Consider the following 110,707-nt stretch of genomic DNA (forward strand, 5'->3'; position numbering starts at 1 on the left):
GATTGACGCTGCTTCTTGGGGCAATGGATGACGTATATCCGGGTATACGCGAGGGTTACGACAGCGGTCACCACCCCAGCCCATACGGCGAGAACCATCGCAAGGACCGGCTCGGCAAGCGCCGGCGGGAGCAATCCGAGTGGCGCGTGTCCGAGAAAGAGCAGGGAAAGGAGTCCGACTGCAGAAAATCTGTCCTCAGCGAACGCCGTTCGTCCCTGTCTGACCGATCGATCGAGAACGACGGCGGGGACGACGACCGGGAACAACGCCAGCAGATAGCCACCGAGGATCACCCCAACGACGAGACCGACGATCGGAAAGAACGAGCTCGGGAGGAACACACCGAAGTACAGCGGAACAGCGAATATAGTGATCGTGACGAAGAGGGCCGGGAGCGAACCCAGGAAGGCGCCGAACTGTGCGACGACGGTCCGGTGGCGATCCTCGAGCGCATCCTCGGCCACGACTGCAGCAAGGGCCGCCACCAATGCAATGTCCAGAAACAACACACCCCATCGAAGCAGGTCACCACCTACGACGAACAGCTCCAGCGAGCTCTGTAGCACGAACAGCTCCACGCTGCTGGCGACGAGCGCGACCACAACCAAGAATGGCGACTCACGGAGGATACGCACTGCCCACCGGAGCGTCGGTAGGAGGTGACGGCCGGGGAGCCGTTGCTGTTCCGGTTCCGTCTCGGATTCGTCGGCTGCCCACTCCACGTCGGTCTCGTGGGTTCCCCGCTCCGTTTCGGGCCTGTCGTCGGACCACCCACCGTCCGATTCGTCGGCGGACCAATCACTCATATAAGCAATCTTGGAGTCAGAATGAGCATAAGTGCTGTGATACGCGTTCACATCACGCTGACGACCCTTTCGTTGCGTTTATATACCGACGACAGGTACGGAAGAGTACGCATCGTGTAGGGGCATTGGCCCCGAGTCCGAGAGGGCGCGAGTACGTGACCGCGAGTCGTGGTAGCCAAGCGGCCCAAGGCGCATGGTTGCTAACCATGTGGCGTAAAGCCTCCGGGGTTCGAATCCCCGCCACGACGTTTCACGAGATCACCACATATGAGCGCAGAAGACCCAGACGCGGCCGAAGTGGAGGACGACGAGGACCTCCGCTATTTCGTCCGCATCGGACAGACGGACCTTGACGGCACGAAGTCCGTTGAACGTGCCCTGACAGACATGAACGGTATCGGCCAACGCGCGGCCCGCATCATCGCCAACGACGTCGGCATCGACCGACGCGAGACCTTCGGCCGACTCGAAGACGATCAGATCGAAGCGATCGTCGACCGTGTCGAAGGCTTTGCCGACGACGTGCCCGAGTGGCTCGCGAACCACCGCAACGACTTCTTCGACGGCGAGACGACCCACGAGATCGGGACGGACCTGAATCTCACCCGCCGGCAGGACATCAACCGCATGAAGATGATCAACGCCTACAAGGGCGTCCGTCACAAGCGCGGCCAGAAGGTCCGCGGCCAGCGGACCAAATCCACCGGCCGGACCGAGGGGACCATCGGGGTCAACGTCGAGGCGATCAAAGAGGAGCAGGCCGAGGAAGCGGCCGCCGAGGAGGATGAGGAATAATGGCACTCGGTTCAAACACCAAGTTCTACGAGACGCCCAACCACCCCTTCCAGGGCGAACGGATCGCCGACGAGCAGAGCCTCATCGGCCAGTACGGCCTCAAGAACAAGGAGGAGCTCTGGCGCGCACAATCCGAGCTTCGTTCCTACCGGCGTGAGGCCCGGAAGCTGCTGGGTGGCGGTGGCACAGCAGAGGAAAGCGAGGAGTTCATCGCACGACTCAAGCGCTATGGCATCCTCGACGAGGGGGACGCACTTGACGACATCCTTTCGCTGGATGTGACCGACGTTCTGGAGCGCCGTCTCCAGACGGTTGCCTACCGGAAAGGACTGGCAAACACGGCCGAGCAGGCTCGCCAGTTCATCACCCACGGCCACATCACCGTCGACGGTGAGCGTGTCTCGATCCCCTCGAAGACGATCGCCGTCGAGGAAGAGGGGGCCATCGAGTTCGACGAGAACAGCCCGCTCGCCGACGAACTTCATCCCGAGCGCGCGGAGGAACGATAATCCATGTCCGGAGAGCAATCCAAGTGGGGCATCGCCCACGTGCACGCATCGTTCAACAACACGGTCATCACGATCACCGACCAGACCGGTGCCGAGACTCTCGCAAAGAGTTCCGGCGGAACGGTCGTCAAGCAGAACCGGGACGAGGCCTCGCCGTACGCCGCGATGCAGATGGCCGAGACCGTCGCCGAGGACGTCATCCAGCAGGGCGTCGAAGGCGTTCACGTCCGCGTGCGTGGCCCCGGTGGGAATCAGCAGCAGAATCCCGGACCGGGCGCGCAGGCGACCATCCGGGCGCTGGCGCGAGCCGGCCTCGAAATCGGTCGTATCGAGGACGTCACTCCGATCCCACACGACGGCACCCGCAGCCCAAAATCCAGCGGATTCTAACATGGCCGAATACGACGTCACGTTCATCGAGCGCGGGGACACTGAGGCCCGGTTTCTCGTCCGGGGAGTGACACCTGCGTTCGCGAACGGCGTCCGCCGGGCGATGATCGCTGACGTGCCGACCTTCAGCATCGACACCGTCCGCGTCATCGAGAACTCCAGCGTGATGTTCGACGAGCAGATCGGGCTCCGACTCGGGCTGGTGCCGCTGACGACGCCGGTGGGCGAGTTCGAGATCGGTGACGAAGTCACGCTGGCGCTGGACGTCGAAGGCCCGGATACGGCCTATTCGGGCGACCTGGTGGCCAACGACGAGATGGTTGGACCAGCCGAACCCGACGTCCCGATCATCGAACTCAAGGACGATCAGCGACTGGAACTCGAAGCCGATGCGGTCCTCGATACGGGACGGGAACACGCCAAACACCAGGGCGGCGTGGCCGTCTCCTACCGGCACCTCCAGCGCGTCGAACCACAGGGAGAGCGCGAGGAGTTCGCCGACGACGACGCGGAGATCGTCCGCGGCGTCATCGAGGACGACGGCGACCTGATCCCGACGGAGGAGTTCGATCACGATCTGACGAACCGATACCCCGACACGCAGGTCGAGATCGAAGACGTGACCGATGCCTTCGTCTTCCACGTCGAGACCGACGGTTCATTCGACGTGGACACGCTGGTAAAGGAGGGCGTCGGCACGTTGCGGCGGCGAGCCGAGGAACTGACCGAAACCATCCAGCTATAACGATGACCAGGCCCCGAATCCCCACACCGACGTCGCCTGCCCTTCGTGGTGCGAGCGCGGCGTCCATCGGTTCGACCGAAAGGGGTTTTACGGGCCAGACAGAATCGAATCATGTTCGCAGGGATAGCCAAGTTTGGCCAACGGCGCAGCGTTCAGGGCGCTGTCCCGTAGGGGTCCGCAGGTTCAAATCCTGCTCCCTGCACTTTTCAGGAGGGACGTCATGAGTAAAACAAATCCGAGACTGCGTAGTCTCATTGCCGACTTGAAGTCGGTCGCCCGCGACGGCGGCGGTGACGTCTGGAGCGACGTCGCCGAGCGCTTAGAGAAACCCCGACGGACCCACGCGGAGGTCAACCTGGGTCGCATCGAGCGATACGCCCAGGAGGACGAAACCGTGGTCGTTCCCGGGAAGGTTCTCGGCAGCGGCGTCCTGCAGAAGGACGTTACCGTCGCCGCCGTCGACTTTTCGTCGACGGCCGAGCGGAAGATCGACCAGGTCGGCGAGACACTGAGAGTCGAACAGGCACTCGAAGACAATCCGGACGGTTCGAACGTACGGGTGATCCGATGAGTATCGCAACCATCGACGCGGACGTCGTCGTCGATGCCCGCGATTGTATCATGGGTCGCGTCGCGAGCCAGGTGGCCGAGCGCGCACTCGACGGTGAGACGGTCGCCGTCGTCAACGCCGAGCGAGCGGTCATCACCGGCAGCGACGAGGATGTCTACGAGACGTACAAGACCCGGACCGATCTTACCTCCGACCGTGGGCCAGCCTATCCCACGCGCCCGGACGGCATCTTCAAGCGGTCTATTCGCGGGATGCTTCCCTACAAGAAGCCCCGCGGTCGCGAGGCCTTCGAGAACGTCCGTGTGTACCTGGGCAACCCCTACGAGGGGAGCCAGGACAGAAACGGCGACCCAGTCGAGACGGAGGTCCTCGAGGGCACGTCACTGGATCGGCTGTCGAACATCAAGTTCGTCCAGCTGGGCGAACTGGCAGAAGACCTCGGAGCGAACGTAACATGGTAACGAACACGTCAGGCAAGAAGAAGACGGCAGTCGCCCGCGCGACAGTGTCGGACGGCGACGGGCGGATTCGGATCGATTCCCGCCCGGTCGAACTCGTCGACCCGGAACTGGCGAAGCTCAAGATGCTCGAACCGTTCCGCATCGCGGAGGACGAACTCCGCGAGAACGTCGATATCGAAATTTCCGTCGAGGGTGGCGGCGTCATGGGGCAGGCAGACGCCGCCCGGACGGCCATCGCCCGTGGACTCGTCCAGCATACCAACGACGCGGAACTCCGGGACGCCTACATGGCGTTCGATCGCTCGCTTTTGGTCAACGACGTGCGCCAGAGCGAGCCCAAGAAGTGGGGCGGTCCGGGTGCCCGCGCCCGATACCAAAAATCTTACCGCTGAGGTGATCACACGTTATGATGATACCGGTCCGATGTTTCACCTGTGGCACTGTGATCGGCAGCGAGTGGGAGGAATTCAAAGAACGGGCCCGCGAGGGCGAGGAGAATCCCGAGGCAGTGCTCGACGAACTCGGCGTCGACCGACACTGCTGTCGCCGGATGCTCGTCTCCCACGAGGACCTGGTCGATGTCGTTTCCCCCTACCAATAATGCCGAACGAACAATACAACCGCTACGAAAAGGCCCGGATTCTCGGTGCCAGAGCGCTGCAGGTGGCATACGGAGCACCGGTACTGATCGACACCGATCAGACCCAGCCGATCCTCATCGCGGCCGAGGAGTACGACGCTGGTGTCCTGCCGTTTACGGTCAATCGAGGTAACTAACGATGACGCTAATCACGAACGTAACACTCCGACGCGTACTGGACTCACGAGGAAACCCGACTGTCGAAGCCGACGTCACCACCGAGAGTGGTGGGTTCGGCCGTGCCGCCGCACCGAGTGGCGCGAGCACGGGCGAACACGAAGCGATCGAACTCCCGCCGAGCGAGGCGATCGCGAACGCCCGCGACCTGGCCGTCCCGCGACTCGAGGGCGAGGTCTACGCCGGCGACCAGCGCTCCGTCGACGCGGCACTGCACGCCGCCGACGGGACCGACAACTTCTCGGAAATCGGTGCCAACTCCGCGGTCGCCATTTCGATGGCCGCCGCGAAAGCTGGCGCTGACGTCCTGGGTGCCCCGCTGTATCAGCACCTCGGCGGCACCTTCCGCGGCGATCAGTTCCCGACCCCGCTGGGCAACGTCGTCGGCGGCGGCGAGCACGCCGAAGAGGCGACCAACATCCAGGAGTTCCTCTCGGCACCCGTCGGCGCGCCGAGCGTGACGGAGGCCATCTTCGCCAACGCCGAGGTCCACGCCGAGATCAGTTCGATCCTCGAGGAGCGCGGCGTGCCCGTCAACAAGGGCGACGAGGGCGCGTGGGCCCCGCCGATCGGTGACGACGAGGCCTTCGAGGTCGTCGCCGAGGCGACCGACCGCATCAGCGACGAGCGCGGCTTCGAGATCAGCTTCGGGCTGGACATGGCCGCCGCCGAGATGTACGACGGCGAGGAGTACGTCTACGAGGGCGAACCCAACCGCTCGACCCAAGAGCAGATCGACTACGTCGTCGAGATGGTCGAGGAGTACGACCTCGCGTACGTCGAGGATCCCCTCGACGAGAACGACTTCGAGGCCTTCGCCGAACTGACCGAACGCGTCGGCGATCAGACGCTCATCTGTGGCGACGACCTCTACGTGACCAACGTCGAGCGCCTCCAGGAAGGGATCGACCTGGGCTCGTCGAACTCCATCCTCATCAAGCCCAACCAGATCGGCACGCTGACCGACGCGGTCGACGCGATCGAACTCGGCTCGAAGAACGGCATCGAGTCGGTCGTCTCCCACCGCTCGGGTGAGACCGAGGATACGACGATTGCCCATCTGGCCGTCGGCGCGGCCGCCCCCTACATCAAGACGGGGACGGTGGCCGGCGAGCGGACGGCCAAGCTGAACGAACTCATCAGGATCGAAGAGAACGCATGAGCGACGACGACGCTGACATCGAAGCAGACGAGACCGAGGCCGCCTCGGAACCCGCCGGTGAGGCCGGCGCGGTGGCCGAGGAAAGCGCGCCCGAGGCGGACGGCGAAGAGCCGTCGGGCGACGACGAGGTTGGGGAACAGGACGACGCTGGCACGGACGATGCGGCCGAAGAGAGTCCGGCCCAGCTCGACGAGAACGTCATGCCGGATGAGCAGTCGGAGGCGGACCTGCTGATTCCGGTCGACGATTACCTCTCGGCCGGCGCCCACATCGGGACCCAGCAGAAGACCAGCGACATGGACCGGTTCATCCACCGCGTCCGGACTGACGGGCTGTACGTGCTCGACGTGAGCATGACCGACCAGCGCATCCGCACCGCCGCGGATTTCCTGGCCAACTACGAGCCCGAGCAGATCCTGGTCGCCTCCTCCCGGCAGTACGGCCGCTTCCCGGCCGAGAAGTTCGCCGACGCCGTCGGCGCTCGCGCCCGGACCGGCCGGTTCATCCCGGGGACGCTCACCAACCCGGATTACGACGGCTACATCGAGCCGGATGTCGTGGTCGTGACCGACCCGATCGGCGACGCCCAGGCCGTCAAGGAGGCCATCACGGTCGGCATCCCGGTCATCGCGATGTGTGACTCCAACAACACGACCGGGAACGTCGATCTGGTCGTCCCGACCAACAACAAGGGTCGAAAGGCACTGAGCGTCGTCTACTGGCTGCTCGCCAACGAGACGCTCGACCGCCGCGGTGCGGAACCGGCCTACTCGCTCGCCGACTTCGAGAGCGACCTGTAGGACGACAGCGCAGTCTCGGATCCGATTCGCGGGCGGAACTCGTTTTGACAGTGCTGAACTCTCCCCGTTGAGAGGCCCTATCAGCCGACGATATCGCCGGTTACCCAAGGTATTCGGTCACCTAGCATAGTGCCAACGTATGGCACGGGACACGACAGGCGAGTTCGCGTGGACTGCCGGAGCCACCGCATGGGTGGTAGCGACACTGGTGGCACGGCCGCTTGTTGGCTCGGACCCGCTGCTCGTCGCCGCCCAGGCGATCATCGAGACGGCCCCGGGCTGGCTCGCGACGTGGGCGATCGAAACCTTCGGAGTGGCTGCCCGGACAGTACTCGTCGCTGGTGTCGCAACCGGACTCGTCATCACCGCGGGCACACTCGGCGCGATCGGCGACCGAGTGACGCTTCGGCGAGCACGACGGAGCCAGGTCCTGTGGCTCACCACGACCGGCGTGGTGATCGGGACCGCTGTCGGCTTCTATTTGGCAGCGGGCGGCGTCTCGTTCCGATGGCTGCTTGCCACGGTCATCGCGCTCACGGGCCCGGGTATCGTCTGGTGGATATACGCTGGAGTGCACGAGCCGATCGGGCGACGACAGGCGCTGGGCCGGATCGGCGGCGGGGTCGGCGCGTTGGTCGCGGGCGGCGCGATCGCCCGGATACTGGGGCAGCCACCGGCTGCAGACGGTCCACAGCCGGGTGAGCCATTCGACGCCGCGGAGAAAACGGAAGTCGGGACGACCACGCCGACTCCAAGACAGGCGACCGGTGAGGAAACCATCGAACGCCAGCGATCGACCGACGGTGTCGTCGTGTCGGTTGCGAACGACGAGCGGGACTTCACGTTCGATTTCGAGGGGATGCCACCACGGAGACACACGGCCGAGGAGCACTTCGTGGTCGATAAGAACATTACCGCACCGAACGTCGCGGCCGAGGGGTGGTCGCTGTCAATCAGGGGGGCCGTCGATAGCGAGAAGGACATCGCCTACGAGACGCTGCTGGATCATCCCGACCGGCGGGAGATGACGGTCACGACACTCTGTATTTCGAATACGGTTGGCGGAGACCTGATCGGGACCACCGATTGGATTGGAATTCCGGTCCGGATGCTACTTGCGGACGCGGGCATCACTGACGACGCGGTCGACGTCGTCACACACGCCAGAGACGGCTACTCCGAGGCGATCCCGTGGTCGGTCGTGCGTGATCGTGACGACATCATCCTGGCGATCGGCATGGACGGCAAGACGCTGCCGGCCGAACACGGCTTTCCGGCGCGGTTGCTCGTCCCGGGCCGATATGGGATGAAGTCGACGAAGTGGATCACGGAGATCGAACTCGCGGACAGCGACCACACCGCATACTGGGATCAGCGTGGGTGGGACGAGGAGGCGGTCGTCAACACGCTATCGTACGTCCGCGCGATCCAGCGACGCAACGAGCGAATCGCGGTCGGCGGCATCGCCTACGCCGGCACGCGTGGGGTCGAACGGGTGGAGGTGAGTCTCGACGGCGGCCAGACCTGGAACGAGGCGGCTCTCGAAGACCCTATTTCACCACACGCCAGGCGACGGTGGCAACTGGTGGTCGAGCGGCCGGACACGGGACCACTCGACGTGATCGTGCGGGCGACAGACGGTGCTGGGAACCGCCAGACCAGCAAGAGAGCGCCGCCCCACCCCAGCGGCTCGGCCGGGTGGCATTCGATCACCGTGTCGCTGTGATGCCGGTCCGGCTGTCGACGCCGAAGCCTACGTCCAGTCTTCGAGCCCGGTCTGGACCACGGAGGATTCGATCCGTTCGAACCCGCGGGCAACTTCGTCGGCGTCGACCTCCCATTGGTCAGTGACGAACTCACGGGCGGCTGCCAGATCGGGTTCGATCGCCGTCTCGATGGAATACTCGTCAGTGACCGCCGGGTCGAGAAACAGCTCGCGGATCCGATCGGCATTCTCGACGTAGACATCCTCGTTCTCGCTGACGCCCCAGAGATCGCCGTACTCGCGGACGGCTTTCACCGCCGTTTTGGGGCCGTACCCACGGACGCCCTCGTTGAAATCCGTCCCACAGAGCAGGGCGACGTCAACGAGTTGCTCCCAGGAGAGGCCGTGTTCGTCAAGCGTCGCCTCGAAGTCCATCAGTTCGGGGTCGCCCGAACTGGTGAGTTGCCGGAGCGTGTACGGCGCGCCAAAGAGCAAGGCATCATAGTCCTCGGTACCGACGTATCCGACGTCACCCTTTCTGGCCATGTAGGCAGCCTGGCCCTCGCCCTCCGCCGGGGCGTCAACGACCGGGACGTCGAGCAGCGCGAGGAGTTCCCGGGTGGTCTCTACGATGACGTCAGTCAGGCGCTGGGTACGGGATTCGAGGCGAGCAACCTTGACGGGGTCGTCCTCCTTGCGGGCTTGCGCCAGTTCGTCCTCGTATTGCTCGCGCTGTTCGCGTCGGCGCTTTACTTCGTCGTCTTTGAGGTCGGTAACCGCACCGTCAAAGACGAACACGGGCGTGACGTCGGCCTCGAAGAACTTCGGCAGACCCTGGACGACGCCGACCAGGTTTGCCACCTCCGTGCCGTCGTCAGTGGTATATACCTCATCGTTCGTCCACTTGACCGTCGTCGTGAGGTAGCGATACAGCCAGTTGTGCGCGTCGACAGCAACGACCGAGCCGTCGAGTTCGTCGAAGCTAACGTCCTCGATGACGGCGATGTCCCGGAGATCAGCGTTTCCCATTGTCGGCGAGTACATCCCAGACGGGTTTGAATCTCCCGCCTCAGCCCGGTCCAACTGGTAACGATCCCACCGTCAGGACTCGGCCGGGCTATCGACGACCGGCGGCGGATCGCAATCCTCGCAAGCATCGAGGAATGAGCGCAGAGAATCAGTCAGATCGCGCTCGCGAAACGCCCCAAGACCGGCCTGGTAGCGCTCGCGCGTTCGAGTCGAGGCAGTGCTACAGACGAGTTCGGCAAGGCCGGTGGTTTCGCCGGTGTAAGCCAGCCCAGCCCGGTAGAAGGCCTCGTAGGCGAGCGGGTTGTTGACCCCGGCTTTCACTTCGTCGTAGCCCCGGTCGTGGGCCCGATCGACGACGAATCGAAGCAATCGCGATCCGATCCCCTCGTCACGTCGGTCGTCGCGAACAGTCACATACCGGATGCGGAGACAGTCGTCGTCGGTTCGATCGGCGTCGAACGCCGCCGCCGCGACGACGACACCGTCCTCCCGCGCGACAGCCTTGCCGGTACGCGGGATGACGAACTTCCCGGCATAGGCGAAGTGCTCATGATCGAGAGATAGCGTCGGTCCGTCGGAAGGCCAGCCGAGTAGAGAGTACTCCACACCGGACGCTTTGAGATGGAGAGAGAAGTGATTGACCCCCGATCAACGCCGGACTAAGCAGGCCGTCGCCAGCCGTCGATCATCCGTGTGATCTCGAGCGCTGGGCTGTTGGCCATCGAGAGCCGACCGGCACAGGATCGGAGTGTGACAGTGAGAACGCGACGCGTTAGCGAAAGTCCTCGGGGGACACCGTCACAGACGACTGTACCCAGGCTGTGTAATTCTCCCGGTCGTAGATGATGAACTTCTCGTCGCTGAGGATCAGCTGGGCGTAACGGTCATCCGGCTGTCGGTGTTGCCGGTCGGCCATGTCGTCCGTTGGCGGTGCGCTCATAGTGGGTCACAGTGGCTTGGATGCCACGTTTTCCTCCTGGGCAAAGTTGGTCACGCCATCGGCATAAACGCTCGTACCGGATTATCATATCGAATAACAACTGACGGGGGCCGGGTGACGGAAAGTAATGCCTCAAAGCGCCGCCGAATCGCGGGCGTAGCTCAGGCCAGTGGCGAGTGAACTCGCCAGGACGACGTTGTGATACTCGGCAAGGGCAAAAATACTGGAAGGGATCTCGGTCGTCGAGGAAACCGAAAGCGCCCTGCGGCGAGTCAAACACCGCCCCCACGGCGGACGAACAGACATTCAATAGTCGATGGGTTCGTCGCTGGCCCATAGAACCCGGCGGTCGAAACGGGAACGCCCAAGTCCCCGGCCCCGTTCTCCCCGGATATGGGTGCTGTGACCTCCATGCTCCGAAAGCGGGTCGACCTGTCGGCCACGACAGCGATCCTGGCCGCGGGTGACCTGGTCGCGATCGCCGCATTCGTGCTTATCGGCGCGGTATACGGCCACGGCGAATCAGTCTCGAACGTCGGGAGACACGTCGGAACCTTCCTCCCCTTTCTGATCGGCTGGCTGCTCGCGACACTGCTGGGAAGCCTCTATACCACCGACGCACGGCGGTCGATTCTACGGGCGGTCTCCTGGACGATTCCGGCCTGGATCACCGCAGCACTGATCGGCCAGGTACTCCGCGCATCGTCGCTGTTTCACGGCTCGTTCTCGCCGATCTTTCTGCTTATCTCCATACTGGTTGGACTGGCGCTGTTGGTCCCCTGGCGGGCGGCCGTCGCCTACTGGCTCGGCGGCGGCACGCTGACCTGAGGTCACAGACGAATCGCCATCCCGACTACAGTGTCGACTGTTTCAGGTTCTTTCATCGGCCACGATTCGAAGTAGTCTCACAGGCCCGGTACCAGTCCGTCGGCTATTTCGAGCACCGAAATAGCCGACATAAGTTATGTAAATATTTTCCTGAACCATAGGAAATAAGTTGAACGGAATCAACATGAGTTATAACGGGTTATACGAATGAATATGAGAAATGTTTTTGTAGCCACAGTTTGTATATTATAATAGACCATGATGGAATACTACGACCTGGTCCTCGGACTCATTCCGCTCGTCCTGGTCAGCGGCGCGGGAGTGCTCACCAGCATCGGCGTTGCCCCCATCGCTGCGATGTCGATCGCCTCGCTGGTGGCAGTTGGCCTCATCGTCCACGGGCTGTTCGTCCGCAATCCGATCGAGACAACGCGAGAGGCCAAGCAGGGGGCATCGCGTTTCGCCGACTGAGTGGCCGCATAGCGCACCGAACGATGTCGTCCCGTGATCTCTGTCGCCTTCCCGTTCCTCCGGTCGCTTCCAGTACTCCTTGTTGATCAACTCCGCACGGCTATCAGTCAGAAGTACGGCCCGAGCCCGAGCGTCTCGACCAGCGACATCCCGGTAGCGAGCGCACCGACAAGATACCCGGCGATCGCCCCGCCGTTCAAAAGCGGGAGGGCGGCGTGTGCGCGCCCGGCAAGGACCATCCGTAACAGCACGGCCAGCCCGAGAAATGTCCCGACCACGGCGGTAGCCGCGGGCACGGCGATCGAGAACGCGCCGATATCGACGGTCGGAACGGACGCGTCCGCGAAAAAGGCGACGGAGGCGACCAGCACCGTCGGAATGATCGCGTCGCCGAGTCCGATGAACAGTGCCTCACGATCCTCGAGTGGATCGTCGTCTTCGTCCTCGATGTCATCGGAGTCAGCTTCGACATCCTCGTCGGTCGTCTCTCCCTCGCTCCCGTCGGTTGAGCCGTCGTCGCCACTCTCAGAGCCATCCGCGACCGCCGCTGAATCCGCCCGAAAGGAATAGCCAAGCGACATCGGCGCGACCAGCACGACGGGGACTTTCAAATCCATCACGCCGGAGGCGATTGTCAGCATATGCTCGGTGCCGTACACGCTGATGACATCGTAGACAGCCAGCACGGAGAGCAAGACCAGGGCAGGAAACACGCCGAAGGTGATGCCGAACAGGCCGGCCGCCCCCGCACCCATGACGGCCCCCGTGGCGTCGATGACATACCACTCCGGATAGACGTACAGCGCGATTCCGAGCGCGAGCGCGCCGAGCAACGCGGCACCATGGAGGCCGTCCCCGATCGGCAGCGTAACGACGGGCGGAAGCAGCATCGAGAGGACGATGAAGGCGATGTACGCCCCGGTCGCGACGATCATGCCGCGGATCGCCCACTGGACCTCGTACTTGAACGCGGCGAGCAACACGCCGGTCATCACGAGGACCGCACCGATGTACAACAGGCTATTGACCGGGTTCTGTGGGTCCTCGACCGCCTGGAGTCCCGCCGTTTTGAACGGGTCGACCAGCGCGAGCGCGCCGAGTTGGACGAACAGGAAAATCGAAACGATCACCGAAATCGAAAGCGCGAGTCCACGGTACCGAGCCATACAGTATCCCTCGGGACGGCGTCGGGAAAAGTGATTTCGGTCCGGCGACAACCGGGAGTCGGCTCACCGATAATACAGCGGCTGGCCGACAAGCGCTGGCGGGTGAACACTGTCGACCGGCGAGACCGCGAGATACGGCCGCTCGACCGGCCCGAACACGTCGACGACGCGGCCGACCGTCGCCAGGGAGTCGTCGATGACGCTCGTTCCGATATCAGGATGGGTTTCGTCGGGACACTGCACGACGGCCACACTTTGAGCGATCCCCCGAACCTCCCCGGCTCGGCGCATCACTCGCGGAGCGCGGCGACGTAGGCCGCCACGGCTCCCAGGAGGTCACTCTTCGTTGCGTCGTCGGCATCCTTCACGAGGACGCGGCCACGGGTCTCGTACTCCCGCGGATAGGTTTTCTCGCGTTCGATCACTGCGTCGTAGCCAACCTGCTGGACCGCCTTGGCGATCTCCTCGACCGTCGGCTCCTCGACAGCAAGATCTTTCGAGACGCGTCGGCCCTCGCTTCGCGTGCGCTCGGCATCGAGGGCCGCCGGCCAGATGACGTTCTCGACCATGTGTCCCGGTCGTCGGCCCAGGGGTAAACCCCTTACTGGTCACGTCCACTCGTCTCCGCGACTGACGGAACCACCGCCGTGAGGTCGATGGGTTCGACCAGCTCGGCAGCGCGATCGAACGGATCGCCCTGGGGTGCCATGCGATCGGGACGCTCCACGCCGGCCTGCTCGAAGACGTTCTCGACGAACGCGTCCCGGAGTCTCCGGTTCTCGAAGCAGCCGTGGAGATACGTCCCGAGTACCTGCTGGTTCGCGACGCTCTCCGGGCCGATAGGTCGGGCCACACCGTCCGGAACTGTCGTCTCGCCCATGTGGATCTCGTACCCGGAGACGTCCCCCGTCGCGCCCGCGACCGGGCCGACACACGTCACCTCGTAGGTCGCCGCAGTTACACGCTTCTCGGTCGAAAAATGGGTCTCGACGGGAAGCAACTCAAGGCCAGCGACCGTCCCGGTCGCCGTCGTGCTCTCGACGCCGACGTTCCGGAGCCGCTCGCCGAGTAACTGATAGCCGCCACAGATCCCCACGATCGGCCCGTCGAACGAACCGATCGCGTCACCGAGTCGCGAGTCCCGTACTGCGAGCAGGTCGTCGACGGTATTCTTCGTCCCCGGCAGAGCGAGCGCGTCAGCGGTCGCGGCCCCACTGTCGAGTGGCAGGAACTCGACGCGGACGCCTGGTTCACGGGCCAGCGGTGCCACGTCGGCCACGTTCGAGAGGTGTGGAAGTCGCGGGATGCCGACCGTGACGCAGTCGTCCGGCGGGACACCGTCGTCATCGCCCCACGTGCCGCGCTCGCCCGCCGACGGGAGCGAGAGGCTATCTTCTGCGGGCAATCCGGGATCGTCGTGAGGCAGGACGGCAACGACCGGGACGCCCGTCCGTTCTTCGATCGCCGCAAGGCCGGGTTCGAGCAGTGAACGATCGCCCCGGAACTTGTTGATCACGAGCCCGACCACTCGGTCACGGAGATCCTCGGGGAGCAGTTCGAGCGTGCCATAGAGACTGGCGAAGACGCCACCGCGTTCGATGTCGCCGACCAGCAGGATCGACGCGTCGGCGAAGCGCGCGGTCTCGACGTTCGCCAGATCCCGGTCCTGGAGATTGATCTCGGCGATCGAGCCCGCGCCTTCGGCGACGATCACGTCGTGGCGGGCGGCGAGCCGATTGTAGGCCTCGCGGGCGGCCCGACGGGCGCGGTCCCAGTGGTCCTCGTAGTACGTCCCCGCGGCGAAGTGACCCACGGACTCGCCGTCGATGACCAGTTGACTCTCGCCGTCGCCTCGCGGTTTGAGCAGGACGGGATTGTGATCGGTCGTCGGTACCACGCCGGCGGCCCGGGCCTGGACATACTGTGCAATGCCGATCTCGCCGTAGGCGTCAGGATCGCCGTCCGCGAGTTCGCTGTCATCCCCCTCGCCGACGGTCCCGACCGCACCCGGTTTGAATCCCACCCGGGCGTTGTTGGACATGTTCTGGGCCTTGAACGGCGCGACGGAGACGCCCCGGTCGGCCAGCCGCCGGCAGAGCCCGGCGACGATCGTACTCTTCCCGACGTGACTGGCCGTCCCGGCGACCAGAACAGTTCGTCCCATCTGCTGGCCATTTCTGGGAGTCGGGGAGACACGTGTCTTTCGACCGGTCCTGCGGTCAGTGACAGCGTCGAGGGGAGAAGAGAGGTGAGGGGTTCCCGCCACTCGAATCAACCATATATAGTTGAACTCCACGCAAACAACTTTTTTCAGTTGAATCTTTGACGATGATGAGACTATATCGGTTGAACCAAAGCGCATAAACCAGAAGTGGTTGAATACTCACGCATGACCACCCGACGCTGTGTCGTCATCGGCGACGTGATCGGGTCCCGCGAGGTGGACGATCGCACGGCGTTGCGGGATCGTCTCGAAACCGGGCTCGAAGCGGTCAACGACGCGCTTGCTGATCGGCTCGTCGCCCCCTTCGCGACGCTGAAAGGCGTCGACGAGGTCGGCGGCGTCCTGGAATCCCCGGAGGGAGCCTACCGTGCACTTCAGTTGTTGACCGAGGCGATCCATCCGACCACGATGCGGGTGGCGATCGTTCATGGGTCGGTCGACATCGGTGCAAACACTGGTGACGTCGCCGAGATGGATGGCCCGGCGTTTCACACGGCCGACGACGCGCTCGGACGACTCGACGAACGCGAACGCCTCGTTGCCCTGTCCTTCGAGGAGGCCCATTCGTGGCAGGTCGGCTTGATCGAAGCGCAGATGGAACTGCTCTCGATGTGGAAGGAAGCGTGGACGCCACGGCAGGCAGAGGTCGTCCGGACCTACCGCGACGCGGCGACGATGGGAGCCGCAGCGAAACGGCTTGGTGTCTCAGTGCAATCAGTCTCGAAGACGCTCAAGCGTGCGCGGGCCGTGACGATCATCGAGATAGAGGAGACACTCGAGACGGCACTGTCTCACCTCGCGGAGGGGACGCCATGAATCGCTGGACTGCAGCGTCGCTGGTCCTGGCGGGAGTCTCTATCGCCCTGCTGATCGCGTCCGCGCCGGCGACCGTCACGAGCGACGTCGAACTCGAGTGGATCGGCACGGTCCTCGGCGGCTACGGCCTCCTCGTGGCAACAAGTGGCTACGTCGTCGACGGCACGCTCCGGTTTGCGGGCGCGGAAGTCAGCGGCGAAGAGGCGGACACCGGCCGGGCAGTCGGCAAGGTCGAGAACGTTCTCATCCTCACACTGACCCTGCTCTCGGCGTACACCGCCCTCGGCCTCGTCTTCACCGCGAAGTCGATCGTTCGCTGGCAGGATATCACGAGCGGCAACACGACGTACTATCTGACCGGAAGCGTCGCCAATGTCACCTACTCACTCGTCTACGGCGTCGTGATGGCTGCGTTGATACCCGGTCTGTCGGTGTCCCTCTGATGAGTGGTCCCGGCCTCCTCAGTACTCGGTCCCCTTCCGCGCCGGGTGCCCCGTCTCCAGCGGGTGGGCCTGTTTCTCGACGTGGCTGAGCAGGTCCGCCTCTCCTTCGAGGTATGCCGGATGCTCGTGGCCGCCGGTCAAAACGAGTTCGAGGCCGTCCGGCTTCACGGCGATCAGATCGAGCACGTCGTCGGGGTCGATCAACCCGCGGTTGGCCGCATACAGCACTTCGTCCAGAATCAGCATGTGGACACCGTCAGTCGGCGCACCGTCGAGCGCGAATGGCGTCGTTGGATCACGCTCGCCAGTGGCGTCGACGATCGCCCGGGCACGTTCCAGTGCTGCCCGTGCCCTGGCGGCGTGTTCGTCGTCCGCGGTGTCGTCCATGAAGCCGTGCCAGCCAACGTGGCCAGTGTTCTCGATGGTGTAGCCCGAGACGTGCTCGATCGCGTTGTACTCCCCGCGGACACCCTCGACCGAGGGTGTGCCACCTTTCATGAACTGGAGGACGTGCACGCGATAGCCGTGCCCGGCCGCACGCAAGCCCATCCCGAGGGCAGCCGTCGTCTTGCCCTTCCCGTCGCCCCACCACGCCTGGACGAGGCCGGATGCGTCGGGCGCGGCGGGGGCGATCACTTCGACATCCGGAACGGCCTCGGTCTCCGGCCCGCCGGTCGTCGCTGAAGAGTTACACTCGGTCGCCGATTCCACGCTGTCGTCGGTTGGATTTCGTGTCATCGTGTTTGCTCCAGTGGTTCCGGCAGTAGTCCTCGATGGCCGGTCACGGATGGGGTGCCGGGGGAGCGCGCTGTCCACGCGGCGGTTCGGCCCGTCACGGCTCGAACACCATTGCTCGCTGGGTCGTTTCCTCGCCGTGTTCGGCGTCGGCGACGCTATCAGGTGACTCACGCTCTGCGTACCGCGAGCGGTAACTCGCCGTGATCGCCTCCCGGACGCACGCTCTCGCCGCGCGGCCGACCGGCGTGGCACTGCCCGTGTACCGCGCGAGCTCCCCGCCAGGATCGCTGGCGACGACGATCGCATCGCTGGTCGTCCCGGTGAAGCCGGCGAGTTCGAGCAACGTGGCCGTCCGCGCCTCGGCGGCGATCGCGACGAGATTGGCCATCCCCGCCTCCGTCAGCGACCGTGTCGTGCCGACAAAGAGGTTGACCGTCCCTGGGCCGGGCGGTCCACCCGTCTCCGCACCGGTGGCCGCCCTCGTATCGGCCGGTTGCTGGGCCGGGTCGACGGGGAGCGTCGCCGGATTCGAGAGCCCGACGGTCCCAAAGACAGTGACGGGACCGAGCCGCGCGCCCCACGCGTGACGCTGGTCGACGCCGGTCAACAGCACCGGACCGTCGCCCCGATCGAACCCGGCATCGTCGAGCCGCTGAGTAACGTCCGCCCGGATATCATCCGGGTTCCAGCCCGCCGGAACCGTACAGTTGTAGGCTGCCCCCGCCCGGCAGAACCCACCATTCCAGCCAGTCGAGAGCCAGCGAGTGTCCGAGCGTTCGAGCCGGAGTACACCACCCCGTCGCGTCGTCTCGAAGCATTCAGACATCCGCGAACACCTCCACGGTCCGATCGGTCGCCGCACTGTCCCGCACAGCGACCCTGACGTGATTGTCCAGCCCCCGGAACGTTCGCGCGTCACGGACCGCAACGCTATGGTCGGCCGCCGTCTCCAGTACCCGCTCGACGCCGGGACCTCCCGCATCGATCAGCACGAACGGCGCGTCCGAAGGCCGAATCGCGAATCGATCGTCCAGTCCATGCCGGAGGCGTGCTCGCTCCTCGCGGACGCGGTCTCGAGTCGTCTCCACGAACCCTGTTTGGCGCATGCAGTGTCGCCCGGTCGCGAGCGCCGGCACGCTCACGTTCCACGGGCGGCGAGCGGCGACCATCGCCTCGCGCATCTCGCCAGTCGCCACTGCAAAGCCCGCACGGATGCCGGGCAGGCCAAAGAGCTTCGTCAGCGACCGGGCCACGGTCACGCCTGGCGTCCCGGCCAGCGACGCCTGCTCGGTGAACCCGAGAAAGGCCTCGTCGACCAGGAGGTGGGTGTCCGTCTCGCGACAGCGCCTGGCGAACGTGCGGAGGTCCTCGCGCGGGTACAGCGTCCCGGTCGGATTGTTCGGGTTGCAAACGATCGCCAGCGAGTGGGCGGCCGGGTCGGCGGCCAGGATCTCCTCATGGGAGACAAACGATGGCTCGGCCCCCTGGAGCCGGACCTCCCGCGCGTAGGAACTGAAACTCGGCGAGGGAATGAGGACGGACTCGCCGGGTTCGACGGCGAGGTCGATCGCCAGTCTGATCGCTGCCAGCCCGCCGGGCGTCGGAACCACGGCTTCCGGATCGCAGTCGACGTACCCGGCGGCCGCCTCCCGGTAGGCGTCCGGCGGTTCGGCCGGATACCGTCGGGCGTCTTCGAGCGCGTTCCGGTAGACCTCCTCGACCCCCATCGGCGTCCGTGGGTTGATGTTCGCGCTCAGGTCCAGCACGTCGGGATCGTCGCTGCCGCCGTGTTCGACGCGACCGACCTCGCGTCCACGATCACGATCCATCAGGGATCCCCCAGCAGTCGATCATACAGCGTCGTTGTCCGATCCCGAACCGCCGACAGCTCGATCCCGCAGCGTTTCCCTAACGCGAGCGCGCCGCCCATCCCGACGCCCTCCTTGCCTTCGCCCGTCCCAAACCGTTCCAGGCCGGCGTGCCCACAGCCCGCGAAGCCCGGATCAGTGATCGTGCGTGATAGATCCAGGGCGTCGGCGGTCACCTCGACGCTCGCCGTCGGATCGTCCGCGACGTAGCTGGTCGTCGCGAGTTCGAACGAAGCCTCGATCCCGGCATGTCGAACTAACGCGGCAGCCGCGAGCAGTTGGGTCCCGCCGGCAAGCGTCACTGCCCCCCCGGCGGAGAGTGCGCCCTCGACCAGCCCCGCGACGCCAGCCAGGACCGGATCGCCCTGTCGTCGGAGCGCCTGCCGCGGCTCCCCAGCCAGCTCACCCGGCTCGATTCCGCTCGCACTGAATCCCTCTCGAATCGCGGCTCGCTTTCGCTCGATCGGATTGTCGGGCAACGACGACGAGACCGACAGGTCCACACCGAGGGCTTGGGCGACCCCGAAGGCGGTCGTCGTCCCGCCGGGAATCGTCTCGCCGATGTAGACCCGCTCGTCGGACTGCCCGGCCAATTTCTCGCCGATCTCCCTGGCACGCTCCCAGAGTGAAGCGGCGTCCGGTACTGACTCCCTCGTCCGCACGTCGCCACCCGGATCCGAGGCGACGGGTCGCGTCGTGATCCCCGGCTCGACCGCGAGTCCGGCATCGATGACTTCGACGTCGAACCCGCCGAGTTCGCGGACGGCCCGGGTGACGAGCGCCGGCGTGGGACAGCCGGTCGGACTGACGGGCACCGCCGGTGCGTTCACCGGCCGACCCTTCTGGAGGATCTCCGCGTCGGCCGTCGGGGTCATCGCCATCGCCGCGGGATCGGCCCCCGCGGCGCTGATCCCCTCGATCCGCGCCGTCTCGGTCGTCCCGGCGACCAGGACGAACGTCACCGGACCACCCCCGAGCGAAGCAGCCCCTCAGCGACGAGTGCATCCCGCGGGTAGTTCACGTTCACTGCCAGTCGAGGGTCCTCGAAAACGACCTGGCGATCGCCATCACCCGCCACAATCACGTTGACGCCGGTCGGGGCAAGTTGCTGCCCGTCACCGGGCATCGTCGTATCGACGCGAACTCCGAGCCGTCGTTTCAGTGCCGCTGGAACACAGGCTGTCATTGAATTACCTTCAAAGGAATCGACTACAGCGTCGATCGTTGCACCCGTCAACAGGGGCAGATCCGCAGTGACTGTCACCACTGGCGAATCGATGCGTTCGAGTGCATACTGGAGGTCGGACACATATCCATCGCCGGGGGCGTCGATCGTCGGGAGGGAAACGTGTTTTCGCGTTTCCGGGGCGTGGGGCGATGTGACGGCGTAGCTCCGGTCGATCGAACTCGCCGCCAGCGCCTTCGCGACGCGATCGACCAGCGGTCGCCCGTCGATCTCGACAAGCGGTTTCTCCCTGTCGAGGCCGAGTCGAGTCCCGCGGCCGCCACACATCAAAAGAGCGTCCACGCGATCACCCCCGCGTGTAGCCCGACGACGCGGGCGAGTTCCGCAGTCGCGCCGAGGACGTCGCCGTCGACGCCGCCGAGCGTCCGGCGAGCCCAGACGACCATGCCCACGCCACACATACCCGCCGCGGCGACAGCCACGAGCGCCGAGGGATCAGGCCAGGTCAGGGCGACAGCGGGCACAGTGACGACCAGTGGAGCGATCGCGTGACGGTAGTGAAGCCGGTCCGTGAACTGCGCACCCAGGCCGTCGTGCGTCGCCGTGCCGAGACAGGCCGCGAGTGCGACAGCAGTCTTCGCGCCGACCTCACCCGCGACGACGAGCAAAGCGGCACGTTCCGGCAACTCCGCGAGTGTGTATCCAGCGGTCGCGAGTCCGACAAACACGATGCCGACCGCGGCGACCGCGCCGACGCCGACGGTCGTATCGGCCAGCACCTCCTGGCGGCGCTCGCGGTCGCCGTGGACGACCGCCGCGTCGCCCAGATCCGCCACGCCGTCCAAATGATTGATGCCAGTGAGGATATACAACCAGGCGAGAAAGCCAACGGCCGCCGTGGCGGGCGGGACCGGCGCGAGCAACGGAAGCGCCGCCAGCGCGCCGATCCCGTAGCCGACCAGCGGGAACGCTGCTGGCTGCGATCGGAACGCCTCCCAGGCCGCCTCGTCGTGGCCCACCGGGAGCCGCGTCAGGAATCCCACTGCACCGCGGAGCACATTCAACATGACCCCACCCCCACGGCGACGAACCCGAGTGAGCCAGGACTGAGCTGAACGGACGCGATGACGAGTGACAACGCGCCGGAGATGGCACCCGCGATCGCCACAATCCGAATCGCTCGCGTCGCCGTCGCTTCGTCGGGCAGCGTCGCGTCCGGGTTGAGGACGTAGACGCCAGGCTTCTCCAGACGGGCGTCCAGAGCGGCAGCAAGCGTCGCCATCGGCCACCCGGAGTTGGGCGACGGGGGCGCGCCACGCCATCGACGGGCGCGCCTGAGTGCCCCGAAATCCCGTGCCGCCAGCGCGATCAAAACAGCCGTCGTCCGCGCCGGCAGCCACATCACGAGATCGTCGAGTCGCGCGCTGGCCCACCCGACCGGCTTCTCACGATAGCCGAGCATCGAGTCCAGCGTGTTGACCGCCTTTACCCAGACTGCAGCGGCGATACCGATCGACAACGAGAGTTGCGATCCCAGGGCGAACGCCAGTAGCGGCGCGACGAACCCGTCTGCCAGGTTCTCCGCCAGGCTCTCGACGCTCGCACTCCGGATCAGCCCCGGCGAGAGTTCGGTCGGATCACGACCCACGAGGGCGGGAAGGCGCTCCCGGGATTTGTCCGGATCGGTTTCGCTGGCGGCGATCACGTCTCGGGCCCGCGTGAGCAGCCGGCGGAGGCTTAGCGTACTGAAAAGAACGGAGCCGGCGACGATCGAGCTGAGGACCGGGACAGTTGTGGCAAACTCGACGAGCCACCCCGCGAGGAAAGCGACGGCGAGTGGAGCAACCAGCGCGATCGACGCGCCCACGGCCCGCGAAAACGGCCACACGCGATCAAGGGGAGCGATCATTCGACCGAACAGCGCGACGGGATGGATCGTTTCGGGCGGTTCACCGACAATCGCGTCCAGCGAAAGGGCGAGTGCGCCGCAGATCGCTGGCTGGACGCAAAGCGTGAACCCGCCGAGGGCCGCCACGGGGTTGGTCACGTCACCGACGCCGGGCGATGGTTCCCGCACCGAGCAAAGCGACGATCGCCGCCACGATCCCAAAGCCAGGACCGGTCGCGGTCGTGGTCTGGGTGGTCGTATCCGTCGTCTGGTTCGTGTTGAGCGTGACCGTCTCAACCGTCGTGGTCGATTCAGTCGTCTCAGTGGCTGAGTCAGTCGTCGTCTCGGTCATGGGTTCGGTCGTCGTCTCCGGTGGTGACTCAGTTGTCGGCTCCGTGGCGTCGACTGCACAGATCGGGGCCGACACCGTTGAGGAATCGACGGTCACGTCGGCGGCTGCGTCGGGGTGGAACGTCGTCGCCAGCGTCCGCAGTGGTTCGGTCACCCGCGGCCCGGGCTGGCTGATGAAGTTGGCGTCGACGCGGACGGTCTGGTTTTCCTGTATCGCGGTCGTATTCGACAGCGCCGGATCGGACGGGATGGGTGACTCTCCCGAGACGACGATCCAGTCGGGGTTTTCGTTGACGACGACTTCGGTATTGATCGTCCCGTACCCGCTGATGTTCGCGGCGCTGGCGACGTTGTCCCCGCCGGCAGCGTCGATCACGTCGCCGATGAAGGTCTGACGACCGGCGGTATAGCCGCCGCCCATGGCGTAGAAGACTGTGGGGCGATCCTCGCCTGCGGTGGCGTTCCGGTAAGCCTCGGTCGTCGCCAGGGTTCGAGCACTCACGTTCCGGGCTGTCTCGGAGGAACCCAGGAGCCGACCGGTGAGTCGGGTCTTCTCGACGACGGCACTGACCGAACTCGCACTTTCGAAGCGATAGACCGTCACGCCTGCGTCCCGCAGTTGCTCGACCGCATCGGCGCTGATGATGTTGGGCGCGAGCACGAGGTCCGGGTTCTGGCTGAGAATGACTTCTACTCGTGGCTGACCCTCCTCGCCGACGACGTTCGTCTTCGTTTCCGACCCGTTTAGGTAGCTCGTGTACTGGTTGACGGGCATCCCGACGACCCTGTCCTGAGCACCGAGTGCCCAGACGACCTGGGAGGCACTCGGTGCGAGGGTGACGATTCGTTCCGGTCGCTCATCCACCGTCACGTTCGCCCCGTTGGCGTCGGTGACGGTGATCGGGAACGAACAGTTGACGGTCGGTTCGTGGTCGGCGACCTGACCGGCGGCGGGCGACAGCGCCACACCGGCCACACCGCTGACGACCAGCAACACGGCAAACACTCCGGCGATGGTCCGTGACATGTACTCCGGGCTGTGGGCTTATCCAATAAATACTTATCTAATGCAACTCAACTTGTCATCGATGCGGATGGGGTTGCGGATCGGCGTCTGGACAGCCGGGTTGACGATGACGTTGGCCGTCATCACAGTTACGAGTGCAGCGATCGGCCCAGTCGCCCTGGACGTGCCGACCGTCGCGAAAGCGTCGCTCAATGCCGTCGGGATCCCGGCTGGCCTCGATGTCGGGATCGGCGAGACGCCGACCCTCGGGCGTTCGATACCGATCCCCACTGTCGACGTACGCTATGCGTACCCGTTCTCGTTTTCCGTTCCCGAGACCGCTGAGACGATCGTCCGAGACGTTCGGCTCCCACGAATCGCGCTCGGGGCTGTCGTGGGCTTCGCGTTGGCGAGTGCCGGTGCGGTCATGCAGGGCTTTTTCAGAAACCCGATGGCCGACCCCTCGATCATCGGCGTCTCCTCGGGCGCGGCGGTCGGTGCTGTGGCGACGATCGCGTTTCCAGTTGCGTTCCCGCTTGGACTCCAGGCGGCCGCGTTCGTCGGCGCGCTGGTCGCGGCCTTTGTGGTCTATGCGATCGCCACCGAGAACGGTCGGACACCGGTCGCGACGCTGTTGCTCGCCGGTGTCGCCGTCCAGACCTTCCTGGGCGCGGTGATCTCCTATCTCCTCTTGCACGCCGGCGAAAGCCTCGAACGGGCCGTCTTCTGGCTGATGGGACACCTTCACAGTAGCTCCTGGGCCGAAGTCGAGGTGACGCTGCCAGTAGTGGTGGTGACGTTCTTCGGTCTGCTCGCCTACGCTCGGGACCTCAACGCCCTCATGCTCGGCGAGGAGGACGCCCAGACTGTCGGGATCGCCGTCGAGCGGACCAAACGGATCTTGCTCGCGCTTTCGAGTATCGTGACCGCCGCCGCGGTCGCCGTCGCGGGCGTCATCGGCTTCGTCGGATTGATCGTCCCCCACGTCATGCGATTGCTCGTCGGCCCCGACCACCGGATTCTCCTCCCGACGAGCGCGCTGGCCGGGGCAGCCTTCCTTGTCGCGACCGACACCGTCGCCCGCTCTAACCCCGCAACGTTGCCCGTCGGGATCGTCACGTCCGCGCTCGGGGCCCCCTTCTTCCTCTATCTGCTGCGTCGCCGGGAGGTGCACGAACTATGAACCACCACACGATCGAACTGGACGACGTCTCGGTCTCACTCGGCGAGGTCGACGCACTACGTGACGTCTCACTGTCGGTCGATGCCGGGGAGTTCCTGGGACTGGTCGGGCCGAACGGGGCCGGCAAAACGACGCTCCTGCGAACGGTAAACGGCGTCATCACACCCGACACCGGAACGGTCCGTCTCGACGGCACGGCGGTAACTGAACTCGGACCGCGGGGCGTGAGTCGACACGTCGCCACGGTGCCCCAGGACACGTCCGTCTCCTTTGAGTTTACCGTCGAGGACGTCGTCAGGATGGGCCGGACGCCTTACCGGGCGCGGACGGACCTCACGGCCGATGAGGCCGACCGGGACGCCGTCGATGAAGCGCTCGAACGGACGGAGATGACCGCGCTCCGTGACCGACCGATCACGGCCGTCAGCGGCGGCGAGCGCCAGCGGGCGTTCGTGGCCCGCGCGCTCGCTCAGGACACGCCGGCGCTCGTCCTGGACGAACCGACTGCCAGCCTCGACATCAACCACCAGGTCGGCGTCCTGGAACTGGTGGGTAACCTGGTCGCCGACGGGAGAGGGGCAGTCGCGGCGATCCACGACCTGGATCTGGCGGCCCGCTACTGCGATCGACTCGCGTTGCTCGCCGACGGGGAGCTCCAGGCCGTCGGCGATCCGGAGACGGTCCTCGCCGACGAACACCTCCGGCCGGCCTTCGACACCCGGACGGCCGTCACGCCCGATGCCGTCACCGGGACGCCGAGTGTGACGGCCATCGCCGAACCGCGGCGGGATCGAAACGCGCACGTCCACGTCCTTGGCAGCGGCGCGACCGCCGCCCGCGCCCTGACGAAGCTCTGGCAGGCCGGCTTCGAGGTGACTGCCGGCCCGTTACCCAGCGGGGACGCCGCGCTGTCGGTCGCCGACGAACTCGACGCCGAGGCGATCACTGCGCCGCCACTTTCCGGCCCCGACGAGGCAGCGCTCCGGAAGGCACGCGAGTACTGCCGGACAGCCACAGCGACGGTGCTGGCCGATCCGGAGATCGGCCCGGCTGCTACCGTCCTCGATCTGGCCGAGTCGAGCGGGCGGCCGATTCTAGTCGAAACGCGTCCGCTTGCGGAGCGAAACCACGCGAGCGACGGGGCAGAAGCACGCTACCGGAAATTCGAATCGCGGGCGCTCACGGCGTCGATCCACGGACTCGTCCCGGCGATCACCGAGGCGACAACTGCCAAGGCCGTGCCGGCCGACGACTGACCGGCAGTGCAATTGTTACTGCTGGTCGTCCCGCCGCGCGAACAATCCCTTGACGACCATCGAGAGCACTTCCTGGTCGTCCTGAGTCGTCGTTCGGACGGCGAAGTCGATCTGCCCACGATCGTCGTCGAACGCGCTCGTCTCGATCACCTCGACGTCGACGGTGAGTTCGTCACCCGGTCGAAGCGGCGTCCGCCACTCCAGGTCGTCGACGCCCAGGCCGCCACGGCCGGCCGCGTCCTCAAAGAGTCCATCGACGAGGAGCCGCATCGAGAGGGCGGCAGTGTGCCACCCGCTGCCGATCAGCCCGTCGAAAGGGCCCTCGGCGGCGGCCTCACTGTCGACGTGCATCGGCTGTGGATCGTATTCGCGAGCGAATTCCTGGATCTCGTCGGCGGTGACTTCTCGTGTTCCGAACGTCCAGGACTCACCGACGGCAAAGTCCTCGTAGTACCGAACCATCACCGGAGCGTAGCGGCCGAGCGGACAAAAACAACCGCGTGTCGAGCCCGAAAAGAGAGGGCGTCAATCCCCGCCGAGATCAAGGTCGCCGCCAACCGGCTATTCACTCGGATTGGCTATCGAGCCAGTCCTGAAAGCCGTCCTGACTCATGACCTCGACCGTCCCGAGCATGCTCGAATGACCCACGCCACAGTACTCCGCACAGTACAGTTGGTAGGAGCCAGTTCTGGTCGGCTCCGTGGTCAGGTAGTTCGACTTCCCGGGGAAGGCGTCCTGCTTCAGCCCGAGCCCGGAAACGTGAAAGGAATGAATCCAGTCCGTGGAGGTGACGTTCAGGCGCACCTTCTGGTCGACCGGCAAGACGAGCGTTTCGCCCGTGGTAACGTTCTGTTCGGGATAGTTGAACGTCCAGGCGTATCGTTCGGCAACCACGTCGACCTCCAGGGCGTCTTCGGACGGCCCCGTGTCCGTGATGGGTTCCTGGCCGAGGACACCGTGGGAGGCAACGCCGACGAACAGCAGGACGATCGCCGTGGTGACCGTCCAGGTGATTTCGAGCCGGCGGTTTTCCTGGGTTGGCTTTGCCGCCTCGCTTTTGCCGGCCCGGTATCGCCAGACGGTGTAGAGCAGGATCGCCTCGACGAGCAGCGTGATCGGGATCGCAACCCACAGCAACTCGTTCATCAGCCCCCAGATCAGGTCGTTCGTCGTCGAGGTTCCCTCGGACTGGGCGGCCACAGTGGAGACGAACGTCGCGAGTCCCCCCACCGAGAGTGCTGCCACCAGGCCGTTTCGCGTCTTCGTCATGGGCGAGACTTTGAGACAGGCAGTCATAAAGAGCGTTCATCCGGCGAATTTCGGCGATTCTTTGGGCATAGTCGAGCAAGTCAACTGGAGACACAGTCCCCAGACGACAAACGCGACAAGTGTTGCATGGTGGGGAAGCCTAAGTATCGCCCGTCCCGGAGATACAGCGAGAAACAGTGTTAGAGAATCGAATCGACGACGTTCCATTGCGGTTCTCGACGCTTCTAGCCGGGACGATCGTCGGCGTCTATCTGCTGGTGATCGCCGGGGCGACGGCCGCGATCACCGACGCGGCTGCCGCGTGTTCGACCTGGCCGACCTGTCGGCTGCCGACCGCCGGCTCACCGGATCTGGTAATCGCCTGGGGCCACCGCCTGCTGGCGGCCATCGTCGGGCTGGCGGTTCTCGTGACCGCAGCGGTCGGGATGGCGCGAGTCGCTGATCGCCGCGTCCGGGCGGCATTGGCGTTCGCCGTCGTCCTCTTCGCGGTCCAGGTCGGACTCGGGGCCGTCGTGACAGTCTCCGGCGCGGCCGGCATCGCGCCGACCGTCCATCTGGGCGTGGCGATGGCACTCTTTACGACCCTCATACTGGCGCTCGCCTGGACCCTCGAAACGGAATACGGCGACCCAACCGAGGAGCCGAATACGGGCGTCACCACGCCGGCCGAGCCGGTCGAACCGGCCGCCGATGGCGAACAGCCGCCGACCCGGCGTGACCGCGGACCGGCGGGGGAGGTACTGGCGACGCTACGGGCCTATATCCGGTTGACCAAGCCACGCCTGATGTGGTTGCTGTGTCTCGTCGCCTCGGCTGGCATGGCCCTGGCGACGACGGGCGGACGGACGCTGACGGTCGAGACGATCCTGGCGACGCTGTCCGGCGGTGTGCTGGCGATCGGTGCCAGCGGCACCTTCAATCACGTCCTCGAACGCGACGTCGACAAGCGGATGCAGCGCACGTCCGACCGACCGGTGGTGACTGACCGCATCCCGATCCGGAACGCAGTCGCGTTCGGATTCCTCCTGTCGGCGCTCTCGCTTGCCATCTTCGCGACGATCAATCTGCTCGCCGCCGCGCTAGGTCTCTCGGCGATCCTCTTTTACAGCGTCGTCTACACCCTGTTGCTCAAGCCCAACACCGTCCAGAACACCGTCATCGGCGGGTTCGCCGGCGCGCTGCCGGCACTCATCGGGTGGGTCGCCGTCACCGGGACGTTCGGCGTTCCAGGCCTCGCGCTGGCGGGAATCGTCTTCCTGTGGACGCCGGCGCACTTCTACAACCTGGCGCTGGCCTACCAGGACGACTACGCCCGCGGAGGCTTCCCGATGATGCCAGTCGTCCGCGGCGAGACGGTGACGCGCAAGCACATCCTGCTGTATCTGGGCGCGACGCTGTTGGCCGCAAGCGGACTGGCGACGCTGGCGAACCTGGGCGTCCTCTATGGAGCCACGGTCGCGACTGTCGGGGCCATCTTCCTGTGGGCTGTTCTGGTACTGCACCGTGAGCGAACGACGGCCGCGGCCTTCAGGGCCTTCCACGCCTCGAACGCCTTCCTCGGGGCACTGCTGGTCGCAGTCGTGATCGACGCGATGGCCGTATGAGCACCGCGAGACGCTTCGGACCGATCCCGACGCCGTCGAAAAGTCACCTCCTCTGGGGCGCGTTACTGGTCAACACTGAAGTACTCCTCCTCTTCGGGTATCTTTCGGTCAGCGATTCACAGCTGTTCGATCTGGCGTCGCTCAGACTGTACGTCTACCCCTTCGTCTGGATCAACGTCTCACTGTGGGCGCTCGCGACGGTCCGACCGCCGGCTGCCCCGCGTCGCCGGAAACTGTTCGGGGGCGCGGTCGCTACCGGCTACGCCCTCGTCCTCGCATATCTCGGTGGCCTGGTCTCGACGGCCATGACCGACGGAATCGCCTTCTCGATCCGACCGCTGGTGTTTCCGCCCGGGTGGGGCCCGGTCGTCTCGGCCGATATCGCCGGGCTCTCGCTGACACTGCTTCCGTACAAGGTTCTGGGATATATTACGTTGTCATACCTCGTATACGCGCTAGTCGTCGAGGCCGCTGGCGTGTTGCCGGCGATCCTGGGGCTGTTCTCGTGTGTGTCCTGTGTCTGGGCCGCCGTGGTCGTCCCGCTGGCCGGGACAGTCGGCGGCTCGACGGCACTCGCGAGCCTCGTCTTCGGCGGCGGCTACGACCTCTCGACGGCGATCTTCGTCGTCTCGGTCGTCCTGCTGGCGTGGCGACCGACCGTCGGAAACCGAATCGACTTAGGTGGAGGTCGGCGGTGATCGAAGCGTGACTGCCATCGCCATCGAGGACGTCCGGCGAACCTACGGCGACACTGTCGCGCTGGATGCCGTCTCGTTATCGGTCGACCCCGGCGAAATTTTCGGGCTGGTCGGGCCCAACGGCGCGGGCAAGACCACACTCGCCCGGGCGATCACTGGGACGACCGACTACGATGGGACGGTCGCGCTGTTCGGCGAGCAACCGCGGGCGATCGACCGCTCCCGGCTCGGCTCGCTCCCCCAGTCCTTCTCGCCTCACGACCGATTGACCGCCCGTGAGCTACTCGAGTACTACGCGGGCCTGTACGACGACGCCCTCACGCCAGGGCGCGTGCTCGACGACGTCGGCCTGATCGACAGTGCCGACACCTACTACGAGAATCTCTCGGGCGGCCAGCAACGCCGGGTCTGTGTCGGAAGTGCGCTCGTCAACGACCCCGATCTGCTCGTCCTCGACGAGCCGACCACCGGGATCGACCCCGTGGGGCGACGACAGCTCTGGGACCTCCTCGAAGGGCTGGCCGCAGACGGCACGACGATCTTTCTGACGACTCACGACATGCACGAGGCCGAACGACTGGCCGACCGCGTGGGACTGCTCGCCGACGGCGAGTTGGTCGCCGTAGACACGCCCCGTGCCCTGATCGACACCCACGGTGGCGAGAGCCGACTGACCGTCGAGACGGCGTCGCCACTCGCCGAAGGAGACGCGACCGGCCTCGACTACCGAACCGCTATCGTCGACAATGACCTGCGGGTGTTCGACGTCGCGCCGACGGCGATCGGCACCGTCGTCGACAGTCTCACAGATGCGGGCGTCCAGGTCGAATCGCTGAGTTGGGCCGAGCCGACGCTCGAAGATGTCTACCTGGAACTGACGGGGACCGCCGTCGGGCGCGGCGGGCAGCGGCTCGACGACGGGGCCGCGAGCGCGGCCGAGGAACCGAACGCGCCGACACCCCCCACGGAGGGATCGTCGTGAGCCGACTGGGCCGAATCACGAGCGAGACGCGCGCCGCGACGCGAGCGTTCCTTCGTCGCCGGACCGCGGTCTTCTTCACGTTCCTGTTTCCGCTCCTGATCGTTCTCATCTTCGGCGCGCTCGTCCAGACCCAGCCCACCGGCGGCGGTCTCTTTACGGAGCCCCCAGCCTACTATGTCCCGGGCTATCTCGCGGTCGTCGTCCTCTTTACCCCGCTCTCTCGGGTCGGCAGCGAGGTCGCGCGCCACCGCGACGATCGGCGATTCGAGAAGTTGGCAACCACGCCGCTGTCGCGGGCCGAATGGCTGCTGTCCCAGACGCTCGTCAACGTCGCCATCATCGGCGTCGCGGCCGTGCTGGTGCTCGCGGTGATGGTGGCCGTCACCGGCGCGACGATCGCCCCGTCACCGTGGCTGGTGCCGTTCCTCGCGATCGGCGTCGCACTGTTCTGTGGTATCGGCGCGCTACTCGGGAGTTTCACGGACTCCCAGGACGGCGTGATCGCCGCCTCGAACACGCTTGCCCTCCCGCTGCTGTTCCTCTCGGAGACGTTCGTCCCGCCTGAACTCCTCCCGGAATGGTTCCGCCCGCTGATCGAGCTCTCGCCGCTGACATACTTCTCGCGGGGCGTCCGAGCGGTCGTGACCGATCCCGGCGCGGGCGTCGAGGGGACAGTCGTCGCCGTCTGGCCCGCCGGCCCCGATCCAGCGATCAACCTCGCGATCCTGTCGATGCTGGCGCTCGTCACGTTCGGACTCGGAGCACTCACGTTACCCCGGACGGACTGAGGGGAGACTGTCGGCCGACCCGCTGGTCACTCGTAACACGAGCGCTCGACGCGCCGATCGTAGAGTCGGGAGAGCAGCCGCGTGATCGGGCCGCCGCCGATCGACTCGCCGTCGACGGCCCCGACCGGGCGGAGCTCCCAGGTCGTGTTCGTCAGGAAGGCCTCGTCGGCAGCCAGTAGATCCTCGCGCTCGTAACGGCCGGTCTCGACGGGGAGCCCTTCCTCGCGAGCGAGATCCAGCACGATCGAGCGGGTCACGCCCGGAAGGATCGACAGGTCGGTCGACGGCGTGTAGACGACACCGTCCGTGACGAAGAAGAGGTTGCTCGTCGCCCCTTCCGCGAGATAGTCGTCGGTGTCGAGCAGGAGTGCTTCGTCTGCCGGGTCGCCACTGGCCCCCCGCTGGAGTTCGAGTCGGGCGAGAATCCCGTTGAGGTAGTTGTGCGTCTTGGTATCCGCCGGCAGGGCGGCGTCGGGGATCTTCCGGGTCTGGGCCGTCCGAACAGCTGCCGGGCTGTCCCAGACCGGGTCACCGTCGATGCCGCCCCGGGAAAGCGAGTCGACCATCACGACGATCGTCGGGTCGACGGCGGGATCAGGGGTGAGCTTGCCGGCCTGGACGCCACGTGAGATCGAGAGCTTGACGTAGGCGTCGGTGAGGTCGTTGGCCGCGAGCGTCTCCGCGATTCGCTCGTGGAGGTCGTCCCGTGGCGGGATCGCCTTGGCGAACCCCAGGGTCTCACAGGTACGTTCGAACCGGTCGGCGTGGGCATCCCAGGCGAAAACCTCGCCGCCGTAGGCCCGGAGCGTCTCGAAGGCCGCGTCGCCGTACATGAAGCCGCGATCGCGCACGTTGACGCTGGCTTCCTCGGCCGGGACGAGTTGGCCGTCGACGTGATACTCCATCGCGTCGGCCAACGGGGGCCCGGGGCTTGTGTGTTGGCGTTCGATCACTCGGCCAGGGCGGGGTACTCGAGTCGGAGTTCGCCGTCGAGTTCGTAATCGGTTCCCAGCATCCCGCCGCCGGCGAGTGTCATCGTCACGTCGAAGGCGACCGTCGTGGCCGTCTCCGACCACGGGCGGACGATGCACTCGAGCGTGCTGATGGTCTCGTCGGCCAGGTCGTCGAGGTCGGACAGTTCGATCACCGTTCCGGGTCTCCGGTCGGGCGAATACAGCCTGACCTCGGGCGGCGGCGAGCTGTCGCCCTCGACCGGCGAGACGACCGCCACGTCCGCAGGCGTCTCGGCGTCGGGCATCCAGACGCGCAGCCGGACGGACTCGACAGTCGTCCCCTCGCGGTGCCAGATCTCGGTCGACATCGGGACCACGCCGTCGGCGACGCCGCCGTTGACGCCGAAGTGGCCGACCTCCTCGCCGTCCTCGCTGAAGTGGATGCTGGCTACCCCCTGGGCGTCGGAGTGACGGGTCGGGTCCGAAAGCGTCGTCTCGGATCTGAGCGCACCACAGCCCGCGCTCGCGCCGGCAGCGGCAACACCCGCCGCCGCGAGAAAGCGCCGTCTACGCATCTCGACACCCGACCTGTTGATCGGGGCGACTGTTGGGTGGAAGGGCGGGCGATATAGCCGAACGCGCGAGAGACGTGTCCCTGAGCATATCCATGCCGATGTACCCGGAGCCGAAAAGCCCTGCTCACGGTCAAACGTCCATTTGACCGGGAGCACGTCGCCTGCGTCAAACGACGTGCTGCTCGAGGAACGCGGCGATCATGGCCTTGCCGTGCTCGGTCAGGATCGACTCGGGATGGAACTGGACGCCGACGTGGGGCTTCGAGCGGTGGCGCACCCCCATGACGACCGACCGTTCGTCGTCGGTGTGGGCCGTCTCTTCCAGACAGTCGGGCAGGGCGTCGCGTTCGACAGCCAGGGAGTGATACCGGCCGACCGGAAACTCCTGTGGGAGGGCGGCGAAGACGCCCCGCCCGTCGTGGGTGATCGCCGAGGACTTGCCGTGGACCACCGCCGGGGCGTGGCCGACTGACGCGCCGTGTGCGGCACACAGCGCCTGGTGACCGAGGCAGACCCCCAGTGCGGGTGTCGACAGTGACTCGAAAACGGGCATCGAAACGCCGGCATCCTGCGGGGTGCCCGGGCCGGGCGAGACGACGATCGCGTCCGGGTCCAGCGTCCGAATGTCCGCGAGGTCGACCGCGTCGTTGCGCCGGACCAGGACCTCGCCGTCGACGCCGGGGAGCCACGCGTCCGTCGTGACCACCTCACCCACGTACTGCACGAGATTGTAGGCGAACGAATCGTAGTTGTCGACGACGAGGACCGTCGGCTCAGCCATCCTCGCCCTCCTCCGGCCGCCCGGACGCCCCCTCTTCGCCCGCGTCCAGTCGCCCGGCACCTCTCGCGCGGGAGGGCTCGACGACCGAGAGGTCCGTCCCGTCCGCGAGCGCGTCGTCGACGGCGGTCACCAGTGCCCGGGCCTTGTCGAGGGTCTCGTCGTACTCCCGGTCGGGCACCGAGTCCTCGACGATCCCCGCGCCGACGCGAAGGTGGTACTGCTCGCCGTGCCGGACGAGCGTCCGGATGACGATGTTCATCGTCGCCCGGTCGTCGAAGCCGAAGATCCCGATGCTGCCCGTGTAGGGCCCTCTTCGAGTGGCCTCGAGTTCGTCGATGATCGCCATCGTCCGTGGCTTGGGCGCGCCAGTGATCGTCCCGCCCGGGAACACCGCGCGGATCGCGTCGGCCAGGTCCTGATCGTCCCTGAGTTGCCCCTCGACCAGCGAGACGAGATGCATCACCTCGGAGTAGCGATCCACCCGGCGGTACTCTTCGACATCGACGCTCCCGTACTCGCTGACCTTGCCCAGGTCGTTGCGTTCGAGGTCGACCAGCATCGCGTGTTCGGCGCGTTCCTTCTCGTCGTCCCGGAGTTCCCTCTCCAGCCCGGCATCGGCGTCGGCCGTTCGGCCGCGCGGCCGCGTCCCCGCGATCGGTTCGGTGACCAGCCGGTCGGCCTCGCGATGGAGGAGGAGTTCGGGACTGGCACTCACCAGGTCGGCGGCCGGGAATTCCAGCAGCGCCGAGTACGGGGCCGGGTTGCCGATCCGGAGCGACTGGAAGGCCTCGACCGGGTGGACCGCCGCCGGCGCGGCCAACCGGTGGGAAATGTTCGCCTGAAAGGTGTCGCCCTCGTGAACGTACTCCTTGACGCGTTCGACGCGGTCGGTGAAGGCCTCCCGACCGGTGTCGCTCTCGAAGCGAACCGGCCCCGTCGCCGACGGCTCTTCGACGCCGGGGTCGCCGTCGATGGCGCGGCCAGCCAGCTCCAGCGCGCGCTCGCGCCCACGCTCGAAAGCCGCGTCGGGATCGCCGTCGACCGTCGGACACGCCGTCACGCGGAGCGTCACCGGAGCCTGGGCGGGTTCCTCCCAGGCGACCAGCGTGTCGTAAACGGCCACCTGCAGGCGTGGCAGGTCCCGGTCGCGCTCGGCCGAGCCGGGGAGCGCCTCGATCTCCCGGGCGATGTCGTAGGAGAGCCACCCGATGGCACCGCACGGATAGGGAACGTCCGTCCCGGCGCGATGAAGGTGCTCCTCGCCGAGTCGATCGACGAGCCGTCCGATCGTGTCCTCGCCCGGGTCGACAGTCAGCCACTCGATGGGCTCGACCCCGAAGTAACTCCAGCCCTCGGTGCCGCCGGTAGTTTCCAGCACACAGCCGCCGGTCGACCGGCGCGCGCGCCGGTAGGCTTCGTAGGGATCCGTGACCGTGACGCGAGCCTCGACCGGGACGCGGTCGCCAGAATCCGCCCCGGCCGCACGTGCGCGGAACGTCGCCAGGTCGGTCACGAGTTCCGGGTCCGTCATTACACTCACACAGACGGAGGACTACTAATCGTGTTACGATCGGGGCACAACTCGCAAGACCGACTGCTGGCGAGTGCTCACTCGCCGGCCTGGTCGATCCAGCCCTCGACGCGCGAGAGCGCGATGCCCGTCGTCTCGGCGACGGCGTCGGCGTCCGCGGCAGCGAGTTCCCCCACGGTCTCGATGTCCGCCTCCGCGAGTCGCTCGGCGTAGGCCGGCCCGATCCCGTTGATCGACTGGACGTCTTCGGTACTCGCTGGCCCCGATGGTTCAGATGCCGACGCCACGGTGGCTTCATCCGAGTCGTCGTCCGTCGTCTCCGTCATCTCGTGCTCATCGGACGCTCCCGACTCGACAGACGTTTCGGATGTATCTGTTCCCACGTCACCGGGTTCGTCGGCGTCCGTCTGGACGGACTCGGCAGATTCAGCAGCGTCCACCTCGGCTGCTCCGTCCGGTTCGTCCGCATCCGACTCGACCGACGCATCGGATCCCTCGGCGTCCGACTCGGCGGAACGATCCGGCTCGTCTCCGTCCGCCTCGGCGTTGGTCGTGTCCACGCGCGACTCGCTGGTTGCGACCGCTCTGGTTCCCTTGACTGCATCCTCACTTTCGGTATCCGGTTCGTGCTCGACCGTGACGGCCACGTTCTCGGTTTCCCCCGCGTTCTGGCTTGGCATCTCGGTATCAGACTCCCCCGAGTTGAGACCGAGAAGTTCCTTGATCTGTTGGAAGAGTGCCATAGTCGTCAATACACACCCCAGGACTTAAAGGCGTTCACGAAGTGCCTCGTTCATCTCCTCGACAGGAGCGTCTTGCCCACTCCAGCGCTCGAAGGCCTCGACGCCCTGGAACAGCAGCATCCAGGCACCATCGACGGTCGTCGCACCCGCCGCGGCCGCCTCGCGTAACAATCGCGTCTCGATCGGGCTGTAGACTGCATCGAGTACCGCCAGGTCGGCGTGCAGCGCCGTCGCGGGGACTGGCGATCGGTCCTCGTCCATCCCGACGCTCGTCGCGTTGACGAGGACGTCCGCGTCCGCCAGAAGCGAATCCAGCGAATCGAGGCCATGCCCGCTGGCACCCGGGACCTCCTCGGCGAGGGCGTGGGCCGTCTCGACGGTCCGGTTGGCGATCGCGACGTCCATGCCTTCGTCAGCGAGACCGAAGGCGATCGCGCGACCAGCCCCGCCCGCTCCGACGACGACCGCCTGCCCGGAGAGTGCCACACCGTGACGTGTGAGCGCCCGCACGGCACCGATCGCGTCGGTGTTGTGCCCCGTCGGTTGATCACCGCTGAAGTCGATGGTGTTGACCGCGCCGATCCGCTCGGCCAGGTCGTCGACCGCGACCGCGTTGAGAACGTCCTGTTTGAACGGGATCGTCACGTTGAGTCCAGAGACGCCGAGGGTTTCGGCCGCCTCGACGGCCTCGCGTGCCGCGTCGACCGGTGGTTCGAAGGTGACGTATCGTGCGTCGATGCCGAGTTCGTCGTAGGCCGCCTCGTGCATTGGCGGCGACAGCGAGTGTTTCACGGGGTTGCCAAGGAGTCCGTACACGTCCATAGCGAGGGCGACGGCCGGGAGCGTCAAAACCACGACGGTCGGCAGTGACGGCGTCGACCGGTGGCCCCTTGCGATGTCACTGTGTGACACGGGCACTCCACACCGCAAGACATTATTTTGGGAGGGCTAAGCACGCAGTGTGTCTCGTCTACGCCATCCGTTGACGGCAGTCGCCGCTGCACTGGTACTGACGCTGCCGTGGGTCGTCGTCGAACTGTCACGGCTCGCCGCTGGACTCGACTGGATGCCGATCGACGCCGGGATCGCGCTCTCGACGGGCCCGACCGTCCTGGTGACCGGACTGGCCGTCGTCGGCGCGTCGTTCCTGCTCGCGTGGGGGGCCGAAACAGCCGAGAAGGACGTCCCCCGGGCGTTCGCCCTCGCCGTCCTCGCGGTCCTCGCCGTCGCCCCGGAGTACGCCGTCGACGCGCTGTACGCCTGGGACGCCGGCGCGCAAGCCGGGACCACCGCGGGCGCGGAGGCCGGCAACCTCGCCATCGCGAACATGACCGGAGCCAACCGGATCCTGATCGGCCTGGGGTGGTCCGGGATCGCGTTGTTCACCGTCTATCGCGCCTACAAGGTTCGGGACGACAACGTCGAGAAGCGATCCGGCTTCCTCGCCGATGTCGTGACGCTCGATAAGGCGCTGACGACCGAGATCACGTTCCTCTGGCTGGCGACGCTGTGGGCGTTTCTGGTCCCGCTCGGTGGCGGCATCGACCTGATCGACACCGTCGTCCTCGTCGGCCTGTACGTGAGCTACATCCTGATTATCATTCGCTCCGGCATCGAAACCGAAGAAGAGCAGATCGGTGTCCCGGGCTATCTTCAATCCTACCGCAAACCAAAGCGGATCGCGACCGTCCTCTCGCTGTTCATCTACTCGGGCGTCATGATCCTGATCGCCGTCGAACCGTTCGCCCACGGCCTCGAAAACCTCGGCCTGCAGTACGGCGTGCCGAAGTTCTTCATGATCCAGTGGATCGCCCCGCTGGCAAGCGAGTCACCCGAGTTGATTGTCGTCGTCTATCTCGTCAACAAAGCCCGATCCTCGGCCGGGTTCAACGCCCTGATCTCCTCGAAACTCAACCAGTGGACGCTGTTGATCGGGACGCTCGCGATCGTCTACTCGATCGCGGCGGGCGGGGTCGGCGTCCTCGAATTCGACTATAAGCAGAGCCTGGAGATCTGGATCACGGCCGCCCAGTCGTTCTTCGCGCTGGCGATCCTGGTCAACTTCAACATCAGCCTCCGGGAGGCCGTCGCGTTGCTCGTGTTGTTCGTCAGCCAAGTGTTCGCCGAGTTCATGGTGTTGAACGTCCTTTCGCTGTCCCATCCCGAAGCACTCAGCCACCAGATCCTGCTCGGCTACACCGCCGTCTACCTCCTCATCGGGCTGGCGATGTTCGTCCGCCGCCGCAAGGCTGTCAAGGAGATGCTCGGCATGACCTACGAAGTAGTCCAGACGGCGTTCGGTCGCCGGAGCGACTTCGATATCGAGTAAAGTACCGCGCCCGAAGCAGGGCTATTCATGATCGGCATCGTCGTCTCGACAGCTGATCGCGCCTCGGAACACATCCACGAGCACCTCCTGGAAGTGGCGGACTGGACGACGACCCGTGACGAAAGTCGATCCCCTGGCGAGGGTGGTGGCGAGGTCTCCCGCACCGACGGCTTCGAAATGCGCGTCTTCGACGAATGGCACCTCGAGCTCGACGGCGTGGCCGCGGCCTTCGACGACCCCGATCTCGTCGTCTTCGCGTCCCGGCACTCCGGGGAGACCGGGCCACTGTTGACCGCCCACCACACCGGCAACTTCGGGCCGGCCGAGTACGGCGGCGCGGACCGTGACCTCGCCCGCGCCGCACCGAACGCTCATAGCCGCGTCCTCGACGCGCTGGCCGAGCACGCGCCGGCAGGCTACGAGGTCGGCATGGAGTGCACCCACCACGGTCCGACCGAGGTTGGTTCCCCATCCATGTTCGTCGAGGTCGGCAGCGGTCCCGACCAGTGGGACGACCCCGACGCCGCCCGCGCGGTCGCACAGGCCATCCTCGACCTGCGGGGAGTCATGGCCGATGCGCCCCGAGAGGACGGCGAGGCAAGCGCCCGCCGACACCTCGTCGGGTTCGACGGGAACCACTACGTTCCCCGGTTCGAGCGTATCGTCCGCGAGACTGACTGGGCCGTGGGCCACATCGCCGCTGACTGGGGACTGGACGAACTCGGCGATCCACTCGAAAGCGAGGACGTGCTCCGGGCGGCCTTCGAGAAGAGCGCGGCCGAGTACGCCCTGATCGACGGTGATCGCCCGCGTCTCGAACGGGCGATCGACGACCTGGGATTCGAGATCGTCGGCGAGTCGTGGCTTCGAGCGGTCGAAGGCGTCCCGCTGCCCGTTGCCCGCCACGTCGAGAACCGGCTGGCAGCCATCGACGACGGGCTTCGCTTCGGGGAGCCGGCTCGGGGATACGATGGGGCCTTCGAGATCGTCGACATCCCGGGCGAGCTGCTCGACGAGACACAGGGGATCGACCGCGAGGCGACCCGGGAGGCCGTCGAGGGTGTCGCGCTCGCGTTCACCACCGAGCAAAGCGCCACGCTTGTCGGCGGTCGAGCCGCTGTTGTCGACGGCGATGATAGAATTGCACTGGTCGAGGCGCTCGCGGACGTACTCCGCATGGACTACGACGAGGTGACGGTCGGGGACGATCGCGTCGTCGCGAGGAAAGAAGCCTTCGACCCCGGACTGGCCGCGGATGCTGGCGTCCCGGAGGGGCCGAAGTTCGGCAAGTTGGCGAGCGGGCAGGCCGTCGAGGTGGATGGCGAGCGTGTCGAACCCGGAGAAGTCAGTCGGGAGCGAGAAGCGACGTTCCCGGTCTGATCTGACGAGCGGACAGTCGGCCAGTCACTCCTCGACGGCGTGGGCTTGCAGGGTCTCCAGTTCGATTTCTTCCAGCACTGTTTCGTTGGTCGCCTCGAGAACGACCGGCGGGGCGACGCCGGCTTCGTGGGCCTCCAGCCAGCGGCCGACACAGAGACACCAGTGATCTTTGGGATTCACGCCCGGAAAGTCCAGTTGCGGCCGCGGCGTGACCAGATCGTTGCCCTGCGCGCGGGAGAACTCCAGAAAGTCCTGGGTCATTTTCGCACAAAGGTGGTGGGACCCGCGGTCGCCGGGGACTGCCGTACAGTGACCGTCGCGCTGGTAACCCGTCGAGAGTGTCTTGCTGCAGGGTTCGAGTGCCTCGCCCAGCACGTTGCGCTGGGCGTCGGGATCGCTCTGTGACATACCGGCGATTACCGCGAGTGGCGGGTAAAGCTTGGTTTCGAGTGGGAGTTTTGCAGTCATCCATACTGTCTCATTGGGTGAGGCGCTCCAGCAACCGTCATCAGTGCAATTGGCCATCTATGTCCAGGGATGGTCATCACCCTGTCCGGGCTAGTGTGAAGGCACACTAGGTTTATCAAGCGCCATCGCTTCCGTTCGTCTATGAGCAGTGAGCAGATCAACTCCGAGAGCAAGGTCTCGGGGAACCAGGCGAACATTCCCGCTCAAATCCGGATGGAACTCGACATCGACGACGGTGACCGACTCCGCTGGCACCTCGAAGACGATGAGACGCTCCGCGTGGAAGTCGTCCAGCAACGAAGCGGCACGTTCAGTGACTTCGACGGCTACGAGGGCGATCAGACGACGACAGTCGAACGTGAACACGACTCGTGGGGCGTCACCGTCGAATAAATGCCTCGGGTACTCCTCGACACAAGCGTCCTCTTCGCGGCTGCCTACCGCCGTGACAGTGCACACGACGACGCGCTCCCCATTGTACAGGGCATCGACAGTACAGCCCTTCCGGAAGCGGTAGTGCTCGACTACGTGCTCGCGGAGACGATGAACGGGCTGACGACACATGCCGGCCACGACGCTGCGACGGATTTTCTCGATCGGATCGAAGAAAACGCCCGGTTTCACATCGACTCACTGACGGCTGACGAGTTCGCAACGGCGAAAGCACTCTTTCGACAATACAAGGCGTTCTCGCTCGTCGACGCCTGCATTGTCGCGTTCATGCGAGCCAATGGACGACAGTACCTCTACGCGTTCGACGACGACTTCGACGCCGCCGAGGACATCAGCCGTCTCGACACCGCGAACAACCCATATCAGCCGGAGTGACTGAGACGCACTGGCTACAGCATGGCCCGAGAAGGAAGGGACAGTCCGTGACTCGGTGGGTCTGTCGGGAACTACCTGCAAAAGATCAGTGGACGGCCAGACAGTCCTTTCATACGGATTGCTCTCAGTCAGTACCATATCGACCGCCCGCAGTCGGGCGGTCGTCACGGTAAACAGTGAGAGCAATCCGTATCAGTCGTCGCCCGGCAAACCCTCGCCCCCGGCGTGGTCACACAACGCCTCGGGCACCGTGGGCAGGCCACTTGTATCGTGTTTGCCCGTCGGCGGCAGGTTGACGTCGGCTGCCGCCGAGTCTGCGAGATCAACATCGGCGTCCAGTCCCGCCATCTCCTCTCCCTCGCGGGCGTCCTGGTCGATCCGCATCGAGCAAAATTCCGCGCCACACATCGAGCAGTAGCGGGCGTCCTTGTAGTTGTCCTCCGATAGGGTCTGATCGTGGTACTCCTTAGCGCGGTCGGGGTCCAGCGCGAGGTTGAACTGCTCGTGCCAGTCGAAGTTGTACCGGGCTTCCGAGATGGCGTCGTCCCAGTCGCGTGCGCCCGGTTTCCCGGCCGCCACGTCGCCCGCATGAGCTGCGATCCGGTAGGCCGCCAGGCCGTCCCGGACGTCCTCGGCGTCGGGCAAACCGAGGTGCTCTTTGGGTGTGACGTAGCAGAGCATCGCCGCGCCGTGGCGGGCGGCCTCGGTCGCGCCGATCGCGCTCGTGATGTGGTCGTAGCCCGGTGCAACGTCGGTCACCAGCGGGCCCAGCAGGTAGAACGGCGCGCCGTCACAGACCTCCTGCTGGTGGCGGACGTGCTCGCCGATTTCGTCCAGCGGGACGTGGCCCGGCCCTTCGACCATGACCTGAACGCCCTGATCCTGGGCGCGCTGGGTCAGTTCGCCCAGCGTCTCCAGTTCCGCCAGCTGGGCGTCGTCGTTGGCGTCGGCGAGCGATCCGGGCCGCAGGCCGTCGCCGAGACTGATCGTCACGTCGTACTCGGCGAGGATCGCACAGATCTCGTCGAAATGGGTGTACAGGGGGTTCTGCTCGCCGTGATTTTCCATCCATTCGGCGAGGATCGACCCCCCACGGGAGACGATCCCGGTGATGCGACCGTCGGTCAGCGGGAGGTGTTCTTTGAGGACGCCGGCGTGGATGGTCTGGTAATCAGTCCCCTGAGCAGCCTGGGACTCGATCACGTCCAGGAGGAGGTCCGCCGTGAGATCCTCGGGCGATCCGGCCTGCTTTAGCGCCTCGTAGATCGGCACTGTCCCGAGCGGCACCGGCGAGTGTTCGATCTGGCCGGCGCGAAGTTCCGGAATGTCACCGCCCGTCGAGAGATCCATCACCGTGTCCGCGCCGTATTCGACGGCCGTGTGGAGTTTCTCCCGTTCGGTTTCGATATCGCTTTCGGGTTCGCTGTTGCCGATGTTGGCGTTGATCTTCGTCGAAAAGTCCTTCCCGATGATCATCGGGTCGATCGACTCGTGCTCGTGGTTGTTCGGAATCACAGCCTCGCCCGCGGCGACCTTTTCGCGGACGTACTCGGGATCGCGGTTCTCTCGCTCGGCGACGCGCTCCATCGCCGGCGTGACCTCACCGTCGCGTGCGCGCTGTAGTTGTGTCGCCATCATCACGTGAACCGTGGTACTACTAGATTATATAACCTAGTGATACGGCCTGCGACATGGAAGTCACCTTGATCGGGAAAACGGGGACAGAGCGAAACAGTCAGCAAGAAGGAGCTAAGAGAGGGCCCGGAGTTAGCTGCCAGTGTCGTACTTGTAGGTCGCCTCGTCGGGATCGATGCCGAAGTCCTCGGCCGACTCCTCGGGTTCGCTTGGCCCCTCGTTTTTCGCGGCAGCCTTGAACGCCTCCCGGAAACGCTGTGGCATGGCAAAGTCCTCGACAGTGAGTTCGACGGGCACGGCGTCCGGAAGGAGCGATTCGCGCTTGGTTTCGAGCCGGTCCTGCAACGACGGTGGGAGATCACTCGAATCGATGGGTTCGAAGCCGAACTTCCGGAGATATTCGGGTTCGTCGGTCAGCGAGTAGACGGTTTCGAAGTCCTGGTCGCTGGCCTCCTGGACCAACCGCTCGACGACGTGTGCGCCGATGCCCTGGCCACGCCAGGCCTCCAGGACGCCGATGCTCGTGAGTTCACAGACATCGTCGTCTTCACCCTTGTGGATACGGATCCGACCGAAGCCTGTCCGGTCGTCGGTCTGTTCGTCGACTGCGATGACGTAATCGCGGGATCGAAAGGCCGTCTCGTCCAGGCCCATCTCCTCGATCCGGTCAAGCAGCCAGACTTCGTCTCGGTTTTTCGCGTCCCGGACGTACATAGAAAATGGTTACGCCGCCGCGGGCAAAAGTATTTGCAGCGAGATCGACCTCAGAAACTCCGCCCGTCGCCACCTTCCAGTCGGTCGACGACCTCTCGAATATCGGCTTTCTCTTCGATGGTCTCCTTGACGTTCTCGCGATGGCGGACCTCGGCGGCGCTGGCGTCGTACGACCGGACATACTCGGCGCGAGTGTGCTCCTCGAAGGCGTGGCGAATGGCGAAATAGCCGTCCGGCAGGACCGTCCCACAGACCTCACACTCGACGCGATCGTGACCCGTCGACTGATGGACGATCAGATCTTCGACCCGGTCGAACGTCTCCCCACATCCCTCGATTGTGCACTCCCAGCGTGACATACCCTGACGTATACCCGGAGAGTGGTATAAAAGCATCTCTTGACGCCAGTCCACAGAGACGCGTCGCCGAACCAGAACGGATATCTTCGATGGCTGGTTATCGGACGCCGTGACTGCCGTCGATCCCCACGTCAAGGTCCTCGACGAGGCGATCGTCCGGCGCGCCAAAGCCCGCGGCCTGGACGCGCTCGTCTATGCCCCCCACTTTCAGCGATTCGACGACATCAGAGCGAGGGCTGAACGCTTCTCCGACGACGAACTGCTTGTCGTCCCCGGCAGAGAGGTGTTCACGGGGTCGTGGCGCAATCGCCGGCACGTCCTCGCGATCGGCCTCCAAGCGCCCGTCCCGGACTTCATCACGCTCGAAGCGGCAATGAGAGAGTTCGATCGCCAGGGGGCGGCCGTCCTGATCCCCCACCCGTCCTTCCTCTCAGTCAGCCTCGGCTCGGAGCAGATCGAACAGTATCGTGACGTGATCGACGCCGTCGAGACGTACAATCCGAAATACTGGCCCCACCACGAGCGCCGCGCCGGGTCGATCGCCCGCGAGTTCGATCTGCCGGCCTTTGCCTCTTCGTACGCACATCTGCCAGGGACCGTTGGCGAGATCTGGACATCCTTCGACCGGGAGATCGACGACGCGAGCGACCTGGTCGATGCGCTCCGAGCCGGTGATCCCAGAGAACCGGCGCATCGAACCGGACTCACCCACTACGGCCGGCGAGCGATCGAGTTCTCACACCTCGGCTGGGAGAATTCCTGGGGGAAGATAGACCGAATCCTGCGCGCGGGAACGGAGCCGACACATCCCGAACAGCCGGCCTACGACGGTCGGTTCGACGACGCCAGCGTCTACTGAACGACTCACGCCAGGCCGGCGGCCCGCAGCCCCTCCTCGAAGGCATACTGGGGGACTTCATAGACGATCGCCGCCGCGACCGCGAGTTCGAAGCCAGTCACGGCGAGCATCATGGCGTCGGCGTACTTGCTGTCGACCGGGACGCCGACCGGGAGGTTGAACTCCTCGTCGGTCAGCGGATACAGCAACGCGAGGCCGCGACGCGACCCCATGATGTCGAGCGCGAAGTGACTCAGGACGCCGATCCAGACGTACTCGAGGTTCCCGTGGTAGTACGGGTAGGCACCGACGACCAGCGGGACGAACAGATTGTGCAGCGTCTTGCGGTGGCGACCGAAGGCCGTGTCGATGTCCGGGATCATCGCACCGAGGACCACCGGGACGATGACGGCCGCGATCATCTCGAAGGTAGCCACGTCGCCGGCCGGTTCGAGGATGTATCCGAGGCCAATACTGAGAAGCAAGGCGTTGAGCACGTGTCCGCGCTTGTTCATCGACCGGAGCGACGTGGGCCGCCCCCGAAAGCGTTCCGTCTGCGGGTGGCGGCCGGCGGCCGTTCGCCGCCATATTTTTACACTAGTCTGTGATATTTTGGGGGGGATGAACCGGCGAACGTACCTTTCGGCCGTCGGTGTCGGTGGGATCGCGAGCCTCGCAGGGTGTACGGGGATACTGGCCCCGGGCGAGGACGACGAGCGCGGCGAGGCGACGATGGTCGTCGAATCGGGCACGAACATGGTACTGTACCCCCATAGCCCGAAGGGGCAACCGCCACACCAAGTTCCAACCGACTACAATCACATCGCCGTGGCGAACCAGGACCCGGCGGGGAAGCCGCATGATTTCGAAGTGACAGTCACCGGGCCGCACGGAGAACTGTTCGACGGGACGGTTCGTCTGGAAGGCCCAACAGACTTGTCGACAGGAATATTGTTCTTTGTCTCGAACGTCGGTGACTATCGGTGTGCAGTCACTGTCGGTGACGAGTCCATCGCCGAGACCTGGGCGGTCACTGACGAACGACTGTCCAGAGGTGGTGGGATCGGCATCATCTACGACGGTGACCTCTCCGTCAGCGGCGGTGTAAATCTCGCCGGGAGCGAAGAGTGAATACCGGGAACGCCCCGGCCGATCCCTCCCGATCCGTGTGAGCGTGACTACGCTCGTCTCTCGTCCGTCTAGACGCCGCCGGCTTCACAGGCCGAAAGCAGATCCGCGAGGGCCTGTTCGGCGATTTTTCGCTTGATCTCGGTCCGCGATCCGTCGAACTCGTACCGGCGGACCCGCGTTCCCGAGTCGCCGGTGTCCCACGGCGCGGCGTAGGCCACGCCGACGAAGACGGTGCCGACGGGTTTTTCATCAGTGCCGCCGGTCGGCCCGGCGATACCCGTCGTCGAGACGCCCCAGGTCACGTCCGCTCGGTCGCGAACACCCCCCGCCATCTGTCGGGCGACGGGTTCACTGACGGCCCCCTCCTCGTCGAGTGCTTCCCGGGAGACGGCCAGTTCCGTTCGCTTTGCGTCATAAGAGTAGGTTACCAGCGATCGGTCGAAGTAGTCACTCGACCCGGGTACGTCCGTCAGCAGGGATCCGATGAGCCCCCCGGTGCAGGATTCGGCGACTGCGACGGTTTCGTCGTGCTCCCGGAGCGCGGTCCCGAGGCGTTCCTGAATCGATCCGTCGGTGTCAGCTGTCATACCTGAACCGTGGCCTTCCGGGGTGAAAAACGCACGTGCCGAGGCGCCGACCGGTCGATCGAACTTACCGACCCTGGCGGTCGGTCTCAAGCGTCCGGGCGAGGTTCGTGAACTGCTCGCGGTAATACGCCTCGGCCCGGGTGCGGGCCAGCGGCGAGGCGTCACCGTAGATCGAGTCGAAGCCCGCCATCCGCCAGACGAGTGTCGAAAACTGATAGAGGGGTTTGCAGGCATCATAGCCCTCATCGACAGCGAACTCCGTCTCGGTGCGATATCCCTCGTGGAGTTGCTCCCGTAACTGTTCACGCTCGTCCGGGTCGCGGAAGACCGAATCGATGAACAGGAGTTCGATCTGGGCGAGATTGTAGAGCGGATCGCCGGCCAGGGTCTTCTCCCAGTCGAGGACAGCCGAGATCTCGGGCCCATCGGGTTCGATCAGGAGGTTCCCCGGCCGGAAATCGTCGTGAACGAGTCGCGGAACGCCCTGCTGGGGGACGGCAGGGAGTCGATCGGCCAGGCGTTCGCGGGCGGTCGGCTGCAGATCCTCGAAGGTCGTCCCGCCAAGCTGGTCGATATGACCGTGGGTGAGCCCCTCGAAGTACTCCCGCCAATCCCACGAGAGGTCCCGAACGATGAGTCGACCGTCGTCCAGATCCAACCGTCCGTATCCTTCGAAGGCAATAGTCGAGTGCATGTCCCCCAGGATCTCACCGATTCGATACATGAGTTGACCCCGATCGTCGGCCGAAAGGCTCTCGAAGTGCTCATCGAGGTTGTCGCCGTGGATGCGTTCGGTGATGAAATACGGCGGGACGTCCTGTTCGGGTTCCTCCTTGAAGACGAGAATTCCGGGGAGGGGTACGTCGGTCCGGTCGGCGACGTACTCGTGGAGAAACGGCTCGACCGCAAACGTCGAATCGATCTCGGGGGCGAGTTTGACCACGACCTCGTAGGACTCGCCCTGGTACTCGACGGTGACGAAGTGACTATCGGTCCGGGTGTCGCCCGGTGTCTCCTCGAAGGAGAACGACTCGTAGTCCGGCCCGGACTCCCCCAATATCGCTTCGATGATCTCGGCGGCCCCCGACACAGGTGCCTATTGATTGGCACACCCTATAAAAATCCCTATCGATGTCAATGAATGAGATTCAGTCCCGGGACGCCGACAACTGAACTATAAGCAGATCGATCCCCGTATCGTCCGGCGAGGCGCTGCCCAAATCCGTGGGTTCAAACCCGACCGGGATCCAGTACCCGTATCGATGGGCACGCGGGACGAAACCGACGCGGCCTGGCAAGAGGTGTTCGGGTTTGGCCAGCCCTACGACGATCAGGCCGACGCGATCGAGGCGGCGATCACAGCGGGTCGCCGAAGGGGTTTTCTCGCGATGGAAGGCCCCTGCGGGACTGGCAAGACAATGGCTGCCCTCACCGCCGGCGCGACGCTCGTCCGCGAGGACGACTACGAGCGACTGCTCGTCGTGACGCCGGTCAAACAGCAACGCCGCCAGTTCGTCGCCGACCTCCGACAACTCAACGCTGGCCTGTCGGAACCACTCGCCGGCGTGGCGCTTGTCGGCAAACGCGACCTCTGTCCCTATGGCCGCGAGGACGTCTTCCCGCCCGACGCCAGCGTCCACGATCGCTGTGAGGATCTCCGGGAGAACACGGCCGATCTCGTCGAGAGCAACGGATCGAGCGACGACCGCCCCGTCGCCGACGCCGTGATCCGCCCGCGGAACGACGACGTGTGGTGGGACCCACAGACGGGCAGCGACCTGGCGAAAGCCGCCCGACCCGGCGGGAGCGGCCAGCAGGCGATCGCCGGCACACTGTCGACCGCCGACGCGCAATCCCCCTATCGCCGCACCCAGCCGACCGCCCCCGACGAGATCGGCGGCGAGGACCCGCCGCTTTACTGCCCCTTCGAGGCTGACTGGTACGCCCGCAACCGCGGCTCGCCGTTCGGCTTTTCCGCCGGCGAGAAGCACGTCGTCACTGCAGCGGAGTACCTGCCCGGAGCCGTCGAGCGCGGGACCTGTCCCCACCGGGCGATGCAGACACTCGTCGGGGCCGCCGACGTGGTGATCGGCAACTACAACCACCTCTTCGACCCTGCTTCCAGGGGACTGATCGAAGGTATTCTCGACGAGCGGACGTTCGTGATCGTCGACGAGGCCCACCGCTTGGAGGAGCGCGTCCGGGACCTGCTGTCGGACCGACTCGGCCGCCAGACGATCGTCCAGGCGCGCAACGACTGTCATCAGTTGCTCTCGCTGGCCCGCCAGAGCGAGGATCACAAACGCGAGGTCCGGGCCCACCTCGGCAGCCAGGACGTGCCACTCGAGGCCGTCGAGCGTGCCCAGGATTTCTACGACGACCTGCTGGGCTGGCTCGACGATCGGATCGCGGAACATCTCGATAGCGAGGTAGGTCGAAATTGGCGGGCCGACGAGGGCGCGCTGCCGGAGCATAGTCTGGAAATCCCGCTACGCAATCCCGACGAGCCCGAACCCGACGAACTCACACGGTGGGCCGAACAGGCGGGTTACGACGGCGGCCTCTTTCGGCAACTCGATACGATCGGGCTGGCCGTCGAGGACGCGAGCGAGGAACTTGGTATCGGGCGGACGCCAGTCGTCGCCGCGGCGGGCGTGATCGCCAGCCGGTGGTGGGAGCGCGATCACGCGACGGCGTTCCGGGAGATCGAACTCGATCACTCCCCCCGCGACGACCAGCGCATCGAAGGCTGGCGATCGACCTACACCGCCGGGCTGACGCTGTTCGATTGCTTGCCGGCGGAATCGCTCGCGTCGACGTTCGACGACGTGGGCGGGGGCATGCTGATGAGCGCGACGCTGGCCCCACTCGACGTGTTCACGCGCGTGGCCGGGCTGGACGCGCTGGCAGACGGAAACGAGGACACCAGCGAGCAACCCCCAGACCCAGCCCAGGACGACGGCCGTCCCGTCCTGACGCGCTCCTATGGCCTCTCCTTTCCGCCGGCGAACCGCGCCAGTTGGATCGTCGACGCGACGCCGTTCACCGCGCGAAATCGTGGTGACCCCGCAACGATGGAACCGCTTGGCAACGAGTGGAACTCGACCCGCGACGAGTACGCCCACGTCCTCCGGGCCATCGCGCGCAACCCGGGCAACGTCCTGATCGCGATGCCGAACTACCGCGAGGCGACCTGGGCCGGCGCGTATCTCGATGACACGGTCGAGAAGCCCGTCCTCGTCGACGAGAGTTCCAGCAACGAGGCGACCGAGGATCTCAAAGGCGAGTTCTTCGCCGGCGAGGGGAAAGTACTGGTCACGAGCACGCGGGGCACGCTCACGGAGGGCGTCGACTACGACGGCGCGAAGTTGCGAGCGGCGGCGGTCGTCGGTGTCCCCTTAGTCAACATCGGCTCGCCCCGTGTCCGGGCGGTCCAACGCGCCTACGGCGACGTCTTCGGCGAGGACCACGCCTTCGAGTACGCGCTGACGATCCCCGCGGTCAGACGCGCCCGGCAGGCGATCGGTCGAGTCATTCGCGGAGCTGAGGAGGTGGGCGTCCGGGCGCTGGTCGGGGCACGGTACACGCCCGACGCCCGGCATTCGGTCTACGGCTACCTCTCGCCGGCCGAACGCGAGGAGTTCGTGACGATGAGTCCGGAGTTCCTGCCGGACCAGATCGATCGGTTCTGGGCGGATCGGTGACTTGGCGATCGCTGCTCTTGCCGAATGGTTTCAAACCAAAGCGTCTCAGACAACGCTCCGTATGGCTGTCTACCTGGGCCTGGTCGAGAGTGTCGTGTGAGATACACGGCGTATATCTTGCACCGGTTGTTGCGCAAATCTCAGTGATCGAATCGTTACAGACAGGGGGGCTAGGTTTCAGTGAGTGCCGAGAGATCCACTCGGCAAGTCGTGTAGTACGATGAGGGAGTGCCGTCCGCTTGAATCACTACATGAGCGCTTCCGAAACATTGGTTCGTCTGAATGGTCACCTGCTTAGTTTCATTACGTGCAGTATAGCGGATTTCAAAGGTCTCGAGGCCAGTAGGGGACGCTCTGTCAGTGTTGTAGACCTCTTGCTCTTCGCCGGGGTCAACCTCATAACGCTGATTGTGAACGGTTTCGCCCGTTGCGTTTCGGACAACCGTAATGTCAATTGTTGCGCTCTCGCTGCCAAGGTTCTCGAGATACACTGGATGATCTGAGTGCGTATGTTCCCCGTCGGGAGTCCCCACACAGCCAGTCACGAGTAGTACCACTGCGAAAGCGCAAAACGCCCCCAGCAAGTGATCACGCATTACTCACCCATATAGTACTCAGTATGAATACCTTCTGTTGAATAATCACGTTCGCGCTAACAGCTTCGTCAGCTACGTCTACCTGCATGTATCTCTCGCCGGCCGAGCGCGAGGAGTTCGTGACGATGAGTCCGGAGTTCCTGCCCGACCAGATCGATCGGTTCTGGGCGGAGCGGTGAGTCGGCGATCGCTGCGTTCAGTCGTCCAACACACCTAAGATGGTAGATCTATCGTCTTTCGGTATGCCCCAGCTGACGAGATGGATCGAGGAGTTCTTTTATGCGTATCTGTACGGGGACTGGGAATCCGTCTCTCACGGTCTCTGGGTGTACGGCCACCTGTCAATCCTCCTCGCCACTGCGCTTGTCGGGTATACGTTCGCCCGACAACGATACCTGTTGACGCTGCTTGTGCTCCCGTTTCCCCTTGTGTACTTCTACAAGCGTCATCAAAAAGCCCGAACGTACAAGGTTCAGTCGGACACGCCGATCGAACCCGGTGAGGATTACGATCCGAACGAACACCGCTGAAGCGCTCTCGGAATGCCGTGCCGTCCGTGTACATCTCGATCCCGATCGGATTCACCAAAACTGCACCGCAGCAACTCATGCACCGTTCGATACCATCTCACGGCACGTAGTCAGTGCGATCGATCAAATCTCGACGAGGCCCAGGCTGTATTCGAGTGCGGTATCCACCTCGCTCATGCGCTCGTCCGGGATCGAGCCGAGGTTCTCACGGATCCGATGTTCGATCGAGATCGTCCGAATCATACTCCAAGCGCGACCGAGTATATACTCGAATTCAGGCGTCGAACTCACGGTGGTGAGTACTGGACAGCAGACGAAGTCGACCCGTACGCGCGTCCCACGACCGGGAAGTTCGTAAGGCCGGGCGGGAAACACCGTCCATGAACGATATCGACGTGGAGCCTGTCGAGGAGATCGACGAGTCGGTCGTCCCGAGCGGGATCGAGGGGCCGGAGTACGTCCTCTACGGTGGAAAAGGCGGCGTCGGCAAGACGACGATGGCGGCGGCAACGGCACTCGCGAGCGCCCGTGACGGCACCTCGACGCTGGTCGTCTCGACGGACCCCGCCCACTCGCTGTCGGATACACTGGAGACCGACATCCCAGCCGAGCCGGCCCAGATCCGCGAGGACATGCCGCTGTACGCCGCCGAGATCGACCCCGAGGCTGCGCTGGGTGACGACCCGCTGGGCCTGGAGGGCGGCGGCCTCGGCGGTCTCGGGGATCTGCTTGGCGAGGACGTCACGGACCCCTTCACCAACGCGATGCCCGGCACGGACGAAGCGGCTGCAATTCGACTGCTCATCCGGTATCTCGACGACGAGCGCTTCGATCGGGTCGTGGTCGACACGGCCCCCACCGGTCACACCCTCCGGCTGCTCGAACTCCCCGAAGTCATGGACACGATGGTCGGGAAGCTCCTCTCGTTCCGCGAGCGCCTGAGCGGAATGATGGGCACGATCACCGGGATGTTCGGCGACGCCGACGAGGAGGACATCGAGGAGGGTCTCGACGATCTGCGCGTCCTCCGGGAGCGGATCGAACGACTCCGATCGATCCTCCAGGACCCTGCGAAAACGGACTTCCGCGTGGTCATGGTCCCCGAGGAGTTGAGCGTCATGGAGTCCGAGCGTCTCCTTGAGCGACTCGCTGCCTTCGACATTCCCGTCGGCACTATCGTGGTCAACCGAGTCATGGAGGATCTGGCTGACGTCGCTGACGTCGACGCCGACTGGTACGTCTCGCCGAACCTGGAGACGTGTGAGTTCTGCCAGCGTCGCTGGGACGTCCAGCAGCAGGCACTACAGCGCTCCCAGGACGTCTTCCGTGGCCACGACGTCCGGCGGGTGCCGCTGTTCGCCGACGAGGTCCGCGGCGAGCAATTGCTGCGGGTCGTCTCTGCCTGTCTCGAAGAGTAGCTGGCCGCGTCGTCGTTTGATCCGCTTCTCTGTGACCTCTAGTGACAACATCCAAACCGGCCCCCGACCAACTGCCAACGATGGAGCCAAATCTGCTGGAAACACTTGATGGACAGGTTGCCCTCGTGACGGGAGCGAATCGGGGCATCGGTCGCGAGATCGCCAGCGGTCTCGTCGAACTCGACGCGACGGTCTACGGCGGCGTCCGTGATCCGACGGCGGCCCTTCCGGACGGTGTCGAGGCTGTCGAGATCGACGTAACAGCGGAATCCATGGTCGAAAGCGCGGTCGAGGAGGTAGTCACCGCCGGCGGCCAGTTGGACGTCCTCGTCAACAACGCGGGCGTCGGCGGGGCCGGAGCGGGTATCGAAGACATCGACAGCGAGGACTTCGATCGAATCCTGGACGTGAACCTCCGCGGGCCGTCGCTGTTGAGCAAGTACGCGCTCCCGCACTTGCTGGAGACGGACGCCCCACGGATCGTGAACGTCTCCTCCGGCGTAGGCATCCTCGCCGACCCGATCGAGTCCGAAATGCCGGCCTATCGGATCTCGAAGGCCGGCATCAACGCGTTGACGGTCTCGCTAGATCAGACGTACGGCGAAGACGGACTCATCGCCAATTCCGTCGATCCCGGCTGGGTGGCGACCGACCTCGGCGGTGAGGAAGCCCCGCGCGAGCCCGAGAAAGGGGCCGAGACGCCGATCTGGCTGTCGCGCTTCGGTCCGGGATCGCCGAGCGGCCTCTTCTGGAAAGACAGGCAGGTCATCGACTTCTGAGCGAGCGGGAAACGGTCCGTCGTCTGCCCTTCGATTCGTGGTTGAAAGCGACGAAGAAGACGACAGAGTCTGTGTCATGGCTCTTCAAGCAGCGAGCGAGCGCGCTGGACGTAGCTATTGGCGTCCCAGCTCCGGGCGTCACTGATCTCGTCGAGGAGCCCCTCTGCAGCCGTCGACGATAGCTGCCCGGACCGAACGAGAACCGAAAGCAGCGTCGGGGTCGTCACGAGCCGGGTATCGGCGAGCGACGCGTGGATCAGCCCGAGCTGGTTGAACTCGTCACAGAGGAACAGCGCCGCGTCGAGGTCGTTCGCGAGCGTGACGGCGGCGTTCTCGCCGTCATCGAGCGGGAACTCGGCGTCAAGATCGACCGACTGCGTCTCGAACGCGCCAGTCCGATCGAGGACGGCCGTAGCCGCCCGACCGTGCTCGTCATCGTAGGCGGCGATCTCTCGGAGTTCGTCGACGACGGCTGTCGGGACGACGACCGCGTATCGATCCAGTGACAGCGCGAGTGGATCGGGATCCGCTTTCGCCACGATTCCGAGGCTGACGAGTGCGGAGGCATCGGCGACGAGGACCGACATCTATGCGTCCGCGACCTCGTCGACGAAGTCCTGATCGAGTTGCTGTTTCAACACCCGGAGGTTCGCAGCCTCTTCGGCACCGACGAGTGCTTTGAGCTGGTCGAAAGAGATCTCGTCGTCGTAGTAGGCGGCCGCGATCTCCTGGGTGAGCGCGTCGTCGTGCGTCGCGTCCTGCAGGTACTCCCGGAGCGCCGTCACGAGAATGTCCGTCCGGTCCTCGCCGAGAACGTCCGCGAGCGCATCCGTCCGATCGACGAGTCGATGTGGCGCTCTGAACTGGACGCGCTTCTTGTCGCTGCTCATTATGTGTACAATGTGAGCCAAGCCACTTAGCGTTTGAGGTGAGTCACGCCTCGATCACGAACACCCGCAGATCGTTGACGTTAGTCCCCGTCGGCCAAGTCTCGATCACCGCGTCGGATTCCTCGAGCGCCGGTAGCGCGTCGTTCTCCAGCAGTGCCGCCCGCCCACGCTGTGGGTTTGAGAGCGTCTCGCCGTCGAAGAAATGATCACCAGGCGGACTGTTCTGGACGGACAAGCAGGTCATCGACTTCTGAGCGATCGGCAAACCAGACGTCGACTGCCAACAATGTCTTGTGATGATTCAGTCATTCACCTGCTATCCCGGAACCCTTAATACGCTATACATAGAACATGGATAGTGATGTCAACCGAGCACCGCCTCGCCGACGCTACCGATCCGGAAGCGACGGTCGGTAATCTTCTCACTTACGCGGAGTTGCTCAACACGCCGAAACTGGCGCGACTCTACGTCTACGTGCTCCGGAACGGCCCCGTCGCGATAGAGACCGTCAAAGACGATCTCGAGTTGCCACACTCGACGACCTACAAGTATGTGGGCGAACTCGAGGAGATGGGCGTCCTCACTCGCCACGAGGAGGCGACGCCGACGACGATCGAGGTCGAACCGATCCGACTGACGATGGAGACTGATCACGGCGATGTCGTGGTAACGCCCGTCCTCGTCGACGCGATCGCTCGACAGCATGACACCGAGGACATCCGCGTGTTCGTCGAGCGCCAGGGGATCCCGAAACTCGCCGCCGCGTTGCACTACACGCTGCGCGTGATGGACGGCGACCTCACCCAGCGCACCGCCGCCAACAAACTCGATGTCCATCCGGTCGAGGGGATGACCGTGATCACTGCGCTTCAGGACGTCGTCGAGGCGGCCGAAGCCTACGATCCGTATCTGGACACTGGCGAGTGATGTCCGGGGAGCAGATTCCTCGCGGGAGTACCGCGGTCATCGACAGCAGCGTGCTCTTCGCGATGGGCGGGCCGTCGAACGCGAAATACCAGGCCTTCGAGCGGTTCGTGACACGCCAAAACATCGAGGTTCGGATCCCCGACCACGTCGCCGAAGAACTCGGCGAGAGTCCGGACGCATATGTCTATCAGCGCGATCGCTTGCAGGCAGCTAAGAATGCCGGATGGCTCGAGCGTGGTATCGTAGATTTCTCGAATCCGGACGTCTCCAACGTCGTCGATCGCACGCGAACGCGGATGGATCGCCTGTCGGACGACGACGTCACGGAGGACGAGATCGAGAAGGCGGATACCGTACTCGCAGGACTCGCATATCAGTACGCGACAGAGGAGTCAGACCACGTGGCCGTGCTAGTGAGCGATACACTGGCTGAACAGGCGATCGGTGACGTCCTGGACGCTTCGGGAGTGGGTGATAGGGTGACGGTGGTGGAGGGGCGAGAACTAGTAAACGAACTTGAGAACCAATCCGTCGACGAAAGATGAGTCGGCCGCTATCGACGGCTGTGCCTCGCCGATCTACGCTTCGATCACGAACACCCGCAGATCGTTGACATTCGTCCCCGTCGGCCCGGTCTCGATCACGGCACCTGACTCTTCGAGCGCCGGTAGCGCGTCGTTTTCCAGCAGTGCGGCCCGCCCGCGCTGGGGGTTCGAGAGCATCTCGCCGTCGACGATCGCACCCGCGACCTCGGTCCCGCCGTCCGCGCCGTCGGTGTCGACGCTGGCGCAGACCACCGTTTCGGGCTGTTCGACGGCGACCCGGAGCGCGAACTCCAGGTTGGGACCGCCGTCGCCGTTGCCCATGACGGTGACCGTGGTCTCGCCGCCCGACAGCAGGACGGCTGGCGGTTCGACGGGAGTCCCGGTGGCCGCACACTCCTCGGCGATGGCGAGCCCCGAGAGCGCGGCCTCGGTCGCCTCGCCACGGATCCGCGAGGAGAGGACCAGCGGTTCGTAGCCGGCTTTCGCCGCGGCGTCCCGCGCCGCCGCGAGTGCGGTCCAGGCGTCGGCGAGGACGTGGTTGTCGACGTGGCCGAGAACGTCTGAATCGCCGGCAGGAGTCTCTGCGCGCTCGCCGGCCGCGCCGGCTTCGAGGTGCTCGCGGACCACCGCGGGGACAGCCACGTCGTAGCGATCCAGGATTTCGAGGGCGTCGTCGTAAGTCGTCGCGTCGGGTGCGGTCGGCCCGCTGGCGATCACGCCGGGGTCGTCGCCGACGACGTCCGAGAACAGGAGGCCGACAACTGTCGCCGGGGCTGCTGCCCTGGCCAGCCCGCCGCCCTTGATCGCCGAGCAGTGCTTGCGCACGGCGTTGATCTCGCGGATCGACGCGCCGCTCTCGACGAGTTCCTCGGTGGTGGCCTGGAGGTCGACGAGCGTGATCTCGCCGGCGGGCAACGCCAGCAGCGCGCTCCCGCCGCCGGTGATCGGCGCGAGAACGAGCGTTCCCTCGCCGAGTCCCTTGGCCCGCTGGAAGACCCGCCGGGCACCCTCCAGACTATCCGTGTCGGGGATCGGATGGCTTCCCGCGACTGTCTCGACGGTGTCAGTCGCAACTGGTTTCGTCGAGACGACGAGTCCACGGTCGAGGTAGTCTTCGAGGTGACGTTCGAGTTCGCGGGTGACTACGTCGGCGGCCTTCCCGCCGCCGAGGACGACCACCGAGTCGTAGGCCCCGAGGTCGTACTCGCTGCCAGCGACGGTCAGGACGCCTCCCTCGACCGAGAGTGCCTCCCGGAGGACCGCCTTCGGGGTCGCAGCCTCGATCCCGGCCTCGATGCAAGACAGGGCGACGTCGTGGGCCGGCGTCGCCGCCAGCCGATCGCGGTCGTCGATCATCGCCCGAGGCCCGCGACGCGCTGGAACAGGCCGAAGGCGGCGTCGCGCCAGTGATCGGGCAGGTACCGGAGCGCGAGGATCAGTTTCGCGCCGTTCCCCACCGCGTAGCGCGGATCGGGATCGGTCATCGCCGCAGCGTCGTAGATCACCGTTGCGACGTCCGCCGGTGGGATTCCGAAGACGCCGTCGTACTCGATCGCCCGGCGATCGTCCTGGGCCTCGTAGATCCCGTCGTACGCGCCCGACTGTTCGAGACGCTCGCGGCTCGCGTCGGTCCGGTCGGCAAACGACGTCTCGACGACGCCCGGTTCGACGACGACCACGTCGACGCCGTGGGAATCGACCTCGGCCCGGAGCGAATCGCTCATCGCCTCCAGGGCGAACTTCGAGGCCGCATAGGCTCCCATGCCAGGGACGGCGAGCCGACCCTGGAGGCTTGAGACGTTGACGATCGTCCCCTCCGCTTGTTCGCGCATGTGCGGCAGAACCGCTCGGATCAGGCGGTGCGGACCGTAGAGATTGACGTCGAACTGGTCCTCGAGGGCATCGGTCGGGACGTCCTCGATCGGGCCGAACTGACCGGTGCCCGCGTTGTTGACCAGGCAGTCGATCCGGCCTTCTTCGTCGATGATCCGGTCGACGACCCGCTCGACAGCGCGGGCGTTCGTGACGTCCAGGGCGGCCGTCTTCGCGCCGGCGTCGGCGAGGTCGGCAATATCGTCGGTGTCACGGGCGGTCGCGTAGACCGTCCAGTCCTCTTCGAGGAATCGCTCGGCGCTCGCCCGGCCGATTCCCGAGGAACAGCCGGTGATGAGGGCGATGTGGTCTTCCATACCGACCGCGAGGAGTGCCGAGAAGTAAGCCCTGGCGGTCGATCAGCGGTGGTGTTTAGGTGAACGAGTCGTGGTTGGGAACAGCCGGAAAGCCCCGAGCGGCTCCGGTCGAAGCCCTCGCTGCGCTCCTCACTCCGTTGCGGTGCTAGCGTCGGCCGTCTTCCCGGAGCCGCTCGCCCCTTTCAGTCCACCCATGCCGGCTGACCAACCGGTCTCGGGTGGGACTGAAAGGGGCCGCGCTCTCAGCAAGCCCCGACGACGCAAGCACCCACTGGAGCGCAGCGAGTCGCGGCAGCTGAGAGCGCGGGGGCTTTCTGGCTGTTGCAAGCGATCCCTGCTAAAGTCAACACGCCCCAATCAGCGGTTCGGAGTTGTCGACCGTGTGGTCACGCCTCGCCGCCTTGGCGTTTCAGCCGATCTGCCTCGCGGTCGGCCAACCGCGTCGGCTCGGGCAGTTTGTACCCGGCCGCACACTGACTCACGAGGTCGGCGGTCGTCGCCGCGCTCACGCGGTGGCCGGGGCTGACGTACAGCGGATTGATCGACGTCGAGCCCGACTGGTACTGGCGCGTCTGGACGGCATGCCCGATGACGGTTCCGAGCTCAGCAGTCTCGACCGTCTCGTCGGCCTCGATCGGGATGCGTGCGCCTTCCGGCAGTCGGTCGGGGATCGACTCGGCAGGGGTGCCACACAGGAGGTTCTTGGCGACGCCGATGGCAGGAACGTCCACCATGACGCCGATGTGCGTCGCCAGCCCCGCCTCCCGAAAGTGAATGCGGCCGCTGCCGTCGACGACGAGCAAGTCAGGTTCGACGGCGAGAGTCGACAGTGCCGCGAGGATCGCCCCGCCCTCGCGGAAACTCAGCAATCCAGGAATGTAGGGGATCTCGGTGTCGACGACCGCGTACGCCCGATCGACGACACGCCCGTCCTGTAGGGCGACGACAGCGCTGAGGGCTCGATCGCCATCGTCGAGAAACGCCTGATCGACGCCCGCGACGATCGGGCTGTCGCCGGTGAGTCGGTGCTGATCATCGTCCCCGAGATCGACTGGTGAATCGAATTCGATCGCCGAGGGATCGAAAGCGAAGTCGTCCTCGAAGAGGGCAACGTCGGCGATTTCGCGCTGTAAGGCTTCCATCTCGTCGCGGGAGAGCGAGGGATCGGGGACGAACTCGGGCCAAACGGAGTCCATTGCTCAGAACGGCCCGCGGCCACCCGGGCCGCCGGGGCCGCCCGGACCGCCGGGGCCGCCGGGGCCGCGACCGCCGCCGAGTTGGAGTTGGTTCGGGACCCGGATCCGATCGCGGACGTGCTGGCCGTAGGCGAGCCCGATCGCGAGGCCGATCAGGTGAGCGGCGTTGGCAACGCCCTGGCCGCCCGCACCGAACATCCCGAGGACGTTCATCGCGACCAAGCCGATCGTCACCAGCCAGATCGGGACGGGGAAAATGAAGTACACGTACACTCGGAGACTGGGGTTGAGGATGGTCAAGACGCCCATGATCGCGATGGCTGCACCCGACGCGCCGACGACTCCACCAGGGAAGTACCCGACCGCCGCTGCGGACGGTATCCCCTGATAGAGTTGAATGAGGACCTGTCCAAGCCCGGCAAGCGCGCCGCTAGAGAGGAACAGGAGCGTGAAGTCCCGCGAGCCGATGTAGTCCTCGACTAGCCGTCCAAAGAAGAAGATCACGATACTGTTGAATGCAATGTGTGCGAATCCCCCGTGTGAAAGTACCGACGTGAACCACGTCCAGACGTATTCGGGATGCTGTGGAGCCAGGACGAAAATCGATCGATACAACTCCGAAGAAAGCGTTGCAACCTGAAGGTTGGGCGTCCCAATCGCCACGGTGGCAACGAGAAACTGAAAGAGAAAGGTAATCCACATCAGCCCGAGGAACACGTACGTCATATTCCCACGGAAATACGCCAGCGGGCCGCCGGGCCCCGTGTCGATCCCGATCCGATCGAGGAGACTCTTCGAAGAACTCGGATCGCTGCCCGCCGAGACGCTGTCGTCGAACCCGCTGTCGAAGACCCCTTCGGGGTCACCCCAGTCGTCCAGTCCCGGACAGTCGTGGTTCTCCGGGAGGCGATGTTCCGAGCAGAACGTTCCCCCGCAGTGATTGCAGTGATACGGCATATTCATCTCCGTGCCGCACACGTCACAGGTCGTCATTGCCGGTGGGTAACGGACCCTGCGGCAAAGAGATTGTGCTTGCCCCGATTGCAGTCCTCTCCCACTCAAACCGCAGTTCGGAAGCCGATTTGTCTAGTCACCATCCCGTAGAACCACCTGGGCTGGCAAGGGCCAACGGGCACACCCGAATTAGTATCTATAACATCCATAAAAGAAAACAATTTAATGCGACAAACAGCATTGTGCGTGTGAAGCGATGCCACAGAATAGCAACGCGGACGGGGGGCGAAACGGGAACGCAGAACGGGGAGCAACCGATACGAGGGGCGGGCGAGCGACGACGCGACGCCGTGCCCTCGCGCTGGCGGGGACTGGGCTGGTTTCCGGCCTGGTCGGAACCGCGCTCGGGGCCGACCACGACGCAGTCGTCTACGACACCAACGGTCAGTTCATCGCGGAAAACGGTGGACAGGAAGTGTATGCCGGGGACGATTACATCGACGCGATCCAGGCCGCCCTCGACAGTCTTACACCCGGTCGGAGGACGAAGGAAAAGGTCAGAGTCGACGCGACGGGGAGCACCGGCACCGCCTCGGGTCTCCGGGCAGTGGATCTGCCGAGTTACACCATTCTGGACATCCCCGGCTCGATCGACGTCAACGACACCGGGGAGCCGTGGATCATCCCGGCTCGGGCACAGAACGCCGAGGAAGTCGAGATCCAGCGGTTCAACGTCACGGGAAATCCACGCTATGGAATCCGGATCTCTCACTGCGACGGCGTGGTCATCGACGACGTCACGATGGACCTCTCGGGCGGGCTGGGCATCCGGATCGACGGCCGGAACGGGCCCGACACGACGAACGTCACGCTCAACAGCGCCGACATCAACGGGTCGGGGACCCACGCCGTCGAGACCTACGGCGTCGACGGGCTCGACATCGGGACAGTCAGGGCAACGGACATCGATTCCGGTTGTGGACTGCTGTTGAACGACACCTCGAACGCGACGGTCGATTTCGTGGACGCGACGCGGTGTGACCAGGGCGGCGGCTACGCCGGCTTCCGGTGTGCGAACGACGCCGGGCCGAACATCACCGTCAACAGCGTCGACGCGACTGACTGTGGACGCGGCATCTTCACAGTGTCGGGCAGCAGCGGTATCGAGATCCACGACGTCACCCTTGAGGGCAACGGCGGGAACCTGATTCAGGACACCCGGGAGACGGTCATCGACGGCGGCACGATCACCAACACGGGAAGTGCTGGGATCCGGCTGGATTCCCGCAGCAGTGACCAACATCCATACACCCGAAACGTCACCGTCCGGAACCTGACTATCCGGGACAACGCGGGCTATGGCGTCTACGAAACCGGGCCCGACACCGAAGGGAACGCGATCGTCAACAACGCCTTCTGTGACAACGGGTCGGGAGCCATCGAAACCTACGCGGGTAACACGACGGTCCGCGGGAACACGGACTGCGGTGGCGGTGGTACTGGCGGAGACAGTGGCGGTGGTACTGGTGGGGACAGTGGCAGTGGGGGGGACAATGGCAGCGACAGTGCCGGCCCCATCAGTGACGGCACCTACCAGATCACGAACCTAAACAGTGGCAAACTCCTAGAGGTCGCCAACGCCGAGACGGCTGACGGGGCCAACATCCGGCAGTACGGGGACACCGGCCATCCCTGTCAACACTGGAACGTGACGGCCAACGGGGACAGGACCTACCGGCTCACGAACGTAAACAGCGGCAAGCTTCTGGAAGTCGCCAACGCCGACACCAGCGACGGCGCGAACGTTCGACAGTACGGGGACACCGGCCATCCCTGCCAAGACTGGAACGTTATCGACAACGGCGACAGTACGTACCGTCTGGAGAACGCCAATAGTGGCTCGGTCGCGGATGTCGACGGTGCATCAAGCGAGGACGGGGCGAACGTCCTGCAGTGGCCCTGGCACGGCGGCGACAATCAGCGCTGGACCTTCGAGGGAGTCTGATCGATGGACGAACTCGAGGGGAGGCGATGTCCGAGCCGGCGACGCGTCCTGAAAACGATCGGTGCGGGAGCAGTCGGGGCCTGCACCCTGGCTCTGGGGGGTGCCGTGACGGCCGACGATAGCCCGGACCACTATCACAATCCAGTGGGTCCGATCGGCTTCGGGGATGTCACCGCAATCCAGGCCGACGACGGGACCTATTACGTCTACGGGACGGAGACGCCCAATGACGTCGTCCCCATCGCCACGTCCAACGACCTCGTGAACTGGTCGTACGTCGGCGCCGCGCTACCGGATCACCCCGACTGGCGGGACGACCCCGACGCCGGCGTCTGGGCGCCCGACATCAACGACTACAACGGCCAGTACCACCTCTACTACTCCTACTCGACCTGGGGGAGTCAGAACAATCCCGGTATCGGGCTGGCAACGTCCCCGACGCCCGACGGTCCCTTCACCGATCAGGGTCCGGTGTTCCGCGCCGAGGACCTGGGGATGACTAACTGCATCGACCCGGAGTTTCGGGTCGTCGACGGGACGCCGTACATGGTGTGGGGGAGCTGGTACGGCATCCACGGCGTCGAACTCACCGGCGACGGCCGCGATTACGTCCCGGGAACGACGTTCCACCTGGCGGGCAACATGCGCGAAGGCGGGATGATCGTCGAGGCGAACGGCTACTACTATCTGTTCTACTCCACCGGCGACTGCTGTGACGGTGCCGACAGCACCTACGCCGTCGAGGTCGGCCGGGCAGAGTCGTTTACCGGGCCGTACTACAACCAGAACGGCACCGACCTGCGGGATCTGAACGAACACCACAGCGGCGTCTCGGTGCTCGAAGGCACCGGCCAGTTCATCGGCCCCGGCCACAACACGGCGATTCAGGACGACGCCGGCGACTGGTGGATGCTCTATCACGTCGAAGCGACCAGCGACCTGGAGGAACGCCAGCTGATGATCGACCGGCTCCAGTGGGACGAGAATGACTGGCCGGTCGTCGCCTGTGACGGCACCCCGAGCAGCCAGAGCCCGATGCCGGCGAGCGGCGAATACCCGTGTGGCGTTGGCGGGGGCAACAGCGGTGGTTCCGACAGTGGCGACGACGGTACCGGCGGTGGCTCCGACAGCACCGACGGCCCGGACAGCGGTGCCATCGACGAGGGAACCTACCGAATCACGAACGTTAACAGCGGCAAGCTGCTGGAAGTCGCCGTCGCCGGGACAGCCGACGGGGCCAACGTTCGCCAGTACGGCGACACCGGCCATCCCTGTCAGGACTGGGAGGTAACCCAAAACGGGGATGGCACGTATCGGATTACGAACGCACACAGCGGCAAGCTCCTGGAGGTCGCGAATGCCGACACTGCCGACGGCGCGAACGTCCGCCAGTACGGAGACACCGGTCACCCCTGTCAGGACTGGAATCCTATCGACAACGGCGACGGCACGTACCGTCTGGAAAATGCGAACAGCGGCTCGGTGGCAGACGTCGAGAACGCATCAAGCGAGGACGGGGCAAACGTCCTGCAGTGGCCCTGGCACGGCGGCGACAATCAGCGGTGGCGATTCAACTCGATCTGAGGCCGCGATCCACGCTACGGACGATCCGCGGGGACTCCAGCTGAACGTCCCAGCCGCCACGAGCGGGGATTTTTGTCCGTCGGCCCCGGACGAACAGCCGTGCACGAGTACGAACGCAAACAGCTTCTCGAACGTGTCGAGCGCGAGGGCGCGACCGTGGGCGCGACGATCCCCGACACGATCGAGATCGACGGCGAATCCCTCGATCTTTCGGCGTTCGTCTTCGAAACCAGACGCCAGGAGACCATCCCGGCCGACCACCGCGAGCGGGTCGAGGCTGTCAAGACCAAACTCCGGCAGGAGCGGAATCGACGGATCGAGCGGCTCGAATCGGGTGACCTGAGTTACGAACAGGGCGAGGACCTCGCCGATTCGATCGTGGGGATCGACCGGGCGCTGGAGGCGCTCGAATCCCTCGAATCCGAAGACATCGAGGCTGAGAAGCAAGCCGCCAGGACCGCCGATCGAAAGCGCTGGATGCGCTTCATCCAGCAGGCACTGGGCAAAGACGGCGAGTCGGGCGACCGGCGGGCGCGGGGTGGCCCATGACGGAAAACGCCGAACTCGCCGCTCGTCTCGAGGAATTCGCCGACCTGCTGGACGCCAAAGACGTCGAATACAAACCACGCGCCTATCGCCGGGCGGCCGAGAACGTCGCCGAATATCCCGGGGACGTGGTCGATCTCGCCGAAGACGGGGTCGAGGCAGTCCAGGAAATCGACCGCGTCGGCGAGGCGATCGCCGACAAGCTCGTCGAGTACGTCGAGACCGGCGCGATCGAGGAACTCGAGGATCTGCGGGCGGAACTCCCCGTCGAGATGGACGCGCTGACGAGCGTCGAGGGCGTCGGGCCGAAGACCGTCGGCACGCTCTATGAGGCACTCGGAATCCAAACCCTCGACGACCTGGAGGCGGCCGCCGAGGCGGGGGAGATCCAGAACGTCTCGGGGTTCGGGGCGAAGACAGAGCAGAACATCCTCGATGGGATCGATTTCGCCAGAGAAGCCCACGAACGCCAGTTGCTGGGCGAGGCCCGGCCGCGGGGCGAGCGCGTGCGCGAGTACCTACGAGCGGTGGAGGCCGTCCAGCAATGTGAACTCGGCGGGTCGCTTCGCCGCTGGAAACCGACGATCGGCGATGTGGATGCGCTGGTCGCAAGCACCGAGGGTCCGGCCGTGGTCGAAGCATTCACCGACTGGGAGGGGACCGACCGGGTGATCGAAGCCGGCGACCAGAAGGCCAGCGTCCGGTCGGGGGGCGTCCGGATCGACCTCAGAGTGGTCGATCCAGCCGAATTCGGCGCGGCGTTGCAGTACTTCACCGGAAGCAAGGACCACAACGTCGACCTGCGCAACCGGGCGATCGATCGGGATCTCAAACTCAACGAGTACGGCGTCTTCGATATTTCGGCTGTGGAGGGGGAGGTAGACGATCAGCGGGCTGGCGAGCGCGTCGCCGGCGAGTCAGAGGCCGAGGTCTACGGCGCACTCGATCTGCCCTGGATCCCGCCGGAGTTACGTGAGAACCGTGGTGAGATCGCGGCCGCAGACGCGGGTGAGCTACCAGAGCTGATCGAGACGGACGAGATCCGCGGCGACCTCCACGTCCACACGGAATGGTCGGACGGCAACAACACGATCGACGAGATGGCCGCGGCTGCCGCCGAACGGGGCGATGAGTACGTCTGCATCACCGATCACGCCACCGGGCCGGGCATGGTCGGCGGCGTCGGGCTCTCGGACGACGAACTCCGCGAGCAGCGCGAGGCGATCGCGGCGGTCGACGAGGCGCGTGACGACATCACCGTCCTCGCCGGTGTCGAAGCAAATATCGATGCCGACGGCAGAATCTCTGTCGGTGACGAGGTGCTCGAAACGCTGGATCTGGTCGTCGCCTCGCCACACGCCGGTCTCGACGGCGACGGAACCGACCGCCTGATCGAAGCCGCACGCCACCCCGCAGTGGACGTGATCGGTCATCCGACGGGGCGACAGCTCAACCGCCGCCCCGGGCTCGACGTGGACGTTTCCGCCGTGGCCGAGGTGGCGGCCGAAAACGACACGGCGCTGGAGGTCAACGCCAACCCGCATCGGCTCGATCTCGAAGGGAGCCAGGTCAAACGGGCGATCGACGCGGGGGCGACGATCGCGATCGACACCGACGCCCATCGACCTGAAGCCCTCGATTACCGGCGCTTTGGCGTCCACACCGCCCGACGCGGTTGGGCGGAAGACGCAAACGTACTCAATGCTCGATCGAAAGCCGATCTTCGGGCGTTTCTCGACTGAGACCGGACGGTCGCAGAAAGAGGGTTGAAAATGCCAGAAAGCAGCGTCCTACAGGGCAGTTACGCTTCGTCGAGGATATCCTGGGCGGACTCGATCGCGGCGCTGTTGGCTGCGAAGCAGTCTTCCAGCGCGGGGTACAGCGACTCGTAGATCTCGTAGTACTCGTCGTAGACGCGAGTGTGCTGATCGATCGGTTCGACGCTGTCGACGATGTCGACCGCCTGTTCGGTTGCGTCCGCGACGCTGTCGTAGACGTCAGCGCCGACGCCGGCCAGCAGTGCCGACCCGTAGGCCGGCCCCTCGTCGACGTTCGGCGTCAGGATCTCCGCGTCGAAGATGTCAGCCTGGATCTGCTTCCACAGCGGGCTCTTCGCGCCGCCGCCGGCCGCCTTCAGCTGCCCGGTGTCGACACCGAGGTCGTCACGGACGATCCGGAAGGAGTCTCGCAGGCCGTAGGTGACGCCCTCGAGCACCGACCGGACAATGTGGGATTTGTCGTGGCGGGTCGAAAGCCCGAAGAAGGCACCGCGGGCGTCGGCGTCGCGGTGTGGCGTCCGCTCGCCGTTGAGGTACGGCAGGAAGATGAGCCCTTCCGAACCAGGATCGACAGTCGCGGCTTCGTCGGTCAGCACCTCGAAGGTATCTTTGCCGAGTTGGTCGGCGACGACCTCCTCGGGCCCGCCGAGCGTCTCCGAGAACCAGCTGAACGCACCGCCGGCCGAGAGCATCACACCCATGACGTGCCACGTGTCGGGGACGGCATGACAGAACGTATGCACCCGTCCCTCGGGATCGGTCCGCTCGTCATCGGTCGCGACGAAGATGACCCCCGAGGTGCCGATCGAACCCCAGACGTCGCCGTCCCCGACGACGCCCGAGCCGACGGCACCGGCCGCGTTGTCGCCGGCTCCCGCAACGACAGGGGTTCCAGCCGGCAGCCCCGTCCGCTCGGCAACGGCGTCCGTGATTGCGCCAGTGACTTCCGGCGACTCGTAGACCTCGGGGAGGAGGTCCCGCGAGATATCCAGTTCGTCGAGGATCTCGGGCGACCAGTCGCGCTCGCCGACGTCGAGCAGCAGCGTCCCGGAGGCGTCGCTGACGTCCGTCGCGAACGCCTCGGTCAGTTTGTACCGGATGTAGTCTTTCGGCAGCAGGATCGTCTCGGTCTGGTCGTAGACCTCGGGTTCGTGCTCCTGCACCCAGAGAATCTTCGGCGCAGTGAAGCCCTCGAACGGCGGGTTCGAGGCGAGTTCGATGATCCGATCCTCGCCGACGCGCTCCTCGATCTCGTCACACTGAGCCGACGTTCGCGTGTCGTTCCAGAGGATCGCCGGGCGCAGGACCTCACCCTCGTCGTCGAGAAATACCGAGCCGTGCATCTGGCCGGTGAGTCCCAGTGCCTCGACGTCTTCCGGATCGACGGCCGGCTCGGCCAGGACCCCGCTGATCGCGTCGATCGTTGCGTCCCACCAGTCGGCGGGGTCCTGCTCGGCCCATCCCACTTCGGGGTGATGGAGCGGGTACTCCTCGGTCGCCGTCGCGACGACCTCGCCCTCGGCATCGGTGACGAGTACCTTCACGCCGGACGTCCCCAGATCGAGTCCCATCAAAAGGCTCATTGTACGTGTGTGTACTCGCTATTTCTAGGGTTAAATGTTGCTGTTCACCGTGGTGAGCACTTCGGCGCGAATCACAATTCGGGAAGAGAGCGGGTCACAGCCGACGAGCTTGGCGTGGGAAAACGGGCGTCAAAACGAGACCATCACGTCGAAAACGATTCGATCGGTTACAGCCGAGCCTTACTCCCCTGGACCTTCCCCGTCACGTGGACCGGTCGGGAAGTAGAACTCGTGTTCGGACTGGGTTTCGAAGCGATCGAGCACGTCGTGCAGCGGCCCGGCGTAGCGGATGAGGTCATCGGCCCGCTGTGAGACCTCGTTGAGTTCCGCGGCCTGTTCCTCGGCCGCACCCGCGACGCTCTCGGACTCCTCGAGAGTCTCTTCCGCGAGATCGACGACCTCGGCCACCGTCCGAGCGACTTCGTCGATCTGGGCAAGTTGGTCTTCGAAGTCGATGTCCGGGTGTTCGGCGGCGAACTCGTCCAGCCGCGCGGAGATAGCGTCGATCTCCTTGGAGATCTCCTGGAGCCGTTCCTGCTGTTCGTAGGCGTCGTCGGAGATCCGCTGGACCGAGTCGGCCACTTGCTCTGAGGCTTCCTGGACGCTGTCCGAGGAGTTGAGGACGATCTCACCGGCGTCTTCGACCTCATCGGCGAAGCTCTTGAGCTGGCCCGTGGTCTTTTCGAGTTCGTCGATCATCTCGTTGAACTCGCTGGCGATCCGGTCCATCGCCTCGTTCTCCCCGTCGATCTCCATCCGAGCGGTGAGGTCGCCGGCCGCACACTGTTCCATGGTCTGGCTGTACTCCTCGGCTTTCTCCTGGAGATACTCGTTCATCTCCATGGCCTCGGCACGGGAGACCTCGGCCTCCTTGCGGGCCTGTTCGGCCTCGTTGATCTGCTCGCGGAGCGCATCCCGCATGTTGTCGAAGCCATCGTACAGCCGGCCGATCGAGTCGATCCGCGTCGAGTGGATCGGGACGTCGAGGTTCCCCTCCTCGATCTCCTCGGCCTTCCGCCGGAGGCGATCGACGGAACTCGCCGTCGAGTAGCCGAGGATCGCCCCAACGCCACCGATCATGATCGCTGCCAGGATAGTGACGATCTGACCCCACCGGGAGATGGTCTGGACGAACCCGAACAGATCGCTGGTCGGGGCGTGTGTGACGATCGTCCACGGCGGGTCGATCACCTCACCGTCGACGGAAGCGTACCCGACAGCGTACGGTTCATCCAGCACGGCCGGATCGTTCTCGATGATCCGGACGCCACTGGTTCGCTGCTGGCCGTCGGCGGGTGCAGCCATCGCTCGCCGGATCGTCTCCTCGTTGCCGTAGGTCCCGAGAATGTTCGACTCCACACCGTCCGCATTGGTGCGGGTGTCAGCTTGCACGGCATTGTCGACGTTGACTACCTGCGAGAAGTGGGTGCTGGCGTCGCCTTCGGTCAGCCCCTGGCTCTCGATCGCCTTGGCCAGGTCCCCAACGCGGAACTCCATGTAGAGGTATCGGTTGGCGACGTTGTGTTCGACGCGTTTGATGAAGCCGACGACCGGCTCCCCCGAGACATCATACACTTCGGTCATCCGGACCTGCGGATAGTCCTCGATACCCACCTGAAGATTACTCAGCCATGGATGGGTTGTCTCCGCGACCGGGATGGTCTGTGACTGGAGCAGTCCCCGGTTGACTTCCTCGATGGTGTCACCCGTATACTGCATGGCGAGGATCTCGGTGCCGTTGTCCGGCGAGAGGAGGTAGATCGCGTGTGACCCGTTGGACACCTCCGAGAACAACGGCCGGGCCAGCTGTCGATTGAGCGTCCCGGTATCGGACTTATCAGCCCCCAATCCGTCGTTGGTCGAGGCGAGATCGACTGTCACAGCGTTGCGTTGAATCCATTGCTCGACGATCGACGCCTGCTGTGAGGCGAGACGCTCGTACTCCGCCCGCGTGTCGTCTTCGACTTGATCAGCCAATGCCCCCGTTGCCGTGAACCCGATTCCCGCAAGAATCAGGCCCATGATGACGAGAACCAGGGCAAATTTGAGTGCGAACCGCTTCCTGATGACGTCAGGAACGACCGTCGCCAGGATGCGGCCTATCGCACCACTCTCCGGTTCGTCACCGTTTGCTTCGATGTCTGGATCGTTACTCATAGTTTGTCAAAAGCGACCTGTTGTGTATCGATTATGCCAGTCGTATTCATTGTTTTTATTTCTCGACAACAGTTCCGTTATCGGTATCGATAGCTTCGGGTTCCGGGCCACCGATAAAAAAGAGTCGGGGGCGAATTCAGTATGTGAGGATTCATGCCCAGAAACACGGCAAGAGTCCTCTCCCAGCCGGTCATGGGTTCAGGATGGCCCCGAAGGCACTATCGTGACAGATACGCTCGGCGATCGCTCACAGAACACGGTCAGACAGCCAGCAGCCGAGGAGTACCGCAATCTTCAAGTGGTTACTGAGCGCATTTTTAGCGTGTCTGTCCTACGACACAGGTGATATCATGAGCGAATACTTCCCAGAAATCGACGAGATTACGTACGAGGGACCGGGCTCGGAAGACCCGCTTTCCTTTAGCTATTATGAACCGGATCGAGAAATCGGCGAAAAAACGATGGCGGAGCACCTGCGATTCTCGGTGGCCTACTGGCACACCCTCACCGAGGACGGGTCCGACCCGTTCGGCACGGGGACGATGCAGCGGCCGTGGGACGATATCGACGATCCCATGGAGAAGGCCCACGCCCGGGTCGACGCCGCCTTCGAGTTCTTCGAGAAACTCGGCGTCCCGTACTTCTGTTTCCACGATCGAGACATCGCCCCCAAGGGCGAGGATCTGGCCGAGTCCAACCAAAATCTCGACGAGATCGTCGATCACGTCGAGGAGAAGATGGACGAGACGGGGGTCGAGCTGCTGTGGGGCACCTCCCAGCTGTTCATGGAGGAGAAGTTCATGCACGGCGCGGCGACCTCACCGAACCCCGATGTCTTCGCCCACGCGGCCGGGCAGGTCAAGAAAGCGATGGAAGTCACCGAGCGCCTCGGCGGCGAGAACTTCGTCTTCTGGGGCGGCCGGGAGGGCTACAAGACGCTGCTGAACAGCGACATGGGCCGGGAACTGGACAACATGGGCCGGTTCTTCCGGATGGCGGCCGACTACGCCGACGACATCGGCTTCGACGGCCAGTTGCTCATCGAGCCCAAACCCAAGGAACCCACGAAACACCAGTACGACTTCGACGCCGCGAACGTCATGGCGTTCCTGCGTGAGCACGGCCTGGAGGACCGCTTCAGCCTCAATCTGGAAGCCAACCACGCGACCCTCGCCGGCCACACCTTCCGGCACGAACTCCAGTACGCCCGGATCAACGACGCGCTGGGCAGCGTCGACGCCAACCAGGGCGACAAACTCATCGGCTGGGACACCGACGAGTTCCCGACCGACGTCTACATGACGACCCTGGCGATGTACGAGATTCTGGAGAACGACGGGCTCGCGCCAGGCGGCCTCAACTTCGACGCGAAGGTCCGACGCGAATCCTTCGAGCCGGTCGACCTCTTCTATGGCCACGTCGTCGGCATGGACACCTTCGCCCGCGGGCTCGAAGTCGCCCACGAACTCCGCGAGGACGGCGTCTTCGAGGAGGTCATCGACGACCGGTACGGCTACGACGAAGGAATCGGTGCCGAGATCGCCGCCGAGTCGACGGACTTCGAAGCGCTCGCCGACTACGCGCTGGACAACGACGGTATCGAACTGGAGTCGGGTCGTCAGGAGAAACTCAAGTCGGTCCTCAACCGCTACATCCTCGAATCCTGAGCGGGCGCGGGCAAACCACGCGGTTTTCGCCCGAGCGGAGCGGTCGGTCGTCGACCGAAGGGGCTTCGGTTCGCCGAGACAGATGCGGCGAGGGCAACACTTTAGTGTATTTTGTGCGATGACGCATATATGGAACGAGCACTTGTCGTCGTCGACGACACTGAAGCGAGTGACGAGTTACTCCGGAAAGCGGGCGAGATCGCGGAAGGGGTCGGTGCGAAACTGTACCTCTTTGGGACGCTTGACCCCGAGGAGTTCGACGAGGCCCGGGAAACCCTCGATACGATCGGCGAGGTCGAGAACACGTCCTACACCGATTCGGACATCCTGAAAACAGTTCACAACTCGCTGAACGAAACCATCGAGGCGGTCTTCGATGGGACCGAGTTTGAATACGAGACCGTCGGGGCGGTCGCCGGCGAAGGCGACCGCGCCTCGAAAGTCATCGAGGCCGCCGAGAAGTTCGAATGTGAGCACATCTTCCTGTCGGGCCGAAAGCGCTCGCCGACCGGGAAGGCGCTGTTCGGTGATACGGTCCAGTCCGTGCTGCTCGACTTCGACGGCGAAGTCACCGTCAACCTCCAGTAACGACCGTCGGTTCCCCTTTTTTGCCGCCGTGTCTCAGTCCTGAGCGAGGAGCCGGTCGTCCGATCCGACGCTGCGTGGTGAGTTTCAGTGGCGTACAAGCACCATCCACTGAGGACGATGCGGCGGCGAACTGATTGTATGGCGGTCCGGGACAGCTATGAGGAGTAGCGGACGCGACAAAGCGTGTGACGAACTGACCACTGCCGCAGCCCAAACGTTGATTGGGCTCTCGGGAGCACGGACTCCCTATGCGTACGCCCTCCAGACGGTCGTTGCTCGCGAGTCTCGGTGCGGCCGCCAGTGGACTCGCCGGCTGTACGAGCGAGGATCCCACGCCAACCACGACCGAAACGAACACCCGAGCGTCAACCGAAACGAGCACCGGGACGCGGAGTCGGACACCGCGGGCGACGGGATCGACCACGGAGCCGCCGACCAAGACGACCGAATCGGCGGACGACTTCCCGATGACTGGCCGGCCGGGTGGCGTCGAGGCCTTCGACGACGTGCTTCCGGGCTTTCTGGAACAGTGGGGGATTCCAGGGGCGACAGTGGCGGTGATGGACGGGGAGCGACTCGTGTTTACCCGCGGATACGGGACGGTCGGTCCTGACAGCGACGACGCGGTCCATCCGGACGCCCTGTTCCGTCTCGGAAGCCTCTCGAAGCCGATCACTGCCGTGTCCGTGCTTGATCTCGTCGAGAAGGGAGAGCTATCACTCGACGATCGGGCCGTCGAGATTCTCGCTGAACTGGTCCCCGAAGACGGACCGGTGGACCCACGCGTCGAAGCGATCACGGTCCGACAGCTGCTGACACACACGGCCGGTTGGAGCACGGAGCCCGTCGGCTTCGATCCGGTCTTCGCACCGATCCAGGTGGCCAAAGCCCAAGAGACCGAACCACCAGCCAGCGCCGAGACGACGGTCGAGTTCATGCTGAGTCAGGAACTCGGCGCGGACCCCGGGACGACCTTCGAGTACTCGAACGTCGGGTATTGCATCCTGGGCCGAATCATCGAAGCCGTGACGGGGAAGCAGTACGAGCGCCACGTGCGTGGGGCGATCCTCTCCTCGCTCGGTGCGGGCGACATGGCGATCGGCGCGACCCGGAAGGAGAATCTGCGGGAAGGGCAAGTCCGCTACCGGAGTCACGGCACGACCGAGTCCCCGTTTTCGGGCGAGGGGACCGTTCCGCGTCCGTATGGCGCTGGTGTGTTGAACGAGGCCCTGGACGCAAACGGCGGATGGGTCGGTTCCGCCCCTGACCTCCTGCGGTTCGTCCGCGGTATCGACGGACTGGAGGGTGTGCCGGACGTGCTGAGCGCCGAGACGAAAGCGACGATGCTCGCCCGGCCGGACGTAAGTCGCTGGGCGGGAGCCAGCCAGTACTACGGCCAGGGATGGTATGTCACTCCAGGAGAAGGCGGGCCGCTCCTCTGGCACAACGGGTCCCTCCCCGGCAGTTACGCGTTCCTGGCTCACGACCGAGGGTCGGGTCGGACGCTCGTCGGCTTGTTCAACGGCCGATCGCCGGACTCACTCTTCGGGCAGTTCAACGTCGCCGCCCAGCGAACGCTGCTCGGGGCAGCCGGTGCGGTCGAATCCTGGCCGGATCGTGACCACTTCACTGCTGACAGCTGACCCGGCCATCACGGACACCGAAACCCCCGGTGGGAACGGTATCGAAGGGTATTTAGACCACGACAGTTGAACTATTTCTTCGTGGACGATTCCGGGCCGCAGACGAACGTGACGGAAGGGGGACTACTCCGCCCCATGCTCGACATCGCGTGGCCGCTGGTGGTCTTTCAGTTGCTGAACGTCGCGTACAACGTGACGGATACCATCTGGCTGGGGCACTTTTCGGCCGACGCGGTCGGAGCATTGAGTATCGCGTGGCCGCTGGTGTTCCTGTTCATTTCGATCGCCGGCGGGTTCAACTCCGCGGGCGCGATCCTGGTTGCGCAGTACACCGGCGCGGACAGCGAGGGCTCGGCGGGCAAGGTCACGGGGAACCAGCTCACCTTCGTCATCGGGATGGCCGTCGTCCTCGGCATCCTCGGCTTTCTGCTCTCGGACCATCTGCTCGCGCTGTTGCCCTCGAGTGCGGGCACTTCCGAGCGGATCATCCCGATGGCCAACGACTACATGGAGGTCTTCTACCTGGGATTGCCGTTCCTGTTCACGTTTTTCGTCTTCTCGACGGTCATGCGCGGGTACGGCGACACGAAGACGCCGATGTACGTCATGGCCGGCAGCGTCGGGCTCAACCTGGTGATCGACCCGATCCTCATCTTCGGGTTCGCCGGCAACCCGCTGTTCGCGCCGCCGGGACTCGACGTGATCGGCGCGAGGCTGGCCGAGATGACTGCCTTCGGCGGGTTCGGGATCCAGGGGGCCGCCATCGCCACCATCTCCTCGCGTGGGCTGGCAGCGGTCGTCGGCATCGGCCTGCTGTTCTTTGGCGGATACGGCCCCGACGTCCGGGTCCACCACCTTCGTCCTGATCTCGACGTCATCCGGAAGATCGTCGACCTCGGCCTCCCGACGACGGCCGAGCAGTCGGCGGCGGCGCTGGGCCAGATCACGATGACCGCGATGGTATCGATGTTCTCACCCGCGGTCGTGGCGGCCTACGGCCTGACCAACCGGATCGGGACCATCGTCTTCCTCCCGTCGATGGGGCTGGGCCGGGCGACCAACACGATGGTCGGCCAGAACCTCGGGGCCGAAAAGCCCGACCGTGCCGAGCGGGCCACCTGGGTCGCCGCGAAGGCCGCCGTCGCCGTCCTCCTGATCGCGGCGGTCGTGGCCTTCGTCTTCCCCGAGGCGATCGTCGGCGTCTTCCTGGGGACGGGCACCGAGGAGGCGGCGATCACGCTTGCGTTCGCCGCGACGTATCTCCAGGTCAGGGCCGTCGAGTTCGGCTTTATGGGCGTCTTCCAGGTCATCCTCGGGGCGTTCCGCGGCGCGGGCAACACCCGGACGGCGATGGTCCTCTCGATCATCGCGCTGTGGCTCGGCCGCGTCCCGCTAGTGTATCTGCTGGCGGTCAACCCCGGGTTCCTGGGTGAGCTAGGGATCTGGATCGGGTTCGCCGCCGGCGACATCATCGGCGGGATCGTCGCCGTCCTCTGGTTCACTCGCGGGACCTGGAAGCAGGCCGTCATCGAAGAGCGCGGGGCGGACACCGGGCCCCCGGCCGACGCGATCGAGACGGACTGACCGGACCCGGCTGTCAACTCGGTTGTGCCGGGTCGACCATCTGGAACAGACACTGCCCGGAGAACGCTGTCGAACAGAGAGCGTGACATTAATCTCGGTCGGGTCGCAGTGTAGGATCATGGGAACCAGTAACCAGGTCGGACCCGGCGTGCCGGACGGTATCGATCCGGCCGCCGACAGTCGGGCCACGTACGACTACGTCAGCGACGACGTGCAACGGCCAGGCCTCGTAAGTGACCTGGAGGAACGCATCGAGGGGGACGTTCGCTTCGACGAGTACTCCCGACAACTGTATGCGACCGACGCCAGCGCCTACGAGGTACTTCCGGTCGGCGTCGTCTTCCCGCGGTCGACGGCCGACGTCGCGAGCGTCGTCGAGTACTGCGCCGCTCGGGAGATCCCGGTCCTGCCACGGGGTGGCGGCACGAGCCTCGCCGGCCAGACGGTCAACGAGGCCGTCGTCCTGGATTTCACCCGCTACATGGACAGCGTGCTCGAAACGGATCCTGACGCTGCCCGGGCACGCGTCCAGGCCGGGACCTACATCGGCGATATGAACGCGGCCTTCGCCGAGCACGATCTGAAGTTCGCGCCCGACCCTGCCTACGGCGATAAGAGCGCGGTCGCGGGCGCGATCGGCAACAACTCGACCGGCTCACATTCACTGAAGTACGGCAAAACCGACGCCTACGTCGAATCCTGTGAGGTCGTCCTCGCCGACGGCACCGTCACGGAATTCGGCGAAGTGACGCTGTCGGAACTCAAAGACCGCGCGGACCCGGACGGCGATCTCGAAGCACAGATCCACGCCGAAGTCGCCCGGATCCTGGACGAAAAGACCGACACCATCGACGAGGTCTTCCCGGACCTGAAGCGGAACGTCTCGGGATACAATCTCGACCGACTCGTCGAGGAGGCCGAGGACGGCTCGGTCAACCTCGCCCGGTTGCTGGCCGGCAGCGAGGGAACCCTTGCAATCATCACCGAGGCCGAGGTCTCCCTGGAGGCAGTGCCCGAAACGAAATCGATCGCGCTGTTGGCGTACGAGGACCTCATCGACGCCATGGAGGACGTCTCGATCATCCTCGAACACGACCCCTCCGCGCTCGAAGTGCTCGACGACACGCTGCTGGAACTCGCGGGCAAGACCGAGGAGTTCGGGCCGCTGGTCGCCGAAATGGTGCCAGAGGGCACCGGCGCGATGTTGCTGGTGGAGTTCTACGCCGACAGCGACGAGGAGGGCAAACAGAAGGTCGCCGACCTGATCGCCGATCGAGTGCCTGACGGTGAGAGCGAGCTGGATCCGAGCGAGGGGGCAAGCGAGATTACGGACGACCCGCACTTCGCCTTCCACGCCCAGGAGGCCCACGCGGACGACGAACGCAAGCGCTTCTGGAAACTCCGCAAGAGCGGGAACCCGATTCTCCTGGGTCGGACGACCGACGAGAAACACATCAGCTTCATCGAGGACACCGCCGTCCCGCCGGAGAACCTCCCCGAGTACGTCGCCGACTTCCAGGACCTGCTGGAAGACGTCGGCACCTTCGCGGCCTTCTACGCGCACGCGGGCCCAGGCTGTCTCCATATCCGGCCGCTGGTGAACACAAAGACCACCGAGGGCATGGAACAGTTCGAGGCCATCGCCGAGGGCGCGACCGACCTCGTCGTCGAGTACGGCGGCAGCGTCTCGGGCGAGCACGGCGACGGCCGCGCCCGCTCGCAGTTCAACCGCAAGCTGTACGGCGACGACCTCTGGGAGACCTTCGAGGAACTGAAGACCGCCTTCGACCCCGACTGGCTGCTCAACCCGGGTAACATCTGTGGCGATCACGATATGACCGAGAACCTCCGGTTCAGTCCGGAGTACGACTTCGAACTCGGGTTCGATCCCGTTCTCGAATGGGACAACGACAACGGCATGCAGGGCATGGTCGAACTCTGTCACGGCTGTGGCGGCTGTCGGGGCCCACAGGACACCACCGGCGGCGTGATGTGTCCGACGTTCCGGGCGAGCGAGGAGGAGATCACCTCGACGCGCGGCCGGGCGAACATGCTCCGGCAGGCCATGAGCGGCGACCTCCCCGAGGACGTGACCGACGAGGAGTTCATGACGGAGGTGCTCGACCTCTGTGTCGGGTGTAAAGGCTGTGCGAAGGACTGCCCGAGCGAGGTCGACATGGCCAAGCTCAAGGCGGAAGTCACCCACCAGTATCACCAGGAACACGGCTCGAGTCTCCGGGACAAGATCTTCGCCAACGTCGACCGTCTGTTCCCGCTGGGCAGTGCCCTCGCGCCCCTCTCGAACTATGCACAGCGGCTGCCGGGCCGCCGCGCGATCCAGGAGAAAGTACTCGGAATCGCCCGCGAGCGAGACTTCCCGACGTTCTACCGGGAGACGTTCGTCGACTGGTTCGCGGGTCACGAGCCCCAGGTTTCGGCGGCCGAAGCCGACCGGAAGGTGCTGTTGTTCCCCGACTCGTTCTCGAACTACAACCGACCACAGGCAGGCAAAGCCGCGGTGCGTGTTCTCGAAGCGGCGGGCGTCCACGTCGACGTCCCGAACGATGTCACCGACAGCGGCCGGGCAGCCAACTCGAAAGGCTTTCTCGACAAGGCCGGCGAACACGCTCGCGAGAACGTCGACGCGCTCGCCCCCCGGGTCGAGGACGGCTGGGACGTCGTCAGCGTCGAGCCCTCGGTCGCCGTGATGTTCCAGCTCGACTACCTCGATCTCCTCTCCGGTCCGGACGTCGAGACGGTCGCGAACAACACCTACGGCATCTTCGAATACCTCGACACCCACGGTCTCGTCGACGACCTCGACGTGACCGCGGCGGATCGGCCGCTGACCTACCACGGCCATTGCCACCAGAAGGCCATCAAAAAGGACCACTACACCGAAAATGTCCTCGAAACGGCCGGGTTTACCGTCGACGCACTGGACAGTAGCTGCTGTGGGATGGCAGGTTCGTTCGGCTACGAGGCCGAGCACTACTCGCTTAGCCAGTCCATGGCCGACATTCTCCTCGATCAGGTCCGGGACAGTTCGGGCGAGCGTGTCATCGCCCCCGGTGCCTCGTGTCGCCACCAGATCGGCGAACACGAGCAAGCAAGCGACGATCCACCCCACCCGGTCGAGGTACTTGCCGAGAACCTAGACGGCTGACAATACCGGAATCGTATCCGACGAGAGGAGTCGAGACGCCGGGAATCGAAGAGTTGCCGGTTGCGTGCGTCGCTCCCGTCTCCGGGTGAGACACAGTGTTTTTATGCTGTCGTAGGGTCAGTTTGAGGTAGATGTCCAGACGGGCAGCGACAGTTGGGTATTTGTTGGTGATCGTCGGTCTGGCAGTCCCGATGGTCGCAGCAGGTGGCCAGCTTGCGGTTGGTTCCGGCCCATCGGTAAGTCTATCTGATGGGCCAGCGCTGGGCGGTGACCGCCCGGCCCAGCAGACCCCGTTCGCCCTCGGAAGCGACCGGTTCGACCGGACGCTGTTCGAGATCACGGTCTACGAGAACCAGTCGGCCCGATGGCGGTTTCAGTACACCCAGCGCCTGGCGAACGATAGCGAAGAGACGAATTTCAAAGCCTACGCGGCCGACTTTCGCGAGAACGAGACCGACCTCTACCGGCAGTTCGTTGCCTATGGTGACGAACTCGCCCGGACCGGCACGAACGTTACCGGACGGCAGATGAACGCCACCGGGTTTGCACGTGACGCCCGCATGGGAACGCTTGACCAACTTGGCATCGTCGAGATGTCGTTCACGTGGACGAACTTCGCCCAGCAGGAGGCGGATGGCGTTCTCGTCAGCGATGTCTTCGAGGGCGGGTTGGCCATCCGGTCGGAGCAGCGACTCCGCATCGTCGCCGGGCCGACGCTCACCCTCGACAGTGTCGACCCGCTCCCGTCGAATACATCCGTCCAAGCACTGGCCGGCGAAGATTCCGTCGAGTGGGTCGGCGAGTACTCCTTTGCGGATCAGCGGCCGCGGGTCGCCTTCCGTCCCACGGCGGAAACCACGACCGAACCAGGGGTCGTGACGACGAGCGACGGATCGGAGACGACACTCACGGACCGGACGACGAACGAGCGGACAGCGACGACCGACCCGTCGGACTCGACGACCGCGAGTCCGGAAACCGACGCGACCGGGACCACAGCCGCCAGCGGTGGGGCGTTCGGTGGCCTCGGACTCGGCGGCATGCTCGTCGGTCTCGGAGCGATTACACTCGTCGTGGTCGTCGCGACCTGGCGAAGCGGCATTTTCGACGTGAGTGAACGAGATAGCCCCGCTACCGGCGGTGATGCCAACGGTGGAGCCGGCTCCGGTAGCCAGTCTCAGGGCGGCCAAACTGCTTCGACAGCCGGATCGGAGGGACCAGCGGTCAGCGAGACAGCACTGCTGAGTGACGACGATCGGGTTCGCCAGCTACTCGAGGACAACGGTGGCCGGATGAAACAGACGAAGATCGTCGAGGCGACCGAGTGGTCGAAATCCAAAGTGAGTATGCTACTCTCCGAGATGGAAGACGACGGCGAGATCACGAAGCTTCGGGTCGGTCGGGAAAACATCGTGAGTCTTCCCGGTGACGAGCCCGCAGCTGCGGGGTCACCGTTCGACGATCCCGACGACGAGTGAGTCCCGGATTGCCGTGGGAGCGGCTGGCGTAATCGATCGAAAGCGGAACCGTTAAACCCGTTTCATCGCAACGGTAGAGTACGCTCCGGTGGTGTAGTCCGGCCAATCATCTTGCCCTCTCACGGCAAGGACCAGGGTTCAAATCCCTGCCGGAGCACTTTGCTGCGAACAAATTCGTGAGCAGCAATGCTCGATTTGGATTTGAAGTAGAGAAGTCGCGCGCAGCGAAGCGAGCACGTCTGGGCGTGGTTCAAATTCCGATCGACAGCGTCGATCGGCGTTCGCGGATTCGGAGAATCCGCTCACTCCCTGCCGGAGTCCTCGTGAGCGAAGCGAACGAGGGGTCGGAGACGAACAGCGAGAGTCTCCCGGTACACTTCTGTCGCTCGCAATGTCGCGAGCGACGAATGCGGCCGGGGGAGTACTTTTCACAACGCGTTCCCAACCAGACGGTATGGAACACGAAGCGACCATCGAGGGCGTGGGCGTCGGTGTGGGGGACGAAGGTGCGGGGGCACCTGTGGTCTTGCTACGTGCCCGCGAGCAATTGGTCCCCATCTTCGTCAGTGGCGATCAGGCCCAGTCGATGCAACTCGCCATCGAGAACGAACCGTTTGAGCGCCCGCTCACCCACGATCTGTTGATCGAAATGATCTCCGAATTCGGCGCGGCCATCGACCGGGTCCGGATCGACGACCTCTCTGATGGCACCTTCTATGCGAAGGTCGACGCCGAACAGTACGTCGAGGGCAACCGCAAGAACGCGGTCTTCGACGCCCGGCCGAGCGACGGGATCGCGATTGCCCTTCGGGAGGACTGCCCGGTCGTCGTGAGCGACGAAGTGATCGACGAGGCCGGTCGACCCCCCGAGGCGTTCGAACCGGACGACGACGAGGACATCGGCCCCGACACCGATCCGAACCCCTTCGAGGACCCCTCCTTCGAGGCTGGCGACGATTTCGACGACTCCGAGGACATGGACTTCTGAGTTCGCCGCCGACGCCCACCCTCGTCGATCCCGTTTGCGATGGCCCTTCCTTTGGGGACCGTTCGACTTCGTTTTGATTTGCTTTGAAATCGGAAGCCATATATTCCGGAGTCATTCTAATACAGTTTGAAATGGCATCGGAGATCGGCCTCCTCGTCGAGGTGGTCCAAGCGGGGATCGACGAGACGTTGTCGTATTTGACGTTGCACGTCATCACGTGTCTGGTGCCAGCCTTCTTCATCGCCGGCGGGATCTCGGCAGTGTTGTCGGACCATTTCGTCACGAAGTACCTCAGCGGTGATGCCCCCAAGCTACAGGCGTACTCCATCGCATCGGTCTCGGGTATCGCGCTGGCCGTCTGTAGCTGTACGATCCTGCCGATGTTCGCCGGGTTGTACAGGAAGGGGGCGGGGATCGGTCCCGCGACGGCCTTTCTGTTCTCGGGGCCGGCGATCAACGTGCTGGCAGTCGTGTTCACCGCGAGCGCACTCAGCCTCCCGCTGGGCGGCGCGCGAGCGTTTTTCGCGGTAACCATGGCCGCCGCGATCGGGTTGACGATGGCGTTTGTCTTCGGCAGTGGTGAGGACAGCGAGCGCGCAGACGCGAAGCCGGCGATGACCGACGGGGGGCACGTGCCCGACCGTCGGCCGACGTGGGTGACGGCCGGCTTCTTCGGCAGCCAGGTCGCGATCCTCCTGATCGCTGCCACGGGATTGCTCTCGTGGGCGGTCAAGGCACCGCTGCTCGTGCCGCTTTTCGCCCTGTTGGGCTATCTGCTCTGGACGAAGTTCGATCGGGAAGTGATCGAGGAGTGGCTCCAGGAGACGTGGTTCTTCACGCGGACGATCTTCCCGCTGTTGCTCGCCGGGACGTTCGTCATCGGGATCGTCGGCGCGATCGCGGCGATCGCCCAGGGGTTGGGCCCGCTGGAGACGATCACGCGAGGTGGCGAGACGTTCGTCGCCCACCAGGTCGCGCCCGGCCTGCTCACGAAGAGAATCTTCGGGGAGACGACCCTCCTCTCGGCCGGCCTCGGCTCGGTCATCGGCGCGATCCTGTACATGCCGACGCTGCTGGAAGTGCCGATCGTCGGCTCGCTCTTTGGCTACACGCAAGGGCTGATGGCCGACGGGCCGGCGCTGGCGCTGTTGCTGGCCGGTCCGTCGCTGTCGCTGCCGAACATGCTCGTCATCTGGAAAACCATCGGCACGAAGCGGACGGCATTTTATCTCGCTCTCGTGATCGTCGCCGCCACGGCGGCGGGCCTGCTCTGGGGACTGCTACTGGTGTAACGTATCGAAAGCAACCGAAAACAGGACCAGACACAACCATGAAAATCGAAGTCATCGGCCCTGGCTGCCCCAGGTGCCAGAAAACGGAACAGCGCGTCAAGCAAGCCCTCGAACAAATCGACGGGGGCATCGAGGCAACCGTCGAGAAGGTCGACGCACAGATGGAGATCATCGACCGCGGCGTGATGCATACACCGGCAGTCGCCGTCGACGGCGAGATCAAGACCGAGGGCGAGATTCCGGACGTCGAGCAACTGGTCGGGATCTTCCGGTCCTCGTAGTTCGATCATCCGGGAAGGCATCCGTCGTGTCCTGCCGCCGCAGATACTGATTTGTGTCTGGATCCCGTGGACCTACGTACGCGAATGGCATCCCAATCGAACGACTACCGGGTCGCGCCGGAGACGATGGCCGACCTGGAATCGGTTCTCGAACGGGGCGACCTCGAAGTGGCCCTGGAGATCTTCGAGGCGCTGTCGGACGAGCGCCGTCTGAAGGTCATGCGACTGCTTGCTGAGTCGGAGCTCTGTGTCTGTGATCTGGTCGCCCTCTTCGATATCGAATACTCCAAACTCTCCTATCACCTCAAAGTGCTGAAAGAATCGGGGCTCGTGACGGCCGATCGCGACGGCAATTACGTGACCTACCAACCGACCGAGTGTGGGAACGAGGTCATCGACGTGATCGAGCAGTTCGAGTGAGAGGGGGTCGATCGGACAAGCGACGCAACCGGGGAATCACCGCGATTCTCAGTACGTCTCGAACGCGTCATCGGGTTCCTGGTTCGGCTCAGATCGGTCGGCGAGATCGTCGATCACCCGTAGTGAGCCGACTGTCAGGACGAAGCCGACCGGAACCACGACCGCCAGTCCGAGGACGACGCCGACGACCGAGGAGTTCATCACGAACGGCGTCGCGACGAGAGACAGGATGCCGACGAGTACGAAGTGGGCAAGTGCCCAGACAGCGTAGTCGCTTTCGGACACTGCGAGACGATAGCTCCGCTGCAGAGCGGGTATCGCTTCAAGATTCGCGACTGGAACGAGGAACCAGGAACCCCAGAACAGGTAGCCGACGGCGAGCATCAGCGGAATCGTCACCAGCAGCATCAGGGGAACGGCGAAGGCGAGCACAAAAACGACCAAGCCGGCTCCGAAAATCACCAGCGACAACCCGACGTACGTCAGCGCGTACGCACGGACGTTCGCGAGAAAGTCGTACCCACCACGTCGCCGGAACGCCTGGATACTGCCGAGATAGCCGGCGGTGAGCACTCCATAGAGGAGAAAAGAGAGAACGGAGCCGAACACCACGATGACCAGTGAAGACGACGGATCGACAACGCCGATCGGTGCCACACCGCCCGTGACCGGGTCGGGGGTGTCCACGAACGTCCACAGGTCGCCGATCGGTGCCGGAAAGGCGAATTTGACGCCGGCGGAACTTCCAGACCCTCGATCGAGGACCATCCGCAGATCACCGACGCTCAGCAACGTCACGAGCGTCGGTACCGCGAGCAAGACGGGAAGTTGTCTGAGTCGCTTGAGGCCTTCCTCGAGTGCGTCGCCAACGTCGGTCGTGTCGGCCCCCGACATCGGCGTCCGGCTCGAACTGGGCTGTCGATCGCTGGAGGGCATTGTCGAAAGCGGCACGCGCCATCGAGGAGTATCTTTCCACTTCGATGACTGGTCCGACGGCCGCTCCCACCATAGAAAGCGGCTACTCGACAGCCCCGAACAGTTCCTCGAAAAGCGCGGTGACGCGTCCCTCGACCTCGTCGCGGATCTCCCGAACGCGCGCCGGGTCTTGGCCGTCAGGATCAGCCAGCGCCCAGTCGCGAACCTCGACGTCAGCATCGAGTTCCAGCGTCGAACAGCCCATCGTCGCCACGAGGTCACAGTCGTTCAACGCCGCGGTCGAGAGCTCCCGTGGCTCCCGGTCCGAGAGATCGATATCGATCTCGGCCATCGTCTCGACGACTCCGTCGTGGACTGAATCGGCTGGATCGGTCCCTCCGGTGACGATCTCCACCTCGTCTTCGAGTCCCCGACGGTCGCGCTCGCGCTCGGCGAAGGCCGTCGACATCTGGCTGCGGCCCGCGTTCTGGACGCAAACGAATCCCAGCTTCGTGGTCTCTCCCGTCATTGACCGGGGGAAGTGGCCCGTCGGAGGAGTAGCTTTCTATGACGGCTATATAGGGCTCGATAGTCGGCCTGGCACTCGCGACATCACTCGGGGACCGCCGGCAGTTCGATCGGTGCTTCGAGCACTGCCGAAAGCGCGTCGGCCGCACCGACGAGTGTCGACTCCGCCGGTTCCGTGAGTAGATCGTCACTGTTCCAGGCATACTGGATCGTCCAGTCAGGATCGACGACGAAGGCCGCCCGTTTCGGAACGCCAGCGTGACCGCGAAAGTCCTCGTGGACGATGTCGTAGGCGTCGGCGATCGTGGCGTGCAGGTCCGACAGTAGCGGGATCTCGATATCTCGCGTCTCGGCGTATTCCTCGTGAGCGAAGAGGCTATCCGAAGAAATGGCCCACACCACGAGATCATCCCGGTCGAGCCACTCGCCGGCGGCGACGAGATCGGGCGTGATCGTCGGCACGAAATCGACCGGATACCACAGCAAAAGCGCCGCGCGCCCATCCCGGAGAGAATCCATCAGATTGTAATATTCCGGCTGGCCGTTGACGATTCCTGGCAAGGAGAAGTCCGGGGCCGTGGCTCCGTCCTCGATCATGGTATTCGCTCGTCGGAGCACCGTTAAGAGCGTGGTGCTCGATACACCAGGATGGCTGTGTTGAACGCAGAATGCAGAGAGCCAGCCAACGCTCGGTTCTGACGATACAGTGTTCAGTTGAACCACCAGAACAGGTATTATGTATTACTGACAATGCACACATACTCATGGACCGCCGCAAGTTTCTCGCTGGCGCAGGTCTCAGCCTCTCAGCCACGGTGAGTGGCTGTATCGGACCGGATGGTCCCCCTGTCCGGACTACCAAAGACGACAGCGAGATCAGCGGTGGTACCGAAAGCGACGACGGACCCGACACGCCAGTGCTGACGGGATTCGACGTAAGCGAGCAGTCGGTGACCGTCGACCTGAACGACTGGCGATACGAACCCGGCGGGGTGTTTCTCGGTAGTCGCGACGCCGCACTGAAGTACTTTGGCGACACCACTGCCAAGACGTACGTCGAGGACACGGATTTCGAGAACGGGGAACGACTCGTATACGTCCGTGCGGTCGCTCGCCAGACGTGTTACGAACTCCGTTTGAACAATGACCCCCAGATGACCGATGGCGCGGTGTCGTTCTCGGTCGGGATCAACCGTACGTCCCCCACCGATGAGCCCTGCGGTGACGCGATGACGGCGATCGCAACGTTGCTACGACTGTCTTTCGATCCAGGAGGTCCACCCGCAGACGTGGTGTCGGTCTCGGTAGCTGGTGAGTCGGAAGCGCTTCGGCTGGAAGTCGAAACGTAAGTGGTTGGCCCGATCCCGGCCCGAAACCGCAACGGTTTCGATGCTGCCGGTTCATCTCTCCCCCATGTACGAGGCCGTCGTCTTCGACAACGACGGCGTGCTGATGGAGTTGACGGAGATGGCCCTCCACCGGCGCGCTGCCCGCGACGCCTTCGAAGCCGTCGGCGTCGCCGACCCTGCCGAAGAGCACGTCGAGGCGATGAGCATCGGCGTCACCGTCCCGAAACTGGACGCCGTCTGTGAGCACTACGATCTCGAACCCGACCGGTTTTGGCACGAACGAGACAGCCACATGTCCCGCCGCCAGCAGGACGCCATTCGCCGCGGGGAAAAGGGCGTCTACGACGACGTCACGGCCCTGGCTGCGCTGGATCGACCCGCCGGAATCGTGAGTTCCAACCAGCAGGCGACCGTCGATTTCGGGCTCGACGCGTTTGATCTTGCCCGGCACTTCGAGACAGTCTACGGTCGGGAACCCACCGTCGAGAGCCTCCGGCGCAAGAAACCCGCGCCCTACTATCTCGAAGCGGCACTCGCAGACCTCGGGACGACGGACGCGCTGTACATCGGCGACAGCGAGACCGACGTCGAAGCAGCCCACGCGGCCGGGATCGACGCGGCGTTCGTCCGCCGCCCCCACCGCGCTGGCGAGAACCTGTCGGTCACACCCGAGTACGAGATCGACGGCCTCGCGGCCGTGCCACGGATTCTCGAGGGCGAACTGCCGGCGAGTGATTGAGAGACGCCCGGGAAAAGTCAGGCACTGCCGGAGACCAGATGCAGACCGACGATGCCGACGACGATCGTCCCGATGAAGAAGATTCGCGCGAGCGTCGCCGGTTCGTCGAAGAGGACGATCCCCAGCGACGCCGTCCCGACGGCCCCGATCCCGGTCCAGACTGCGTAGGCCGTCCCCACGGGGAGTTCTTTGACGGCCTGGGCGAGCAACACCATGCTGATCACGAGCGCGACGGCTGTCCCAAGGGTCGGCAACGGTTTCGACAGGCCGTCGGAGTACTCGAGGCCGATCGCCCACGCGATCTCGAACAGCCCGGCCACGAACAGGATCCACCAGGACATCATCGCCCAAATAGGCCACTCCGGGAGATGAACGTGGTGGTCTCGGCTATGAATTTGAAACAGAGAGGCGCTGCTGGCGAGTCGTCGAAGCAGGCATCGCGGCGCTTCGCGCCGAGATCCGAAGATACAGTAGAGTAAAGTGATTATCCTTCGAAAAGAGGGACGGAAACACAGGATGCGCTGGGCATGCACGCGCTGTGGAACACTCCATACACAAAACCCGAACGAATGTCGAAACTGTGGTCACTCTATTTTGGAGCCCATGAGCAGTGAATCGATCAATGATATCTCGAGTGGAGTCGGGCAGCCAGACAGTATCGACCCCGAAGAGATTTCGAGTATGGGAACGACGCCGACGCCCGACTATGACAGTAGTCCCGACGTGGCCCCCGACGGGTCGCTCGTTGATGACTCCCCAGCTGAGGACGGCGACCCACCGAAAGGACAACGCGGATATTTGAAACACGTAGCCGAATTCGTCCGAGCGATATGGAATACGCTACGCGCAACGGTCAGAGCACCCTTCGCCGTGCTGTGGCGCTATCTCCTGCCGTTGCTCGCTTTTGCTCTCGTATTCGGAGTGGTTGCGTATCTCACCCTTTAAATCGCAAAGGAGTATCCGAACTCGAAATCAACCTGGGAAATTGAGCATACGGCAGCCGTAGGCTGCCGTTTCACTGCTGGCTTCGCCAGCAGGTGTTTTTGGCCGAGCTTTTTGCGAGGAGGGTTCCCACAGCGAGCCGCAGGCTCGCGAGGAAACCCTCCGAAGTAAAAAGGTCGTGGCCTCTAGTCGTCAGCGACGAGGGGCTCGGTCTCCGTCTCGACTAACCGGTCGATGGCCTCGACCATGGCCTCGACGGAGGCCCGGGTGATGTCAGCGTCGCTTCTGGCGACCGTGACCGAGCGGTCGCCGCGGGACATCTCGACCTCGACGGTGACGACGGCGTCGGTCTGGCCGGTGATGGCGTCGACGTGGTAGGAGTCGAGACTCCAGTCGACGTCGTGACCGAGAGCGGCCTCGACGGCGTTCATCGCGGCGTCGACGGGGCCGTCGCCGACCGAGGCTTCGGTGCGTTCGACGCCGTCGACCAGTAGGCGGATGCTCGCGGTCGGGGTGCCGCTGCCGGCGACCGTGTTCAGGTCGACGAGTTCGATCCGGCGCTCGCGCTCGCGGTCCTGGACGTCCTCGGCGATGGCGAGCAGGTCGGCGTCGGTGACGCGCTTGTCGCGCTCGCCGAGGTCCTTGACGCGCTCGAAGACGGCGTCGAGTTCGTCGTCGGTGACGTCGACGTCGTGCTCGGCGAGCGCCGCGGCCACGCCGGCCCGGCCGGCGTGTTTGCCCAGCGCGAGCCGGCGTTCCCGGCCCACTTTTTCGGGTGGGTACGGTTCGTACATCGACTCGTCCTTGAGGGTGCCGTCGGTGTGGATGCCGCTCTCGTGGGTGAAGGCGTTCTCGCCGACGACGGCCTTGTTCGGGGCCAGCGGGATGCCGGTCTTGTTGGCGATGAGCTGGGCGAGGTCGTGGACCTGCGTGAGGTCCATCGTCTCGACGCCGTAGCCGTGATCTAAGGCGATGGCGACCTCCTCTAAGGCGACGTTGCCGGCCCGCTCGCCGATGCCGTTGATCGTCCCGTGGACGAGGTCGGCACCCGCCGCCAGCGAGACCAGGGCGTTGGTGACCGCAAGCCCGAGGTCGTCGTGAGTGTGGGTGCTCGTCGGCCCGAGGTCGGCCAGCCGCGAGACGGCGTCCAACGTCCGGTCGGGCGTCGCGTGGCCGACGGTGTCGGCGTAACAGACCCGATCCGCGCCGGCCTCGAGGGCCTCGCCCATGAGTGCCTCGAGGAAATCGAGATCGGCCCGGGAGCCGTCCTCGCCGATCACCTCGACCCAGAGGTCGTGGTCAGTCGCGTACTCCACAAGAACTGCGGTGTCGGCGATGACGTCCTCGCGGGTCGTCCCGATCTTGTCCTCGATGTGGCGGTCGCTCGCCGGGACGACCAGGTGGACGCCGTCCACGCCCGTCTCCAGGGCGAGGTCGACGTCACTCTCGACGTTCCGGGCGAAGCTCGTGACCGTCGCGTCGAGATCGAGATCCGTCACGCGGCGGATGGTCTCGCGTTCACCCGGCCCGGTAACGGCGCTGCCGGCCTCGATCACGTCGATGCCGGCGGCGTCGAGTTCGCGGGCGATATGTGCTTTCTCCGCGGGCGACAGCGATACCCCGGGTGCCTGTTCACCGTCTCGAAGCGTCGTATCGAGCAGCCCGACGTCCGAGAGCGATTCGAGTGGCTCGGTCGCCGGGTGCTCGCCGAACAATCCTGGCAAAATTCGGTCCTCGCTACGCGGGGAGAATTTCACGCCCAGTCGCCTTGCGGCGACTTCCTCTATCCTCGCTCGTCGGGTGTTCCGACATTGTAACCTGAGAAATGTGCTCGACGTTCATGAAGATATTGATCCCGGAACGACACAGACTCCCACAGGTAGCCACGTTAGCCCGTAGAGTCGTCCTCGCCCTCGACGACGACGACCCGATCGCCTGCCTCGACGCCATCGGCCGCGTCGGGCGGTAACTCGATGACGCAATCGGCACGTGCCAGCCCGAACCCGATCCAGGGGCGGAGAGTCTTCACCTGCCGGACGCGCTCGTCTTCGAGCCAGAGGACGTCAAGCGGCGTGCGGACGAACAACATGTCGATGTCCCGCCGGCCCGGGTGACTGAACTCGAACACAAGCGCGTAGTGCTCCGGAATCGATCGGCGAAACCGGAGCCCCCGGAACTTGGCCCAGAGCCCCTCGGCCACCTCGACGTCACTCGCCAGCGTTCGAGTCCCGTCGCCCTCGGCAGGCTCGTGTACGACGCGCATACCCGATGGTCGGACAGGCGGCGAATAACGTTGGGGGTTCGACGGGGGCCGAATACCGCCGAGGGATAGTCAATCGGAGTGCGCTTCCCACCCGGAACCGGCCGTGGCGGTTTTGACCCTCGGCACAAAGGTGAACACATGGAGAAGACGGACGCGGGGACAACAGTCGGTGTCGAAGACCCCTACGCGTACGTCGACCGCTGTGATCACTGTACCGACGACGGCCGGTGTCGCTTCGCCGTCGAACGCGGCGACGTCGACCCCGAGTTCGCCGACGAGTTGAGCGCCCGGGACTTCCGATGTCCCGTCGTCGGTGACCCCCAAGAGTCCGGACTGGCCGGCCCGTGGGAGTGGAGTGATTGTCGACACATGCGGGCGCGAAACCGCGATCGGAAATGTGCACGATGTGGGCTCGAAGAGCGACGATCCGCCCATACTGAGGACCGGCCCTTGCTGGAAGAGCACCATCTCTCGTACGCTGGGGATGGCAATCAATCCGCGAACGCACAGCAAAACGGGCCGAGCGAACCGGTCGATGCGGACGGACTGACCCACGAGATCACGATCTACCTCTGTCGGTGGTGTCACGCGAAGGTCCACGATTCCTGGGCGAGTATCGAGGACCCGGCGTCGCCCGATCCGGAAGCGATCGCAGCCCGGGAAGCTCGTCGGAGTCGAGAGCACGCGGAGTTGGGCTTCGAGTCCGCGGCCGAACGTGTCAATGAAGATTCTGAACTGTCCGGCCGATGAATCAACCCGCAAGACAGTCCCCGATCTCTACACCACAATTATCACGTCCGATAATAGAGAGGTTATCCCTAAGTAGCCAATTCGAGAACACAAAATACCGATAGCATGGCCGTCACGAAACGGGCACTGGGAACAAATTACGTGACTGGGACGGGGATCCTGCTGTGTGGGCTGTTCGTCCCACTGCTGAGCGTGAATGGAATCACCCCGCCGGCACTGGTCGTCGGTGGGCTCGGAATCGTCGCGGCAGCCACACTGGCGAGTTCGGGCTATTGGCTCGGCCGAGTCGGCCTGGCGGGCGACCAGATCTGGCGGATCGCGATTCACGCCGGACTGGGGATCGGCATCGTCACGCTCGGGTGTCTCATGGTCTTCGCGCTCGCGCAGGGTTCGGATCCGGGGGCATCAACAGCAACGTTGCTCGTGAGTTCCATCGCCCTCGGCGGGACGGGCGGCGCAGTGGCCGGGACGATCCGGGAGTTCGATCGCTCGACGACGACGCTTACCCAGAGCACCGAGGTGCTCTCGCGGGTACTCCGACACAACCTCCGGAATGACATGACGATCATCCTCGGGCAGATCGATCAACTCGACGGCGACGCGGACGCATCCCGGAAACCGAGACGCACGATTCGGACTGCCGTCGACGACATCGCCTCACTCTCCGAGAAGGCTCGGCTGGTCGAGCTCGCGGTCATGCGTGAGGAACGCCAGTGCCACCCCGTCGACGCGGTCGGGTGTGTGAGAGCGGGGGTCGAAACGACGCGAGCCGACGACGACGACGTCGACGTCAAGACGGACCTCCCCGAGACGGCATGGGTCCGAGCCGACTGGATGCTCGAAATCGCCATCGAAAACGTCCTCCGGACTGTCCGGGCACGCGGTGACGACACGATGGTTTCGGTCAGCGTCGATCGGACCGACACCGGACGGGTATCGATCCGGATCGTCGACGTCGATGGCCACCTCGAGCCCCCGGAAATCCAAACACTGATCGCCGGTACCGAAACACCCCTCCAGCACAGCGAGGGACTGGATCTGTGGATCGTCCGGTGGATCGTCCGAGGATACGGTGGATCGATCAGTGTCGAAAACGGCGACACGTGCGCTGTCACGCTCCGATTGCATCGAACGATGCCAGTCCAGTTTGGCGATCGATAGGACCGGAAACCGTGGCCGCGTTTCCGGGGATATATATCCACTTCTCCGTTAGCCCCGCGCATGACTCGCATCGACGTGATCGACAACCACGGCCAATTTACCCACCTCGAACAGCGGGCACTCCGGGATCTGGGGGTTGACGTCTCGCTGGTGGACAACACCACGCCCCCGGGTGACATCGACGCCGACGGGCTTGTCCTCTCGGGCGGGCCGTCGATGGATCGCATCGGCAACAGCCCGGCGTATCTCGACCTCGACGTCCCGGTCCTCGGCATCTGTCTCGGCATGCAGATCATGGCGGCCGAACTCGACGGGGTAGTCGGCGAAGGCGACTACGGCGGCTACGCCGACGTGACCGTCGAAATCCTCGACGAGGCCGACCCCCTGATCGGCTCGCTTGCACCCGAAACGCGCGTCTGGGCCAGCCACGCCGACGAAGTCACCCAGGTCCCGACCGGCTTCGAGCGAACCGCGACCTCCGACGTCTGTGGCGTCGAGGCGATGAGTGACACGGACCGCGATCTCTACGGCGTCCAGTGGCACCCGGAAGTCGCCCACACCGAGGAGGGCGAGGCAGTCTTCGAGAACTTTCGGGCTCTCTGTGAGTGAGTACCCCATTGTCGCAGCGACCACAATCGACGAGCGTCAAAACGGGTAGGGTTCTGCGTCCGAACCGCGTCCACGCCGCACTCTCAGTCACAGACCCCATTAGTGTAATTCTAATTTTAATAAGGAAAACCATTTGTAGGTAGGCGGTGTCTGCCGGTGTATGACGGCGGGGGATGACACGCACACGCTGAATCGACGTCACGTACTCAAATCGATCGGGGTTGGGGCGCTCGGTACCACGGGGATACTCGGGGCGTCCGGGTCAGTGATAGCTGACAACGACGGAGCGTACTACTCGAATCCGCTGTACGGCCCGGACTTCGCGGATCCCACGATCCACCGTGCGGACGACGGGACATGGTGGGCGTACGCCTCGAACATGAGCTATATCAACGACGCCGACGAGGAGTTGGTACCGATTCTCTCCTCGCCGGATCTCGTCAACTGGACGTACGAAGGCGAAGCGTTCAACTCCCGGCCTGGCTGGCTGTATGGGTCGATCTGGGCACCCGACGTCCACTACCACGACGGCCAGTGGGTGCTGTTCTATGCCCTCTGGCCGCGCGGAGACGACGACAGTCAGGTGCCAGGAATCGGCGTGGCCACGGCAAACACGCCCGATGGCCCATTCACGGACCATGGGGAGATCCTCTCCAACCCGGATCACCCCTATCCTGGCAACACGATCGACCCGTACTTCGCCTATCACAACGGGACACCGTACCTCTTTTGGGCTAACTTTGCTGGCATTAACGTGGTGGAACTCACCGAGGACCTGCAGGACTACCAGCCCGGGACCTTCGATCAGATCGCCGGAAGCGCCTACGAGGGGCCGGCAATCTTCCAGCGGGGTGACTACTGGTACGTCTTTGGCTCCACCGGCGATTGCTGTGATGGGTTCGACAGCACGTACGAGGTCGAGGTCGGTCGATCGGAGAACCTCCTCGGACCATACCACGACCGGAACGGCACCCCGATGCTCGAGCGTAACGAGTGGAACGCGGGGCCGACTCACCTCGGGGACAACGATCGCTTCGTCGGGCCAGGCCACGGTGACGTGACGGTCGACGACGACGGCACCTACTGGTTCGTCTATCACGCTTACGACACCGAGGGACCGGAGTTCGTCGACAACGGCTGGCCGCCGGCACGGCAGCTGTTCGTCGATCCGATCCAATGGGAGGACGGGTGGCCCATCATCGGCTGTGACGGAACGCCGTCCAGCGAGATGGCCGTCCCCGGCGAAGGAGGCTACTGCAGTGGCGGTGACGACGGGACTGGTGATGGCGGTGGCGATGGGACAGATGACGGAAACGAGACGTGGACCGACACCGACGATCCGTACTACTCGACGCTCGTCAGTGATCTCACGGGATACAACCTCCCCAGCGCGGGCCAGTTCGTCAATGGCAACGAGGAGGCGACGGTCTGGGACACCTACGAGATCGACGGCGGCAACGCCGACCGCCTCGAGCGGTCGTCACTGGCGGTCGGTGACGAGGTGCCGTTCTCGGAGGCGGCCCGCTTCGAGGTGACCGAACCACCGGAGAACCCGTGGGAGATCACCCTCAAGTCCATCGGCGAGCGCGAACTGGAGCGCGGGCAAGTCCTCCTCGGTATCGCGTACATGCGCACGCCCGAAGAGGAGGCCTCGGTGACCTACAAGTCGACGGCGTCGGCCAATACACCGGACAACTACGTGACCAGGGCCCAACCGCCACTGGATACCGAGTGGCAGCGGTATTACTTCCCGATCGAGTTCGGCGTTTCGGCCGCCCCTGGCGAGTGGTGGACCGAGATCTGGCTCGGCGCAGCGGCCCAGACGGTCGACATCGGCGGCCTCGCAGTGATCGACTTCGGCCAGGGGGTGCGAGCCGACGACCTTCCAGTCTGGGAAGATCCCGGAGAGGCGGCGGTCGAAACCGATGACGGCACCGATACGGTCACGCCCGGCGAGAGCGAGGATGAGCAAGATGACGACGAAGCCGGCGAGAGCGAGGGGACGCCGCCCGGTGAGCTGGCCGGCGGCGAGGGACCATCCCAGGATCTGGATAGAGATGGGCTGCACGAAGACGTCGACGGGGATGGCACCGTCGACGTCAGCGATGTCCGGTCGCTGTTGACCAACTGCAACAGCGAGATGGTCCAGAAAAACGCCGACGCCTACGACTTCGACGGCGACGAAGGCGTCGACATCGGTGACGTATTCGCGCTGTACCGGCGCATCCACCAGTAACATCACGGAGACACCGATATTTCAGACCCCGAGTGAGACACAGTCAGGTACTTTTAACCCCTGTCGGGAAAACCATCAGTTGGAATGACGACGACGCAGGGCAATCTCGCCGGCCTCTCGCGATATATCTTCCGTGCTCCGCGGTGGTACTCCAGCATCGGCTTTGCGCTTCTCATCGCCGCCATCGTGGGCGTCGCGGCCTTCGACTCGCGATACGTTCTCGAGGACGCCTGGCAGGGGATCTTCTACATCGGACTGCCGACGCTCGCGGCCGGGGTGCTGACGCCACCGGTCGATCGGTTGATCGGCGGCCAGTTGACGCCGAGCCGGGCGTCGCTGCTCGCACTCGGCTGTGAGTTGCTCGTCATTGCGATCATGACCAGTGCAAGTCTCGTGGCCGCGCTGACGCCACTCGGACAGATCTTCGTCTTCGACGCCCTGGTTTTCTCCCTTGCAGCCATCTTCGCCGTCCGACTGCTGATCGTCATGGCCGTCTCACGCCATCGGCTGGCCGTCGCGGCGATCCCGGCGAGTATCCAGACCCTCGCCGCTGCCGTGTTGCTGTTCGTCTACAGCGGGACGATGCGGTACCTGGAAGTCGGCGGCCCCCTCGCCAGATCGTACCTCTCGCGACCCGAACAGGCCCCACCCGAGTTACTCGTGATTCTCCCGAGTGACTTCCTCGTGTTGGCGCTTCTCTGTGGTATCTATGCGATCGCCGTCTGGCTGTTCCTCGTCGTGATCGACTGGCCCTGGCGGCGGAGTCTCGGCGTCAGTGCCCTGGATTTCCTCGAGGGCTTCATCGGACACATCGCGGAGGGATCGAACGAACTCGAAGAGTTCTTCGAGGAGATCGGCGAGGAAGCACTCGTACCGGTAAGTGTCCTCGTGTTTCGTCGCCCCGACGGCGACGAGAAGGCGCGGTTCGTCCTGCCGATGATCCATCCCGGACCGATGGGTGAGATCGGCGGCGGAAACCTGCCAAAGCGGATCGCCGAAGAGGCCGACGGCCTCGGATTCCCGCCCCACGCCACGGCCGGACACGACTTCAATCTCGTGACCGAAGGGGAAGTCGAGACGATCCTTGACGCCGCCGAGCGGGCCCACGACCGTATCGCGTATGCAGAGACGGCGACGCCGGGCGAGCGCCTCCAGGAGGGTGATGCGACGCTCACCGGCCAGGCGTTCGGCGACCACGCGCTCGCGACCGTCACCTACTCGCCCGGGTACGCCGACGACATCGAGTACGCTGTCGGGCTCTCGGCCGCCGCCGAAGCCCGGAACGGCCACCTCTCGGAAGTGATGCTCGTCGACGCCCACAACTGCAACAACGGTCTCGAAGGCCAGAACCTGGGCCACGTCGTCCCCGGCGGAGAGCGATCGTTCGACCTGATCCACGGGGCGGACCGCCTGGGCGATCGCCTCGAAGCGGCCAAGCAGGGAACGCTTCGCCTCGGGACGGCCCACGACGAGACGCCCTGGGAACCCGAAGACGGGATCGGCCCGCTCGGTGTCCGTGTGGCTGTCGTGGCAGTCGACGGGCAAACGACGGCCTACGTCCTGGTCGACGGCAACAACATGGAACCCGGTCTCCGGGAGGCGATCGTCGACACTGTCGACCAGGTTGATCTACTGGAGGTGATGACCTCGGACACCCACGTCGTCAACACAGTCGAAGCTGAAAACCAGGTCGGTGACGAGATTCCAGGCGACGAATTGATCGACGTGATCGACACGCTGGTCGGGGACGCCCTCGACGACCTCGAACCCGTCGAGGCCGGGATGGCCAGCGAAAAAGCCAAAGTGACGGTCTTCGGGACGGATCGAACCGAAACGCTTGCAAGCACCGCCAACGCCGTCGTCTCGATGGGCGGCGCGCTCGCCGGCATGTTCACCTTTGCGGTCGTCACGATCAGTCTCCTGCTGTTCCTCCTGACGTGAGCGACGGAGCGCTTCGCTCGGCAGGTTGTGGCGAGAAAAACGCCGAGGGAGCGATTTGAACGCTCGAGTCCGTGAGGACACCTGCTCTCGAGGCAGGCGCCTTGGCCAGGCTAGGCTACCTCGGCTTACCCTCCGGTAGTTCGGGTCCGTGTTTATCGGTTTCGATCTGGACGCACCACGGCAGGCCGCCGCCGGCGATCCCGACAGGCCCCACCACGAAAACTAAGGGCGCGTGGAGCGATCATCGGTCCATGGATGTCTCCGAGGCGAGCGATACGTGTACCCGGCTGCTGGACGAACTCGAATCGGCGATCATCACCGATCAGGAGTTCCTCGAAACGGTCTTTCTCGGCGTGCTCGGTCGCGGGCACGTCCTGCTCGAAGACGTGCCCGGCACGGGCAAGACGCTGACTGCCCGAAGTCTCGCGGAGGCGCTCGGCCTCTCCTTTTCGCGCGTCCAGTTCACCCCGGACCTGCTCCCGACTGACGTCACCGGGACTCACATCTACAACGAGCGCGATCGGACCTTCGAGTTCAGCGAAGGCCCGATCTTCGCCAACGTCGTCCTGGCCGACGAGATCAACCGTGCCCCGCCGAAAACCCAGTCGGCGCTGCTGGAAGCCATGGAGGAGGGACAGGTCACCGCCGGCGGCGACACCTACCAACTCCCGGATCCGTTCTTCGTCATCGCGACCCAGAACCCCGTCGAGATGGAAGGAACCTTCGAGTTGCCCGAAGCCCAGGTGGACCGCTTTGCGATCAAAGCGACGATGGGCTACCCCGAACTCGACGGCGAAGTCGAACTCCTCCGACGACGGGCCGGTCGCGACGACCAGAGCCCCTCGGTCGAGACGGTGCTCGACGCCGAATCGGTAACGGCGCTCCGGCAGGTTCCCGAAACGATCCGGGTCGAGGAGGACTTGCTGGAATACATGGCGGAAATCACGCGGGCGACACGCGAACACCGCCACGTCGAGGTCGGCGTCTCGCCGCGTGGCACCCAGCGGTTGTTCGAGATCGTGCGGGCGCGAGCGACGATTTCGGGCCGGGAGTACGTCACGCCGGACGACGTCAAGCGGGTCGCCCGGCCGGCACTGGCCCACCGGCTAGTACTCACGCCCGACGCCAGAGTCGACGAAGTGCCCAAAACAGCCGTGATCGACCGGGTTCTCGAAGACGTTCCCGTCCCGACGGTCTGACTCAGGCACGCATCGCGAGCAACACCAGCCCACCGCCCCCGAGGAAGGCGACGAGCGCGACGAGGGGCTGACCGCCGGTCGAGACCAGAAACGTCCCGTAGACGAGCACCATGGCGACCGCGCCGACGAACGTCGAGCCAGCCCCATGGATGACGATCGAGCGGACCATCGTGGCATCGGATCCGAGTTGGCGGGTCACGTTGATCGATTGCTCGCCGATATCCCACCCCAGGACGGCCCCGAGAATCCCGACGAGCAACAGCCCCGGCGAGAGCGAGGCCGCGCCGGCGAATACGACCGCGGCGAACTGCAAGAGGGCACCGAGCCCGAGTACGCGCTGGGAGCCGCGTGCGGTCCCGACGACGGCGATCAGGCCACCGGCGAACGCAAGCAGACCGGCAGACGGAACGAGGGACAGGGCCAGGGCGGCGATTGTGACCGCCCCGCCGGTCAACAGAAGGGCAAACCGGGGTGGGCGGATCGCTTCATCCATCACGACCACCGCCGTCCAGCGTTCGTCAGCGCAAGCGCGAGCGATTCGTCGCGGTCCCAGTCGACCACGCGAACGTTGGCACCGCGAAGCTCCGAGAGCCGCTTGCGACGTTCGAGACGTGCGAGCGTCCGTCCCGGGGTCCCGCTGCCGGAGGAATCCGGACTGATGATCGTTACCGGGTGCCCGCTCGCCTGGAGCTGTCGAACGACCCCGACGACCTCGTCGTCGACCAGCGGCGAAAACACGAGCAGCTGACTGTCAGACGGCAGTCGCTTTCGGAGCGCGGGCAGATTGATACGCTGGTAATACGGGAGCGTCGGCGGCGACGGGGCGAAGGCCTCGTCGGTCGCGAGTATGTCATGGAGGCGCGCGAGGTGCGTGTGACCGGCCCCCGGTGAGAGCCAGCACTGCCGGGGCGACAGGGCGGCAAGTCCGACCCGGTCGTCGGCAGCCAGCAGCGCCGACGCGAGTTTCGCAGCGGCGAGGACGCTCCGGTCGACAGCCGACGGCGAATCGTCGTCGCTGGCGACGTAGGCCTCCCGACGGGCATCGATAACCAACACGACCGTCGCCGCACGCTCCTCGTGGAACTGCAGCGTCGCCAGGCCCTCGCCACGGGCGGCCCGGCTCCAGTCGATGCGTGTCAGTGGATCGCCGCTGCGGTACTCCCGGACCGAGTGAAACTCCAGACCGCTCCCGGCAGAGTCAGTCAGGACGCGGCCGACGTGCATCGAGGCGTGCTTGCGAAGCGGGACCGACAGATCCAGCGCCGAGGCGACGTCGTACGTAACCGATTGATCGCCGTCGACGTCGGTTTCCGCGACCCGTTCGAGCGTGCCCGGGAGGTTGCGCGAGACGAGAAACGCATCCTCGAAGGTGTGGTTCCCACGCACGCCACTGAGCGTGTAGGTGTATTCCATCGTCGCGCCGGGCCGGAGTGCGGTCCCGTGGCGGGGACTGTTGTCCTCGACAGTGAGGTCGGCGGGCACACCATCGACAATCCGAAGATCGGGGATGAGTTGCTCGCCGACGTTCTCGACTTCGACGGTGACGGACACGGAATCGCCGGGATGGGGATCGGTCGGCTGGATATCCCGGTCGATCCGAACCTCCGTCGAGGGCGACGAGCCGGCGACTGCATAGGCACCGAGGCCCGACAGGACAGCCCCACACAGGACCAGTCCGGGCTGGCTGAGGAGCACACCGAAGCCGACCGTCGTCAACGCCAGTGCCGTCAGTCCGTGCCACCGATCGGTCGCATGATCGCCCGGCTCCGTCGGCTCCCGGTCTTCGGATCTGTCCGGAATCTCGCCCCAGGAGACCTCCTCGCCGGCGAGACCCGCGAGTTGCTCGATCGCACTGACGATCCGACGCTGGAGCACCGGCGTCCCACTGACGAACGACGACACGCGATCGCGAACGCTGGTTCGTTGCCCCGAAAACAGCGCGACTGCGTCGGCGTCGTCGCTCCACGTGCCGGCCTGGAGTTGTTCGTCGACGTCCGCCCCATCCCCCTCGAACACAGCCTCGGCAACCGCCCGAATACGATCCTTGGAGGTACTCTTGACCTGCAGTCGGCCCATGGCGTTCTCCGCATTCTTGATGAGCATCTCGTCGAAGTCATCCCCCGGCACCGAGACCGTCGTCCGGCGTTCGACAGGCGGGGTCTCGGCGGTATCAACCGACGAAAGTGCGCGCTTGAACCACCGACGGGCAGCGAAGAACAGCAACGCCGCCCCGATGGCCATCACGACGAGATACTCCATCGAGAGCCCGCTCCCGACCCCCGGTGCGATCAACACCACGAAGCCGGCGGCAACCGCGAACACGCCGAAGACGCTCAGAAACCGCCGCAGCCCGACCGCCGAGGCCTCGTCAGTCTCGTCGTCGGGACGGCGGGACCGGGCGCGCATCCGGCTCACGTCTCATCACCAGCATAGGTCGACTCGATCCGCCGCAAGGCTTCGGTCGCCTGGCGTTCACGCTCCTCGGAGACGGACGCGTCGCCGTATCGAACGTCCTCGAACAGCCGTGTGAGTTCCTCGACGTCCCGGGGTTTCATCCCGGCCTCGATCGCCGCCTCGGCGAACTCGCCGGGCGTCGTGGACTGCCGGTTCGGGACCGCAAGCGCCGCAGTCATATCCACCCAGGCGCGGTAGACCACATTCGAAGTCGACGCTGTCCCGTCGGCGAGTTGGTCGGCCGCACGGCCGGCCGCGGCACCGACAGGCGTCAGTGTCTCCGGCGTGACGTCGTCGTCTTCGGATTCGGCTTCCGGTTCGGCGGGAGTCTCATCGGTCGACAGTCCGAACAGAACGACGAGCGCGAGCAACGCGACAAGCCCGATTGACCCCAACAGGAACGGCGACGGCGGCGCGGACTCGATAGCTTGGGGCCCAAACCCGCCAGCGCCACCCGGGATGCCAATACCAGTGTCCTCTGCGAACCCGAAATCGCCGCCCTCGCCACTCAGCGCCGAAATCACCTCCATGAACAGCCAGAAGGCGAGACCGGCCAGGACGACGGCAGAGACGATCGTGATGAGATCACGAACGCTGAGAACGTAGACGGCCACGGCCGTAGTGAGCACGAACAGTCCCAGGAACAGGATCTGCACGACCGGACCCACATCGGGGAGCGGCGACGAATCGATATCCTGCGGGTCGTCGGCCTGAAACAGGGTCGTGGAGTTCCCCTCGATGGAAAGCAGACTTCCCCCACCCTGCGCGGCAGGGCTGGTCAGCGTCCCGGCGGCGAACGCGAGCGCGAGCGCGCCAACGACGCCCACCATTACGACACCTACCGTCCGACGATCGACTTGCACTATCGGGGGCTAATCGATCGATCAATGTGAGTGTTGTCCCCATGCGAATAGCGCCCGCTATCGAAGCCACCCCACCAGCCACGCGGAAGGAACGACTGGGCTGGTACGCCACAAGAGAATAAATACGATCACGCCGAAAGACACGTATGAGTGAATCAGGACGCGAAACAGAATATACCGTCGAGGCGGTGACGGACATCTTCAGCGACCGGAGAGATTACGCCGAACCGCTGACGGCAAGCGAGGTCGCCGACACGCTGGGCTGTTCGCGCCGGACAGCACTGAACAAATTACACGAACTAGAGGAGACGACGGATCTGACGTCGAAGAAAGTCGGCGGGCGCTCTCGCGTATGGTGGATTCCCGTCCACGTCGACGGGTGAGATCACTGCGTCGCGTCTCAGAGGCGCGTCCCCGCCAGGACGGCCACGCCACCCCCCAACAGGAGGACGAGCGCGAGCAGGGGGCGACCGCCACCGGCCAGTTGATAGAGGCTGGAGATGCCGCCAAAGAGGAGGGTTCCGACGAGTACTGTCCCGGCTGCATGGACCACCAGCGGACGCGTCCCGCTGGCTGTCGTCCGTAACTGTTCGGCGACGGTGATCGCCTGTTCGCCGAAATCCCAGCTGAGAACGACCGCGAGCGACGCGGCGAGGACGAGTGCGATCCCAAGCCCGCCGAGGGCAGCCACGATCACAGCGCCGAACTGGACGGCGACGCCGATCCCGAGGGTGGCCCGTGATCCCCGCCGGACCCCCACGATCACCCCCACGCTACCGACGACGGCCGCCAGTCCCGCGACCGGGACGGGACTCGTGGTCACGACGACGAGGATCCCAGCCGCGACGGCCGGGACGCTCAGCCGCCGGGTCGGCGTGGCCGGCCCCGCCATCACGACCACCTCCGGCCGGCCGCCGTCAGGGCCAGCGCGAGCGGTTCGGACTCATTCCAGTCGACGACGCGAACGTCGGCCTCGCGCAGACGCGAGAGGCGCAAGCCGCGTTCGATCCGGGCCAGCGTCCCGCCCGGCGTTCGCCCGCCCGTCGGGTTCGGGCTGATCACCGTCGTCGGATGGCCGCTCGCCTGGAGTCGACGCACGATATCGACGAGTTCGTCATCACAGACCGGCGAGAACACCAGCAGCTGGGCGACGCTCGGGAGTCGCTTCCGGATCGATTGCAGCCGGATCGCCGGCTTGAACGACTGGTCCGGCGGCCGCGGGCCGAACGCCTCCGCGTTCGCGAGCACCTCATGAATCCGTGTCCGGTGGGTGTGCCCGGAACTCGGTGCCACCCAGCACTGGCGGGGGGACAGCGCCCCCAGACCAACCCGGTCGTCGGCATCGAGCAACGCCGACGCGACTTCCGCCGCCGCGAGAACGCTCCGATCGACGGCTGACGGGGCGTCCGCGTCCGAAGCGACGTAGGCTTCCGCCCGAGTATCGACCAGCATGACGACTGTCGCCGATCGCTCCTCACGGAACAGTAGCGTCGCCAGTTCCTCACCGCGGGCCGCCCGACTCCAGTCGATCCGGTTGAGCGGATCGCCGGTCCGGTACTCCCGCACCGAGTGGAGTTCGATACCGCTGCCGCCGACGTCGGTGAGTACCCGCCCGACGCTTCGGGAGGTCTGTTTGCGCAACGGAACCGAGCGATCCATGGCCGCCGTCACGTCGTAGGTGACGGACGCGTCGCCCGCGGCAGTGACGTCCGCGACGCGTTCGAAGGTCCCCGAGAGGTTCCGGGTGACGAGAGACACGGCACCGAACTCGTAATGCCCCCGAACCGCCTCGACCCGGTAGGCGTACGTCGCCGTCGCGCCCGGTCGGAGCGCAGTCCCGTGGCGCGGCGAGCCGTCCGTGACGGAAAGGCCGTCCGGGACGCGATCGATAACCCGGAGGTCGGGCACGAACTGATCGCTCTCGTTTTCGACCTCCACGGTCACCCGGACAGTCTCACCCGGCGTCGGCTCGACGGGTTCGATCGAACGGGAGAGCCGAATCGAAGCCGTCGGTGGCGATCCCGCCGCGGCATAGACGCCAACGCCGCCGAACAGTGCGCCCGCGAGCAGCAGGGCCGCCGAGCCGAACACGACGCCCACGCCGACGGCCGTCAGCGCCATCGGCTTGAGTATTCGAAAGCGGGCGGTCGGCCCCAAGCCGGGTTCCGAGGGGATGATCGTCGATGTCTCCGCCGGTTCGTCGAGTTCGACCGACGCGCTCTCGCCATCGTAACGCGCCGCGAGTTCCGCGACGGCGGCGTTGACGCGACGCTGAAACGTCGTCTGTCCGGTTCTGGCGGCTGCCAGCCGGTCCGTTAGGCCCGCCGCAGTCTCGCTGTCGCCGTCCGCCAGCAGCGCCCCAGCCGCGTCGTCGCTCCAGAAGCTGTCGACCGACTCCGTCTCGGAGTTGCCACGCTCGCGGTCGCGGATCCGCTCAGCGACCGATTGCAGGCGATCGACGACCGCCTGTCTGGCTCGCAACCGCGTGATCGAAGCGACACGCCGATCGGCGATCGTCCGATCGAACGCCCCGCCCGGAATGGAGATCGGCGTGCGATCCTCGACTGCCGGTGGCGTCGCCGATTCGATCGGCGTGAGCACGAGTCCGATCCAGTACCGCAGACTGGCCGCCAGGATGACGACGCCCAGTAGCGTCACGAACCCGTATCCGAGTCCCGTCTCCGACGCGAGCGACGGTCGGACGATCGTCACGACACCGCCGAGGACCGCAAGCAGGCCGATCACACCCAGAACGCGCCCGATGCCCGGAGCGTGTCCGGTGTTTTCGACACCCGCCCCGTCGGCAGCGGTCACGACTGCTCACCCGCGTAGGTCGCCTCGATACGTTCCAATGCCGCCCGAGCGCGTTCGGCCCGCGCTTGAGAGACCGACGCGTCGCCGTAGCGCACGTCCTCGAACAGCCGGGTGAGTTCACGAACGTGCTCGGGATCCATGCCCGCATCGACGGCCGCATCGGCGAACTCACCGGACGTCGTCGTTTCCGGATCCGCGACCGCGAGGGCGTCGGTCATCTCGATCCAGGCCTCGTAGACGGCATTGTCCGCTGTACTCTCCGAGGCCGCGATGCCGGCGGCGGCACGACCGGCTGCCTCACCCAGCGAAACAAGTCGCTGCTCGCCCGCTGATTCGTCCGCATCGTCCGCCGGGATATCGATGGCCGTCTCGTCGCCCGAGCGTGCGAACAGGACGCCGACCGTGACCAGTATCACGAGTATCCCCGCACCGAGCAAATACGGTGAGAGGCCGCCGCTTCCCGGTGGCGCTGATTCGCCGGTCGACAGCGACATCCCGGTCTCGTTAGCGACGGTTCCGTTCATCGAAAAGATCGTGCCACCCATCCCGACGTTGCCCATGAGCAATCCGATGACCGCGCCGGGTATCACCACTGCCAGAGCCCCCAATACGATACGGACGAGTTCCTCCGTATCGAGGAGTAGCAAGCTGGCCAACAAAAACACCACCGCTGAGACAGCCAACGCGGTCCAGAGCACGTCGAGATACAGCGACGGGATCGGTAGATCGAGTGTCCCGCTGAAGAGTTCACCTTGCGGGTGCTCCCCCGACCCGAGATTGATCCACCCCGCCGAAGCTTCCTCCCCTGCCGGATCCGTCAGCATCGCTGCCGAAACCACCAGCGCAAGGACGCCGATCAATCCGACGACGAAGACGGCAACCGTGCGGCGATCAGCCCGCATTGTACGGATGTTCAAATCGGACGGCCATGAGTGTTATCCATTCTCAGAGTCGTCCACGTCGGTTGCGCCCCTGACTACGGCACCGTAGCCACCGCCACCCGGTGTCAAAACGGTCACGACGGTGCCGGCCCCAACCTCGCGAGTGACCTTGGCCTCGACCGCCGCGCCGTCGATCAGGTTCCGACCGGTCGCCCCGTCACCGCCGCCCGCTCGGCCCGCCGGCGCGTGTCGCCGTCGCTCGGTCAGCAGCGACACCGTCGCCGCCGTCTCGACGCGGATCGACCGCCGGAGACCGTCACCGCCCGCGCACTCGCCCTCGCCGCCGCTCCCCCGCCGGATCGAGTACGCCTCGACCCGAAGGGGGTAGGCCGCTTCGAGGGCCTCGACGGGCGTGTTCTCCGTGTTGGTCATGCCGACCTGCACGCCGTCGGCCCCGTCGGCGTCGGCTGTCGCGCCCCCTCCCCCACCGATCGTCTCGTAGTAGGTGAAGGTGGGCGAGCCGATCACGAGGTTGTTCATCGTCCCCTGGCCCGCCGCCGGGACGCGCTCGGGGGCAGCCTCGCCGATGGCCGCAAAGACAACGTCCGCGACGCGCTGGCTCGTCTCGACGTTGCCGCCCACGACCGCCGCCGGCGGGTCTGGGTTCAACAGCGAGCCCGCCGGCGCACTGACCGAGACTGGATCGTAACAGCCCTGGTTCGGCGGGACGTCCGGGTCGGTCACACACCGGACGACGAAGTAGACCGCGCTCTTCGCGACAGCGAGCGGCGCGTTGACGTTGCCCGCGACCTGCTCCGCGGTGCCGGCGAAGTCCACATCCAGCCGTTCGCCGTCGATCGTCACGGTCACCTCGATCGGGATGTCCGCGTCGGTGATCCCGTCCCCCTCGAGGACGTCGCTCGCCCCGTAGCGGCCGTCCGGCAGGGCCGCGATCTCGCGCTCGACGCGCTCGCGTGAGTACTCGATGACGGCGTCGAAAGCGTCCCTGAGTCGGTCGCCATGCTCGGCGAGCAGGTCGCCGATCCGTTCGGCACCGCGGTCGTTGGCCGCCCGCTGGGCGCGCAGGTCCGCCCGGCGCTCGTCGGGATTGCGGACGTTCGCGAGCAGCAGGTCCTCGACCTCCGCCCGCAGATCCCCGCGCGCCACGAGGCGCGTCGGGGGGATCACCAGTCCCTCCTGATAGACGTCCCGCGCGCCGGCGGGCATGCTGCCGGGGGCCATCCCGCCCACGTCGGCGTGGTGGGCCCGGGAGGCGGCGTAGGCCACGATCTCGCCTCCGTCTCGCGGGCGCGGCCCGCTCGAACGCTCCGCGGCGTCGGCCCCCTCGCGGGTGATCGGCGAGACCATCGTCACGTCCGGAAGGTGGGTCCCGCCGGTGTAGGGGTCGTTCAAGACGAACACGTCGCCGGGGTCGGGATCGCGCTCGCGGACTGCGTCGACGGCGTCGGGCATCGCCCCGAGGTGGACCGGGATGTGCTCGGCCTGGGCGAGCAGGCGACCGTCGGCGTCGAAGACCGCCGTCGAGCAGTCCCGGCGCTCGGCGATGTTCGGCGAATAGGCCCCGCGGATCAGGACGTCGCCCATCTCCTCGGCGACGCCCGCAAGCTGGTTGCGGACGATCTCGAGTTCGATCGCGTCGAGTCGTTCGCTCACGCCGACCCACCTCCATCGAGGACGAGCGTCCCACGATCGTCCACCGAGCCCGTCCAGCCCGGCGGTACGACGACCGTGCTCTCGCCACCCGCGACGACGGCCGGTCCATCCACGGACGCACCGGCGGAAAGCCCCTCGCGATCATACACCCGCGTCTCCCGATAGCGACCCTCGAAGGAAACCCGCCGCGTCGTCCGGTGTGGATCGTCAGTGCCCGCGCTCGACAGCGGCGGCTCCTCTCCAGGGATGGTCGCAGTCGTCCGGAGGGTGACGAGTTCGACCGGCTCGTCGGGGAGTCGATAGCCCCGGACGCGCTTGTGGGCGGCGTGGAAGCGATCCCGCATCGCCGTCGGATCGAACGGGTCTGTCGCGGGGACAGTCACCTCGTAGCTCTGGCCGGCGTACCGGAGGTCGGCCTCGCGCTCGATCGTCGCGCGGTCGGGGTCGCTCGCGTCCCCGAGAACGCTCGCCTCGAGGTCATCGTAGCGCGCTTCGATCGTCGCCACGTCGGCCGCCGCAAGCCGGGTCCGGTGGGTGCGGGCGGCGTCGTGGGTCTCGTCGGCGGCGAGCAGCCCGTACGCCGAGAGGACGCCGCTGGCCCCCGGGACGATGACGCGCTCGATCCCGAGGCGATCGGCCAGCGCGGCGGCGTGCATCGGTCCCGCACCGCCGAAGGCGACGAGCGAGAACGATCGGGGGTCCTGGCCGCGCTCGACCGTCACCGACCGGATCGTCCGCGTCATCGTCGCGTTCGCGACGCGGTAGATCCCCCGGGCCGCCGCCACCGGCCCGTCCAGGTCGGCCTCGCTTGCGAGATCGGCCAGCGCCGCCTCCGCGGCGTCGGCGTCGAGGTCAAGAGCGCCCAGCGATTCCCCGCCGAGATAGCCCAGCTGGAGCGCGGCGTCCGTGACCGTCGGCTCGGTCCCGCCGCGGCCGTAGCAGGCCGGGCCGGGCTCGGCACCCGCAGAGCGGGGACCGACCCGGAGCGCCCCGCCCGCGTCCACCCAGCCGACGCTGCCGCCGCCGGCCCCGACCGTCTCGACGTCGACCATCGGCACGCCGACCGGGCGCTCGGCGATCGTCGCGTCGGTGGTTCTGGCCGCCGTGCCGTCGGTCACCAGGCCCACGTCCGCGGAGGTCCCGCCCATGTCGAAGGTGACCAGCCGATCGGCGTCCGCGACGGTCGACGCGCCGACGACGCCCGCCGCCGGGCCCGACAAAAGCGTCGTCACCGCGTGCTCGCGGACGGTCGCCGCCGGGGCGATCCCGCCGTTGGATTGCATGACCCGCGGAGCGGGCAGTCCCCGCTCGCGTGCCCGCTCGGTCAGCCGACCCATGTACGCGTCGATGACCGGCGTCACATAGGCGTCCGCGACAGTCGTGGCGGTCCGCTCGTACTCCCGGAACGTCCCGAGCACCTCGTGACTCGTCGAGACCGACCACTCGCCCGCCGCTTCCAGGGCGTCGGCGACCGCCCGCTCGTTCTCGGGATGGGCGTAGGCGTGCAGGAGAGAGACCGCCACGCTCTGGACGTCTTCGGGGATCGAATCGGCGAGTGCCCGGACGGCGTCGGGATCGACCGCGCGCTCGACGCCCTCGGGCGTGGTACGCTCGTCGATCTCGAAGCGTCGGGCAGGCGGGACCAACGGCTCTGGCCTGCTCGCATCGAGGTCGTACGGCGCGGGCCGATCCTGGCGGCCGATCGCGAGGACGTCCGCGAACCCCTCGGTCGTGACCAGCGCCGTCGTCGCTCCCGCCCCCTCGAGCATCGCGTTGACCGCCGCCGTCGTCGCGTGGCGGAACCGATCGACGGCCGCGACGTCGATCCCGGCCGATTCACACGCCGTTTCGATCCCCGCGAGGACACCTTCGCTCTGCTCGCCCGTCGTCGGGACCTTGGCCGTCATGAGCGTCCCGTCGGCGATCAGTACAACGTCGGTGAACGTCCCCCCGACGTCGACGCCCAGCCAGGTCACCTCGCCCGCGTTCATGGCTCCAGGTCGGGGCAGCGACGGGGTAAACCCTCGGTCACGACCCGTCCTCGGCGTCGGCCACCAGCTCGATGGCCAGCCGGGTCGCCGCGACGGCGTCAGTGCCGAAGACGTAAGTGATCGGCTCGATCCCGAACGCCCCCTCGTGGTAGATGACCGGTGGAACCGCTCCTCGTTCGCGGAATGCGCTTTCGAGGCGCTCCGGGCGGTCGTCGTAGCCGGCGTCGAACGCGAGGGGGTCGATCCCGCGATCGCGGGCAGCATCGAGAACGGCCTCGTCAGTCGAGAGATTCAGGGCTGCCCGGACCGAAGCGTCGACACTGTTGGCTGCCAGGATCGTCCGGGCGACGTGCTCCGAGCCCCCGAACTCCGGGTTCGCGGGCACGTCGATCCGGCCGCGCATCGCATGGACCCGACCCGGGACGGCCGCCACGTCGAGTTCGTCGTCAGGCTCGGGCAGCGCCATCCCGACGTTCGTCCCGACGTTGGGGACGTACCCGACCATCACACTTGCATCGGCCAGGAGTCGCGTCGCCTTCCGGACGGCCGAGAGGACGGCCCGCTCGTCGGCGACCGACTCGTCGTAACCGCGCACGCAGAGATCACATCCGAGTCCCGCAAGCGCAGGGACCTCTTCCTCGTGGATCTCACAGATCGGTCCGCGATCCTCGAACGCCCGGATTACCGCGAGCAACTCCCCGAGCGCCTCGTAGGCATCCATCGACTCCTCGGTGAATCCAGTCGCAATACGGTCGACCGCGGACTGCATGCGCGGCTCCTCGCTGAATCGCTTCTCAGTCGTAACCTCGCCGCCGACGTACTTGCTGACCGCCGCCTGCGTGACCCCGAGGTGGTCGGCGATCTCCTGTTGAGTGAGGCCGCGATCGGCCAGTTCTGTGGCAAGCATCGCCCGGGCCGTCGGGAGAAACCGATCGACGACGATCTCGCTCGGCAATCGCATGCCCGGGGTTTCGATATCCCCCGATATAAGCGACCGCCTTGCGAGTCTCGTGTGCACACTCGGCATGGTACGCGAACCCATCCCTTCTGTATCGCAACATACAATTCATATCTGCGTTATAACACGTCACGCTACCGGCCAATTGGACAAAGATTTGTTAGAAACTCACCAGCGATGGTGAACGTCGTCGGAGACGAACTCCTCGTAGATGTCTCGAACCGCGCCGTGGGTCTCGTGGCTCAGCGGTTCCATCTCGGCGGCTGCGACGTTGTCCCGGATGTGTTCGGGCGAAGTCGAGCCCGGGATCACCGTGGAGACGGCGTCGTGATCGAGGATCCACCGCAGCGCCATCTGGGCCAGGGTCATGTTCTCGGGGACGTGCTTTTCGACAGCCTCGACAGCATCGAGGCCCCGCTCGAAGGGCAGGCCCGCGAACGTCTCGCCGCGGTCGAAAGCTTCGCCCTCGCGGTTGAAGTTCCGGTGGTCGTTCTCGGGGAACTCGGTCTCGCGGTCGATCGCTCCGGTCAACAGCCCCGACGCCAGGGGGACGCGGACGATCACGCCCACGTTCCGGCGCTTGGCTTCCTCGAAGAACAGTTCCGCAGGGCGCTGGCGGAACATGTTGAAGATGATCTGGACGGTCTCGACGCCCGGGTACTCGATGGCTTTCAGCGCCTGTTCGACTTTCTCGACGCTGACGCCGTAGTGAGCGATCTTCCCGCGCGCTTTGAGGTCGTCCAGCGCGTCGAAGACATCAGGTTGGTAGTAGACCTCGTTGGGCGGACAGTGCAACTGGAGTAGATCCAGCGTCTCCGTGCCGAGGTTCTCGCGGCTTCGATCGACGAACCGCTCGAGGTTCTCGGCGTTGTACCCCTCGGCAGTGTGGGGATCGAGACGCCGACCGGCTTTCGTCGCGACCACGACGTTCTCGCGGTCGTAGTCAGATTCGTCCAGAACGGCCCCGATGTGTTGCTCGCTCGTTCCATCGCCGTAAACGTCAGCCGTGTCGAGGAAATCGACGCCCGAATCGAGGGCTGTCCGGACGACCTCGCGGCCGGCCTCGTCCTCGACATCACCCCAGGCCGCGCCACCGATGTTCCAGGTGCCGAGTCCGATCTCCGTGACCTCGTAGCCGGTCTGGCCGAGTGGTCTCGTCTGCATAGTTCGAGGCGATGTTGGGTCTCAGCCCACTTGTAGCGACCGCTCCAGGTCGCCCGCGTCTGATCGGACAAACCGCTAGAAACCACACACTCGGCCGGCAACTGTCGAGAACGACCCGCCTCAGGCCTCGACCCACTTCACGTGACGAACGTCGTAACTCCCACATTCCGGGCACGCGTGGTACTGGACTGAAAACCGCGTCTCACAGGACAGACAGATGTAGGGATCGACGGCTGCCTGCTCCTCCCGATCCCTGCTGAAGACACCCATTGGGACCACGGCTAATCTAGCGTGACCGGCCACCAAAAAACGATGCGATCGTTCATCCGGGTGGATCACCACTCCGTCTGTCGGTCGGGCCGCGGCGGCCAACCGGCTACTCACCCCCGGTATATATTGGATCAAATGGTCATATATCAAATGATATTTTTCGCTGAAT

The 110,707-nt window shown here is 65.1% G+C and carries 116 protein-coding genes, 4 tRNA genes and 1 pseudogene (1 of these 121 running past the window's edge); 61 read left to right on the plus strand and 60 right to left on the minus strand.

Annotation, left to right across the window (positions count from 1 at the left end):
* On the minus strand, positions 1–857 hold the 5' portion of the coding sequence (locus HBNXHr_RS10135; RefSeq protein WP_275882033.1) for a hypothetical protein. The gene continues 79 nt to the left of window position 1, outside the view; the window shows 857 of its 936 coding nt (coding positions 1–857); the start codon lies at positions 855–857; its stop codon lies beyond the left edge, outside the window.
* 114 nt (positions 858–971) lie between these two features.
* Between HBNXHr_RS10135 and HBNXHr_RS10140 the strand changes: the two genes are divergently transcribed.
* The 14 genes from HBNXHr_RS10140 to HBNXHr_RS10205 all read left to right on the plus strand — a co-directional run bounded on the left by HBNXHr_RS10140 (position 972) and on the right by HBNXHr_RS10205 (position 8,782).
* A tRNA-Ser gene (locus HBNXHr_RS10140) sits at positions 972–1,054 on the plus strand.
* Positions 1,055–1,073: 19 nt separating this feature from the next.
* On the plus strand, positions 1,074–1,601 hold the full coding sequence (locus tag HBNXHr_RS10145) for a 30S ribosomal protein S13 (RefSeq protein ID WP_275737106.1): 528 nt from the start codon (positions 1,074–1,076) through the stop codon (positions 1,599–1,601).
* Positions 1,601–2,110 carry a 30S ribosomal protein S4 gene (locus HBNXHr_RS10150; protein ID WP_275737107.1) on the plus strand — a complete coding sequence of 170 codons (510 nt, stop codon included), beginning with the start codon at positions 1,601–1,603 and terminating at the stop codon, positions 2,108–2,110. Before HBNXHr_RS10145 ends, HBNXHr_RS10150 begins: the two co-directional genes overlap by 1 nt.
* Before the next feature lie 3 nt (positions 2,111–2,113).
* Complete coding sequence (locus HBNXHr_RS10155) at positions 2,114–2,500, plus strand: 30S ribosomal protein S11 (RefSeq protein WP_275737108.1); 387 nt, start codon at positions 2,114–2,116, stop codon at positions 2,498–2,500.
* Position 2,501: 1 nt separating this feature from the next.
* Positions 2,502–3,245, plus strand: a complete 744-nt coding sequence (locus tag HBNXHr_RS10160; protein WP_275882034.1) for a DNA-directed RNA polymerase subunit D — start codon at positions 2,502–2,504, stop codon at positions 3,243–3,245.
* 117 nt (positions 3,246–3,362) lie between these two features.
* Positions 3,363–3,447: transfer RNA gene (locus HBNXHr_RS10165), tRNA-Leu, on the plus strand.
* Between the two features lie 18 nt (positions 3,448–3,465).
* Positions 3,466–3,816, plus strand: a complete 351-nt coding sequence (locus HBNXHr_RS10170; protein WP_015790249.1) for a 50S ribosomal protein L18e — start codon at positions 3,466–3,468, stop codon at positions 3,814–3,816.
* A complete protein-coding gene (locus HBNXHr_RS10175; protein ID WP_275737111.1) occupies positions 3,813–4,277 on the plus strand; it encodes a 50S ribosomal protein L13 in 465 nt (154 codons plus the stop codon). Before HBNXHr_RS10170 ends, HBNXHr_RS10175 begins: the two co-directional genes overlap by 4 nt.
* The gene (locus tag HBNXHr_RS10180) at positions 4,271–4,669 is read left to right on the plus strand and encodes a 30S ribosomal protein S9 (RefSeq protein WP_275882035.1); all 399 of its coding nucleotides are present in this window, start codon (positions 4,271–4,273) and stop codon (positions 4,667–4,669) included. Before HBNXHr_RS10175 ends, HBNXHr_RS10180 begins: the two co-directional genes overlap by 7 nt.
* Before the next feature lie 14 nt (positions 4,670–4,683).
* The gene (locus HBNXHr_RS10185; protein WP_275882036.1) at positions 4,684–4,878 is read left to right on the plus strand and encodes a DNA-directed RNA polymerase subunit N; all 195 of its coding nucleotides are present in this window, start codon (positions 4,684–4,686) and stop codon (positions 4,876–4,878) included.
* Entirely contained in the window at positions 4,878–5,054 is a 177-nt protein-coding gene (locus HBNXHr_RS10190) for a DNA-directed RNA polymerase subunit K (RefSeq protein ID WP_008523732.1), read from the plus strand. The genes HBNXHr_RS10185 and HBNXHr_RS10190 overlap by 1 nt, the downstream gene beginning before the upstream one ends.
* Before the next feature lie 2 nt (positions 5,055–5,056).
* Positions 5,057–6,256 carry a phosphopyruvate hydratase gene (gene eno, locus HBNXHr_RS10195; protein ID WP_275737114.1) on the plus strand — a complete coding sequence of 400 codons (1,200 nt, stop codon included), beginning with the start codon at positions 5,057–5,059 and terminating at the stop codon, positions 6,254–6,256.
* Entirely contained in the window at positions 6,253–7,056 is an 804-nt protein-coding gene (gene rpsB / locus HBNXHr_RS10200) for a 30S ribosomal protein S2 (RefSeq protein WP_275737115.1), read from the plus strand. Before eno ends, rpsB begins: the two co-directional genes overlap by 4 nt.
* Before the next feature lie 139 nt (positions 7,057–7,195).
* Positions 7,196–8,782, plus strand: coding sequence for a molybdopterin-dependent oxidoreductase (locus HBNXHr_RS10205; RefSeq protein WP_275882037.1), 1,587 nt, complete (start codon positions 7,196–7,198; stop codon positions 8,780–8,782).
* Between the two features lie 27 nt (positions 8,783–8,809).
* On the opposite strand, the gene fen is transcribed toward HBNXHr_RS10205, so the two are convergent.
* The 4 genes from fen to HBNXHr_RS10225 all read right to left on the minus strand — a co-directional run bounded on the left by fen (position 8,810) and on the right by HBNXHr_RS10225 (position 11,006).
* A complete protein-coding gene (gene fen / locus HBNXHr_RS10210) occupies positions 8,810–9,790 on the minus strand; it encodes a flap endonuclease-1 (RefSeq protein ID WP_275882038.1) in 981 nt (326 codons plus the stop codon).
* A 72-nt stretch (positions 9,791–9,862) separates the two neighbouring features.
* Positions 9,863–10,396 (minus strand): GNAT family N-acetyltransferase, encoded by a 534-nt coding sequence (locus HBNXHr_RS10215; RefSeq protein WP_275737118.1) that lies wholly within the window; start codon positions 10,394–10,396, stop codon positions 9,863–9,865.
* Positions 10,397–10,562: 166 nt separating this feature from the next.
* Positions 10,563–10,730, minus strand: a complete 168-nt coding sequence (locus HBNXHr_RS10220; protein ID WP_275737119.1) for a hypothetical protein — start codon at positions 10,728–10,730, stop codon at positions 10,563–10,565.
* A 132-nt stretch (positions 10,731–10,862) separates the two neighbouring features.
* Positions 10,863–11,006, minus strand: a complete 144-nt coding sequence (locus HBNXHr_RS10225; RefSeq protein WP_275882039.1) for a hypothetical protein — start codon at positions 11,004–11,006, stop codon at positions 10,863–10,865.
* A 117-nt stretch (positions 11,007–11,123) separates the two neighbouring features.
* Between HBNXHr_RS10225 and HBNXHr_RS10230 the strand changes: the two genes are divergently transcribed.
* Both HBNXHr_RS10230 and HBNXHr_RS10235 read left to right on the plus strand, forming a co-directional pair.
* Positions 11,124–11,558: a DUF3054 domain-containing protein gene (locus HBNXHr_RS10230; RefSeq protein ID WP_275737121.1), complete on the plus strand. Its 435-nt coding sequence runs from the start codon at positions 11,124–11,126 to the stop codon at positions 11,556–11,558.
* A gap of 258 nt (positions 11,559–11,816) precedes the next feature.
* The gene (locus HBNXHr_RS10235) at positions 11,817–12,029 is read left to right on the plus strand and encodes a hypothetical protein (protein ID WP_275882040.1); all 213 of its coding nucleotides are present in this window, start codon (positions 11,817–11,819) and stop codon (positions 12,027–12,029) included.
* 107 nt (positions 12,030–12,136) lie between these two features.
* On the opposite strand, the gene HBNXHr_RS10240 is transcribed toward HBNXHr_RS10235, so the two are convergent.
* From HBNXHr_RS10240 to HBNXHr_RS10255, 4 genes are all read right to left on the minus strand, one after another.
* Positions 12,137–13,195 carry a presenilin family intramembrane aspartyl protease PSH gene (locus tag HBNXHr_RS10240; protein WP_275882041.1) on the minus strand — a complete coding sequence of 353 codons (1,059 nt, stop codon included), beginning with the start codon at positions 13,193–13,195 and terminating at the stop codon, positions 12,137–12,139.
* A gap of 63 nt (positions 13,196–13,258) precedes the next feature.
* Positions 13,259–13,486: a Gar1/Naf1 family protein gene (locus HBNXHr_RS10245; protein ID WP_015790236.1), complete on the minus strand. Its 228-nt coding sequence runs from the start codon at positions 13,484–13,486 to the stop codon at positions 13,259–13,261.
* Positions 13,486–13,764, minus strand: a complete 279-nt coding sequence (gene srp19 / locus HBNXHr_RS10250) for a signal recognition particle subunit SRP19 (protein WP_275737124.1) — start codon at positions 13,762–13,764, stop codon at positions 13,486–13,488. Before srp19 ends, HBNXHr_RS10245 begins: the two co-directional genes overlap by 1 nt.
* Before the next feature lie 32 nt (positions 13,765–13,796).
* Positions 13,797–15,359: a cobyric acid synthase gene (locus HBNXHr_RS10255; RefSeq protein WP_275882042.1), complete on the minus strand. Its 1,563-nt coding sequence runs from the start codon at positions 15,357–15,359 to the stop codon at positions 13,797–13,799.
* A gap of 225 nt (positions 15,360–15,584) precedes the next feature.
* Here HBNXHr_RS10255 and HBNXHr_RS10260 point away from each other — a divergent pair, with 225 nt between their 5' ends.
* The gene (locus HBNXHr_RS10260) at positions 15,585–16,235 is read left to right on the plus strand and encodes a SatD family protein (protein WP_275882043.1); all 651 of its coding nucleotides are present in this window, start codon (positions 15,585–15,587) and stop codon (positions 16,233–16,235) included.
* Positions 16,232–16,678: a hypothetical protein gene (locus HBNXHr_RS10265; protein WP_015790232.1), complete on the plus strand. Its 447-nt coding sequence runs from the start codon at positions 16,232–16,234 to the stop codon at positions 16,676–16,678. Before HBNXHr_RS10260 ends, HBNXHr_RS10265 begins: the two co-directional genes overlap by 4 nt.
* An 18-nt stretch (positions 16,679–16,696) precedes the next feature.
* On the opposite strand, the gene HBNXHr_RS10270 is transcribed toward HBNXHr_RS10265, so the two are convergent.
* The 8 genes from HBNXHr_RS10270 to HBNXHr_RS10305 all read right to left on the minus strand — a co-directional run bounded on the left by HBNXHr_RS10270 (position 16,697) and on the right by HBNXHr_RS10305 (position 23,736).
* Complete coding sequence (locus tag HBNXHr_RS10270; protein ID WP_275882044.1) at positions 16,697–17,416, minus strand: cob(I)yrinic acid a,c-diamide adenosyltransferase; 720 nt, start codon at positions 17,414–17,416, stop codon at positions 16,697–16,699.
* 94 nt (positions 17,417–17,510) lie between these two features.
* On the minus strand, positions 17,511–18,242 hold the full coding sequence (locus HBNXHr_RS10275) for an adenosylcobinamide amidohydrolase (protein ID WP_275882045.1): 732 nt from the start codon (positions 18,240–18,242) through the stop codon (positions 17,511–17,513).
* Positions 18,235–19,245, minus strand: coding sequence for a threonine-phosphate decarboxylase (locus HBNXHr_RS10280; protein ID WP_275882046.1), 1,011 nt, complete (start codon positions 19,243–19,245; stop codon positions 18,235–18,237). Before HBNXHr_RS10280 ends, HBNXHr_RS10275 begins: the two co-directional genes overlap by 8 nt.
* Complete coding sequence (locus HBNXHr_RS10285; RefSeq protein ID WP_275882047.1) at positions 19,245–20,246, minus strand: nicotinate-nucleotide--dimethylbenzimidazole phosphoribosyltransferase; 1,002 nt, start codon at positions 20,244–20,246, stop codon at positions 19,245–19,247. Before HBNXHr_RS10285 ends, HBNXHr_RS10280 begins: the two co-directional genes overlap by 1 nt.
* Positions 20,243–20,797 carry an NTP transferase domain-containing protein gene (locus tag HBNXHr_RS10290; RefSeq protein ID WP_275883714.1) on the minus strand — a complete coding sequence of 185 codons (555 nt, stop codon included), beginning with the start codon at positions 20,795–20,797 and terminating at the stop codon, positions 20,243–20,245. The genes HBNXHr_RS10285 and HBNXHr_RS10290 overlap by 4 nt, the downstream gene beginning before the upstream one ends.
* Positions 20,797–21,537, minus strand: coding sequence for an adenosylcobinamide-GDP ribazoletransferase (cobS, locus tag HBNXHr_RS10295; RefSeq protein WP_275882048.1), 741 nt, complete (start codon positions 21,535–21,537; stop codon positions 20,797–20,799). Before cobS ends, HBNXHr_RS10290 begins: the two co-directional genes overlap by 1 nt.
* Entirely contained in the window at positions 21,531–22,547 is a 1,017-nt protein-coding gene (cbiB, locus tag HBNXHr_RS10300; RefSeq protein WP_345893708.1) for an adenosylcobinamide-phosphate synthase CbiB, read from the minus strand. Before cbiB ends, cobS begins: the two co-directional genes overlap by 7 nt.
* Entirely contained in the window at positions 22,519–23,736 is a 1,218-nt protein-coding gene (locus HBNXHr_RS10305; protein ID WP_275882049.1) for a PGF-CTERM-anchored ABC transporter substrate-binding protein, read from the minus strand. The genes cbiB and HBNXHr_RS10305 overlap by 29 nt, the downstream gene beginning before the upstream one ends.
* 40 nt (positions 23,737–23,776) lie before the next feature.
* Here HBNXHr_RS10305 and btuC point away from each other — a divergent pair, with 40 nt between their 5' ends.
* Both btuC and HBNXHr_RS10315 read left to right on the plus strand, forming a co-directional pair.
* The gene (btuC, locus tag HBNXHr_RS10310; RefSeq protein WP_275882050.1) at positions 23,777–24,898 is read left to right on the plus strand and encodes a vitamin B12 ABC transporter permease BtuC; all 1,122 of its coding nucleotides are present in this window, start codon (positions 23,777–23,779) and stop codon (positions 24,896–24,898) included.
* Positions 24,895–26,154, plus strand: coding sequence for an ATP-binding cassette domain-containing protein (locus HBNXHr_RS10315; RefSeq protein WP_275882051.1), 1,260 nt, complete (start codon positions 24,895–24,897; stop codon positions 26,152–26,154). Before btuC ends, HBNXHr_RS10315 begins: the two co-directional genes overlap by 4 nt.
* Before the next feature lie 15 nt (positions 26,155–26,169).
* Here HBNXHr_RS10315 and HBNXHr_RS10320 read toward each other — a convergent pair whose 3' ends face one another.
* Both HBNXHr_RS10320 and coxB read right to left on the minus strand, forming a co-directional pair.
* Complete coding sequence (locus HBNXHr_RS10320) at positions 26,170–26,616, minus strand: MaoC family dehydratase (RefSeq protein WP_275737134.1); 447 nt, start codon at positions 26,614–26,616, stop codon at positions 26,170–26,172.
* Positions 26,617–26,719: 103 nt separating this feature from the next.
* A complete protein-coding gene (gene coxB, locus HBNXHr_RS10325) occupies positions 26,720–27,424 on the minus strand; it encodes a cytochrome c oxidase subunit II (RefSeq protein WP_275882052.1) in 705 nt (234 codons plus the stop codon).
* A gap of 176 nt (positions 27,425–27,600) precedes the next feature.
* Between coxB and HBNXHr_RS10330 the strand changes: the two genes are divergently transcribed.
* The 4 genes from HBNXHr_RS10330 to HBNXHr_RS10345 are packed head-to-tail and all read left to right on the plus strand — an operon-like array spanning position 27,601 to position 31,496.
* Positions 27,601–29,028 carry a heme o synthase gene (locus HBNXHr_RS10330; RefSeq protein ID WP_275882053.1) on the plus strand — a complete coding sequence of 476 codons (1,428 nt, stop codon included), beginning with the start codon at positions 27,601–27,603 and terminating at the stop codon, positions 29,026–29,028.
* Positions 29,025–29,726: a hypothetical protein gene (locus HBNXHr_RS10335; RefSeq protein WP_275882054.1), complete on the plus strand. Its 702-nt coding sequence runs from the start codon at positions 29,025–29,027 to the stop codon at positions 29,724–29,726. Before HBNXHr_RS10330 ends, HBNXHr_RS10335 begins: the two co-directional genes overlap by 4 nt.
* Before the next feature lie 7 nt (positions 29,727–29,733).
* Positions 29,734–30,708: an ABC transporter ATP-binding protein gene (locus tag HBNXHr_RS10340; RefSeq protein WP_275882055.1), complete on the plus strand. Its 975-nt coding sequence runs from the start codon at positions 29,734–29,736 to the stop codon at positions 30,706–30,708.
* Positions 30,705–31,496 carry an ABC transporter permease gene (locus tag HBNXHr_RS10345; protein WP_275882056.1) on the plus strand — a complete coding sequence of 264 codons (792 nt, stop codon included), beginning with the start codon at positions 30,705–30,707 and terminating at the stop codon, positions 31,494–31,496. The genes HBNXHr_RS10340 and HBNXHr_RS10345 overlap by 4 nt, the downstream gene beginning before the upstream one ends.
* Before the next feature lie 26 nt (positions 31,497–31,522).
* Here HBNXHr_RS10345 and HBNXHr_RS10350 read toward each other — a convergent pair whose 3' ends face one another.
* The 6 genes from HBNXHr_RS10350 to HBNXHr_RS10375 form a co-directional block, all read right to left on the minus strand.
* Positions 31,523–32,401: an aminotransferase class IV gene (locus tag HBNXHr_RS10350; protein ID WP_275882057.1), complete on the minus strand. Its 879-nt coding sequence runs from the start codon at positions 32,399–32,401 to the stop codon at positions 31,523–31,525.
* A 44-nt stretch (positions 32,402–32,445) separates the two neighbouring features.
* A complete protein-coding gene (locus tag HBNXHr_RS10355; RefSeq protein WP_275882058.1) occupies positions 32,446–33,024 on the minus strand; it encodes a hypothetical protein in 579 nt (192 codons plus the stop codon).
* Positions 33,025–33,190: 166 nt separating this feature from the next.
* Positions 33,191–33,805, minus strand: coding sequence for an aminodeoxychorismate/anthranilate synthase component II (locus HBNXHr_RS10360; RefSeq protein ID WP_275882059.1), 615 nt, complete (start codon positions 33,803–33,805; stop codon positions 33,191–33,193).
* Positions 33,798–35,336, minus strand: coding sequence for an aminodeoxychorismate synthase, component I (gene pabB / locus HBNXHr_RS10365; protein ID WP_275882060.1), 1,539 nt, complete (start codon positions 35,334–35,336; stop codon positions 33,798–33,800). Before pabB ends, HBNXHr_RS10360 begins: the two co-directional genes overlap by 8 nt.
* Positions 35,337–35,413: 77 nt before the next feature.
* Positions 35,414–36,079, minus strand: a complete 666-nt coding sequence (locus HBNXHr_RS10370; RefSeq protein WP_275882061.1) for a helix-hairpin-helix domain-containing protein — start codon at positions 36,077–36,079, stop codon at positions 35,414–35,416.
* 24 nt (positions 36,080–36,103) lie between these two features.
* A complete protein-coding gene (locus HBNXHr_RS10375) occupies positions 36,104–36,901 on the minus strand; it encodes a shikimate dehydrogenase (RefSeq protein ID WP_275883716.1) in 798 nt (265 codons plus the stop codon).
* Between the two features lie 139 nt (positions 36,902–37,040).
* On the opposite strand from HBNXHr_RS10375, the gene HBNXHr_RS10380 reads away from it, so the two are divergent.
* Both HBNXHr_RS10380 and HBNXHr_RS10385 read left to right on the plus strand, forming a co-directional pair.
* On the plus strand, positions 37,041–38,408 hold the full coding sequence (locus HBNXHr_RS10380) for a sodium:calcium antiporter (protein ID WP_275882062.1): 1,368 nt from the start codon (positions 37,041–37,043) through the stop codon (positions 38,406–38,408).
* Between the two features lie 27 nt (positions 38,409–38,435).
* The gene (locus tag HBNXHr_RS10385) at positions 38,436–39,788 is read left to right on the plus strand and encodes a D-aminoacyl-tRNA deacylase (protein ID WP_275882063.1); all 1,353 of its coding nucleotides are present in this window, start codon (positions 38,436–38,438) and stop codon (positions 39,786–39,788) included.
* A gap of 24 nt (positions 39,789–39,812) precedes the next feature.
* Here HBNXHr_RS10385 and HBNXHr_RS10390 read toward each other — a convergent pair whose 3' ends face one another.
* Positions 39,813–40,196, minus strand: a complete 384-nt coding sequence (locus HBNXHr_RS10390; RefSeq protein WP_143920377.1) for a DUF2237 domain-containing protein — start codon at positions 40,194–40,196, stop codon at positions 39,813–39,815.
* Positions 40,197–40,397: 201 nt separating this feature from the next.
* Here HBNXHr_RS10390 and HBNXHr_RS10395 point away from each other — a divergent pair, with 201 nt between their 5' ends.
* Together HBNXHr_RS10395 and HBNXHr_RS10400 are read left to right on the plus strand one after the other, a co-directional pair.
* Entirely contained in the window at positions 40,398–40,649 is a 252-nt protein-coding gene (locus HBNXHr_RS10395; RefSeq protein WP_275882064.1) for an AbrB/MazE/SpoVT family DNA-binding domain-containing protein, read from the plus strand.
* The gene (locus HBNXHr_RS10400; RefSeq protein ID WP_275882065.1) at positions 40,650–41,084 is read left to right on the plus strand and encodes a PIN domain-containing protein; all 435 of its coding nucleotides are present in this window, start codon (positions 40,650–40,652) and stop codon (positions 41,082–41,084) included.
* 192 nt (positions 41,085–41,276) lie between these two features.
* On the opposite strand, the gene thiC is transcribed toward HBNXHr_RS10400, so the two are convergent.
* From thiC to HBNXHr_RS10415, 3 genes are all read right to left on the minus strand, one after another.
* Positions 41,277–42,722 (minus strand): phosphomethylpyrimidine synthase ThiC, encoded by a 1,446-nt coding sequence (gene thiC / locus HBNXHr_RS10405; RefSeq protein ID WP_345893709.1) that lies wholly within the window; start codon positions 42,720–42,722, stop codon positions 41,277–41,279.
* A 129-nt stretch (positions 42,723–42,851) separates the two neighbouring features.
* Entirely contained in the window at positions 42,852–43,433 is a 582-nt protein-coding gene (locus tag HBNXHr_RS10410; RefSeq protein ID WP_275737151.1) for a GNAT family N-acetyltransferase, read from the minus strand.
* A 50-nt stretch (positions 43,434–43,483) separates the two neighbouring features.
* Entirely contained in the window at positions 43,484–43,792 is a 309-nt protein-coding gene (locus HBNXHr_RS10415; RefSeq protein WP_275737152.1) for a C2H2-type zinc finger protein, read from the minus strand.
* 109 nt (positions 43,793–43,901) lie between these two features.
* On the opposite strand from HBNXHr_RS10415, the gene HBNXHr_RS10420 reads away from it, so the two are divergent.
* Positions 43,902–44,651, plus strand: a complete 750-nt coding sequence (locus HBNXHr_RS10420) for a PHP-associated domain-containing protein (protein WP_275882066.1) — start codon at positions 43,902–43,904, stop codon at positions 44,649–44,651.
* Between the two features lie 5 nt (positions 44,652–44,656).
* On the opposite strand, the gene HBNXHr_RS10425 is transcribed toward HBNXHr_RS10420, so the two are convergent.
* Positions 44,657–45,145, minus strand: coding sequence for a metal-dependent hydrolase (locus tag HBNXHr_RS10425; protein ID WP_275882067.1), 489 nt, complete (start codon positions 45,143–45,145; stop codon positions 44,657–44,659).
* A 106-nt stretch (positions 45,146–45,251) separates the two neighbouring features.
* Between HBNXHr_RS10425 and HBNXHr_RS10430 the strand changes: the two genes are divergently transcribed.
* Complete coding sequence (locus HBNXHr_RS10430) at positions 45,252–45,761, plus strand: hypothetical protein (protein ID WP_275882068.1); 510 nt, start codon at positions 45,252–45,254, stop codon at positions 45,759–45,761.
* 68 nt (positions 45,762–45,829) lie between these two features.
* Here HBNXHr_RS10430 and HBNXHr_RS10435 read toward each other — a convergent pair whose 3' ends face one another.
* Entirely contained in the window at positions 45,830–46,348 is a 519-nt protein-coding gene (locus tag HBNXHr_RS10435; RefSeq protein ID WP_275882069.1) for a CinA family protein, read from the minus strand.
* A gap of 64 nt (positions 46,349–46,412) precedes the next feature.
* On the minus strand, positions 46,413–47,438 hold the full coding sequence (locus HBNXHr_RS10440; RefSeq protein WP_275882070.1) for a phosphotransferase family protein: 1,026 nt from the start codon (positions 47,436–47,438) through the stop codon (positions 46,413–46,415).
* A gap of 172 nt (positions 47,439–47,610) precedes the next feature.
* Between HBNXHr_RS10440 and HBNXHr_RS10445 the strand changes: the two genes are divergently transcribed.
* Together HBNXHr_RS10445 and HBNXHr_RS10450 are read left to right on the plus strand one after the other, a co-directional pair.
* Positions 47,611–50,052 carry an ATP-dependent DNA helicase gene (locus tag HBNXHr_RS10445; RefSeq protein WP_275882071.1) on the plus strand — a complete coding sequence of 814 codons (2,442 nt, stop codon included), beginning with the start codon at positions 47,611–47,613 and terminating at the stop codon, positions 50,050–50,052.
* Between the two features lie 838 nt (positions 50,053–50,890).
* On the plus strand, positions 50,891–51,178 hold the full coding sequence (locus HBNXHr_RS10450; protein WP_275737158.1) for a hypothetical protein: 288 nt from the start codon (positions 50,891–50,893) through the stop codon (positions 51,176–51,178).
* Positions 51,179–51,301: 123 nt separating this feature from the next.
* Here HBNXHr_RS10450 and HBNXHr_RS14330 read toward each other — a convergent pair.
* Positions 51,302–51,424 (minus strand): annotated as a pseudogene (locus HBNXHr_RS14330) (type II toxin-antitoxin system PemK/MazF family toxin); the annotation flags it as partial.
* 134 nt (positions 51,425–51,558) lie between these two features.
* Between HBNXHr_RS14330 and HBNXHr_RS10455 the strand changes: the two are divergent.
* Entirely contained in the window at positions 51,559–52,596 is a 1,038-nt protein-coding gene (locus HBNXHr_RS10455) for a TRC40/GET3/ArsA family transport-energizing ATPase (RefSeq protein WP_275882072.1), read from the plus strand.
* 80 nt (positions 52,597–52,676) lie between these two features.
* The gene (locus HBNXHr_RS10460; protein WP_275882073.1) at positions 52,677–53,375 is read left to right on the plus strand and encodes an SDR family NAD(P)-dependent oxidoreductase; all 699 of its coding nucleotides are present in this window, start codon (positions 52,677–52,679) and stop codon (positions 53,373–53,375) included.
* Between the two features lie 74 nt (positions 53,376–53,449).
* On the opposite strand, the gene HBNXHr_RS10465 is transcribed toward HBNXHr_RS10460, so the two are convergent.
* From HBNXHr_RS10465 to HBNXHr_RS10475, 3 genes are read right to left on the minus strand one after another with little or no spacing between them, the layout of a single operon-like run.
* Positions 53,450–53,962 carry a hypothetical protein gene (locus HBNXHr_RS10465; RefSeq protein WP_275882074.1) on the minus strand — a complete coding sequence of 171 codons (513 nt, stop codon included), beginning with the start codon at positions 53,960–53,962 and terminating at the stop codon, positions 53,450–53,452.
* Positions 53,963–54,265 (minus strand): hypothetical protein, encoded by a 303-nt coding sequence (locus HBNXHr_RS10470; protein ID WP_275882075.1) that lies wholly within the window; start codon positions 54,263–54,265, stop codon positions 53,963–53,965. It abuts the gene before it with no gap.
* 43 nt (positions 54,266–54,308) lie between these two features.
* Positions 54,309–54,509, minus strand: a complete 201-nt coding sequence (locus HBNXHr_RS10475; protein ID WP_275882076.1) for a hypothetical protein — start codon at positions 54,507–54,509, stop codon at positions 54,309–54,311.
* A 117-nt stretch (positions 54,510–54,626) separates the two neighbouring features.
* Here HBNXHr_RS10475 and HBNXHr_RS10480 point away from each other — a divergent pair, with 117 nt between their 5' ends.
* Positions 54,627–55,193 (plus strand): helix-turn-helix domain-containing protein, encoded by a 567-nt coding sequence (locus HBNXHr_RS10480; RefSeq protein WP_275882077.1) that lies wholly within the window; start codon positions 54,627–54,629, stop codon positions 55,191–55,193.
* Positions 55,193–55,738 carry a hypothetical protein gene (locus tag HBNXHr_RS10485; RefSeq protein ID WP_275882078.1) on the plus strand — a complete coding sequence of 182 codons (546 nt, stop codon included), beginning with the start codon at positions 55,193–55,195 and terminating at the stop codon, positions 55,736–55,738. The genes HBNXHr_RS10480 and HBNXHr_RS10485 overlap by 1 nt, the downstream gene beginning before the upstream one ends.
* A 33-nt stretch (positions 55,739–55,771) precedes the next feature.
* Here the strand turns inward: HBNXHr_RS10485 and HBNXHr_RS10490 are convergent, their stop codons facing one another.
* The 4 genes from HBNXHr_RS10490 to HBNXHr_RS10505 all read right to left on the minus strand — a co-directional run bounded on the left by HBNXHr_RS10490 (position 55,772) and on the right by HBNXHr_RS10505 (position 60,116).
* Positions 55,772–57,094, minus strand: coding sequence for a DUF4147 domain-containing protein (locus HBNXHr_RS10490; RefSeq protein ID WP_275882079.1), 1,323 nt, complete (start codon positions 57,092–57,094; stop codon positions 55,772–55,774).
* The gene (locus HBNXHr_RS10495; protein WP_275882080.1) at positions 57,091–57,927 is read right to left on the minus strand and encodes an SDR family oxidoreductase; all 837 of its coding nucleotides are present in this window, start codon (positions 57,925–57,927) and stop codon (positions 57,091–57,093) included. The genes HBNXHr_RS10490 and HBNXHr_RS10495 overlap by 4 nt, the downstream gene beginning before the upstream one ends.
* Before the next feature lie 386 nt (positions 57,928–58,313).
* The gene (locus HBNXHr_RS10500; RefSeq protein WP_275882081.1) at positions 58,314–59,123 is read right to left on the minus strand and encodes an endonuclease V; all 810 of its coding nucleotides are present in this window, start codon (positions 59,121–59,123) and stop codon (positions 58,314–58,316) included.
* Between the two features lie 3 nt (positions 59,124–59,126).
* Positions 59,127–60,116: a rhomboid family intramembrane serine protease gene (locus HBNXHr_RS10505; RefSeq protein WP_275882082.1), complete on the minus strand. Its 990-nt coding sequence runs from the start codon at positions 60,114–60,116 to the stop codon at positions 59,127–59,129.
* Positions 60,117–60,333: 217 nt separating this feature from the next.
* On the opposite strand from HBNXHr_RS10505, the gene HBNXHr_RS10510 reads away from it, so the two are divergent.
* The 4 genes from HBNXHr_RS10510 (at position 60,334) to polX (ending at position 65,954) form a co-directional block, all read left to right on the plus strand.
* Complete coding sequence (locus HBNXHr_RS10510; RefSeq protein WP_275882083.1) at positions 60,334–62,082, plus strand: RICIN domain-containing protein; 1,749 nt, start codon at positions 60,334–60,336, stop codon at positions 62,080–62,082.
* A gap of 3 nt (positions 62,083–62,085) precedes the next feature.
* Positions 62,086–63,666 carry a family 43 glycosylhydrolase gene (locus HBNXHr_RS10515; RefSeq protein WP_275882084.1) on the plus strand — a complete coding sequence of 527 codons (1,581 nt, stop codon included), beginning with the start codon at positions 62,086–62,088 and terminating at the stop codon, positions 63,664–63,666.
* A 99-nt stretch (positions 63,667–63,765) separates the two neighbouring features.
* On the plus strand, positions 63,766–64,215 hold the full coding sequence (locus tag HBNXHr_RS10520) for a DUF5788 family protein (RefSeq protein WP_275882085.1): 450 nt from the start codon (positions 63,766–63,768) through the stop codon (positions 64,213–64,215).
* Positions 64,212–65,954, plus strand: coding sequence for a DNA polymerase/3'-5' exonuclease PolX (polX, locus tag HBNXHr_RS10525; RefSeq protein ID WP_275882086.1), 1,743 nt, complete (start codon positions 64,212–64,214; stop codon positions 65,952–65,954). The genes HBNXHr_RS10520 and polX overlap by 4 nt, the downstream gene beginning before the upstream one ends.
* Positions 65,955–66,013: 59 nt before the next feature.
* On the opposite strand, the gene xylB is transcribed toward polX, so the two are convergent.
* The gene (gene xylB / locus HBNXHr_RS10530; RefSeq protein WP_275882087.1) at positions 66,014–67,573 is read right to left on the minus strand and encodes a xylulokinase; all 1,560 of its coding nucleotides are present in this window, start codon (positions 67,571–67,573) and stop codon (positions 66,014–66,016) included.
* A gap of 180 nt (positions 67,574–67,753) precedes the next feature.
* Positions 67,754–69,730, minus strand: a complete 1,977-nt coding sequence (locus HBNXHr_RS10535) for a methyl-accepting chemotaxis protein (RefSeq protein ID WP_275882088.1) — start codon at positions 69,728–69,730, stop codon at positions 67,754–67,756.
* 350 nt (positions 69,731–70,080) lie between these two features.
* Between HBNXHr_RS10535 and xylA the strand changes: the two genes are divergently transcribed.
* From xylA to HBNXHr_RS10590, 11 genes are all read left to right on the plus strand, one after another.
* The gene (gene xylA, locus HBNXHr_RS10540) at positions 70,081–71,397 is read left to right on the plus strand and encodes a xylose isomerase (protein WP_275737174.1); all 1,317 of its coding nucleotides are present in this window, start codon (positions 70,081–70,083) and stop codon (positions 71,395–71,397) included.
* A gap of 129 nt (positions 71,398–71,526) precedes the next feature.
* A complete protein-coding gene (locus HBNXHr_RS10545) occupies positions 71,527–71,985 on the plus strand; it encodes a universal stress protein (protein WP_275737175.1) in 459 nt (152 codons plus the stop codon).
* Positions 71,986–72,233: 248 nt separating this feature from the next.
* Entirely contained in the window at positions 72,234–73,628 is a 1,395-nt protein-coding gene (locus tag HBNXHr_RS10550; RefSeq protein WP_275882089.1) for a serine hydrolase domain-containing protein, read from the plus strand.
* A gap of 81 nt (positions 73,629–73,709) precedes the next feature.
* Positions 73,710–75,212, plus strand: a complete 1,503-nt coding sequence (locus HBNXHr_RS10555; RefSeq protein WP_345893710.1) for an MATE family efflux transporter — start codon at positions 73,710–73,712, stop codon at positions 75,210–75,212.
* A 118-nt stretch (positions 75,213–75,330) separates the two neighbouring features.
* Positions 75,331–78,378, plus strand: a complete 3,048-nt coding sequence (locus HBNXHr_RS10560; RefSeq protein ID WP_275882090.1) for an FAD-binding and (Fe-S)-binding domain-containing protein — start codon at positions 75,331–75,333, stop codon at positions 78,376–78,378.
* Between the two features lie 131 nt (positions 78,379–78,509).
* A complete protein-coding gene (locus tag HBNXHr_RS10565; RefSeq protein WP_275882091.1) occupies positions 78,510–79,856 on the plus strand; it encodes a hypothetical protein in 1,347 nt (448 codons plus the stop codon).
* Positions 79,857–79,938: 82 nt separating this feature from the next.
* Positions 79,939–80,013: transfer RNA gene (locus tag HBNXHr_RS10570), tRNA-Glu, on the plus strand.
* Positions 80,014–80,310: 297 nt separating this feature from the next.
* A complete protein-coding gene (locus HBNXHr_RS10575; protein WP_275737179.1) occupies positions 80,311–80,844 on the plus strand; it encodes a bifunctional nuclease family protein in 534 nt (177 codons plus the stop codon).
* A gap of 131 nt (positions 80,845–80,975) precedes the next feature.
* Positions 80,976–82,136, plus strand: coding sequence for a permease (locus HBNXHr_RS10580; protein ID WP_275882092.1), 1,161 nt, complete (start codon positions 80,976–80,978; stop codon positions 82,134–82,136).
* A gap of 38 nt (positions 82,137–82,174) precedes the next feature.
* Positions 82,175–82,417: a thioredoxin family protein gene (locus tag HBNXHr_RS10585; RefSeq protein WP_275737181.1), complete on the plus strand. Its 243-nt coding sequence runs from the start codon at positions 82,175–82,177 to the stop codon at positions 82,415–82,417.
* Between the two features lie 84 nt (positions 82,418–82,501).
* Positions 82,502–82,837 (plus strand): metalloregulator ArsR/SmtB family transcription factor, encoded by a 336-nt coding sequence (locus HBNXHr_RS10590; RefSeq protein ID WP_275882093.1) that lies wholly within the window; start codon positions 82,502–82,504, stop codon positions 82,835–82,837.
* 48 nt (positions 82,838–82,885) lie between these two features.
* Here the strand turns inward: HBNXHr_RS10590 and HBNXHr_RS10595 are convergent, their stop codons facing one another.
* From HBNXHr_RS10595 to HBNXHr_RS10605, 3 genes are all read right to left on the minus strand, one after another.
* Entirely contained in the window at positions 82,886–83,773 is an 888-nt protein-coding gene (locus HBNXHr_RS10595) for a hypothetical protein (protein ID WP_275882094.1), read from the minus strand.
* 82 nt (positions 83,774–83,855) lie between these two features.
* Complete coding sequence (locus HBNXHr_RS10600; RefSeq protein WP_275882095.1) at positions 83,856–84,281, minus strand: low molecular weight phosphatase family protein; 426 nt, start codon at positions 84,279–84,281, stop codon at positions 83,856–83,858.
* An 83-nt stretch (positions 84,282–84,364) separates the two neighbouring features.
* The gene (locus tag HBNXHr_RS10605) at positions 84,365–84,877 is read right to left on the minus strand and encodes a redoxin domain-containing protein (RefSeq protein ID WP_275882096.1); all 513 of its coding nucleotides are present in this window, start codon (positions 84,875–84,877) and stop codon (positions 84,365–84,367) included.
* Between the two features lie 167 nt (positions 84,878–85,044).
* Here HBNXHr_RS10605 and HBNXHr_RS10610 point away from each other — a divergent pair, with 167 nt between their 5' ends.
* Both HBNXHr_RS10610 and HBNXHr_RS10615 read left to right on the plus strand, forming a co-directional pair.
* Positions 85,045–85,629, plus strand: coding sequence for a hypothetical protein (locus HBNXHr_RS10610; RefSeq protein WP_275882097.1), 585 nt, complete (start codon positions 85,045–85,047; stop codon positions 85,627–85,629).
* A 64-nt stretch (positions 85,630–85,693) separates the two neighbouring features.
* The gene (locus HBNXHr_RS10615) at positions 85,694–86,368 is read left to right on the plus strand and encodes an HAD-IA family hydrolase (protein WP_275882098.1); all 675 of its coding nucleotides are present in this window, start codon (positions 85,694–85,696) and stop codon (positions 86,366–86,368) included.
* A gap of 17 nt (positions 86,369–86,385) precedes the next feature.
* On the opposite strand, the gene HBNXHr_RS10620 is transcribed toward HBNXHr_RS10615, so the two are convergent.
* Positions 86,386–86,709, minus strand: a complete 324-nt coding sequence (locus tag HBNXHr_RS10620; RefSeq protein WP_049941459.1) for a multidrug efflux SMR transporter — start codon at positions 86,707–86,709, stop codon at positions 86,386–86,388.
* 262 nt (positions 86,710–86,971) lie between these two features.
* On the opposite strand from HBNXHr_RS10620, the gene HBNXHr_RS10625 reads away from it, so the two are divergent.
* On the plus strand, positions 86,972–87,313 hold the full coding sequence (locus HBNXHr_RS10625) for a hypothetical protein (protein ID WP_275882099.1): 342 nt from the start codon (positions 86,972–86,974) through the stop codon (positions 87,311–87,313).
* Between the two features lie 182 nt (positions 87,314–87,495).
* Here the strand turns inward: HBNXHr_RS10625 and HBNXHr_RS10630 are convergent, their stop codons facing one another.
* Positions 87,496–89,034 carry a (R)-citramalate synthase gene (locus HBNXHr_RS10630; protein ID WP_275882100.1) on the minus strand — a complete coding sequence of 513 codons (1,539 nt, stop codon included), beginning with the start codon at positions 89,032–89,034 and terminating at the stop codon, positions 87,496–87,498.
* Positions 89,035–89,198: 164 nt separating this feature from the next.
* Positions 89,199–89,573, minus strand: a complete 375-nt coding sequence (locus tag HBNXHr_RS10635) for a DUF192 domain-containing protein (protein WP_275882101.1) — start codon at positions 89,571–89,573, stop codon at positions 89,199–89,201.
* 138 nt (positions 89,574–89,711) lie between these two features.
* Between HBNXHr_RS10635 and HBNXHr_RS10640 the strand changes: the two genes are divergently transcribed.
* From HBNXHr_RS10640 to HBNXHr_RS10660, 5 genes are all read left to right on the plus strand, one after another.
* Entirely contained in the window at positions 89,712–90,323 is a 612-nt protein-coding gene (locus tag HBNXHr_RS10640) for a hypothetical protein (RefSeq protein WP_275882102.1), read from the plus strand.
* Between the two features lie 105 nt (positions 90,324–90,428).
* Positions 90,429–91,484: an ATP-binding protein gene (locus tag HBNXHr_RS10645; RefSeq protein ID WP_275882103.1), complete on the plus strand. Its 1,056-nt coding sequence runs from the start codon at positions 90,429–90,431 to the stop codon at positions 91,482–91,484.
* Between the two features lie 60 nt (positions 91,485–91,544).
* A complete protein-coding gene (locus HBNXHr_RS10650) occupies positions 91,545–92,093 on the plus strand; it encodes a GMP synthase subunit A (RefSeq protein ID WP_275882104.1) in 549 nt (182 codons plus the stop codon).
* Positions 92,094–92,253: 160 nt separating this feature from the next.
* Positions 92,254–94,329, plus strand: a complete 2,076-nt coding sequence (locus HBNXHr_RS10655; RefSeq protein ID WP_275882105.1) for a family 43 glycosylhydrolase — start codon at positions 92,254–92,256, stop codon at positions 94,327–94,329.
* 84 nt (positions 94,330–94,413) lie between these two features.
* Positions 94,414–96,270, plus strand: a complete 1,857-nt coding sequence (locus HBNXHr_RS10660) for a DUF2070 family protein (protein ID WP_275882106.1) — start codon at positions 94,414–94,416, stop codon at positions 96,268–96,270.
* 40 nt (positions 96,271–96,310) lie between these two features.
* Here the strand turns inward: HBNXHr_RS10660 and HBNXHr_RS10665 are convergent.
* Positions 96,311–96,395, minus strand: a tRNA-Ser gene (locus HBNXHr_RS10665).
* A gap of 126 nt (positions 96,396–96,521) precedes the next feature.
* On the opposite strand from HBNXHr_RS10665, the gene HBNXHr_RS10670 reads away from it, so the two are divergent.
* Complete coding sequence (locus tag HBNXHr_RS10670; protein WP_275737194.1) at positions 96,522–97,469, plus strand: MoxR family ATPase; 948 nt, start codon at positions 96,522–96,524, stop codon at positions 97,467–97,469.
* 1 nt (position 97,470) lies between these two features.
* Here the strand turns inward: HBNXHr_RS10670 and HBNXHr_RS10675 are convergent, their stop codons facing one another.
* The 3 genes from HBNXHr_RS10675 to HBNXHr_RS10685 are packed head-to-tail and all read right to left on the minus strand — an operon-like array spanning position 97,471 to position 100,786.
* Entirely contained in the window at positions 97,471–97,962 is a 492-nt protein-coding gene (locus HBNXHr_RS10675; RefSeq protein ID WP_275882107.1) for a hypothetical protein, read from the minus strand.
* Positions 97,962–99,875 carry a DUF58 domain-containing protein gene (locus HBNXHr_RS10680; RefSeq protein ID WP_275883719.1) on the minus strand — a complete coding sequence of 638 codons (1,914 nt, stop codon included), beginning with the start codon at positions 99,873–99,875 and terminating at the stop codon, positions 97,962–97,964. The genes HBNXHr_RS10675 and HBNXHr_RS10680 overlap by 1 nt, the downstream gene beginning before the upstream one ends.
* A gap of 5 nt (positions 99,876–99,880) precedes the next feature.
* Positions 99,881–100,786, minus strand: a complete 906-nt coding sequence (locus HBNXHr_RS10685) for a DUF4129 domain-containing protein (RefSeq protein WP_275882108.1) — start codon at positions 100,784–100,786, stop codon at positions 99,881–99,883.
* Between the two features lie 146 nt (positions 100,787–100,932).
* On the opposite strand from HBNXHr_RS10685, the gene HBNXHr_RS10690 reads away from it, so the two are divergent.
* A complete protein-coding gene (locus tag HBNXHr_RS10690; protein ID WP_275737197.1) occupies positions 100,933–101,169 on the plus strand; it encodes an HTH domain-containing protein in 237 nt (78 codons plus the stop codon).
* A 17-nt stretch (positions 101,170–101,186) separates the two neighbouring features.
* On the opposite strand, the gene HBNXHr_RS10695 is transcribed toward HBNXHr_RS10690, so the two are convergent.
* From HBNXHr_RS10695 to HBNXHr_RS10730, 8 genes are all read right to left on the minus strand, one after another.
* A complete protein-coding gene (locus tag HBNXHr_RS10695) occupies positions 101,187–101,678 on the minus strand; it encodes a hypothetical protein (RefSeq protein ID WP_275882109.1) in 492 nt (163 codons plus the stop codon).
* Complete coding sequence (locus HBNXHr_RS10700) at positions 101,678–103,600, minus strand: DUF58 domain-containing protein (RefSeq protein WP_275882110.1); 1,923 nt, start codon at positions 103,598–103,600, stop codon at positions 101,678–101,680. Before HBNXHr_RS10700 ends, HBNXHr_RS10695 begins: the two co-directional genes overlap by 1 nt.
* A complete protein-coding gene (locus tag HBNXHr_RS10705; RefSeq protein ID WP_275882111.1) occupies positions 103,597–104,502 on the minus strand; it encodes a DUF4129 domain-containing protein in 906 nt (301 codons plus the stop codon). Before HBNXHr_RS10705 ends, HBNXHr_RS10700 begins: the two co-directional genes overlap by 4 nt.
* A 33-nt stretch (positions 104,503–104,535) precedes the next feature.
* Positions 104,536–106,155 carry a hydantoinase B/oxoprolinase family protein gene (locus HBNXHr_RS10710; RefSeq protein WP_275882112.1) on the minus strand — a complete coding sequence of 540 codons (1,620 nt, stop codon included), beginning with the start codon at positions 106,153–106,155 and terminating at the stop codon, positions 104,536–104,538.
* Positions 106,152–108,146, minus strand: a complete 1,995-nt coding sequence (locus HBNXHr_RS10715) for a hydantoinase/oxoprolinase family protein (protein ID WP_275882113.1) — start codon at positions 108,144–108,146, stop codon at positions 106,152–106,154. Before HBNXHr_RS10715 ends, HBNXHr_RS10710 begins: the two co-directional genes overlap by 4 nt.
* Positions 108,147–108,183: 37 nt before the next feature.
* Positions 108,184–109,107 (minus strand): thiamine-phosphate synthase family protein, encoded by a 924-nt coding sequence (locus HBNXHr_RS10720; RefSeq protein ID WP_275882114.1) that lies wholly within the window; start codon positions 109,105–109,107, stop codon positions 108,184–108,186.
* 165 nt (positions 109,108–109,272) lie between these two features.
* The gene (locus tag HBNXHr_RS10725; RefSeq protein WP_275882115.1) at positions 109,273–110,268 is read right to left on the minus strand and encodes an aldo/keto reductase; all 996 of its coding nucleotides are present in this window, start codon (positions 110,266–110,268) and stop codon (positions 109,273–109,275) included.
* 120 nt (positions 110,269–110,388) lie between these two features.
* Positions 110,389–110,538, minus strand: a complete 150-nt coding sequence (locus HBNXHr_RS10730) for a hypothetical protein (RefSeq protein ID WP_275882116.1) — start codon at positions 110,536–110,538, stop codon at positions 110,389–110,391.
* Positions 110,539–110,707: the final 169 nt, after the last annotated feature.

Source organism: Halorhabdus sp. BNX81, from assembly GCF_029229925.1.
Classification (GTDB): domain Archaea; phylum Halobacteriota; class Halobacteria; order Halobacteriales; family Haloarculaceae; genus Halorhabdus.

Excerpts from the sequence above, each read along its gene's own strand:
- HBNXHr_RS10145 (WP_275737106.1), top strand. The coding sequence starts at position 1,074 with ATGAGCGCAGAAGACCCAGACGCGGCCGAAGTGGAGGACGACGAGGAC.
- HBNXHr_RS10150 (WP_275737107.1), top strand. The coding sequence starts at position 1,601 with ATGGCACTCGGTTCAAACACCAAGTTCTACGAGACGCCCAACCACCCC.
- HBNXHr_RS10155 (WP_275737108.1), top strand. The coding sequence starts at position 2,114 with ATGTCCGGAGAGCAATCCAAGTGGGGCATCGCCCACGTGCACGCATCG.
- HBNXHr_RS10160 (WP_275882034.1), top strand. The coding sequence starts at position 2,502 with ATGGCCGAATACGACGTCACGTTCATCGAGCGCGGGGACACTGAGGCC.
- HBNXHr_RS10170 (WP_015790249.1), top strand. The coding sequence starts at position 3,466 with ATGAGTAAAACAAATCCGAGACTGCGTAGTCTCATTGCCGACTTGAAG.
- HBNXHr_RS10175 (WP_275737111.1), top strand. The coding sequence starts at position 3,813 with ATGAGTATCGCAACCATCGACGCGGACGTCGTCGTCGATGCCCGCGAT.
- HBNXHr_RS10180 (WP_275882035.1), top strand. The coding sequence starts at position 4,271 with ATGGTAACGAACACGTCAGGCAAGAAGAAGACGGCAGTCGCCCGCGCG.
- HBNXHr_RS10185 (WP_275882036.1), top strand. The coding sequence starts at position 4,684 with ATGATGATACCGGTCCGATGTTTCACCTGTGGCACTGTGATCGGCAGC.
- HBNXHr_RS10190 (WP_008523732.1), top strand. The coding sequence starts at position 4,878 with ATGCCGAACGAACAATACAACCGCTACGAAAAGGCCCGGATTCTCGGT.
- eno (WP_275737114.1), top strand. The coding sequence starts at position 5,057 with ATGACGCTAATCACGAACGTAACACTCCGACGCGTACTGGACTCACGA.
- rpsB (WP_275737115.1), top strand. The coding sequence starts at position 6,253 with ATGAGCGACGACGACGCTGACATCGAAGCAGACGAGACCGAGGCCGCC.
- HBNXHr_RS10205 (WP_275882037.1), top strand. The coding sequence starts at position 7,196 with ATGGCACGGGACACGACAGGCGAGTTCGCGTGGACTGCCGGAGCCACC.
- fen (WP_275882038.1), bottom strand. The coding sequence starts at position 9,790 with ATGGGAAACGCTGATCTCCGGGACATCGCCGTCATCGAGGACGTTAGC.
- HBNXHr_RS10220 (WP_275737119.1), bottom strand. The coding sequence starts at position 10,730 with ATGAGCGCACCGCCAACGGACGACATGGCCGACCGGCAACACCGACAG.
- HBNXHr_RS10230 (WP_275737121.1), top strand. The coding sequence starts at position 11,124 with ATGGGTGCTGTGACCTCCATGCTCCGAAAGCGGGTCGACCTGTCGGCC.
- HBNXHr_RS10235 (WP_275882040.1), top strand. The coding sequence starts at position 11,817 with ATGATGGAATACTACGACCTGGTCCTCGGACTCATTCCGCTCGTCCTG.
- HBNXHr_RS10240 (WP_275882041.1), bottom strand. The coding sequence starts at position 13,195 with ATGGCTCGGTACCGTGGACTCGCGCTTTCGATTTCGGTGATCGTTTCG.
- HBNXHr_RS10245 (WP_015790236.1), bottom strand. The coding sequence starts at position 13,486 with ATGCGCCGAGCCGGGGAGGTTCGGGGGATCGCTCAAAGTGTGGCCGTC.
- srp19 (WP_275737124.1), bottom strand. The coding sequence starts at position 13,764 with ATGGTCGAGAACGTCATCTGGCCGGCGGCCCTCGATGCCGAGCGCACG.
- HBNXHr_RS10255 (WP_275882042.1), bottom strand. The coding sequence starts at position 15,359 with ATGGGACGAACTGTTCTGGTCGCCGGGACGGCCAGTCACGTCGGGAAG.
- HBNXHr_RS10260 (WP_275882043.1), top strand. The coding sequence starts at position 15,585 with ATGACCACCCGACGCTGTGTCGTCATCGGCGACGTGATCGGGTCCCGC.
- HBNXHr_RS10265 (WP_015790232.1), top strand. The coding sequence starts at position 16,232 with ATGAATCGCTGGACTGCAGCGTCGCTGGTCCTGGCGGGAGTCTCTATC.
- HBNXHr_RS10270 (WP_275882044.1), bottom strand. The coding sequence starts at position 17,416 with ATGACACGAAATCCAACCGACGACAGCGTGGAATCGGCGACCGAGTGT.
- HBNXHr_RS10275 (WP_275882045.1), bottom strand. The coding sequence starts at position 18,242 with ATGTCTGAATGCTTCGAGACGACGCGACGGGGTGGTGTACTCCGGCTC.
- HBNXHr_RS10280 (WP_275882046.1), bottom strand. The coding sequence starts at position 19,245 with ATGGATCGTGATCGTGGACGCGAGGTCGGTCGCGTCGAACACGGCGGC.
- HBNXHr_RS10290 (WP_275883714.1), bottom strand. The coding sequence starts at position 20,797 with ATGTGTGGCGGCCGCGGGACTCGACTCGGCCTCGACAGGGAGAAACCG.
- cobS (WP_275882048.1), bottom strand. The coding sequence starts at position 21,537 with ATGTTGAATGTGCTCCGCGGTGCAGTGGGATTCCTGACGCGGCTCCCG.
- HBNXHr_RS10305 (WP_275882049.1), bottom strand. The coding sequence starts at position 23,736 with ATGTCACGGACCATCGCCGGAGTGTTTGCCGTGTTGCTGGTCGTCAGC.
- btuC (WP_275882050.1), top strand. The coding sequence starts at position 23,777 with ATGCAACTCAACTTGTCATCGATGCGGATGGGGTTGCGGATCGGCGTC.
- HBNXHr_RS10315 (WP_275882051.1), top strand. The coding sequence starts at position 24,895 with ATGAACCACCACACGATCGAACTGGACGACGTCTCGGTCTCACTCGGC.
- HBNXHr_RS10320 (WP_275737134.1), bottom strand. The coding sequence starts at position 26,616 with ATGGTTCGGTACTACGAGGACTTTGCCGTCGGTGAGTCCTGGACGTTC.
- coxB (WP_275882052.1), bottom strand. The coding sequence starts at position 27,424 with ATGACGAAGACGCGAAACGGCCTGGTGGCAGCACTCTCGGTGGGGGGA.
- HBNXHr_RS10335 (WP_275882054.1), top strand. The coding sequence starts at position 29,025 with ATGAGCACCGCGAGACGCTTCGGACCGATCCCGACGCCGTCGAAAAGT.
- HBNXHr_RS10350 (WP_275882057.1), bottom strand. The coding sequence starts at position 32,401 with ATGGAGTATCACGTCGACGGCCAACTCGTCCCGGCCGAGGAAGCCAGC.
- HBNXHr_RS10355 (WP_275882058.1), bottom strand. The coding sequence starts at position 33,024 with ATGCGTAGACGGCGCTTTCTCGCGGCGGCGGGTGTTGCCGCTGCCGGC.
- HBNXHr_RS10360 (WP_275882059.1), bottom strand. The coding sequence starts at position 33,805 with ATGGCTGAGCCGACGGTCCTCGTCGTCGACAACTACGATTCGTTCGCC.
- pabB (WP_275882060.1), bottom strand. The coding sequence starts at position 35,336 with ATGACGGACCCGGAACTCGTGACCGACCTGGCGACGTTCCGCGCACGT.
- HBNXHr_RS10370 (WP_275882061.1), bottom strand. The coding sequence starts at position 36,079 with ATGGCACTCTTCCAACAGATCAAGGAACTTCTCGGTCTCAACTCGGGG.
- HBNXHr_RS10375 (WP_275883716.1), bottom strand. The coding sequence starts at position 36,901 with ATGGACGTGTACGGACTCCTTGGCAACCCCGTGAAACACTCGCTGTCG.
- HBNXHr_RS10385 (WP_275882063.1), top strand. The coding sequence starts at position 38,436 with ATGATCGGCATCGTCGTCTCGACAGCTGATCGCGCCTCGGAACACATC.
- HBNXHr_RS10390 (WP_143920377.1), bottom strand. The coding sequence starts at position 40,196 with ATGTCACAGAGCGATCCCGACGCCCAGCGCAACGTGCTGGGCGAGGCA.
- HBNXHr_RS10395 (WP_275882064.1), top strand. The coding sequence starts at position 40,398 with ATGAGCAGTGAGCAGATCAACTCCGAGAGCAAGGTCTCGGGGAACCAG.
- HBNXHr_RS10400 (WP_275882065.1), top strand. The coding sequence starts at position 40,650 with ATGCCTCGGGTACTCCTCGACACAAGCGTCCTCTTCGCGGCTGCCTAC.
- thiC (WP_345893709.1), bottom strand. The coding sequence starts at position 42,722 with ATGATGGCGACACAACTACAGCGCGCACGCGACGGTGAGGTCACGCCG.
- HBNXHr_RS10410 (WP_275737151.1), bottom strand. The coding sequence starts at position 43,433 with ATGTACGTCCGGGACGCGAAAAACCGAGACGAAGTCTGGCTGCTTGAC.
- HBNXHr_RS10415 (WP_275737152.1), bottom strand. The coding sequence starts at position 43,792 with ATGTCACGCTGGGAGTGCACAATCGAGGGATGTGGGGAGACGTTCGAC.
- HBNXHr_RS10425 (WP_275882067.1), bottom strand. The coding sequence starts at position 45,145 with ATGAACAAGCGCGGACACGTGCTCAACGCCTTGCTTCTCAGTATTGGC.
- HBNXHr_RS10430 (WP_275882068.1), top strand. The coding sequence starts at position 45,252 with ATGAACCGGCGAACGTACCTTTCGGCCGTCGGTGTCGGTGGGATCGCG.
- HBNXHr_RS10435 (WP_275882069.1), bottom strand. The coding sequence starts at position 46,348 with ATGACAGCTGACACCGACGGATCGATTCAGGAACGCCTCGGGACCGCG.
- HBNXHr_RS10445 (WP_275882071.1), top strand. The coding sequence starts at position 47,611 with ATGGGCACGCGGGACGAAACCGACGCGGCCTGGCAAGAGGTGTTCGGG.
- HBNXHr_RS10450 (WP_275737158.1), top strand. The coding sequence starts at position 50,891 with ATGCCCCAGCTGACGAGATGGATCGAGGAGTTCTTTTATGCGTATCTG.
- HBNXHr_RS10455 (WP_275882072.1), top strand. The coding sequence starts at position 51,559 with ATGAACGATATCGACGTGGAGCCTGTCGAGGAGATCGACGAGTCGGTC.
- HBNXHr_RS10460 (WP_275882073.1), top strand. The coding sequence starts at position 52,677 with ATGGAGCCAAATCTGCTGGAAACACTTGATGGACAGGTTGCCCTCGTG.
- HBNXHr_RS10465 (WP_275882074.1), bottom strand. The coding sequence starts at position 53,962 with ATGTCGGTCCTCGTCGCCGATGCCTCCGCACTCGTCAGCCTCGGAATC.
- HBNXHr_RS10470 (WP_275882075.1), bottom strand. The coding sequence starts at position 54,265 with ATGAGCAGCGACAAGAAGCGCGTCCAGTTCAGAGCGCCACATCGACTC.
- HBNXHr_RS10475 (WP_275882076.1), bottom strand. The coding sequence starts at position 54,509 with ATGACCTGCTTGTCCGTCCAGAACAGTCCGCCTGGTGATCATTTCTTC.
- HBNXHr_RS10480 (WP_275882077.1), top strand. The coding sequence starts at position 54,627 with ATGTCAACCGAGCACCGCCTCGCCGACGCTACCGATCCGGAAGCGACG.
- HBNXHr_RS10485 (WP_275882078.1), top strand. The coding sequence starts at position 55,193 with ATGTCCGGGGAGCAGATTCCTCGCGGGAGTACCGCGGTCATCGACAGC.
- HBNXHr_RS10490 (WP_275882079.1), bottom strand. The coding sequence starts at position 57,094 with ATGATCGACGACCGCGATCGGCTGGCGGCGACGCCGGCCCACGACGTC.
- HBNXHr_RS10495 (WP_275882080.1), bottom strand. The coding sequence starts at position 57,927 with ATGGAAGACCACATCGCCCTCATCACCGGCTGTTCCTCGGGAATCGGC.
- HBNXHr_RS10500 (WP_275882081.1), bottom strand. The coding sequence starts at position 59,123 with ATGGACTCCGTTTGGCCCGAGTTCGTCCCCGATCCCTCGCTCTCCCGC.
- HBNXHr_RS10505 (WP_275882082.1), bottom strand. The coding sequence starts at position 60,116 with ATGACGACCTGTGACGTGTGCGGCACGGAGATGAATATGCCGTATCAC.
- HBNXHr_RS10510 (WP_275882083.1), top strand. The coding sequence starts at position 60,334 with ATGCCACAGAATAGCAACGCGGACGGGGGGCGAAACGGGAACGCAGAA.
- HBNXHr_RS10515 (WP_275882084.1), top strand. The coding sequence starts at position 62,086 with ATGGACGAACTCGAGGGGAGGCGATGTCCGAGCCGGCGACGCGTCCTG.
- polX (WP_275882086.1), top strand. The coding sequence starts at position 64,212 with ATGACGGAAAACGCCGAACTCGCCGCTCGTCTCGAGGAATTCGCCGAC.
- xylB (WP_275882087.1), bottom strand. The coding sequence starts at position 67,573 with ATGAGCCTTTTGATGGGACTCGATCTGGGGACGTCCGGCGTGAAGGTA.
- HBNXHr_RS10535 (WP_275882088.1), bottom strand. The coding sequence starts at position 69,730 with ATGAGTAACGATCCAGACATCGAAGCAAACGGTGACGAACCGGAGAGT.
- xylA (WP_275737174.1), top strand. The coding sequence starts at position 70,081 with ATGAGCGAATACTTCCCAGAAATCGACGAGATTACGTACGAGGGACCG.
- HBNXHr_RS10545 (WP_275737175.1), top strand. The coding sequence starts at position 71,527 with ATGGAACGAGCACTTGTCGTCGTCGACGACACTGAAGCGAGTGACGAG.
- HBNXHr_RS10550 (WP_275882089.1), top strand. The coding sequence starts at position 72,234 with ATGCGTACGCCCTCCAGACGGTCGTTGCTCGCGAGTCTCGGTGCGGCC.
- HBNXHr_RS10560 (WP_275882090.1), top strand. The coding sequence starts at position 75,331 with ATGGGAACCAGTAACCAGGTCGGACCCGGCGTGCCGGACGGTATCGAT.
- HBNXHr_RS10565 (WP_275882091.1), top strand. The coding sequence starts at position 78,510 with ATGTCCAGACGGGCAGCGACAGTTGGGTATTTGTTGGTGATCGTCGGT.
- HBNXHr_RS10575 (WP_275737179.1), top strand. The coding sequence starts at position 80,311 with ATGGAACACGAAGCGACCATCGAGGGCGTGGGCGTCGGTGTGGGGGAC.
- HBNXHr_RS10580 (WP_275882092.1), top strand. The coding sequence starts at position 80,976 with ATGGCATCGGAGATCGGCCTCCTCGTCGAGGTGGTCCAAGCGGGGATC.
- HBNXHr_RS10585 (WP_275737181.1), top strand. The coding sequence starts at position 82,175 with ATGAAAATCGAAGTCATCGGCCCTGGCTGCCCCAGGTGCCAGAAAACG.
- HBNXHr_RS10590 (WP_275882093.1), top strand. The coding sequence starts at position 82,502 with ATGGCATCCCAATCGAACGACTACCGGGTCGCGCCGGAGACGATGGCC.
- HBNXHr_RS10595 (WP_275882094.1), bottom strand. The coding sequence starts at position 83,773 with ATGCCCTCCAGCGATCGACAGCCCAGTTCGAGCCGGACGCCGATGTCG.
- HBNXHr_RS10600 (WP_275882095.1), bottom strand. The coding sequence starts at position 84,281 with ATGACGGGAGAGACCACGAAGCTGGGATTCGTTTGCGTCCAGAACGCG.
- HBNXHr_RS10605 (WP_275882096.1), bottom strand. The coding sequence starts at position 84,877 with ATGATCGAGGACGGAGCCACGGCCCCGGACTTCTCCTTGCCAGGAATC.
- HBNXHr_RS10610 (WP_275882097.1), top strand. The coding sequence starts at position 85,045 with ATGGACCGCCGCAAGTTTCTCGCTGGCGCAGGTCTCAGCCTCTCAGCC.
- HBNXHr_RS10615 (WP_275882098.1), top strand. The coding sequence starts at position 85,694 with ATGTACGAGGCCGTCGTCTTCGACAACGACGGCGTGCTGATGGAGTTG.
- HBNXHr_RS10620 (WP_049941459.1), bottom strand. The coding sequence starts at position 86,709 with ATGTCCTGGTGGATCCTGTTCGTGGCCGGGCTGTTCGAGATCGCGTGG.
- HBNXHr_RS10625 (WP_275882099.1), top strand. The coding sequence starts at position 86,972 with ATGAGCAGTGAATCGATCAATGATATCTCGAGTGGAGTCGGGCAGCCA.
- HBNXHr_RS10635 (WP_275882101.1), bottom strand. The coding sequence starts at position 89,573 with ATGCGCGTCGTACACGAGCCTGCCGAGGGCGACGGGACTCGAACGCTG.
- HBNXHr_RS10640 (WP_275882102.1), top strand. The coding sequence starts at position 89,712 with ATGGAGAAGACGGACGCGGGGACAACAGTCGGTGTCGAAGACCCCTAC.
- HBNXHr_RS10645 (WP_275882103.1), top strand. The coding sequence starts at position 90,429 with ATGGCCGTCACGAAACGGGCACTGGGAACAAATTACGTGACTGGGACG.
- HBNXHr_RS10650 (WP_275882104.1), top strand. The coding sequence starts at position 91,545 with ATGACTCGCATCGACGTGATCGACAACCACGGCCAATTTACCCACCTC.
- HBNXHr_RS10655 (WP_275882105.1), top strand. The coding sequence starts at position 92,254 with ATGACGGCGGGGGATGACACGCACACGCTGAATCGACGTCACGTACTC.
- HBNXHr_RS10660 (WP_275882106.1), top strand. The coding sequence starts at position 94,414 with ATGACGACGACGCAGGGCAATCTCGCCGGCCTCTCGCGATATATCTTC.
- HBNXHr_RS10670 (WP_275737194.1), top strand. The coding sequence starts at position 96,522 with ATGGATGTCTCCGAGGCGAGCGATACGTGTACCCGGCTGCTGGACGAA.
- HBNXHr_RS10675 (WP_275882107.1), bottom strand. The coding sequence starts at position 97,962 with ATGGATGAAGCGATCCGCCCACCCCGGTTTGCCCTTCTGTTGACCGGC.
- HBNXHr_RS10680 (WP_275883719.1), bottom strand. The coding sequence starts at position 99,875 with ATGCGCGCCCGGTCCCGCCGTCCCGACGACGAGACTGACGAGGCCTCG.
- HBNXHr_RS10690 (WP_275737197.1), top strand. The coding sequence starts at position 100,933 with ATGAGTGAATCAGGACGCGAAACAGAATATACCGTCGAGGCGGTGACG.
- HBNXHr_RS10695 (WP_275882109.1), bottom strand. The coding sequence starts at position 101,678 with ATGGCGGGGCCGGCCACGCCGACCCGGCGGCTGAGCGTCCCGGCCGTC.
- HBNXHr_RS10705 (WP_275882111.1), bottom strand. The coding sequence starts at position 104,502 with ATGCGGGCTGATCGCCGCACGGTTGCCGTCTTCGTCGTCGGATTGATC.
- HBNXHr_RS10715 (WP_275882113.1), bottom strand. The coding sequence starts at position 108,146 with ATGAACGCGGGCGAGGTGACCTGGCTGGGCGTCGACGTCGGGGGGACG.
- HBNXHr_RS10720 (WP_275882114.1), bottom strand. The coding sequence starts at position 109,107 with ATGCGATTGCCGAGCGAGATCGTCGTCGATCGGTTTCTCCCGACGGCC.
- HBNXHr_RS10725 (WP_275882115.1), bottom strand. The coding sequence starts at position 110,268 with ATGCAGACGAGACCACTCGGCCAGACCGGCTACGAGGTCACGGAGATC.
- HBNXHr_RS10730 (WP_275882116.1), bottom strand. The coding sequence starts at position 110,538 with ATGGGTGTCTTCAGCAGGGATCGGGAGGAGCAGGCAGCCGTCGATCCC.